This window comes from Bacteroides sp. AF39-11AC (assembly GCF_003474285.1).
Lineage (GTDB): Bacteria > Bacteroidota > Bacteroidia > Bacteroidales > Bacteroidaceae > Bacteroides.
Map to the genome: position 1 here is coordinate 576,715 of NZ_QROH01000001.1, position 115,343 is coordinate 692,057.

Sequence of the window (115,343 nt, forward strand, 5' to 3'; positions counted from 1 at the left end):
CAAAAATAATGCTTGTTGCGGATGCCCGGTCTACAACTACCGAATATCCTTTCTGCTCCGATATTTCTTTAACCGCATTATAAATCTCATCCTGAATGGGTTGCATCAGACTTTCACGTTTCTTGAATAATTCCCCCTCAGGTCCAAAATAAGTGCGGCGAAGTTCAGCGGCTTCTTTCTCCTTAGCGACAATCGCTTCCTCTTTCTTTCCTTTTTGTTCTTCAGAAAGGAAGACGGCTTCCGATTGATAGTTCTTGTACAACGTTTTGGCTTCCTCGGCAACTTTTTCTACTTCACTTTGCCATTTCTTGGAAACCTGGTTCAACTGTTCGTTAGCACGTTCGTATGCCGGAATGTTTTTCAGGATATACTCCATGTCAATCAAGGCAAACTTTTGCGCACTGGCTGTCATACCTACGGCAAACAGCAAGATCATTAATAAAACAGACTTTCTCATAACGTTTGGTTTTTGTGATACAATTAGAATTCCTGTCCTAAGATAAAGTGGAACTGACTGCCACCGTAATCTTTCGAACCACGTATTTTATCGAAACCATAAGCCCAGTCAATACCCATCATACCGATCATCGGCAGGAAGATACGGACACCAACACCTGCAGAACGTTTCAATTCAAACGGATTGAAGTTCTTTACATCGTGCCATGCATTACCGGCTTCTACAAAACCTAACGCATAAATACTGGTACTTGTTTCCAGCATCAGCGGATATCTTAACTCAAGTCCGAGACGGGTATAAGCATAACCTTCGTAGCCGTAAGGGGTCAATGAACTGTTTTCATAACCACGAAGAGCAATACTTTCCGTTGCGTAGCTGGAGTAGCCAGTCATACCGTCACCACCCACGTCGAACGTTTCGAACGGAGACTTCTTATACTTGTTGTAATGTCCTAACAAACCGAACTCAACACGACCCATCAATACCGGAGTACGTTTAACTGCTACTGGGTCCATCAACGGGATGTATACTTTGGATTTGAATTTCCATTTGTGGTATTCAATCCATTTGTGCATCTTGTTCATATCATCCTGATTGCTGGTACTGTATTTGCTGTAGTCAGTTCCATCGAACAGTGAGTACGGCGGAGTCAATTGTACAGACAATGAGAATTCAGAACCTGAACGAGGATAAATCGGGTTATCAATAGAACTACGAGACAATGTCAGGTTGATGCTGAGGTTATTACACTTACCATTTGTTACAGGGAAGTATTGCCAGTCGCTCAGGATATAGCGTTGGTAGGATAACTCAGCGGTGAACTGGAAGTAGTCATCCGGCCATTTCAAACGCTTACCGAACATAGCGGCTACACCGAACATCTTGATAGACTTATCAGGGTCATAATAGTTTTCATAACTATTATAGTTACCATAGTTGTACATACCGTAGCCATACATACCGCTATACATACTGTTGTAGTAGCTGTTCATGTATGCTGAGTTGTAGTAACGGCTACTGATGTCTGTCTGTACAGAATAGAATGCTGACAGAGAGAATGCATTCGGACGTTTACCACCGAACCATGGATCGTAGAATGAAATGCTATAGGATTGATAATACTTGGCATTGGTTTGTCCACTGACAGTCAAGGTCTGACCATCACCCTGCGGCAGGATACCACGATAGTTTTCACCCGGATGCAGTAAGTTTGCAAGTGAGAAGTTGGTGAACTTCAAACTCAGCTTACCGATGATACCGGTTTGTCCCCAACCAGCGGAGAATTCTACCTGGTCGTTAGCTTTGGATACCAGATCGTAACCTATATCCACTGTTCCGTCTTCTGGTCTTGGCTGGATATCCGGTTTAATTTGTTCCGGGTCGAAATGTCCCATCTGCTGGATTTCACGCATAGAACGCATCAGGTCTTCACGGCTGAACAGGTCACCCGGACGGGTACGGAGTTCACGACGAACAACGTTTTCGTACAAGCGGTCGTTACCATTGATGCTAACCTTATTGATAGTAGCCTGACGGCCTTCATAAATACGCATTTCCAAGTCGATAGAGTCTCCTACGATATTTACTTCTACGGGCTCAAGGCTGTAGAACAAATAACCGTTGTTGTAGTAGAGGTTACCGATAGCATCTTCGTCTGACATGGTACGTTCTTCCAGCAATTTCTGGTTGTATACGTCACCTTTCTTCATACGAAGCATAAAGTTCAACTGTTCGGAAGGATACAGAGTATTACCTACCCACGTTACATTACGCAGATAATATTTATCTCCTTCATCAATCTTCATGAAGATATCCACAGTGCGGTCATCATACGGCTTGATGCTGTCTTCTACGATCATAGCATCGCGATAACCCAACTCGTTGTACTTGTCGATGATCAACTGCTTGTCTGCCTCGAAGTTTTCTTCTACGAACTTCTTGGTACGGAACAGATTGAGCAATTTATTCTTTTCGTTGGTCTTCTTCATGATGCGTTTCAACTTCTTGGTTGCAATCGCTTCATTACCAACAATGGTGATCTCATGCACTTTTACCTTCTCTTTTTTGTCGATGTTGATATCCACGATCACTTGGTTTTCGTTAGATACATCGTCTTTTTGTGAGATGATAACTTCTGCGTTCTTAAAACCCTTATCGTCAAAGTAACGTTTGATAAGAGTCTTGGCACGGTCGATGACATTGGGTGTCACCTGTCCGCCCTTGATCATACCGATCCGGCTCTCGATATCTTCACGTTCTGATTTCTTCACTCCGTGATAGCGAATTTCAGAGACACGAGGGCGTTGAGTCAGATGGATTGTTAACCAAATCTTGTCACCTTCTATCTTATCTGCGGTGATTTGGACGTTGGAGAATAAACCATGCTTCCAGTAACGCTTACAAGCCTGAGTGACTTCCTCACCCGGTATTGTAATCGTTTGTCCTACAGACAAACCGGATAGTCCGATGAGTACATAGTCCTCATAGTTCTTTACTCCTTCTACTTTAATTTCTGCAATTTCATACTTTTTGGGTGCTCCCGAGTAGAGAATAACCGGTTTTGCTGCATCGTCATCGGTGCCATTGGCATCTTGAGCCGCGCTTGTCAATACACAACCAAAGAGGCAGATAAACGCTGTGAGTATAGAGAAAATACGATAGTGCATTTATGTTTTGGATTAAATATGTTTGAGTTTAACTGATTTGTTCACTGATTTTGCCGAATCTGCGTTCCCGTCTCTGGTAGTCGCAAATGGCTTTACGAAGTTCTTCTTCCCGAAAATCGGGCCAATAGGTTTCGCAAAAGTAAAGTTCCGAATATGCGCATTGCCAAAGTAGGTAATTGCTCAGGCGGATTTCTCCACCGGTGCGTATCAGCAAGTCGGGGTCAGGCATGAAGCTGGTTGTCAGGTGCTTTGACATTAAATCGCAGTTGATTTGTTCGGGTGTCAATTCTCCTTTCTGTACCAAGACAGCTATTTGCCGGCTGGCTTCTGTTATTTCCCAACGTGAAGAGTAACTAAGGGCAAGTACCAGGCACATGCCTGTATTCTTAGATGTATTTTCCACGCAATTGTATAAACGGGTTTGTACATTTGCGGGTAACTTTTCTATATCTCCGATAATCCGGAAGCTAATGTTGTTCTTCATGAATGTATCTTCTTCGATGGAATCGAAAAGAAGGCTCATCAGAGCAGCAACTTCGTCTGTAGGACGGTTCCAGTTTTCGGTTGAGAACGTATATAGGGTCAGATATCTGATGCCCAGCCTGGCGGCTTCTTCGGCTATCACATGAACGGTTTCTGCACCGACCTGATGTCCGTAGCTGCGTTCGTGTCCACGCTGCTTCGCCCATCGTCCGTTGCCGTCCATGATAATCGCCACATGCTGGGGTATCCGGCTCAAATCAATTTGTTCTTTATATTGCATCTTTTTTTAGTTGTTACATTCCTTGCATCTTGGGAAGAGGTCGTAAGTGATGAAAAAAACAGTAAATGCGTAACTATCTTTATTCTTCCAACCTTTTCCTTTTATTTGGTACGGGTCTTCCAGTTGCAAGCCTTCCCGTTGGGTAACATCCAACTGGTCGCTAAGACTGAACCGCATCGTAAACTCACATCCTATATTGATGCGCGGGGTTGCTTTGTATTTCACTCCCACTCCAATGGGAATGTTCATAGTGAAGACCGTTTTTACAGGTTTTGGTGCAAACGTAAAACCTAATCCACCTAATATATAAGGTGTAAACCGACGGTCACCCCGGTACGTGTTACCGATACCATATCCCAAAAAGTTATATTCAAATTGCACTCCTAAATCGAATATCGTCCGTTTGAAAGTGGCGTATTCTTCATTTGGATATACATTCTTGAAATCTCTCGTGTCGCCGGAAATCCTGCCGGCTGTCAGGTTGCCTTTTATTGCCATGTGTGGATTCAGTAAGTATCGGGCTATGAAACCTCCCGCTATTCCTGTATTCTTAAACGGGGTACTGCTATTCGCATCTCCCATATAAAAACTTCCTCCAATGGCTCCTCCCAGTTCCCAAGTATATTCCTCTTGCGCTATGGCGCAACAGAAGGGAAACATGAGTAGAAAAAACACTATCTTTATATTCCTTGCAATAGTCATACCGTTCTCTTTTTACTCCTTATTTATTAAGGAAACGGAAAATTGACTATTTTATTATTGTATCTTGAAACCCAGTTTGTTTAGACGACCCCGCCATACACTACCGTCGTTCCATACAATCCAAATATAATGATTCTTATCGATAGTCAAAGAATAATCTCCTTTGTCCTTGAAGAGGCTTTCGTATGTAACTTCTTCTTCATCGTCTTCATCTTCTCCCGGAGTTACTATCTTTTTCATTGCATACTTGAATTTATCGGCAGATTCATTCCAAGCGATACCTACACGTGAAGAGTAAATCGTTTCAAATTTTCCACCCATCATGTGGAACAAGCCTCCATAATACATGATGGCTGGATTCTCTATAGCCGGACAATAGAAATCACTTGGGGTACTCATGTCAGCCCATGTCAGTCCATCCATTGTGAACCAAGGGACTACTGCTTTGGCTGATGTTTCTGTTTTACCCACTACTACTGTCTGCTTGATGCCGCTTGCATTCGTAAATACAGTAGCATATATGTCTTTTATCGGGAAATCATTGGACACTGTTTCTTTGCTTCTTGTCCAGTTTTTACCGTCGGTACTTATGCAGAAGTATTTCTGGCCTCCATCCAGAAGAATACCGATCAACGTTTCCTCTGATATGCCTGTTAGTTCATCAGCTTCAAGTGTAGCAACCAGTGTGCTCATTTGCATGGACTGCACCTCTTTGCTCTCTTTAACTTCCTGTATACCGGCATTTACCCATACACTACCATTGTTTGAGCAGAATACTTCTCCACTTGGGGTAGCTACAAAAAGCTGGTTTCTGAAGCTTACAATAGATCCCAAATCTGCATTGGCAGGCATGCCCGTAACTTCGATGGAATTCCAAGATAAATGGGCTGGATTTCCTAATGAACTGCGGTATGCTGATGTTGTAGAAGTATATACATATAGATTTTCTTCTTCGGCATCATTTATAAGAATTACTGATTTCTGCTTGTTGGCGGCAGGTGAAGTAGGTAATGACAATGCTTCTCTCCAGATTAGTGAATCCGGATCCTGCTTGTGAACATTTACTGTGATTTTATATTCACGGGTAGTAACTCCATCAGCTGCATGTACTTTCAGGGTGATCGGTTCTCTCAAATCAACGGAGTCAGTAAGGTTGTTGAATAGTGTATCTTGTAAACCGGATGTAACCCAACCCGTAACATTGAGTGTGTCAATCAATATCTTGTCTATGATAGTGTCCGATCCAACAGGAAGCGAGTCAACATTATAAATTTCTCTTTTCAGTTGATCAATCGTAAACTTATAATATATACCTTTCTTTATGGTGTCAAGACCAAAGGCACGTATCGTTGCGTCGGAACTGTATTCATAATTATCATCTGAGTTAAGGCACGAACTTATGGCAATCGACATAAGAAGAAAACTCATGATTACGGATAAAAACTTTATTCTCATTTCTAAAGATAGTGTTTATTTACAAGTTGCAAAAATAGGAACATTTTTCTCGATAAACAGCATAACAGGCAAGTTTTATATAAAATTATAGATAATATGCCCGTTTTTCTCGATAAAAAAGCATCAAAATGAGGTGATTCGCACTATTTTGTCGTAGTGTAATGCCGTATACTTCTACCGAAATATTGTTCGTTGACATAACTATTTTTATCGTTCATTTTAGGTGCATTAACACCAGATCTCAGATGAATGGGGCTCTCTTCGACAAATGCTTCATCCCAGAGATTGGCATCAATGAAAGATTGCAGTAAGGTACTCCCGCCTTCTACTAAAAGGGATTGGAGATTGCGCTCGTACAGAACTTGCATGATTTGGGGCAATATATCTTGTTCGAAGTTTATTGGAAGATATTCTACGTTGGGTAGGGAATTATGGAAATGCTCGGTAAATACGAGTGTCGGCACGCTGCCATCAAACAAATGGAGTGTCGGTGACAGACTCAGTCTCCGGTCGATGACAAGGCGTACAGGAGGACGTCCATACCAGTTGCGTACATTAAGGGAAGGATTGTCCAGTTCGGCTGTACGTGTACCTACAAGTATGGCAGCATGTTCTGCACGTTTTTTATGTACCAGCATGGAAGTCAATGGGGTGGATAGGATAACAGGATTGCCTTCGTTCCTGAATAAATCAATGAAGCCGTCTGCGGACTCCGCCCATTTTAGGGTGATATACGGGCGATGTAAAGTATGGAAAGTGATGAAACGTCTGATGAGGTATCTGCATTCATTCTCCAACACTCCTACGGTCACTTCCCGTCCGGCATCCTTTAGCTTTTGTATACCTCGTCCGGCAACTTTAGAAAAAGGATCCTGGCAACCGATGACAATACGGGGAATTCGTTTCTCAATAATCAAATCAGCACAGGGCGGTGTTTTTCCATGATGAGAACAAGGCTCAAGGCTGACGTAAATTGTTGAATGTTTCAATAATGAAGTGTCTTTTACGGAACGAATGGCGTTTACTTCAGCATGCGCTTCTCCGCAGCGTACATGATACCCTTCTCCGATAATTTTCCTATCACATACGATGACTGCCCCCACCATTGGGTTAGGGGCTGCATTGCAAAATCCGTTCTGTGCCAGCTGTATACAGCGACGCATATATTTTTCTTCTTCCATGTGTGTTATCTTTCTACGATAATTCTTACTTTTGCACTCCAAAATGGATTCTTCGTTGTTTGGGATACAGGTTTCCCGGTGATATACCCGATACCTGTCCGGTGTCTACCAAGTCCGTACCATCTCCGTATCTATGCGCTTGGACTTGACACGGACTTGGTACGGACTTGATACGGACCGGGTCTCATCTTGGTTCGGTAATAGAACTGACGAAGAATCCCCAAAATATCCATTTATGAATATTACTGCCTCTTATATCCGCCGTGAATTGCAGGATTATTATACACCGCAGGAAGCCGGAAATTTGTCCAGACTTATCTGCTGCGAGATTCTGGGGCAGCCGGTTGTGGATTATTATTTGGGCAAAGATATAACTTTATCTGCAAAAGCAGAACAGGAATTGCAAAGCCTTCTCAGGCGTTTACGGAATTTTGAACCAATACAATATATTTTAGGAGAAGCACGTTTCCTGGGGAGGGCATTTCAGGTAGCTTCCGGTGTTCTTATTCCACGTCCTGAAACGGAAGAACTGGTGGAAATAATGTTGAAAGAGATTTCTTCTACTTCTCGTATTTTAGATATTGGGACAGGCAGTGGTTGTATTGCTGTCACATTGGCAAAGGAATTGCCCGGAACACAGGTTACTGCCTGGGATGTGTCTGAAGAAGCTTTGGCTATTGCTGCTGCTAACAGTCTGGCTTTACAGGCACCTGTCTGTTTTGAACAGCGTGATGTACTGGCTTATACTCCCGGTGTAACAGAGCGTTATGATGTGATAGTGAGTAATCCGCCTTATGTTACTGAAGCAGAGAAACAAGATATGGAACGGAATGTGCTGGACTGGGAACCCTCCTTGGCACTGTTTGTACCTGATACAGATCCTTTACGTTTCTATCGTCGTATAGCTGTGCTTGGGCTTGAAATGCTTGAATCTGACGGAAAACTTTATTTTGAAATTAACCGTACTTTTGGAGAAGACATCGTGTTTATGATGCGTGAATTAGGATATCGCTTTGTTCGTCTCCAAGAGGATATTTCCCATAATGATCGATTTGTAATAGCGCAAAAATGACAAATATTACTGAAACAGAGGCTTTAAGTAAAGTTGCAGGCTATTGCTCCACAGCGGAGCATTGCCGTGCCGAGATTTCTGAGAAACTACAACGTTGGGGATTACCGTACGATGCCATTGATCGTATCCTTAAACGGCTGGAGGATGAAAAGTATATTGATGAAGAACGATTTTGTCGGGCTTTTGTCAATGACAAGTATCGCTTTGCGAAATGGGGAAAAGTGAAAATAGCCCAGGCGCTCCAGCTGAAAAAGGTTTCTTATAATGTATGCCGGCGTTTTTTGAATGAGATAGATGAGGAGGAATACCTATCTATTTTAGATAGCCTTTTGGCTGCAAAACGTAAAAGTGTACATGCGGAGAATGAATATGAGTTGAATGGAAAGTTAATGCGTTTTGCTCTGAGTCGTGGGTTCGAAATGAAAGATATTCGTCATTGTATACAACTTTCTGACGAAAATGATGACTTTGAGTGAAAAATCTCTTTATTCTTTTTTTTATTCTCATTCAGTTTCCGTATTTTTGTGCCATATTTACTATAAATAGCTAATTTAGTTATGAGAACTTTAGAAAAACTATTCGCAGAGAAGTTGCTGAAGATAAAAGCGATTAAACTACAGCCGGCTAATCCCTTTACTTGGGCTTCCGGATGGAAATCTCCTTTTTACTGTGATAACCGCAAAACTCTTTCCTATCCTTCCTTGCGTAATTTTGTAAAGATTGAAATTACCCGTTTGATATTGGAACGTTTCGGGCAGGTGGATGCAATTGCCGGTGTAGCAACAGGTGCCATTCCTCAGGGAGCTTTGGTTGCTGATGCGCTGAACTTGCCGTTTGTGTACGTACGTTCTACCCCGAAAGACCATGGTCTGGAAAACCTGATTGAAGGAGAACTTCGTCCGGGTATGAAGGTGGTTGTGGTCGAAGATTTGATTTCTACAGGTGGAAGCAGTCTGAAGGCTGTAGAGGCTATACGCCGTGATGGATGTGAAGTTATCGGTATGGTAGCTGCATATACTTACGGTTTCCCGGTTGCGGAAAAAGCATTCAAAGATGCCAAGGTTCCTTTGGTAACGCTGACAAATTATGAGGCTGTGTTGGATGTTGCACTTCGTACGGGTTATATAGAAGAAGAAGATATAGCAACGCTGAACGAATGGCGTAAGGACCCTGCACATTGGGATGCTGGAAAGTAACAGCGTTTTATTCTATAAAATAAATAATATGACGAAAGGGCCATTCGGATAGATTCTGTCCGGATAGTTCTTTTTGTCTTTTAAAGAGATTCAAAATATGACAAAATTTGAAAGTGGTGTGAAGACAATACCTGCCTCGCAGGAAGCTGTTTATGAGAAATTATCTGATTTGAATAATCTGGAAAAGTTTAAAGACAGCTTACCGGAGGATAAAGTGAAGAACTTGAGCTTTGATTCGGAGAGTATGGTGATAGAAGTTGCTCCTGTGGGTAAGATTGCGTTGAGTATAGTAGAGAAAGACCCGTGTAAATGTATCAAGTTTGCCACGACCACTTCGCCATTGCCCTTTAATCTGTGGATACAGATTGTGCCGGTAACAGAGACTGAATGTAAAATGAAGCTAACCATCGGCATGGAATTGAATCCTTTTATGAAAGGTATGGTTCAGAAACCTTTGCAGGAAGGATTAGAGAAAATGGCGGATATGCTTTCGATTATACCGTATTAATCACTAATCATTAATCACTAAATAAATGGCTCAGAAACTTTGGGAGAAATCCGTTCAGGTAAATAAGGATATAGAACGTTTTACAGTGGGGCGTGACCGTGAAATGGATCTTTACTTGGCAAAGCATGATGTGATAGGCTCTATGGCCCATATTACAATGCTCGAAAGTATCGGTCTGTTGACAAACGAAGAATTGGGTCTCCTGCTTGATGAATTGAAGAATATCTATGCAACCGCTGAAAAAGGTGAGTTTGTGATAGAAGAGGGAGTAGAGGATGTACACTCGCAAGTGGAGTTAATGCTGACGCGTAAATTAGGTGATGTCGGTAAGAAGATACACAGTGGACGTTCTCGGAATGATCAGGTACTGCTCGACTTGAAACTTTTCACGCGTGAACAGATCAAGGATATTGCTGAGGCGGTAGAGCAACTATTCCATGTGCTGATATGCCAGAGTGAGCGTTTCAAGAATGTGCTTATGCCTGGCTATACTCATTTGCAAATAGCAATGCCATCTTCTTTCGGTTTGTGGTTTGGTGCTTATGCTGAAAGTCTGGTAGATGATATGCTTTTCCTGCAGGCAGCATTTAAAATGTGTAATCGGAATCCTTTGGGATCGGCCGCCGGATATGGTTCTTCATTCCCGCTGAACCGTACAATGACAACACGTTTATTGGGATTTGACTCCTTAAACTATAATGTTGTTTATGCACAGATGGGACGTGGCAAGATGGAGCGTAATGTAGCTTTTGCCTTGGCAAGTATTGCCGGTACTATTTCTAAACTGGCTTTTGATGCTTGTATGTTCAATAGCCAGAACTTCGGTTTCGTGAAGTTGCCTGATGATTGTACAACCGGTTCCAGCATTATGCCCCATAAGAAGAATCCTGATGTTTTTGAACTGACACGTGCTAAATGTAATAAGTTGCAGTCACTGCCACAGCAGATCATGATGATTGCTAATAATCTGCCTTCTGGATATTTCCGTGATTTGCAGATTATTAAAGAAGTATTCTTGCCTGCTTTCCAGGAACTGAAAGATTGTTTGCAGATGACGACTTACATCATGAATGAAATCAAAGTGAATGAACATATTCTTGATGATGACAAGTATCTGCTTATTTTCAGTGTGGAGGAAGTAAATCGTCTGGCACGTGAAGGTATGCCTTTCCGGGATGCTTATAAGAAAGTAGGATTGGATATTGAAGCAGGAAACTTCTCACATAGTAAGGAAGTGCATCATACGCATGAAGGAAGTATTGGTAATCTCTGTAACGATGAAATCTCTGCACTGATGCAAGAAGTGGTAGATGGTTTTAATTTTGATGGAATGGAAGTGGCTGAAAAAGCCTTGCTTGGGCGATAAATATAATATTGTATGCGGAAATTCTGTATAATTATAGGGATGCTTTGGCTGTGTGTTACCGGTTGCGGTGATTCATACGAGTCAAGCATTCCTTCTATTAGTTTTAATTTCTCATGCAGTCTTTCACAGTCTCCTTATTATAAGATTACGACTCCCGGCCAATTCTTGAAGGTAGATAAGAATGTGAATGGATTACCTGTAGGCTATGCAGGATTAATAATAGGACAAAGCGTATATTCGGATGGCAATACCTATGTCGCTTATGATGCCGCCTGTCCGGTGGAGGCCAATCGTAGCGTTTCAGTCGAGTTGGTAGAAGATGGATTGGGTACTGCTGAATGCCCTAAATGCCACACTAAATATAATTTAAGCAGTGGTGGATTCCCCACAGGAGAAGGTACAGAATACCTGAAACATTATAAAGTCTCTGTATCCGGTACTACTTTACAAGTTCGTAACTGATAAAATAGCAACTTTTTCTATGTAAAAAATTTGGCTGTAACGGGGAAACTCCTTATCTTTGCACCCGTTCTACAAAAAAGACCTGCGGAAATAGCTCAGTTGGTAGAGCATAACCTTGCCAAGGTTAGGGTCGCGAGTTCGAGTCTCGTTTTCCGCTCTCCTTTATAGGATGCTCGAATGGTGGAATGGTAGACACGAAGGACTTAAAATCCTTTGGCCATTGCGGCTGTGCGGGTTCAAGTCCCGCTTCGAGTACTTGTTTAAAGCTCCATGAGTCATTGATTTATGGAGCTTTTTCTTTTAGGCATCTCCTTTGCTTTCTATACCAGATAGAAGTCCGAATCAGATACCCTTGCTACTATACATTTAAAGTTAGAATACTATGAGAACATTTAGGTTATTGGGACTGGTTTTAATCACTATGCTTGTTAGTATAAATTTTGCAGCTTGCAGTGATGGTAATGAGCAGGATGATCTTGATCCTGATAAAAATTCTACAATTACTATTGATTCAAGTATTATCACAAATGGCTTGGCTTTTGCAGCAGAAGGAAGTATAAAATCTGTTAGCTTCACCACTAATACTGATTGGACACTGAATATAGCCTCCACTACGGGCGGTTCAATATGGTGCATGGCATCGGTTGTGAGCGGTAAAAAAGGTGAGGCGTCAGTTGAGTTTACTACTCTTGATAATTCGGATTATGACGACCGAAGTGTGTCTGTAACCATTAAGGCAGGAACTGCAAGCCAAACTTTCACTATTATACAAAAATGCAAAGAGGCGATACTTGTGACCACAGATAAATTTGAAATCGTCCAAGAAGGTGGTTCTATTAATGTAGAAGTAAAGTCAAATATTGACTATCAAATGGAAATTTCAGAAACGGCAAAAAGTTGGATTACTGAAACTAACACACGTGCTTTAACTACTCATAACCATACTTTCTCTATTGCAGCAAATGAAGAATATGAGAAACGTGAAGGTGAGATTTACTTCAAAAAGGGAGAGCATGTAGAAACCGTAAAGGTTTATCAGGCAGGTGGTGCAGTCATAGTATTGACAAAAGAAAAATATGAAGTAAGCGATAAAGGAGAAACTATTACCGTAGAAATAAAAAGCAATGTAGAATACGGAATAAAAATGCCACAGGTCGATTGGATTTATGATGAGGCTTCCGTGCGTGGTGCTTCCAGCCATACCCTGAAATATATTATCAATCCTAATGAGACTTATGACAGCCGTTCTGCGCAAATTATCTATTTCGATAAGAATAATACTGCAAGCGCCGATACATTAACCATCATACAAGTGCAAAAAGATGCTATCGTTATTGGAAATAATGAATATACAATTGATGCAAAGGGAAAAACTATAGAAGTGGAGTTAAGTTCTAACATTGATTATACGATTTCTATTGCTGATGATGGGAAGGATTGGATCTCATGTGTGGAGAATACGAGAGCCTTGACCACTAAGAAAATTAAGTTCAATATTGCAGAGAATACTTCTGATGATAGTAGAGCAAGCCATATTACTTTTGCTTCTGGCAATGGAGTTAGCCAGAATATTAAAATCATTCAGCAAGGAGCACTTCCTGTTATACATGTAGAAACAGCAGGTACATTATCAAGGTTGATTAACAGTTCTGTGAAAGATGAAATCACAAAACTAAAGATTACAGGAAATCTAAACTCTACTGATACGGAATTCCTGCGTAAAATGAAAAAAATACAGGTTTTGGATTTGTCCGAAGTGAATATGACAAAACTTGGGTATTACTCATTTCAACTATGTAATAATCTTACTTCTATTATTATTCCTAGTAGTGTGACAAGTATTGGCGAAGGTGCATTTTGGGAATGTTCAAGACTTACTTCTGTTGTTATGCCTGACGGTGTGACAAGTATTGGAAAATATGCATTTGGGGGCTGTTCAAGACTTACCTCTATTGCTATCCCTGACAAGGTAATAACTCTTTCAAGTAATGCATTCCAATTTTGTACAGAGCTTACTTCTATTGATGTGGGTGAAGATAATACTGAATACTCATCTATAGATGGGGCTTTATATGATAAAAATGCGTCGACACTGCTGAAGTGTCCTGAGGGTAAAATATCAATTGCTATTCCTGGCAATATGGCAAATATTGGTGATATAGCCTTCTATCTGTGCTCACGTCTTACTTCTATTAATGTGGATGAAAACAATGCTAAATATTTATCTATAGATGGAGCTTTATATGATAAAAATGCATCGACACTAATAAAATGTCCTGAAGACATTCCGTCAATTACAATTCCTAACAGTGTGACAAGTATTGGCGATGAGTCATTGTCCCGTTTAAATCTGACTTCTATTACAATTCCTAATAGTGTGATTAATATTGGAGATAGGGCATTATCTAGTTCAAACTTTACTTCTATTACAATCCCTAATAGCGTGACAAGTCTTGGAAATGGAGCATTCGATAACTGTTCATACCTTACCTCAATTACGCTCCCTAATAGTGTAACGACTATCGGAAATGAGACATTTGCTGGTTGTTCAGGCCTAACTTCTATTACGATTCCTAACAGTGTGACAAGCATTGGGATAGAGGCATTCTCGTGCTGTAGACGCCTTACTTCAATTACTATCCCTGGCGGTGTGACTAGTATTGGCATGGAAGCATTCAGTTGGTGCTCAGGTCTTACTTCTATTACTATTTCTAAAGGTGTGACAAAAATTGGTATTAATGCATTCTGGGGATGTTCAAGTCTTACTTCTGTTACTATTCCTAATAGTGTGACAAGTATTGGAAAAGGTGCATTTTCGGCTTGTTTCGGTCTTACTTCTATTACAATCCCTAATAGTGTGACTAGTATTGGAGATTATGCATTTTGGGGATGTTCACGTATGAGAGAAATTCATATTGGATATAAATCTGTATCTGGTATGAATCCATCTGTTTTTGAAAATGTAGATACAAGTGTATGTGTTCTATATGTACCCAGAGGCTGTAAAAATGCTTATAGCATTGCAGATGGATGGAGGTCTTTCAAAAATATAGTGGAAGAATAAATAAAAAAAATCAATCTTAAAGCTCTGTGAACTATCTGTTCATGGAGCTTTATTCTTTTAGGTATCTTCTTGCTTCTCTACTCTCTACATCTCATACTGCTATGCTTTAAACTCTTTATTGATAGCTGCTCTGTGTGTTATAGGCAGCAGCGTAGGAAGTAGAAGGTAGATAAACTTGCATTTACTCTATTCTTTTTGTTGATTTGCTTAAAGGAAAATGTCCGGATGACCGGTTCAAAACTTCGTTTTCTAATTGCTGGCTGTCCGTTTTCCAACTGCTGGCTGCTGGGCCTCCATATGGAAACTGTCGGGCCCGCAATTGGAAGATGAAGATTTGTCGGTACCAAAAAGGTAAAATGCCTAAGGTAAAAGTATGTTTTTCCTTAGGCATCACTTAAAATTTTCCCTTATTCTGGGTGAGTTATTAAGCAGCTTTCCGTAAAAGCCTTATATTTGCAGTATAAATCATCATCATCTATGTACTTAAAGAAAATTATGACTGCAACCCTTGCCCTTACTGCGCTTGCCGGGCAGGCACAGGAGAAACCTTTCAACATCATTCCCGAGCCGGTGGAAACTACCGTGACCGGACAGGGAGAGTTTCAAATCCAACGTAATACGGTGATTCGTGTGTCGGAGCCTGCATTGGCATCTTCGGCTGCGTATCTGGCGGATTATATGGACCGTTATCTCGGCATACCGCTGCAAACGGAAATTCCTAAGGTGGGTAAATCTCGGAAGAAAGGTATTCCTGCGGTAGAACCTATCACTCTGAAGTCTGGTGAACCGCCTTGTATCGTTTTAATTAATCGGAAGAACGGAGATGTTTCTGGTGGCTATCAACTGGAGATAACTTCAAGAGAAGGCATACGTATTGAGGGTAATGACGAAGCAGGCGTTTTCTACGGCGTGCAGACACTGATACAATTGTTACCTACCCGTGCTGGTGTGTTACCTATCCTTCCGGCTGTGCAGATTAACGATTATCCCCGCTTTGCCTATCGGGGCATGCATCTCGATGTGGTACGCCATTTCTTTCCGGTATCATTCATTAAAAAGTATATCGATTACCTCGCACTGCATAAACTCAACTATTTCCATTGGCACTTGACGGATGACCAGGCTTGGCGTGTTGAAATGAAATGTCGCCCGGAGCTGACGGAGAAAGGTTCTGCTCGTGAGGGAGAAATCTTTGGACTCTATCCGGGGAAATACCAACCACTACCTTATGGTGGATATTATACTCATGAAGAAGTGAAAGAAGTGATACATTATGCTGCTGATAGGCATATCACAGTGATCCCCGAAATAGATATTCCCGGTCATTGTATGGCAGTGCTTGCTACTTATCCTCAGTTCAGTACTACACCCGATGAAGCGAAAAAGGCAGCGCTGACATGGGGCATCTTCAATAAATTTAATAATGTACTGGCTCCTAAACCGGAAGTTTTTGATTTCTTGAAAGATGTCTTTTCTGAATTGTGCGATCTCTTTCCCGGACAATATATCCATGTAGGCGGTGATGAATGTGCCAAGCGTTGGTGGCAAGAGTCCGAAGAGACACAACAATTCATGCGGGAACATAGTTTGAGGGATGAAAAAGCATTGCAGAGCTATTTCATTCATTACGTACAGGGAGTGGTGAATGCGAAAGGCAAGACTTTGATTGGCTGGGATGAAATTCTTGAAGGAGGTATTTCTGAAGATTGTGTTGTGATGAATTGGCGACGTCCGGAGTTTGGGAAGAAGGCATTACGAACAGGGCATCGTACGATATTCACTTGCTCTGCCTGGTCGTATTTCAATCTGAAAGAGAGTCGTATACAGCCGGAAATTGGTCCACGTGGACCGCTATCTCTGGAGAAAGTTTATGAGTTTCAGATTGTTCCGGATTCGTTGACAACGCAGCAACAAGAATTAGTTTGGGGGGCACAGGGATGCCTCTGGACGGAATATATTCCCACCACCTGGAAAGCTGAGTTTGCTGTTTTTCCACGTATGTCAGCGTTGGCGGAGAACGTATGGTCGCCATTAGAAAAGAAAGATTGGACAAACTTTGCTCGTAAGATAGAAATGCAATTTGAACGTTACGAACTTTGGGGAGCCCGATATTCTGAAGCATTCTTTCGTACACAAGATATAGAGCGAAAGAGGTGATAGAAGGATGCGATGATTTTTATCTTAATTAAAAATAGTTATCACCTGAATGCAGTACTTTCAATTTTGGGGTATTTATAAGAAAACGACGCTATACAAATTATTATGAGATACTTACTTTGTTTCCTTGTTGGGGTCTTATTGACGACCTCTTTGTACGCCCAGAGTACAGGTGATAAAAGATCATCATTTTCTGTTCATGCCGGCCCGTCATGGTATCTGGGGCGCTTTATGGGAATTACTGATGGGGCAGATGCCTATCGCAGTGACTTACGAAAAGGCGTAGCCTGGGACGTTAACTACCTTGGACAAATTGTAGGTAGGGAACTGAAGTTTGGAATAGGAGCTCTGTATCAGGGAAGTTCGTATAAGAATACGCATGAAACCGGGGCAGACAAGATTCTGATGCATTATGTAGCTCCTCAGGTAGCCTTAACCATGGTACAAAAACATTATCAACTTCAATTTTCCGGTGGGGTCGGTTACCAACTCTACCACGATAAGAGTACGGTATATGACAAACCGCGGAAAGTATCTATGAGCAAGCTTGCCGGTAACCTGGCTCTTTCGGGTGAGTATTTCCTAACGAGTCATTGGGGAGCTTCTGCTCGATTGAATTGGTTAGCATCCAGTTCCGAATCTTATTCAGTGAAGTATCATAATGAGAAGTGGGATGTAGAGAATCCGAAAACCGGTACTGGTTATTTCGGTCAACTATCCTTACTCTTCGGTTTAAACTATCATTTTTAAGCGTTATGAAAAAACTATTATTTCTATTCCTGCTGATTTGCTGTTGTGCCTGTGAAGAGGATAAAAGTGTTGACCCGACATTGATGCCGAAAGCTACAACTACCGGTGAAAATACGTTAGGCTGCCTGATAGATGGTTGGGTATATTCCAGTGGGCGGTATAGCATTCCATCTGTTAGTTTTTTCAATGATGAAGAAAATCATTATGTTACAATTGATGCAGAAATTGGAGTCTTCAACAGTTTGCATTTGGTGCTTGTGAATCCTCGTCAGGGAGCTAACTGCACTTATACGGATGCTGCTTTCGGCAGAGAAGATTTAGAAGATGGCGAAGCCCATATTACTCGTATGGATGGAACCATCATCAGTGGCACATTTAGTGGTGGAAGTATCAAAGAGGGGCGTTTTGATATAAAATATCGTGAGAAACCCGAAGGTGGAGAAGCGGTATATTGATATAAAAAACTGCCCCTGAAGGAATTGCTTCCAAGGGGCAGTCTTTTTCACTTCGTCTTCTCTTAAGTCTTATAAAACCTTTCGGTTGCTGATAACCCGCATAGCGGCAGTGTACTGCTGACAAGGAACAGACACGTGAATGCCATAACCTTTGTCTTCTGTTGAAGCAGTGATATAAGCTGACTTCAATAATTGCTTCACACTTTCCACTTCCCAGGGGCTACCTGCGAAAACATTAATCTGAGAAATCTTTCTACTTGTAATCATGTGCTTTAAAACTTTTAGTTGTACTTTCCGGTCGCAAAAGTAAGCGGTTTGCGGGAAACAGAATAACTCAAATTGATCAAAAAGTAACATAAAAGGTGCAAACGATTTAGAAGTAGCCTATTCCTTATATTTTTTCCTTTATTTTGTATCGTTCTTCCGGATTTCCACACGACGGATCTTTCCGCTGATGGTTTTCGGTAGTTCATCTACAAATTCAATCACACGTGGATATTTGTAAGGAGCCGTCACTTTCTTCACATGATTTTGCAATTCCTTGATAAGTGCTTCACCTTCTTTTCCCTTATATTCTTTAGCCAGTACGATGGTAGCTTTAACCACTTGACCACGAATTTCGTCGGGTACACCTGTGATGGCACATTCTATTACAGCGGGATGCGTCATCAGGGCGCTTTCCACTTCGAATGGACCGATACGATAACCGGAGCTCTTGATCACATCGTCTGCACGGCCTACAAACCAAAGATAACCGTCTTCATCTTTCCAGGCAACGTCTCCCGTATAGTAGATACCATTATTCCAGGCTTCGTGTGTACGCTCCGGATCACGGTAGTACTCTTTAAATAATCCCAACGGCTTACCTTTATCCGTACGAATTACGATTTGTCCCTGTTCACCGGCTTCCACAGAACGACCGTCGTTGTCTATCAGGTCTACATCGTATTGTGGGTTGGGTAATCCCATGCTTCCCGGCTTCGGTTCCATCCAAGGCATAGTGGCAATGGTCAGGGTGGTTTCTGTCTGTCCGAATCCTTCCATCAGTTTGATACCTGTCAGTTTCTTGAAGGTTTCAAATACGGCAGGGTTCAGAGCTTCACCGGCAATAGTGCAATATTGCAGAGACGAGAGATCGTATTTCGTCAGGTCTTCGTGAATGAGGAAACGGAAGATAGTGGGAGGTGCACAAAGAGATGTTACATGATAATCTTGTATCTTCTCCAGAATGGCGGCAGGAGTGAATTTCTCGTGGTCATATACAAAAATATTTGCTCCGGCAATCCACTGTCCGTAAAGTTTGCCCCATACTGCCTTTCCCCAACCGGTATCGGCAATAGTAAGGTGCAGACTATTTTCCGTTAGGTTGTGCCAGAAACTACCGGTGACAATGTGTCCCAGTGGATATGTGAAGTCGTGAGCAACCATTTTCGGTTCACCTGTTGTTCCGCTGGTGAAGTACATCAACGAAATGTCTTCATTCGTATTCGGATGTTCCGGTTTCACAAAAGGTGCAGCATTTTCGATGCCTTTGTGGAAATCATCAAATCCTTCAGCTACTTCAGGTCCTACGCTGACGAGTTTCTTCACGCTGGGTGAATCTGGCATAGCAGTAACAATATGATCCGTGATAACCGATTCACCAGCACAAACAATCATTTTGATATCCGCAGCATTGCAGCGATATACAATGTCTTTTTTGGTCAGCAAGTGAGTGGCAGGAATAACGACAGCACCAAGTTTATGTAAAGCTATGATGCTGAACCAGAATTCAAAACGACGTTTCAGTATCAACATTACCATGTCGCCATGACCGATGCCGAGGCTTTGGAAATACGAAGCTGTCATGTCCGTATAGCGTTTCATGTCGGCAAATGTAAACTGTTGGTGTTCACCCTTATCATTAGTCCATAACAATGCAGGTTTGTCTGGTTGTTCGGCAGCCCAGGCATCTACTACGTCGTAGCCGAAGTTGAAGTTTTCCGGTACGTTTATTTTAAAATTCTTGATAAAGTCCTCTTGTGTAGTGAAAGAGGTTTGCGATAAAAATCTTTCTACCATAATTATAGGAATTGAGAATTGAGAACTAAGGATGAAGAAGGGATTGCTCTATATAGACAGTGCAAGGGAATTCTTCATTCATTGTTCTCTGTTCTTCATTTAGTTGTTACATGATAATTGCCAAGAATCGTACCGTCTTTCCATCCAGTGCTTTCATGCCATGTGGCAATTTGGAGTTGAAATACAGGCTGTCTCCTTCGTTTAGTATAAGTTCTTTGCCATCAATGCTTATCATCATACGCCCTTCGAGTACAAGGGTGAATTCTTGTCCGGCATGACTGTTGTAATGTATTGGTTCGCTATCCGGTTTCGGTTCTACGGTCACGACGAATGGATCGGCGCTACGATTCATGAAGCCTGCGGCAAGTGATTGGTATTTGTAGGCTTTAGTACGTTCAATACTGGTTCCTTTTCCGGCACGGGTCAGGAAATAGGAACTCATTTTCGGCTCTTCGCCAAACATCAGTGCATCCAACGAAACTCCGTATCTGCGCGCTATCTTTTGTAGCATACTGACGGAAATATCAAATTCTCCCGACTCTGCGAGACGGTATTCTTCGGCAGAAATATCACATTCGCGTGCAATGTCTTCAGCTGTCAGCTCCAGTACATCGCGAAGTCCGCGGAGGCGTTCTGCTATTTGCTTAATTTGTTCGTCCATGTGGTTGTTTATTTAATGAATTAATTGTTTGTCTTATTGTTTGCTGGCTTTAATGGCATTGATGATGGCAGAAGAGTAACCGTCATGTTCCAACTCATTAATGCCTTTGATGGTGATACCGCCAGGAGTACATACTTTGTCTATTTCTACACTGGGGTGTGTGTCATTGTTCAGTATCAGTTCAGCTGCTCCTTTTACGGATTGGGCCACCATTCTCATAGCATCCTTGGGGTAAACTCCCATTTCTATGCCGGCTTGCATGGCAGCTTGAATATATTTTAGTACATAGGCAATGCCGCAGGAGGCCATGGAAGTGCAAGCTGCGAACTTTTCTTCAGGGATAAGCATGGCGACTCCCATTTGATTGAAGATATCCAGCATCAGTTGTTCTTGTTCTTTGGTAGCATTGCGGCTGGCAATCAAAGTCATACTTTCCATTTGGCTGATGGCAGTATTGGGAATGATGCGGAACATGGTCATTTCCGGTTCCGGTACGTAGTGGGCCAGTTCTTCGAAGTTGATGCCTGCGGCGACAGAAATAATGATTTGCTTGCTTTTCAGTTTCAATTCACGCAGCACGCTTTTGATGAGCCACGGTTTCACAGCAAGTATGATAAATTCGGCACCAATAATGGCTTCCTGATTGTCATGTGTAATCTGTAAAGCGGGAAACTCTACTTTCAGTTCATCCAACTTTCCTCGCGAGGGATTAGAGACTATGATATCCGAGGCGGGGATAATACTTCCCTTTGCCAATCCACGGGCTATAGAACCGCCCATGTTTCCTGCTCCGATAATTGCTGTTTTCATATCATTCTGTTATTAAAAGGGTTGTCGATGGGCAAAGGTAGATATTTTTTCCACCTTTATAAGCTAATTGATGTAAAAAAGTACTTGTGCACTAAAACAAAAAACAGCCTTAAGACGCGTTGAAACGTCCGAAGGCTGCCTGTTTATTGCTGATTATATAGTCAAATATACTTTAAAGTACTTTTCTGAAACGCTCGAGGAAGAGATCGGCTTCTTCCATGCTGAGACAGAGAGGCGGAAGCAAACGGAGTACGTTTGTACCACTGACACCTGTAAATACATGTTGTTCTTTCAGAAGTTTCAGGCGAAGTTCCTTTATTGGCTCTTCGAATTCAAGACCGATCATCAGACCACGTCCACGAACTTCCTTGATCTGTGGGAATTTCTTCAGTTCCGTCATTAAGTATTCACCTACTTTTGCTGCATTTTCAACCAGATTTTCCTGACTTATGACATCCAGTACTGCCAACGCTGCGCTACATGCCAGATGATTACCACCAAAGGTAGTACCCAGCTGTCCGTAAATCGGAGTAAACATCGGACTGATGAGTGTACCTGCCATCGGGAAACCATTGCCGATGCCTTTGGCTACAGTGATAATATCTGCTTTGATACCGTTGTATTGATGAGCAAAGAATTTACCGCTACGACCATAACCACTTTGGATTTCATCTAAAACCAGTACAGTGTTATGGGCGGTACAAGCTTCGCGCAGAGCTTGCATGAATTCATCCGTTGGCAGTTGGATACCACCTACGCCCTGAATACCTTCAATAATAACTGCGCAAACATCCCCCTTCGCCAGTTCGGCTTTCATAACTTCGATATCGTTCAGCGGGAGATAAGTGACATGTCCACAATCGTTGATGGGAGCTATGATTTTCGGGTTGTTGGTTACTTCTACAGCCAGTGAAGTGCGTCCGTGGAATGCTTTGTTAAAAGAAACCACACGTGTACGTCCATTGTAGAACGAAGCGAGTTTCAAGGCGTTCTCGTTGGCTTCTGCACCGCTATTAATCAGGAATAAGGAGTAGTCATCATAACCACAAACTTTTCCTAAGCGTTCAGCAACCTGTTCCTGCAACTTGTTGATGACAGAGTTGGAATAAAATCCCAACGTGGCAACTTGCTTGCTTATCATCTCCACGTAGTGCGGATGCGCATGGCCGATGGAGATAACAGCGTGTCCGCCGTAGAGATCGAGGTACTCAGTACCCTTTTCGTCCCATACGTGGCAACCTTTTCCCTTGACAATATTGATGTCAAAAAGAGGATATACGTCGAATAAATTCATTTCTTTAATTATAAATTACGAAATACGAATTACTTAGAAGGCGCTGGGCTTCAATCGCAAGCCGACGGTTTCTTCTAAATTGAACATCAAGTTCATGTTATGTACTGCTTGTCCACTGGCACCTTTCAGCAAGTTGTCGATGCAGGAGATGATAAGCAACTTATCACCATGCTTTTCCAGATGTAGCAGACACTTATTGGTGTTTACCACTTGCTTCAGGTCGATATTCTTCTCTACAATGTGTACGAAAGAGTCTTTTGCATAATATTCTTCGTACATGCGGACGATTTCATCCAGTGCAACTTTGGTTTTTACTACGATGGTAGCAAAAATACCACGTGGGAAATCGCCACGGTAGGGGATAAAGTCGATATCCACATCAAAGCTATTTTGCAGTTGCTTCAGGGATTGCTTGATTTCGGGAACATGCTGGTGATCGAATGCTTTATAAACACTCAGGTTATTATTTCGCCAGCTGAAGTGACTGGTTGATCCCGGTTTCACGCCAGCTCCTGTAGAACCGGTGATAGCATTCACCATGATGTCGTTGTTCAACATCAGGTGCTTGGCAAGGGGCAGCAAGCCCAATTGGATACAAGTGGCAAAACAGCCTGGATTGGCCACGTGCTTTGCTTTGCAAGTAGCGCGACGGTTCAACTCCGGCAGACCGTAAATAAAATCATGTTCCGGAGAAGCAATACGGTAGTCCATAGAGAGGTCGATGATTTTCAGCTCCTCAGGAATGTTGTGACTCTCTATGAATTTCTTCGTATCGCCGTGAGCGGTACAGAAGAATAATACATCAATTTCATCCAAAGGTAACTCGTCGGTGAAGACAAGATCCGTTTCGCCGTACAATCCTTCGTGTACGTCGGTAATTTTGTTTCCGGCGTTACTTGAGCTGTTGATGAATACGATTTCCGCTTCCGGATGATTGACCAGCAAACGAATTAACTCACCTGCCGTATATCCGGCTCCGCCGATGATTCCTACTTTAATCATGTTAGTTTATACTATGTTCTTTATCTGTTATATAAGTTTCTTTCTTCGGGAACGATAAGCCACATTATAAGGTATACAGGTATACCGGCAAATACGGTGAAAAACGTCAATAATGCATAACCGATGCGTACGAGTGATGGATCGAGTCCGAAATAGGCGGCTAAACCTCCACAAACTCCAGCAAGCATTCTGTCACTGCGTGAGCGAGTGAGTTTCTTGTTATTATTATCCATGCTTAGATTTCCTCGTCTTTATGGTTGTTATAATATACTCTCAGCGGAGTAGAAGTAACCTTGATAAAGCCTTTTGCATCTTCTGCCGTCCAACCCTTTTGCATTTCGCCGTATTCACCGAACTTGGTTTTTACAAGGTCGTCTTCCGATTCTACACCTACTGTAGAGAATGACAACGGGCGGAGTTCCAATATAGCTGTACCGTTTACGTTGCGCTGGCTTTCCTGCAACATTGCTTCGATGTCACGCATTACGGGTTCCAGATACTGACTTTCGTGCAGGAACATACCGTACCAATTAGCAACCTGGTCTTTCCAGTATTGTTGCCATTTACTCAGCGTATATTTTTCCAGGAATTTATGTGCACCGATAATCAACATCGGGGCAGCAGCTTCGAAACCAACGCGGCCTTTGATGCCGATAATGGTATCACCCACATGCATATCACGACCAATGCCGTAAGCAGCACCAATTTCTTCCACTTTCTGGATAGCTTTGATGGGATCGTCGAATTTTTCGTCGTTTACTGCTTTCAGTTCACCTTTCTCAAAAGTAAGACGCAGTTGTTCGCTGCCTTCTTTTACACAGTGTTTCAGATAAGCACTTTCGGGCAAGCCTTGTGCTGAATCCAGAATTTCACCACCGCAGATGGAAGTACCCCACAAGCCTACATTATAGGAATATTTCAGCTTGGTGAAGTCTGCTGAGAAACCATGTTTGTTCAGATAATCGATTTCTTCCTGGCGGCTCAATGCCATGTCACGGGTCAGTGTAATGATTTCTACACCCGGAGCCAGTACGAGGAATGTCATGTCGAAACGAATTTGGTCGTTACCTGCCCCTGTAGAACCATGAGCGATAGCGTCTGCTCCAATTTCGTTGGCATAACGTGCAATGGCAAGTGCCTGGAAAATACGCTCGGAACTTACGGAAATAGGATAGGTGCCATTACGCAGCACGTTACCGAATACCATGTATTTCAAGCTCTTTTCGTAATATTCCTGAGTTACGTCGATAGTAACATATTCTTTTGCGCCCAGTTTATAGGCGTTTTCTTCGTTCGTTTTCAGTTGTTCAGGACTGAAGCCACCGGTGTTTGCACAAGCTGCATACACTTCGTACCCTTTTTCTTTGGCAAGGTACATTACCGTAAATGAAGTATCAAGACCGCCGCTGAATGCGACTACTACTTTTTTCTTATCTTCCATATCCTTTGTTTTTTAAATTTTATCATCTTCATGCAGTTCCGGGTCGTAGAGCATTGCGGTGCAGATGCAGAACTTGCGGTTCTTGGCTACTAATATATCGTGGTTGATGCAACCTTCGCAACCTTTCCAGAAGGATTCGTCATCTGTCAGTTCATTGAAAGTAACAGGTACATATCCCAGTTCCGTATTCATTTTCATGACGGCAGCTCCGCTGGTGAGGCTGAATACTTTGGCGTTGGGCCATCGCAAGCGTGCCAGTCGGAAGGATGCCATTTTGATACGCTTAGCCAATCCTATGCCGCGAAAGTCGGGATGTACAATCAAACCGGAAGTAGCGACGTATTGTTTGTTTCCCCAGCTTTCGATGTAGCTGAAACCTGCAAACACGTCTCCGTATAAGGCGATGATAGCTTTTCCTTCTTTCATTTTTGTCGCCACATATTCGTGTGTGCGTTCTGCGATGCCCGTTCCACGTACTTTGGCCGCTTCTCTGATGGTATCCAAAATCTTATCCACATAAATTTCGTGAGAGGCGTCAGCCACCATCACGTCCACTTTTTTGGTATCCATTTCTTATTGATTCGTTCTTTATTTATTTAATGTTCGGAATGATTTGTGACAAGAATTCGCGTACCTCGCTGTGCGAAGCAGCTTCATGCACTACCAGCATGATGGTGTCGTCACCGGCGATGGTGCCCAAGATAGCGGGACATTCGCGGTTGTCAATGTCATAGGCCATACTGCTGGCGTAGCCGGGTCGTGTGCGAATAACGGCAATGTTACCGGAGAATTGCAGGGAAACGAAACCGCTGGTCATCAGCATTTCGCTGGCACTCTGGTCATTGGAACGCTTGTACATGATGTTATTGGGCAATACATATACGTATTTCCCATTCATGTTTGCCGCCTTGGCAACTTTCAGTTGTTTCAAGTCGCGGGAGAGCGTGGCTTGTGTCAGCTCAAAGCCTTCCCTACTCAAAGCTTGCAGCAGTTCTTCCTGAGAACTGACATCTTTGCTTGAGATAATCATCTTGATGGCGTCTAACCGATTGGCTTTTTTCTTCATTTTTCTGTATAATTATTCTAAGAATGGCGCAAAAGTAGGAATAATCTGGGATATAATATACAAAAATGGATGTTTTTTTAGTATTTTTATTCTTGTAATCCTTTTGCATATCTATAAATACTCCCTTTATTATCTATGCAATAGAGATTGTCGGAGGTAGGTAGTATAGATTGTATATTAGCATTAAGTGGGCTTCCTAAGGGTTCGACTATTGCAGGATCGGCAGATAACTTCATGCGCATCGCATGCCCTCCAAGCATATAGAGATAATCATTTTCTATGTAGGCTTGATTGATCCATGCAAGCCATGAATAGGTTGTGGGGAAACGATATACTTCTTCTGTTTCCTTCCATTCTCTGATCTTTATTCTTTTGATAATTGAGCTACCTGTAGCATTTTCAAAATAGTAAAAATAGCCTTTGTTGCTTCCTATCCATGAGATATTCCATACTGCCATGTCTGAATAGGACTTCCAGTTTTTTTCATTCGGATGATAGATTATCACTTGATTGGCGTATGAGGATCTCTCTTTTATTACCAGATAATCTTCACATGTGGTTATGCTGAATGAACTGGAAAGTGATATGGGAAGCTTGTCGTAAAACTCCCATTGCTTTGTTTTTAGATTGATACACGTGCCTTGTGTCCACATATCCCAAGGATACCACTCCGTGTCGAAGGGAAGCTGATATTTTTCTAATGTCATGTCCTTAAAAGAGTAACAATATAGCTCGTTTTCTGAGAAGGTATAAGCTTTTCCGTCTGATATTGTCTGAAAATCTACGAATTGCGATAAATGGTCTATCTTTTCCCAAGGATGTGAAAAGCATATTTGGGCAGTTGGCAGATAAATTTCGTGTCTATCGTGCGAGTAATATAATTGTATGTCTGTCTTCTCCGGCATATATTGGAAAACAACATATAATTTTCCGTCAGTTTGTTGATAATCAGTTAATAGTATTTACCGAAAGCTTATCGTAAGATGTAAAAGCGTTTACAGCCGTATGTAACGGTCTTTACCCCTTATTGTAACGACCTTTCCCTCGGCATGTAACGGTCTTTACCTCGGCATGTAAATGGAGTTACCGTGTGGAGTGAACAAAGTTACCATTTGGGGTAAACAGAATTTTCATGAAAGGAAAACGACTATGTACTTATAAAGGTGAAGTAAGATAATCCATAACGGAAAGGAAAAGAACAAAAGTGATTAGTGTTTAGTGATAAGTGATTAGCGCCATTCGGTATGTTATTTTTTAGACGCGGATGACGCGGATTTAAAAGGCTGCGCTATAAAAAATAAAAAAAGATCCGCGTCATCCGTGTCATCCGCGTCTAAAAGATTATTTATCATTTAACTCATAACCCTACAGAAAGGAGGCAATTCAACAACTGATTCGTATTATTAATGAACTTTTGTTACATCAATTGATAACTCTCTTTCTACAACCTTGAAAAGTAATTTTTATATGACAATCTGGTAGATACTAATTATTGTACTTTGAAATCTATATTTTTCGATATTTTATGTATCTTTGTTGCATATTTCTTCAATAGTGAAGAGATGTATTTTGCGATTTGGAGATCATTTTATTATTCGTAACTCTAAAAGTCTGGTAAATTTTTAAAAACGCGAATAATAGGTGAAAGTCTCCACGTCTGGATTACATATAACTTTGTTATATATATTCTGGCGTGGGGCTATTGCTTATTATTGTTTGCGGGTTTACCAGAGCCTTAGAGTTAATAATATGTCAATAGTTCCCATGCCATTTTATTAGAAAGGTATAGGGACAACATCAACCTTTAAAACTTATAACACGATGGATGAACCTTTTACTTGCTCCTGCCAAATGAAAACCGACTTAGAAAACTCAGCCGATGTATTTTCTTTTTTTAAAGAGAATTACCCCTTACCAGGTATTGTTGATAATCTGAATAAACTTTCCAATAAAGAACTACGCTGTGCCTGCTGCCTGATGGGGACTGCTTTAATTGGCATTTCCCGGAAGAAAACAATTTGGGGATGGCTTAAGGTAAAGGAATAGATGATGTTGATCCTATTATTTATGGAAACAACAAAAGCAATAAGAAAACTATCAAAATATAAAATAGGGGTTTCCATCAAAACCCCTATTTTTGTGCCGTCAGGTATTGGCATGTTCTATAAAATAATCTATGTGAATCTATAAACTATTAAAAGCACATGAAAGAGCTTCTTAGATTTTCAATTTTCCTTGTATTAGGTTTGTTTGCTTCTCTCACCACAGAAGCAAAGGTGACGCTTCCTGCCATTTTTTCAGATAACATGGTATTGCAGCAAAACGCACAAGTGAATGTGTGGGGCAAGGCTACGCCCGGAGAAAAAGTAACAGTTAAAGCATCGTGGGCAGACAAAGCAGTAACAGCAAAAGCTGCTGCCAACGGTAAATGGACGTTAAAGCTGAAAACCCCGGATGCAATGACCAATCAATCCATTACGGTGAGTGGCGAAAATACGATTACTATAAATAATGTATTAATAGGTGAAGTCTGGCTTTGCACAGGACAGAGCAATATGGAGTTTCCCGTATCACGCCATCTGGACGTGAAGTGGAAGACCGGAATGCTGAATGAAACGGAGGAGATGAAGGATGCTGATTATCCTGAAATCCGTCTGTTCCATGTGGAGCACCAGTTGGCACCCGGCGGTGAAGTGGATGATTGTGAAGGACAATGGTTGGTTTGTAACCCGAAGAACCTGTACGATTTCTCGGCTGTAGGCTTTGTATTCGGACGTAAATTACATAAAGAGTTGAAGATGCCTGTGGGCTTGATTCAATCTACCTGGGGCGGAACGCATGCGGAGTCGTGGACGAAACTGGACGTAATGAAGAAGGACCCTCTTTATGCAGATGTGCTGAAAGACTTTGCATTGGAAGGCGTGAAGCAAGAAAAGAATTACTGTAAAGTACCTGCAACTCTGTGGAATGGTATGATACACCCCATTTTGGGGTATACGGTGAAAGGTAATATCTGGTATCAGGGTGAATCTAATTCAGTTCGTGCCGATAAATACCAGCAGGTATTCACTAATATGATAAATAGCTGGCGTAAAGAGTGGAAACAGCCGGATATGCCGTTCTACTTTGTGCAGATAGCTCCGCAATATGGGCAGCCGGCAACCATCCGTGAAGCACAACTGAAAACATGGCAAAGCGGGTTGAAGAATGTGGGTATGGCTGTGATTACTGATGTAGGTGATTCGCTTGATATTCATCCCCGTAATAAGACTGTGACAGGTGAACGTCTGGCAGCCTGGGCGCTGGCTAAACAGTATGGAAAAGATGTGACCTATTCCGGTCCGTTGTTTAAAGCTATGAAAATAGAGGGTAACAAAGCTGTTTTGAGCTTTGATTATGTCGGAGAGGGATTGATGACTCCGGATAATGAACCGGTAAAAGGTTTTATTATTGCCGGGGCCGACCGTCGTTTCTATCCGGCTACGGCTGTAATTAAGGGTGATAAACTGGAAGTCTCGGCTCCACAGGTTGCAGAACCTGTAGCTGTACGCTATGCGTATTGCAACTTCTTCCGTGTGAATCTTTATAATAAGGAAGGCTTCCCGGCTACTCCTTTCCGTACGGATACATGGCAACCGGATTCGTATGCCCGTTGGTTCGCTGATTCGGAGATGGTACGTTTTCCGCAGGCGTATCAGCTGGATCATGGGAAGCGTCTTTTCTTTGGGTATGCACAAGGGGTAGGTTGCTGTGCGATGTTGCAAATGTGGAAGAAGACGGGAGAGCGCCGTTACTTTGACTATGTGGAGCAATGGGCAGATTCATTGATCGATGACAAAGGGGAAATTCATTTGTATCGTGTGGAAACATACAATCTTGACTATATAAATTCAGGTAAGGTTTTGTTCGACTTGTATCGTGAAACTGGTAAGGAGAAATATAAGACGGCGATGGATGCCCTTGTCAGACAGTTGAAAAATCATCCGCGTACATTGGAAGGTGCTTACTGGCATAAGTTGGTTTATCAACACCAGATCTGGCTGGACGGCTTGTATATGGCCTCCCCTTTCCTTGCCCAGTATGGTGCAGAATTCAATAAACCCGAATGGATTGATGAGGCAGTGAAACAATTCACGCTTTGTCAGAAACATACCTATGATGCCAAGACCGGGCTTTATCATCATGCTTGGGATGAAAGTAAGAGCCAGCGTTGGGCCGATCCGGAAACCGGGCATTCCCCTAACTTCTGGGGACGCAGTATCGGCTGGTGGTTTATGGCGATGGTGGATGCATTGGATTATATTCCGGAAGACCATGAAGGGCGTGCCCGGATGATCGGTTGGATACAAGGACTGGCTGAGGTGTTGCCTGCATATCAGGATAAGAACGGTTTGTGGTATCAGGTGCTCGATCAGCCGAAACGGAAAGGAAACTTCCCGGAGGCATCTGTGACAACGCAATTCATGTATGCTTATGCAAAAGCTGTGAACAAGGGATATATTGATGAAAAGTATCGTGCAGTGGCGGAGAAGGCTTTCAACGGATTGAAGAGCAAATTGATGGTAGAACGCCAGGATGGTACATTGACATTGACTCGTTGCTGTCAGGTAGGCGGTTTGGGCGGACATCCGTATCGCGATGGCAGCTTTGAATATTATATAGGTGAAAAGATGCGGGATAATGATGCGAAAGCAACAGGACCGTTTATTATGGGGTGCATTGAGCTGGGAAAGTGACAAACTGTCGCTTTTATAAATAATATATATCATGAAAAAGAATTTATTGGCAATAATCTTTGCTTCCTTCTGTGCCGGAACCATTTCTGCACAGAACATCTCGTGGCCTGAGGTAACCACGGAAGCTAAACCCGGTGCCCGTTGGTGGTGGATGGGGAGTGCAGTAGATGCGGCTAATCTGACTCGTAATCTGGAAGCATACTCCAAAGCCGGAATGGGTACGATGGAAGTTACTCCTATTTATGGTGTGCAGGGCAATGACGCAAACGAAATTCAGTTCCTTACGCCCGAGTGGATGCAGATGTTGCGCCATACGGAAAGTGAGGCTGCGCGTTTGGGCATGAAGATTGATATGAATACGGGTACGGGATGGCCTTTTGGTGGTCCGGAAGTGGGTATAGAAGATGCTGCTTGTAAATTACTGATTGAAGAATATACATTGAAAGGTGGCGAACGCCTGAAAACAACCATAGAAGTGACGGATGAAAAACAACGTCCGTATGCCAAACTGTGTCGGCTGATGGCTTTCAGGGTTCTGACAGGCACTTCTACCCCGAAGGAACAAAAAGCTGTACGTTGCTATGACCTGACGTCGAAGATCGAAAACGGAAAGCTGGTATGGAAAGCTCCGAAAGGAGAGTGGCGCTTGATTGCCGCTTTCATGGGAAAAACATTTCAGAAGGTAAAACGTGCTGCACCCGGCGGTGAAGGATATGTGATGAATCACTTTTCGGCAAAAGCTGTATCCAATTACTTGAATCGTTTTGAACAGGCTTTCTCAGGAAAGACAGCTAATGGAACAGCCGGGACTCCAACTGAGTATCCGCATAATTTCTTTAATGATTCTTATGAGGTTTACGGTGCTGACTGGACAGGTGACCTGTTTGAGCAATTTGCCCTCCGTCGTGGATATAAATTGGAGGAGTACTTGCCCGATTTCCTTTCGGAAGAACGTACAGAGGCTACCCGCCGTATCATTTCCGATTATCGTGAGACTCTTGCAGAACTGCTTCAGGAGAACTTTACCCGTCAGTGGACAGACTGGGCGCATAAACATGGTTCACGTACTCGCAATCAGGCACACGGTTCACCCGGTAATCTGATAGATCTTTATGCAACGGTCGATGTACCCGAATGTGAGGGCTTCGGCCTGTCGGATTTCGGTATCCGCGGACTACGTAAAGACTCGTTGACCCGTCCTAACGACTCTGATCTTTCCATGCTGAAATATGCTTCTTCGGCGGCACATATCGCAGGAAAGCCTTATACGACTTCGGAGACATTCACTTGGTTGACAGAGCATTTCCGTACTTCACTATCGCAGTGTAAGCCCGATATGGATTTGATGTTCGTTTCCGGTGTGAATCACATGTATTTCCATGGAACGACTTACTCGCCGGCTGAGGCCGCATGGCCGGGATGGAAGTTTTATGCTTCTATTGATATGAGTCCTACAAATAATGTCTGGCGGGATGCTCCGGCATTCTTTGATTATGTTACCCGTTGCCAGAGCTTTCTGCAAATGGGACAACCGGATAATGACTTCCTGGTTTATCTGCCTGTTTATGATATGTGGGACGATCAGGACGGTCGTCTGTTACTTTTCGATATTCATAAGATGGCGAAACGTGCTCCTCGGTTTATAGAGGCGGTACATCGCATTTATGGTGCAGGGTATGATATGGATTATATTTCTGATAACTTTATCCGTAACGCTATATGTCAGGATGGTAAGATATTGACTTCCGGTGGAGCTTCTTATAAAGCATTGGTAGTTCCCGGTGCACGCTTGATGCCTGCTGATGTAATGGAGAAATTACTTCGCCTGGCGGATGAGGGTGCTACGGTTGTTTTCTTGGAACAGTATCCGGAAGATGTACCGGGATTGAATGATTTGGGTAAACGTCGTGCAGAGTTTAATAAAGCTTTGGCACAAATAAAGGAACGGGAAGGAAAAGGACATGTCCTTTTCGGAACAGATTATGCCCGTACGCTGGCTGCCACGGCCGCTGCTCCCGAAGAAATGAAAACCACTTTTGGATTGAGTAGCATCCGCCGCTCACATCCCGAAGGACACCACTACTTTATCTCAGCCTTAAAGACAGAAGACACTGAAAGTTGGATACCATTGGCAGTACAGGCACGTTCTGCAATGCTGTATAATCCGATGAACGGTACATCCAGTAAGGCGCGGTTGCGTCAGAATAACGGCAGGACAGAAGTCTTCCTGCAATTGGCATCCGGTGAGTCTGTAATTCTGAAAACATTTACAGATCAAGATGTTTCCGTACCGGAATATGGGTATTGGACATCTATGGTTCAGGATGAAGCGGCAAAGATACTTCCGGGTGCTTGTACTTTTGCCGGTAAATGGGGATTTAGTTTCGTAGAAGCAATGCCTGTGGTAAGTAATGTACCGGATAGTGTTTCTCTTGGTTCGTGGACGGAAATTGCTGCCGAAGGTGTGAAAAATACAATGGGGACAGCTTGCTATACCACCACATTCACTTTGAAAACTCCTGCTGAGGCTGGAGAATGGATGCTTGATCTTGGCGATGTTCGCGAGAGTGCACGTGTACGCATTAACGGACAAGAGGTAGCTACGCTTATTGCTGTTCCTTACCGTTGCTTAGTGGGCGAATATCTTCGTCCGGGTGTGAATACACTTGAAGTGGAAGTAACGAATCTGCCTGCCAACCGTATTGCAGATATGGATCGTCGTAATGTGCCCTGGCGTATTTATAAAGATGCCAATATTGTGAATATCCATTATAAGAAGGATAATTATGGAAAGTGGGAATCGGTGCCAAGTGGTCTGTTGGGGCCTGTGCGCTTGATTCCGATGCAGAGTATAAAATGATAATGTAACTTCAATTTCTCAAGTAGCCTGAATGGATTTCAGGCTACTTGAGAAACTTAATTAAAACTATAATCAATGAAATCGAATTTAATTATGCTTTGCCTGTTGGGGTTGGCAGGTATTCTGAATGCTCAAGAGGGTAAAGTGCATCAATCTTCCACGTATAAGTATGAAGCTGTATACCGTGACCTGCCTTTTGATATGCCACGGGTGGAGGCTCCTATATTTCCGGACCGTAAAGTGAATCTTGCTGACTTCGGGGCAATAGGTAATGGTGAAGAACTTTGTACATCAGCCTTTGCCAAGGCCATTGATGCCTTAGCAGAAAAGGGGGGCGGGCACTTGATTGTCCCTGCAGGTGTTTGGTTTACCGGTCCTATTGTATTGAAAAGTAATATTGACCTGCATCTGGAAAAAGGCGCTATTATTCTCTTTTCGCCGGACGTAGATTTGTATCCGTTGGTGGAAACGGTTTTTGAGGGTTTGGATACCCGTCGTTGCCAATCACCTATATCCGGTCGTAATCTGGAAAATGTAGCGATAACGGGGGAAGGTGCCATCGACGGTAACGGACACTACTGGCGTCCTCTGAAACGGGAGAAAGTTACAGAGAGTGTATGGAAGCAAACTGTAGCCCGTGGTGGAGTTTACAAACGTCCCACTTATTGGTTTCCTTATCCGCAAACATTGAAAGGGGATACCATCAGTAATATGAATGTACCTCAGAATTTGCAGACGGAAGAAGAGTGGCAGAGTGTACGTCATTTTCTTCGTCCGGTGATGGTGAGTCTGATAGAGTGTAAGAACGTATGGCTACAAGGGGTTATCTTCCAGAACTCACCGGCGTGGAATCTGCATCCGTTAATGTGTGAGAATGTATTGGTAGAAGAAGTGCAGGTGCGTAATCCGAATTATGCACAGAATGGTGACGGTCTGGATTTAGAGTCTTGCAAGAATGCGCTGATAGTGAACTCTACTTTTGATGTGGGTGATGATGGTATTTGCCTGAAGAGTGGTAAAGATGAGGACGGCCGGCGTAGGGGGCGTGTCTGCGAGAATGTGGTAGTAGACGGCTGTACGGTGTTCAAAGGCCATGGAGGTTTTGTGGTAGGTAGCGAGATGAGTGGGGGAGTGCGTAATGTATCTGTCAGTAACTGCCAGTTTCTCGGTACAGATGTCGGGCTGCGTTTTAAGAGTAAACGAGGACGTGGAGGAGTCGTGGAGAATATATGGATACGGCATATATCTATGATGGATATTCCGACCGAACCGATAACATTCAATCTTTATTATGGTGGGAAGTCGGCTGTAGAAGTGCTGGAAAGCGGTGAAACTGTACCTGCTAAAGTGGAGCCGATGCCAGTGGATGAGACTACGCCTTGTTTCCGCAATATTCATGTGAAAAATCTGGTCTGTGCCGGAGCACGTCGTGCTTTATTCTTTAATGGTATCCCGGAAATGCCGATTGATGGTATTATATTAGAAGATATAGACATTACTTCTAAATTGGGTGCTGAGTTTATTTATAGCAAAAATATTAGTATGAAGAATGTGAATATCCGTAATACGGAGGGAAAGAAGATTGTGACTCGTTACTGTGAAGGGGTAGAGTAAAGTCTTCCTTTTGTACATTCTGTTTTTTCATGGTAAGAATGTCAGAAATAACATCTTTTCAGTCAAAACTAATACAGAGTATAGGGGAGTAATCCCCTATTTTTGTATCGTCAAAAATCTATTTAATATCATGAAACATTGCTTTTTTGCGGTTGATTTGGGAGCTACCAGCGGCCGTACCATACTGGGAACATTCACTCCGCAAGGATTAGAACTACAAGATGTGAACCGCTTCCCTAACCATCTGATTGAAGTTGGAGGACATTACTACTGGGATATCTACGAATTGTACCGTCATATTTTGGAAGGTTTGAAACAGGCAGCTCGGATGGACGATGTGCAGATAACCTCTATCGGAATTGATACCTGGGGAGTAGATTTTGTATGTGTGGGTAAAGATGGTGGTCTGCTTCGTCAGCCTTATTCTTATCGTGATCCGCATACTATGGGAGCTCCTGAGGCATTTTTCGCCCGCGTTCCCCGTAAGCAGGTATATGGATGGACAGGTATTCAGATTATGAATTTCAATTCGCTTTTCCAGTTGGATACTTTACGCCGGAATAAAGATAGTGCATTGGAAATGGCTGATAAGATACTTTTCATGCCGGATGCACTTAGTTATTTACTAACAGGAGAGATGGTGACTGAATATACCATTGCCAGTACGGCTCAGTTGGTAAATGCTGAGACCCGTTGTCTGGAACCGGCATTGCTGAAAGAACTTGGATTAACGGAAGATAACTTCGGACGTTTTGTATATCCGGGTGATAAAGTAGGTGTATTGACCAAAGAAATACAAACGATTACCGGACTGGGAGCAATACCTGTGATTGCTGTTGCCGGACATGATACGGCTTCCGCTGTAGCTGCTGTACCAGCATTGGACCGTAACTTTGCTTATCTGAGCAGTGGTACATGGTCATTGATGGGAGTGGAGACAGATGCACCGGTTATTAATGAAGAAACAGAAGCACTGAACTTCACGAATGAAGGAGGTGTTGCAGGGACAATTCGTTTGCTGAAGAATATTTGTGGCATGTGGTTGTTGGAACGCTGCCGTTGTGATTGGGAAGAAATATCTTATCCTGAACTGATTGCTGAAGCAGAGGCATGCGAACCTTTCCGTAGTCTGATAAATCCGGATGATGTCCTGTTTGTCAATCCGATGAGCATGGAACAGGCTATTCGTACTTATTGCGCTGACCATCATCAGCCGATACCGGAGACACGTGGGCAGATTGTGCGCTGTATTTTTGAAAGCTTGTCACTGCGCTATCGCCAGGTTTTGGAGAACCTGTGCAGCCTCTCTCCCCGTCCTGTAGAAGTACTGCACGTCATCGGAGGAGGAAGCCGTAATGATTTGCTGAATCAGTGGACTGCCAATGCGGTAGGTATTCCTGTAGTTGCCGGACCGTCGGAAGCAACTGCTATCGGCAACGTAATGATACAAGCTCTTACAGCAGGTGCAGCAAGTGACGTTGTTTCCATGCGTCAGCTTATTAATCGTTCTATTCCATTGAAGACTTTTACTCCGGAGAATGTTGAAGTTTGGAATACCGCTTATCTGCATTTCTTGCAGTTAGCCTAATATTACTTGTCAGTGATAACGTATAACTAATAAATTATAACTAATAACTAAAAACTAGTACCATCATGAAAGAAGAATTGATTCAGAAAGCCTATGAAGTGGCAAAAGAACGTTACGCAGCTATCGGTGTAGATGTAGAGAAAGCAATGGACGCCTTGCAAAAGATTTCCCTATCCCTGCACTGCTGGCAGGCAGATGATGTAGCCGGATTTGAAGCACAGGGTGCATTGACCGGAGGTATCCAGGCTACCGGAAACTATCCTGGCAAGGCTCGTAATATGGAAGAACTAAGACAAGACGTATTGAAAGCAGCTAGCTATATTCCTGGAACTCACCGTTTGAATCTTCATGAAATCTATGGTGATTTCGGTGGCAAGTTTGTTGATCGTGACCAAGTAGAACCGGCTCACTTTGAAAGTTGGATACAGTGGGCAGCTGAAAATAATATGAAGTTGGATTTCAACTCCACTTCTTTCTCTCATCCGAAGAGTGGTAATCTTTCCCTCTCTAATCCTGATAAAAGTATTCGTGACTTCTGGGTAGAGCATACAAAACGTTGCCGTGCTATTGCAGAAGAGATGGGTAAGCGCCAAGGTGATCCTTGTATCATGAATCTGTGGGTACATGATGGTAGCAAGGATATCACAGTAAACCGTATGTTGTATCGTGAATTATTGAAGGATTCTCTGGATCGCATTTTCGAAGTGGAATATAAGAATATGAAAGACTGTGTGGAGTCTAAAGTATTTGGTATCGGTTTGGAAAGTTATACGGTAGGTTCCAATGACTTCTATATCGGTTATGGTGTGAGTCGTAATAAGATTGTCACACTGGATACAGGGCACTTCCACCCGACTGAAAGCGTTGCAGACAAACTGTCTTCTTTATTGTTATTCATTCCGGAAATCATGTTGCATGTGAGCCGTCCGGTACGTTGGGATTCTGACCACGTGACAATTATGAATGATGAAACAATGGATCTCTGCAAAGAAATTGTACGTTGTAATGCTTTGGATCGCGTACATATCGGCTTGGATTACTTTGATGCTTCTATCAACCGTATCGGTGCGTATGTTATAGGTAGCCGTGCTACACAGAAATGTGTGTTGCAAGCTCTGTTGGAGCCGCTGGATACTTTGCGTAAATATGAAGCAAATGATCAATTATTTGAGCGTCTTGCTTTGCTCGAAGAAGGAAAATCTTTACCCTGGAATGCAGTTTGGGATATGTTCTGCTTGAAGAACGGTGTACCTGTAGGTGAAGAATTCATTACTGAGATACAGAAATACGAAGCAGACGTTACGTCGAAACGTAATTAAGTGATTAATGGTTAGTGATTACTAAACGTTATTATCATGAATACACTGATAGGATTGTTGATTATAGCTATCGGGAGCTTCGGACAGAGTAGTTCGTATGTGCCTATCAATAAGGTGAAAAATTGGTCATGGGAAAGTTTCTGGCTTGTACAGGGAATCTTTGCGTGGCTTGTTTTCCCGTTGTTGGGAGCATTACTTGCTATTCCGGCAGGAAGTTCACTGTTAGAACTCTGGGGAGCAGGTGGTGCTTTGCCTGCTATGGTTTATGGTGTTCTATGGGGCGTAGGTGGATTGACTTTTGGGTTAAGTATGCGTTATCTGGGTGTAGCACTTGGACAAAGTATTGCCCTCGGTACATGTGCCGGATTCGGGACACTCTTCCCCGCTTTGTTTGCCGGAAAAGATTTGCTGCATGGTGAAGGACTGATGCTACTTATTGGCGTCTGTATAACGCTGGCTGGTATTGCTATCATCGGATATGCCGGTAGTCTTCGCTCCAAGAATATGACGGAAGAAGAAAAACGGGCTGCTGTTAAGGACTTTGCTTTGACGAAAGGTTTGCTCGTGGCATTGCTGGCAGGTGTGATGAGTGCGTGTTTTGCTCTTGGACTGGATGCCGGAACACCTATAAAAGAAGCCGCTTTGGCAGGTGGAGTAGAAGCTCTTTATGCTGGTTTACCCGTAATTTTCCTGGTTACTCTCGGTGGTTTCTGTACAAATGCTATTTATTGTATCTGGCAGAATATCAAGAATAAAACCGGTAAGGAATATTTCTCTGTAAAAGGTGCGGTATTGACGAATAATCTCTTATTTTGTGCTCTTGCCGGTGTACTGTGGTATTCACAGTTCTTTGGTCTTGAAATGGGTAAGAGTTTCCTGACAGACAGTCCTATACTTCTTGCTTTCTCCTGGAGTATCCTGATGTCACTGAATGTTACGTTCAGTAATGTTTGGGGTATTTTACTGAAAGAGTGGAAAGGTGTCAGCAATACTACGATTGCCGTTCTTATCTTAGGCTTGGTGGTTCTGATATCTTCCATTATAGTAGTGGCAATGGCACAGGTATAATAGTATATAGCTACGAGCTACAGGTTACGAGTGCCTTTCGGTGTGAGGGTATAGTGACTTGTAGCCCATAGCTCGTAACTCGTAACTTAATTTATTAGATATGAAATCAATTCTCGAAAATCGCCAGGCATTGACCTATGCAGTCAATCAAGCGGCAGAAGTTGCCGGATATCTCTGGCAAAAAGGATGGGCTGAACGTAATGGCGGCAACATCACACTGAATATTACTGAATTTGTAGACAATGAGATAAAGTCGTTGCCTGCTATTAGCGATGTAAAGCAGATCGGTGCTACTCTACCTTATCTGAAAGGCTGTTATTTCTATTGCAAAGGAACTAACAAGCGTATGCGTGATTTGGCTCGTTGGCCGATGGAACATGGTTCTGTAATTCGTATTCTGGATGACTGTGCCAGTTATGTAATTATTGCGGATCATCCTGTGATGCCTACTTCTGAATTACCTGCCCATCTCAGTGTGCACAATCGTCTGATTGAGAAAGGTTCGCCTTATAAAGCTTCACTGCATACTCATCCCATTGAATTGATTGCTATGACTCACTGTAAGAAATTCCTTGAAAAAGATGTTGCTACCAATTTGCTTTGGAGTATGATTCCCGAAACTAAGGCTTTCTGTCCGCGTGGTTTGGGTATTATTCCTTATGAATTGCCAAGTTCCGTAAAATTGGCAGAGGCTACCATTGAGCAATTGGAAGATTATGATGTGGCCATGTGGGAAAAGCATGGCGTTTTTGCAGTAGATGTGGATATCATGTCGGCTTTCGATCAGGTGGATGTACTGAATAAGTCTGCTCTGATTTATATTGCTGCCAAAAATATGGGCTTTGAACCTGACGGTATGAGCCAGGAACAAATGCAGGAAATGACTCGTGCATTTAATCTGCCTAAATGATTTTTAAGTAGATAGTGGACATTTTTTTGACTACTATCTACTATTAATTCTTTAAATGTATAATATGAAGCGAATATTCTTCTCTCTCGCCCTACTGCTGGCAGTGACAACTCTTACCGCCCAGACCAATATGACGGCAAGAGAAGCTGCTGTAAAGATTGCAGACCGCATTCTTGCCAGTACCACATACGAGTTTAAGAATACGAAGACTGGTGAGACTTATAAGTCCGTCAAGAAGTTACCTCTTGACATGAATGTGAAGGTAGCATGCAAGTACAATAACTGGCATTATACGAATGGTGTAACCAATATGGCCCTCATGGAACTGGGGGATAAACTTGCTGACAAGAAGTATGAGAAATATGTCTTGAAGAACATGAATTTTGTGTTCAATGAAGGTAATCTCGAATTCTTTCGCAAACAGTACGATGAGGCCTTTAAGCAAGATGGTTGGAATGCCGTACGGAAATTGAGTTGGCACATGATCTTCCGTGGCAAGCGTTTGGATGATAATGGCCCGATGGGAGCCAGTCTGATTGAACTGCAGATGAGATATCCTAATCAATCTTTTCTGGATTATGTTAACGAAACAGCCGAACACCTGAATTACGGTGAACCTCGTTTGGTGGATGGAACTATTGCCCGTATATGGCCGCATGTCAATACGATTTGGGCAGATGATGCCTTTATGGCAATCTCTTTCCTGGCACGCATGGGTAAAATGACTGGTGATGAGAAGTATTTTAATGATGCTGCCAATCAGGTGCTAAACTATACCCGTTATCTTTGGTGTCCTGAAAAACAGATTTATTATCATTGTTATCATACGGACAACAAGGAACATGGAGTAGCTCACTGGAGCCGTGCTAACGGATGGGTATTTATGGCACAGGCTGATCTGCTTAGTATGATGCCCAAAGATCATCCGATGCGTGAAGCTGTTATCGAAAATTTCCGCCAACAGGCAAGTGGTGTAGCCCGTTATCAAGGTAAGAATGGACTTTGGCATCAGTTGTTGGATAAAGAAGATTCTTATGAAGAAATCACAGGAACAGCAATGTTTGTTTTTGGTATTGCCCGTGGTGTGAAAGAAGGGTGGCTACATCCTGATTTTATTTACGTAGCTGAGCAAGGATTGAAAGGTATGATGAAAAAGATTTCTGATAATGGAGATGTTACTTCTATTTGTGTAGGAACAGGTATCATGCCTTCGCTGGTATATTATTATAACCGTCCTACACAGGAAAATGATCCTATGGGTGAAGGTCCCGTACTTCGTGCATTGGTTGAAATGATAGATGCTCCCAAGTATACAGAAATAAAGGCTGAACAGCAATATGATAAGATTGTCGTAAAAAAATAGACTCTTTCTCTTTATTCGTATTTATTAGTCCGCTCCGGTATATTTTTAGAATTAACCTGGAGCGGACATTTTTTTATTCGCAAATAATTCCTATTTTTGCCCCTGCCTATCCTGTAAAAACACGTATTATGACTAAGAACTATAATGACTTAGGGGTTGAATTTAAGTACTTGATTGTAAATGACATGGACCAAAAGTTTGGTCTGTGGGTAAACACTGTAGGTTTCCAGTCTATTCAGCCGAATTCTCCATATCCCTTGAAGGATCATCCTTCTGGATATTTCTTCAATGCTCAAAAGGGGCGTGTTTTACGTGAGTATCAGCTGGTTTACATTACTAAAGGTCGAGGATTATTTACATCTGAGACTACTCCTGAGAAGCAAGTTTGTAAGGGACGACTCATGGTACTGTTTCCCGGACAGTGGCATACATACCACCCATACCAGCAGACAGGGTGGAATGAATACTACATTGGTTTTGAAGGACCAGTCATAGATGATATGTTGAGAGGTGGCTTCCTTTCTAAAGATAACCAAGTATTGGAAGTGGGGTTGAATGAAGAATTAGTTACTCTTTTCTCACGTGCATTGGAAATAGCTGAAGCCGATAAGATTTCTTCTCAACAATATCTTTCCGGTATTGTGCTGCACATGATAGGAATGATCCTTTCCATTTCTAAGAATAAGATTTTTGAAGTAGGAGACGTAGACCAGAAGATTGAGCAGGCGAAAATCATTATGAATGAGAATGTATTTAAGGATATTGATCCGGAAGAACTTGCGATGAAGCTGAATATCAGTTATTCGTGGTTTCGCAAAGTATTCAAGGATTATACTGGATATGCGCCAGCCAAATATTTCCAAGAACTAAAATTACGTAAAGCAAAGCAATTATTGGTTGGTACTTCTCAGTCTGTCAAGGAAATATCTTTTATGCTCGATTATAAATCCACTGAACATTTCTTCTCTCTTTTTAAAAAACGTACTGGATTTACACCCTTGGAATACAGATCTTTTGGGCGCGAAACAAATGTAGAAGAAGAGGACTTATTGTGAAGCCAAAACGTTTAGTCTTAGATCAAAAACATTAGTAATTCTTTGGGAATCTGCTGATTCAGCTTCTGTGACGCTTGTCTTTTCATGAATAAAATCAAAAGCAAAAGTGTTTCGGTCAAAATTTGTATTTTGTATAGGTGCGAGATTATCTATTTTTGCTGACGCAAGTTCTGTGTCCGATAACGGTCGTGGTATAATTTGTTAGGCTTGAATTTATTTATCAATTATATTAATAATCTATGAGAATCTTACACAAAAATCTGTGCTTATTAATGCTCATATTAATAAGCTGTCCTCTAAGCATTTTAGCTCAGAACAAAACGATTACCGGTACCGTCAGGGATGCAATTGACGTGGTAATCGGTGCTTCTGTAACGGTGAAGGGTAATAGTTCTGTCGGTACAATTACTGATATGGATGGTAACTTTAAACTCTCTGTGCCAGCTTCTGCCAAGGAGTTGGTCGTTTCGTTTATTGGTTATGATAACCAAACAGTAGTGATTGGCAATAAAACACATTTTGATGTTACATTGAAAGAGTCTTCTGTAATGTTGGAGGAAGTTGTTGCCATTGGTTATGCGAAGGTGAAACGTAAAGATCTGACGGGAGCAACTTCTTCGGTATCAAGTAATGATTTGGCGGCAGTTCCAGCTATGACTGCTGCACAGGCTTTGCAAGGTAAGGCTGCCGGTGTAAACATTGTTACTGCCAGTGGTGCTCCGGGTGCAGGAGCTAATATCACTATTCGTGGAGGTATGTCTATTACTCAAAGTACTTCACCACTCTATATTGTGGACGGATTTGAGATGAGTGATGCGCTCAGCAATATTGACGTGAATGATATAGAAAGCATTGATGTATTAAAGGATGCTTCATCTACGGCTATTTATGGTGCACGTGGTTCTAATGGTATCATTTTGATTACAACAAAATCGGGTAAGAAAGGTAAAACTCAAGTAAATTATAATACTTATCTTTCATTCGATGTACTCAGTAAAAAACTGGATATGATGTCTGATGCTGAAGAGTATGTGAAGTATCAGTATGAATTTGCTAATTTGCAGGGAGTACCGGGTAACTGGAGCAGTGTTTTTGATAATAATCTAGCTACGGATGTTTCCGATTTCTATACAGGTGCTTACAATCGTATTCACGATCGTTATGCCGGTGCTTCCACGCTTGATTGGCAGGATGAAGTATTTGGAGGTTCCGCTTTGACGCAAAATCATAATGTCAATGTTACTACAGGTACCGATAAGACACAAGTGATGCTGACTTACAATTATAGTGGACAAGATGGCTTGTTGGCTAATCATAGCTCTAATAGAAGCTCATTCCGTACAAAGATCAATACCGAACTCTATAAGGGTATTCGCTTGGATGTAAATGCTATGTTTTCTAATAAGAAAACGCTGGGTGGCGGTGCTTATTCTGGTATGAAGAACGTTTTGCTTCAGCCTATTAACGGAGGTACAATGTTTACACAAGATGAATTGTTGAACACTCAGACTTATCCGAACTATTCTTCTTTGAATAGTAATTATGATACGGCTAACCCGTTGGTGCAGAATGAGGCTTCTACCTCTAAAAAACGTTCACGTATGTATTCGGTTAATGCTGGGATAGAATTTGACCTTTTTAAATATTTCACTTGGCGTACAGCTGGAAGTTATACATGGTCTAGTTCTAAATCGGATTCATTTGCTGACCATAATTCTACTTCTTATTTGATGGATCCGAAAAATACAGGTATTAATGGTAGTATTGGTAATGATGAGTCTTACAAATGGCAAATCACTAATACCCTTAACTATCATCAGACTTTTTCCCAAAAACATAAATTGGATGTTTTGTTAGGACATGAAGCTTCTTATAGCGAATCAGAAGGAAATTCAATGAAACTTAGACAATTTCCGTATCCTAACTTCGGACTTGATAATATAGCTAATGCTACAGTTTATGAGAAGAGCGTCTCTCATAAGCATAGCGGTATTGTTTCTGCTTTTGCACGTGCTAACTATAATTTTGATGAACGATATCTGTTTACTGCTACTGTCCGTGCCGATGGTTCTTCTAAATTTGCTGACGGTAATAGATGGGGCGTTTTCCCTTCTGCATCAGCTGCATGGCGTATTTCTGAAGAAAGCTTCTTTAAAGAAAGTAGTCTGATGAATTATGTTAATAGTTTGAAATTGCGTGTGGGATACGGAACGACGGGTAATTGCAATATCGGTGATTACTTATACACCACTTCAATTAAAGAGTCCGATTATCCGATGAATAATAATACCGGTACATTGGCTTATGTATTGGACACTACTTTAGGAAATAAGAATTTGAAATGGGAGACATTGCGTTCCACTAATGTTGGTTTGGATGTTTCTTTGTTTAATAGTCGCGTGAACCTGACAGCAGAGTGGTATAACAACGAGGTGAGTGATATGTTGATGAAATGTGTTATCCCTTCCTCAACCGGCTATACAGCACAATATCAAAATGTCGGAAAAATGCGTAACAGAGGTTTTGAATTGACTCTCAATACGGTGAATATAAGAACAAAGGACTTTAGTTGGACGTCAGACCTAAACTTGGCATTCAATCGCTCCAAAGTGATTTCGTTGGAAACAGGACAGAATGAAAAAACTTTTGCTGTTGGCGGTAACCGTTCCGGTACGGTAACTTATTATGCTGTAGTTGGTCAGAAGTTAGGTGACATGTATGGTTATATATATGATGGAGTCTATACTACTGATGACTTTATGCAGGATGATAAAGGTAATTTCTCCTTGCGTGAAGGTGTTGTTGTTCCTGTAAATTCAAAAGGGGAAGCTAAACCAGTGCAACCTGGTGATATTAAATTTGCAGCAAATCAAATTGGTGAAGATGGTACAGCACAATTCTCTGAAGCTCATAAGGTAAAGATCGGTAATGGTACACCGGATTGTATCGGTGGTTTCAATAATACTTTTACTTTTCGTGGTTTTGATTTGAGTGTATTTATGAAATTCTCTATCGGAAACGATATTTATAACGCAACTAAGCATAGTATGAGTCCTTATGGACAATTCCAAAATGTACCTGCCGAGTTTGGAAGTAACTACTATCGTCTGATAGACCCTGTAACTGGACAGAAAGCTACAACATTAGCACGCATCAAAGAATTGAATCCTGATGAATCTTCTCGTTTGTGGAATTTGGGTAGTACGAATTCAAGTTATATCACTTATCCTTCTTCTTATTATGTAGAGGATGGCTCCTATTTGCGTATTGCACAGGTAACAGTAGGTTATACATTCCCTAAGAGATGGTTACAGAAGGCTATGATTTCGAATGCCCGTATTTACTTCACGGCTAATAATCTGGCTACAATTACTGGTTATTCTGGTTATGACCCTGAAGTCTCTGCTGGTAGTAGTGATTATGTGGCTTGTACGCCTGGATATGACAGTTCTATGTATCCTCGTTCCAGAAGTTATGTAATCGGCCTTAACTTAACATTCTAATCTAAAACGTTTATTAATCATGAAAAAAGTATCAATTATATTGTCTGGGTTGAAGAAGACGTTGTTCGCAACAGCTATTTTTTCCTTTCTTCTGGGTGTGACTTCGTGTCAGGATTGGCTTGATATGCCATCTTACACAGACCCTGATTCCGAAACGGTGTTTCAAAATGAGGATATGGCAGAATTATTTATTCTGGGTTGTTATCGTGGTTTGATTCATCAGGAAATGTATTACCATTTAGGTATGGGTGAGACGGTGATGCACTCCAGTGAAGATGGCTCTACTAATAATTCAAAATATAGAATTTGTAATTATAGCTATGATCCAATGGTACCTGCTACAGTAACTACAATCTTTAAAGAGGGGTATCGTATCATTGAATCTACCAATCTTGCTATTTCTAAGTTGAAGAAGATGAGTGAGACCACTAAACGTAATGCTCTGTTGGGTGAAGCTCTTTCTATTCGTGCTTTTTGTTATTTGAACTTAATACGTATTTATGGTGATGTTCCGGCAGTATGGACCCCGATGGAAGAACTGGACCCGAATGACGAAAATACATTCTATCCTAAACGTTCATCGCGTGATGAAATATATGATCAGATCATCTCAGATTTGCAGCAAGCTAAGGACTGGGTACCTTGGTTTAAAGAAAGTGGATATGCTACGGCAGAACGTTTGTCTAAACAAGGTGTCTATGCCTTGCTGGCTCGTACGGCTCTTTATGCAGGTGGTTACTCATTACGTTGGAATTTGCAGACGAATGATCCTGCCAGTTTGAAATTGGCACGCCGTGATGATGAAGCACGTGTTCGTGAACTTTATCAGATCGCTAACGATGCTTGTAAAGCTATTATCGATAAGAATGAAAATTCTTTGATTCAGGCTCAAAGTGGTATGAGTGGATTCCAATATCTATGGTATAACTTCTGTCAGCGTAATTTCACTGCAACAGATGCTGAAATGATTTGGGATTTGGCACAGTATGGTCCGAATACGAACTCTAATTTTGGGGTTTTAGCACAACCGGGATCTCGTGGTGGTACTTATGGTTCACGTAAGGCTATGCAGTTTATGTTGCCAACGTATTATTTGTCGTTCGATGAAAATGACACGCGTCGTGATGTTACTTGTACATCTTATAGTATCTACTTTTTGAATAAAGGTGCAGCAGATGATACATTTGTTGATGTAGGTACTACTTATTCTTGCATTATGCATGGAAAATTCCGTATTCCCTGGTGCGTGGAGCCGCAAGAGGCTGCAAAACGTAACTTGAACATCCCTGTAATGCGTTATGCCGATGTATTATTGATGTATGCAGAAGCTCAAAACTATCTGAATAACGGTCCTACGCAGGCTGCTAAAGATGCTTTGAAGCAAGTGCGTGACCGTGCCGGGGTAGGTGCGCTTTCCATGCCATCTGACCAACAAGCTTTTGAGGATGCTTTACTCCAAGAACGTAAATGGGAGTTTGCTGGCGAGTTTATGCTTCGTACGGATATGATTCGTATGAATCGCTTGTCCGAACAACTGGAAGCAGCTAAGAAAGATATGAAAGAACTTTCTAAGCGCGAAGGCAAGTATGCCAATATGTCGGTTTATCGTTTGTATAAGTTCCAGGTAGATGGACAGCGGTATGGTGATAAATTCCTTGCTTTGGATTATATTGACTTGACAGATGAGGCTGAAGTTGCAGTTGTAAAGGAGATTCCGACAGACCAAGGAAAATATAATGAATATCAAGCGAAGTTAGCTGAAATAGTGAGAGCTCATGGAATTGCAGTAGAAGATGGAGATAAATGGTATCCGACTAATATGTTTGAGGCTTATACAAGTACATTCAATGGCAATGCACGTAAAGCTGTCGGTTTTACCGGTGGATTTAATGCTTTGCAAATTGGTGCCATCATTTATAAGAATCCTACAGGTTACGCTGAAAATGGTGATAAATTCCCTAATTGGATTGAAGCTTCTGATGGAAGTGACGGCTTGTACTATGGTTTCCAAAAGAACTGTTGCGAGTTGTTGCCTTTTGCAGCAAAGGATCCCGGGCATCCGATGGTAGATAACCCGAATCTGACTCAGCATCCGGCTTACGCTAAATAATCTTGCTTTATTCTAAAAGCAGATAATGCATAGCCTTAAATTTGCATAAAACGAATATTTATAAAGTTTCTTATGTAGATTTAAGGCTATCTTTTTAAATCTATTATCTATTCCCAAAACATTTATTATTAAAAGATCGGTTTTTGTCCATACGGACAGAAGCTTGGATTCTTATTGCTTTTATCGAACAACGAATGTTTACCTGTATAAATCAATCTAAAATGAAAACTACTCTATTTAATTTCTTTAAGAATGCCGGAGTTTTACTCCTTATTGCAACATTAGGAATGAGTTGCAGTGATAATGATATTGAAGTTGTTATAAAGAAAGGCAGCGACGGTCCTTTCCCCGATTATGGTAAAGTTTTGGCCTTTCCCGGTGCTGAAGGTTATGGAGCCGGGGCAACAGGAGGTCGTGGTGGTGACGTTTACCATGTTACTACTTTGGAAGACAACGGAGAAGAAGGCTCATTGCGTGCTGCGGTAAGTAAACCCGACCGGATAATTGTATTCGATGTTGCAGGTACTATCAACCTGAAAGAAGCACTCGTATTTTCCAAGAATCTGACTATTGCAGCTCAAACAGCTCCTGGAGATGGTGTAGTCCTTTATGGTAACCGCGTTTCGTTTACTGGAGCCAGTAATCTGATTTGCCGTCACTTGCGTATCCGTATGGGAACGAATGGGCCTGATGGAAAAGATGCTGCCGGAATAGCAAATGGTGAAAATATGATTTTCGATCATTTGTCTGTTACTTGGGGACGTGATGAAAACTTCTCTATCAACTGGGATAGTAAAGGAACACTTCCACGCAATATCACCATTCAGAATTCAATTCTCGGTCAGGGATTACAAAATCATTCTTGCGGTGGTTTGATTCAAACAGATACAGAATCAGGTATCACCCTTTTCCGTAATCTTTATACTGATAATAAAACACGCAATCCGAAAGTGAAAGGTTTAAATCAGTTTGTAAACAATGTGGTTTATAACTGGGGGAGCGGTGCAGCTTATAATATGGGTGGTGATTCGTCCGGTCAGTCGGAAACAACTATTGAGGATAACTACTTCATTGTAGGGCCTGTGAACAACTGGCAGAATGTAAGACAAGAAGATAACTCTATTAAGGTGGAAAAAGTTCCGATGAGTCCTACTCCTCCGTTTCTGGGAGGTAATGTCGACTTTAGAGCTTATTATAAAGGAAATTATTATGATAATGATAAGGATGGTTTGCTCAATGGTTTTGAACTGACACAAGCCAACTGGGCCGAATATTGCAAAGGGGAACCTACTTTCCTGAGTGCGCCTTCGGATAAACATCCCGTTATTAGCCAGCAAACATCTGCAACAGAAGCCTATAACTGGATTGTAAAGAATGTAGGTGCCAGTCTTCCGGCTCGTGACGAAGTAGACCAATATCTGATTGATGAGCTGACTTCACTGGGTAAAAAGGGAACGATTATTCAGAATGAACAAGATGTACAACAGTTTTCATTGGGAGGTGTAGGCACTATTCAAAACGGGGAGAAACCTTTGGATAGCGACAATGACGGTATGCCTGATGAATTTGAAGACAAATATGGCTTGGATAAGAATGACCCCTCCGATGCTGCAAAGATAGCAAACAACGGTTATACGAATATCGAAAACTATATCTTTACACTTGATGCTAAACTTAATAATTAACTTTTAAACATAAGGAGAAGAAACAGTATGAAAACACTGATAAAATATCTCGTTACTGCATTAGTGGTAATTATGGTTAGTTGTGACGATACCGAACAATTGATTTATAAACAGCCCAATTCGTTTACCTTGACTCTTAATCAGGAAGATGAATTGCAAGTAGATATTCAGACCGGAGAAAAAATAGGTATCAATGGAACGGAATACTCCGTATTGTCGAATGCATGCGTTAGTATGTACGATGTTCCTGTTGCCAATCAATATCTGATTTATTATCCTGCTAATGCCCAACTTTCGGGCAATAATCTGGATTATTCTTTACCGACGGTTCAGACTTATACACAAGGTGCGATAGACCAGACCGCTTGTCCGCTTTATTGCCTGACGGATAATGACGGTCTGAATAATATGCAAATGAATGCAGTCTGTGGAGGATTGAAACTGATAGTTCCGGCTAATGAAGATTTTGCTTCTCTTACCTCCGTTACTTTTGAGTCCAAGAACGATATGCTTGCGGGAGATATACGTGTAGATGCAACGACGGGACAGATTACTTTCCTGGAGAATACATCTAAAACACTTATGTTGAAAGGCGATATAAACATATCCGAAGGTCAGGAACTGTATCTTCCCCTTCCGCCGATGGCATTGAGTAGTGCGCTGGATATAACTCTTGTCTCTCCTAAGGGAATTGGTACTTGTTCTGTAGACTTAAACGGAAAGAGCATTGAGCGCGGTAAAGTCCTTTCTGTTGCTTTAGAGAGCATTGAATGGGTATCGGTGACCAATTATTATGGTAAGGCCAACTCAATCATAGTGGCTCCCGGTACAGCTTCAGTAACCGTTGATTGTACTCCTTACTATACTACCAGTCTGAAGTACACTTATGAGAATCATGTTTCGGACGATAGCAGATTAGCTCGTTCTGCCAAATTACTTTGGAATGATGTTTCTACCGATTTTATAAGCAATGTGTCATTATCTTCCGACCGTAAATCTTTCACAGCTACTTTGAATGGGCAACCAGGTAATGCGGTTATCGCTATTTATGACATGGAAGATGCTGATGCAGAAGATGCTACTATTCTCTGGTCTTATCATATTTGGGTTACTGATGTTGCAGATCAGCCTTTCGGAGTAAATAGCAAAGGCAATAGTTATACAGTTATGGATCGTAATTTGGGTGCTGTTTCTGCTACTCCGGGTGATGCTAGGGCAATAGGGTTACTTTATCAATGGGGACGTAAGGATCCGTTTGTAACAACCTGTGAAGTAGGGAAGAATATTGAAGCTGAGATGTATGACCAGAGCGGGACGGTTAGCCTGAAAATAGAAAGTGGCAGTGAAGAAAGAGGCACGGTAGCTTATTCTGTCCGGAATCCGGTTACGTATATTAAGTATTCACGTTCCAAGAGCAATGTTGCCACCCCACCTTACTATTATTCATATGACTGGCTCTATTGGGGTGATAATGCTCTCTGGGGAAATCCCGAAGGATATGATTATCCGTCAGTTGCTTCTATTCAGAAATCTGTATACGATCCTTGTCCTGAAGGTTACATGGTTGCACCGCGTGATACATGGTTGAATTCATCTTCTTCTACATCCGGCATTGAGGCGAGTGTTTTTTTGTCTACCTCTAATTGGGATGCGGAGAATTTGGGTTACTCTTTGAATTATAATGGACAGGAGTTGTGGTATCCGCTTGGTGGTTTGCGTAATCGTAAAACGGGGAAACTTCAGGATGCGGAGAAATCCGGTTACTATTGGCAAAGTACAGCCTTCTCATCTAATGGGGCAGATGCAAGTTACATGAACGTGGGTAAGGATAAAGTAGATGTGGTAGGGAAGAATAGCCGTGCCAATGCTTTTTCCGTACGCTGTGTGAGAGTTTATTGAGGTTTATAAAGGGTTAGTGAAGAAAGAAGGTGGTTGCTTTGCGAAGTTTATCATCTTCTTTTTTAGATTACTGGATACTAGAGAGTTATAAAGTAATTATGAGAAAATGTAGAGCCTGTTTGGGGCTTTTCCTTTATCTGCAGTTTAAAGCTTATTCCCTTCTATGCTCTTCTATCTCCTTAATTTATGAACTTTAGTAGGGGGAGCGAGGAAGGGAATAATGAGAAGAATAAGGTCTTAAATCTCTTTGTTTTATTTCTGATATAAGTAAGTTATTTTCCTTTGTAAAATCTAATAATGTACTTTCAATATTGAATTATGCTCATATTATATATAACTCTCAATATGCTGAGCAAAACAGGCTATTTCGGATAGTAATGTTTTGGTAAAATATGCTTTTTAAGGGACAATTAAATGCTTTTTGATTGGACAAAATCAAAAAGAAAAGTATTAGGGTCAAAAGGAATATAATTGTGGCTGTACAATTGTTTACTTTTATTCTTTGTAGTAATTATTGTTTGCTAATTAACCTTTCAATAACGTATAATTTACTTGTTAATCTAATTTATATAATGAAGAATTACTTTATTCTGTTTGCATTGTCTGTATGGATGACCGGTTTATCTACGAATGCTCATGGCAGAGAAATACCAGATTTCTTTTGGATGAGAAAAGTAGGTGCTATGTCTTATCCGGTACAGCAGGCTGTATATAATGTCACAGACTATGGCGCAAAGGGAGATGCTCTAAGTATGAATACTACGGCTATTCAAAAAGCAATTGATGCTGCAGAACAAGCCGGAGGCGGAACTGTAGTATTTCATCCAGGCATTTATCTTACAGGTTCTTTATTTGTAGGGAACAATGTAAATCTTCATATTTCAAAAGGAGTGACTCTTATAGGCTCTCAAGATATAGGTGATTATAAGAAGATAGATACGCGTGTTGCAGGAATAGAAATGGAGTGGCCTTCTGCATTGATAAATATCATTGGTAAGAAAAATGCTGCTATTTCTGGTGATGGAGTGATAAATGGGCGTGGCAAGGTGTTTTGGGATAAGTACTGGAATATGCGGGAGGATTATGAGGCAAAGGGATTACGCTGGATTGTGGATTATGATTGTGAACGCCCTCGTGGAATTCTTATTGCCGAATGTGAGAATGTTACTGTACGTGATATTGTATTGTATCAGCCTGGTTTTTGGAGTTTACATATTTTATATAGTAAGCATATAACAATTGATGGTATCATAATTAGTAATAATATTGAAGGCCATGGTCCAAGTACAGATGGCATTGATATTGATTCATCTGAATATATTCTTGTTCAGAATGCTAATATAAATTGCAATGATGATAATTTCTGTTTGAAAGCTGGACGAGATAGTGACGGGCTTAGGGTGAATCGCCCTTGCCAATATGTGGTGATTCGTGATTGTGTAGCTGGTTCAGGAGGGGGGATGTTTACTTGTGGTAGTGAAACCTCGGGGGGAATTCGTAATATAGTGGCATACCGAATGAAAGGTGTAGGTACAAAATGTGGGTTGCGTTTCAAGAGTACTTGTCAGCGTGGTGGAGTGATTGAAGACATTTATTTGTATGACATCGAGATGATAGGGGTTGAACGGCCGTTTGTTGTTGATTTGAATTGGAATCCTGCATATAGTATTTCTAAACTTCCGAAGGGATATGATATGGAGAAAATTCCAGTGTACTGGAGTAAAATGTTAGAATCGGTAAGTTTGGAACAAGGTACTCCTGTCTTTCGGAATGTTACTCTTGATAATGTAACAGCTTCTAATGCAAGAACTTGTATGAATGTAGTTGGAATAGCAAACAGCAAAATCGAAAACTTTATACTTCGTAATGTCTGTATTGAAGGTGATAAAGCTGGAAAAATCATTTGGGCTAAGGACTGGAAATTAGATGACGTTCAGATTAAAGCTCATGATGAATTGATATTGGAGTATAATGAGAATGTTGATATGCCATAATGTGTGTTGGAGAATGAAACTATGAATAAAAAAAAATGTAGAATATGAATAAGAGTAAACTTTTAGGAGGATTTTGTGCCGTAAATATGTTGGTTCTTCCTCAAATAGTGGTTAAAGCCCAGCAGTCAACTGCGGTAAATGATAAAAAAACTAATATTATTTTCATATTGGCGGATGATATGGGCTATTGTGATTTGGCTTGTTATGGGAATAAATATATTGAGACTCCTAATATTGATAAACTGGCAGCAACTGGCACTTCTTTTACTCAGTGTTATGCAGGATCGGGAATAAGTTCTCCTTCCCGTTGTGCGTTGATGACGGGGCGGAATACAGGGAATACTACCATTCGTGATAATTTCTGTAATGCAGGAGGTATTGAAGGGATGAAAGGTACAAAGCCTATACGAAGAATGCATTTGTTACCGAATGATACAACAATCGCTACTGTATTAAGCAGTGCTGGCTATCGGACATGTTTGGTAAACAAATGGCATTTGGATGGTTTTAATCCTGAGGCTACCCCTTTGAATCGAGGATTTGATGAGTTTTATGGCTGGCTTATTAGTACAATATATTCTAATGATCCATACTACTATCCTTATTGGCGTTTCAATAATGAGAAACTTGAAAATATAAAAGAGAATGAAGGAGACAAGCATATAAAACATAATACTGATCTTTCAACGGAAGATGCGATTAAATTTATAAATAGGAACAAGAAAAATCCATTCTTTTTATATTTGGCCTATGATGCACCGCATGAACCTTATATTATAGATGAAACAGTCTGGTATGATGATGAAACTTGGGATATAAATACTAAACGATATGCTGCGCTTATCACACACATGGACCGGGCAATTGGACGCTTGTTGGCAGAACTTGATAGATTGGGATTGCGTGAGAACACAATGATCATTTTTGCTTCGGACAATGGAGCTGCTAAACAGGCACCATTGGCCGAATTAGGGTGTAAAGGTTCGCTTAAGGGTATGAAAGGACAGCTTTATGAAGGAGGAATTCGGGTGCCCTTTATTGTTAATCAGCCAGGTAAAGTTCCGGTTCAGAAATTGAATAACATTATTTATTTTCCGGATGTAATGCCTACATTGGCCGCGTTGGCTAATGCCACAGATAAATTGCCCCCCAAATTAAATGGTATAAATGTCTTGCCGCTATTTTATGGTAAACAGCTTGATACGGATAATCGTTTACTGTACTGGGAGTTTCCTGGTAAACAACGTGCAGCTCGCAGAGGTGACTGGAAAGTTGTTACTATTAAAAAAGATGCTCCTTTAGAATTATATAATATAAAAGAAGACATAACAGAGTCTGTGAATTTAGCCGATAAATATCCTGAAGTAATAGCTGAATTTGAGAAGGAAATGAATAAAATGCATGTACCTACTCCCAATTGGCCATTGCCTGGTGAGTTTTGATTAGCTGTAATGATTAGGTCATGAAGAAAGGATGTTCGTAATGAGCATCCTTTTTTTTATGGTATTTTTAAGACTGATTTTATATTTAGTCCACTAAAGAATGCTACTATAAATCCTATTCCTTATTTGAATATTGAGTTATTTATTAAGAAAATCAAAAGAGAAAGTGTTTCGGTCAAAAAAAACATCTTATAAGCTGGTTGTTGATTTTATTTTTGTAACCCAAATAATGTGCTCGATAACGGTTGTACATTTTGCTAGTCTTAAATTATTTATTAATCAAATTTATTAATAATCTATGAGAATCTTACACAGAAAAATGTGCTTATTAATGCTTCTGTTAATAGGCTGTCCTTTAAGCATTTTAGCCCAGAACAAGACGCTTACCGGTACGGTTCGCGATGCGATTGACGTGGTGATCGGTGCTTCTGTTACGGTGAAAGGTGACAAATCTATTGGTACTATTACCGATATGGATGGTAATTTCAAACTCTCTGTACCTGTTTCGGCTAAGGAATTGGTGGTTTCGTTTATTGGTTATGAAGATCAAATTGTTCTTATTGGTAACAAAACCCATTTTGCAGTTACGCTCAAAGAATCTTCAGTAATGTTGGAAGAGGTCGTTGCTATTGGGTATGCGAAGGTGAAACGTAAAGAATTGACTGGTTCTTCTGTTTCAGTTGGTAGCAAGGATTTAGCCATTGCCCCTGTGACTACTGCCGCGCAAGCATTAGCAGGCAAAGCGGCTGGAGTGAATATTGTACAACAGAGTGGAGCTCCGGGTGCTGACATCAATATTACAGTACGTGGTGGTACGTCTATTACGCAAGGTACCGAACCGCTTTATATCGTTGATGGTTTTCAGATGGAGAATGGTTTGCAGAATGTGGATATTAATGATATTGAAACTATTGATGTCATGAAGGATGCTTCAGCAACGGCTATCTATGGTGCTCGTGGCTCGAATGGTGTTATATTGATTACGACAAAATCCGGTAAGGCAGGTAAGACGGAAGTATCTTATAATGGTTTTGTAAGTTTTGACCGTTTAGGAAAGAAGTTGGATTTAATGGGAGTTGAAGATTATGTAAAGTATCAATATGAATTCCAATTGCTTCGTGGCAATGAAGATAACTTCTCGAATATTTTTGGTGGAGATATTAATTCTGGTGATTTTTATACTAGTGCCTATGGGCGTATTGCTAACGAGTACGGTAATCGTGCCGGCATTGATTGGCAGGATGAGGTGTTTGGTAATACAGGTATCACTCAGAATCACAATGTGAATATCAGTGGTGGTAGCGAGAAAACTAAATACATGTTGAGCTACAACTATACGGGTGAAGACGGTATAATGGATAAACATGGTTATCAAAAGAATAGTATTCGTGCTAAAATTAATCATGAATTATGGAAAGGTGTGCGGTTTGATTTTTCTTCCAGTTTACAAATGACTAAAGTTGATGGAGGTGGTTCATTGGGAGGAACCTTGAAGCAGACTATTTTGCAGCCGGTAACTGGTGGTGTGAAATGGACCAATGAACAACTGTTAGGCTCTGATTTAGCTGATCTTTTCTCTGAAATGTATGGTGGGGACAATTATGATGCAAATAATCCGATTATTAATAACCAATCTATTACTAACGAGAAATATACCCGTATGGCTACAGTGAATGCTGGACTCGAAATAGATATATTGAAGGATTTAACTTTCCGTACTTCTGGAAGTTATATGTGGCAGCAAGTTCGTCATGATTATTGGGATAATGGTAATACTAAGACAGCTTCTTCCAATCAAAGTCCTTATGGTTATGGTTACCGTAACAACAGTGAAAAGTTTTCTTGGCAGATTACAAATACATTGAATTATGCATTTAATGTGAAAGAAGCTCATCGTTTTAATGTCTTGCTTGGTCAAGAAACTTGGTATCAAGAGTCTATGAACTTGGATAACGAATATCGTAAATTCTCAGATGGTAACTTTGGATTGAATGATGTCAGTATGGGTACTCCGCAAACGTGGAAGTCGGGAAAAAGTCGGGTAGGTCTTGTTTCTCTTTTTGGTCGTCTTTCTTACAATTATAGTGACCGCTATTTATTTACGGGAACGTTACGTGCCGATGGCTCTTCTAAGTTTGCCCGTGGTCAACAGTGGGGCTATTTCCCTTCGGCGTCTGCGGCATGGCGTATCTCTGAAGAAGGATTCATGAAGGATTTTGATTTCTTCCAGAATCTGAAATTGCGTGTTGGTTATGGAACTTCGGGTAATAATAATGTTGATAACAATATGTATGCTACAGATTACGGATCGGGGCATTATGGCTATAATGGTAGTGATTACATTACACTTGTACCCGGTACAACACTTGGAAACAAAAAATTGAAGTGGGAAAAAACCACCACCACCAATATAGGTTTGGATGTATCAATATTTAATAGCCGTGTCAATCTGTCTGTAGATTGGTATAACAATGAATCCTCCAATCTATTGATTAAGAATAAGATTCCTACTTCTACCGGTTATACTCACCAGTTCCAAAACATTGGCTCTATTCGTAATCGAGGTGTAGAATTAGTTTTGAATACAACCAATATTCGTACGAAGGATTTCAGTTGGACAATGGATTTCAATATAGCTTTCAACCGTTCTAAGGTATTGGATATTTATGGAGATGGTGAAACTGATAATTTCATAGCAGAATATGAATCTCGTATGGGTTTCAAGATTGAAGAGGGGAAACCATTAGGACAATTTTTTGGCTTGATTTATGATGGTATTTATACAACAGACGATTTTGTTCAGAATGCTGACGGTGGTTATACGTTGAAGGATGGCATTCCTTATTTGAAAGGTTCTAATCGTGAAAATGTAAAACCGGGTGATGCTAAATATAAGCCGACGGCTGGTGAGGTAGACTCAGATGGAAATCCGGTATGGGGGACTAATGACCGTACTGTAATAGGAAATGCAGCTCCTGATTTTATCGGAGGTTGGAACAATACCTTTACTTACAAAGGATTTGATTTGACCATCTTCATGAATTTTGTAGTAGGTAATGATGTGTTCAGCATGAGTACGCAACGTTTTATCGGTCCGTATTTAGCTAACCAAAATACACTTGAAAAAATGAAGAATCGTTTCACATTGATTGATCCATCAACCGGTAAGGAAAGTACTGATTTAGCACGTTTGGCTGCTTTAAATCCACACCAATATAGCGGTGATGCTTTATGGAATATTTCAGGTAATAACAAAACTGCTATTAGTGAACGTAGTAGTTACTATTTGGAAGATGGTTCTTACTTGCGTCTGAATACTATTACTTTGGGTTATACTTTACCGAAGAAATTAGTACAGCGCGCCAAAATCAGTAATGCCCGCGTATACTGTACCCTGAATAACATTCATACTTTTACTGGCTATACAGGGTATGATCCTGAAGTATCTGCATCAAGCAGCGCTTTGACACCGGGTATCGATAATTCATCTTATCCACGTTCTAAGAGTTGGGTAGTAGGCGTAAATTTAACATTCTAAATTAGATAATTAATATGAAAAAGATAATGAATATTTTAGGTATATCTGCTGCCATGTTGTTGGTTTTCACTTCTTGTGAAGATTGGCTCGATATGCCTTCCGAATCAAAAGCGGATAGTTCTACTGTTTTTGAAACAGTAGGAAGAGCGGAGATGACCGTGATGGGTGGTTATTCATGGTTGCATACACAAGAACTGGGCTATCAATTATTGATGGGTACGGATGAAGCTGCTTCTACAGAGTCCAATTCTAAATATAATGTGGCCAACTATGATTACACTAATACCTCCAGTATGTTGAGTTCTACTTATACAAATATGTATAAAGCCATTGAATATGCTAATGTTTGTATTAAGAACCTTCCGGAAATGAATGTTAGTGATGGTGAGAAGAAGAAAGTAGATGCACTACTGGGAGAAGCTTTGGCGATAAGGGCCTATGCATATTGGAACATAGTTCGTTTCTATGGTGATGTGCCTTATACTAATATTCCTACAGTAGATCTGACTACATTTTCTTCTTCGCGTGTCAGTCGTGATACTATATATGATCATTGTATTGAAGATTTAAAACGTGCAATTGAATTGCTTCCTTGGAAAAGTGAAGGTATGGTTGCTACTCCCGAACGTTTCACGAAGAATTCAGCTTATGGAATTTTGGCTCGTGTAGCTCTTTACGCTGCCGGTTACTCTTTACGTTGGGATCTGAATACAGTGCCTTATAATCAGAGCACTTTAAAAATAGCACAACGTAGTGATGCTGCTCGTATAAAAGAACTCTATCAAATAGCGGCGGATGCTTGTAAAGCTGTAATAACTAAGGGAGAAAATCGGTTGCTGGATAATTACGATCAGATTTTCAGAGACTTGGGAAATCAGCAATATAATGATGAAACTATGTTTGAGTATGGTTGGTATAGTACTAATGGCCAGGATGTTCGTACAGGTTATACAAATGGCATTCCTACAAGTGGTACGGACAATGAAGGTTTGGGTAAAGGCGGTAGCCAGATGATAGCCATGCCGACATTCTATTTTGAATTTGAAGAGAACGATCAACGGCGTGATGTTTCAGTTTGTAATTATGGTCTTAAGTTATCTACTGGCAACAATGCTTATCAAATGAATACTTTTGCCGGTATGGGTGTGGGGAAATATCGTATTAACTGGAAAAAGGTCAGAGGTTCTTCTGACAGTAAACGTGATTTTAATTGGCCTATATTGCGCTACTCTGATGTCTTGCTGATGTATGCTGAGGCTTTGAATGAGTTGAATAACGGTTCTACTCCCGAAGCTGAGAAAGCGGTGGAAGATGTTCGTCTGCGTGCATTTAATAATGATGCCTCTAAAGTTGGTACGATTCCTTCCGGTTATGAAGAATTCAAAAACTTTATTATACAGGAACGCAAATTGGAATTGTCTAATGAGGGACTGCGCAAGAGCGATTTAGCTCGTTGGGGGATATTGGTTGATTATCTGACAACTGAAAAAGAAAAGCTGGTTCAATTGGCCAAGCGCGAAGGAAGATATGCAAACGTAGATGTATATCGTGCTTATAAGTTGGCTTCAACCCCATCTTTTGCAGATCCGACAATAGCTTTACCTTATATCTCAATGACTGAACAGGATTTGGTGGATATGGAACTCTCTGAAACTGAACTAACAACAATGCATACGTTGAATTCCGGTTCCAAAGGTGCCATAAAAAGAAAATTCTTTGAGGCTGATGGACAAGTTTATTTCAAAAGCGAAGATGTGCCGGCTGGCGCAAAGAAAGTAGAAGAAGTGGAATATACAATTCTGAATATGTTCAGCGTCAATTCCATTAAGCAAAAAGGAAATCTTTGTGTAGAAGATGTTGAAGGTCTTTCTTCTAATAATGCATGGATTACAGGTAAAACTGGTGTATTCTACGGCATGAAGAAGAATATGGTAGAAATATTACCGTTTAATACTACGAACATAATTGATGTGAATCCGGGGCTTGCCGGTCAACAGCATCCATCTTATTAATGGGTAATTGTTTTTCTTGATGGTAAAAAGAGGAAGGCGGGCATATTATGGGATGCACCGCCTTTTTCTTTATCATTTTTATTATAGATGGATGATATTGACACCTTCGGCATAAACTACATGATTGACTTACAGGCTGAATCCGAAAAATGCTTTGGACGCATCTGATTATACGTTAGATATAAATTATATCAATGCTAAAGTTTATCTGGATGATTTGATAGAGTAAGTTAAAAACTGGCGATGGAAGGTCGCAACTAACAAATGTGTCTGTTATTCCCTTTGTAAAAAATGCAATATACCTATTAATAGCGATTGTAGCGTATACTCCTATTAAATATTCCGGTGAGATATTTACCTGCATATAGCGATTGTTTTGCTTTTCTTTTATAAAGACCTTTGCGGTGATTTATTAACTGCATAAAACTCTTTGTAAATTGAAAGCAAATATAATAAAACTCTTTGTTCTTATTGTTCTGTTAATTTCCTCATTATCTGCCTTTTCACAAGACAGAGCTATGATCTCCGGTAAGATATTATCTACGGAAAAAGAAATCGTTGATTTCGCGACTGTCTACTTGAAGGGGACGAGCTATGGTGGAACTACCAATCAAGAAGGTATCTATCATATAAAAGCGCCCGCTGGTAACTATACATTGGTCGTGTCTGCCATCGGTTATAAAACGGTTGAGAAGCAAGTGAAACTGATTGCCGGAGAGCGAGTGAAACAGAATCTCACGATTACTCCCGAGACACAACAATTGGATGAAGTAACCATCGTTTCCACAGGAGTGACCCGATTGAAAAGATCAGCCTTCAATGCAGTGGCTGTTGATACGAAAGAACTGCAGAATACGACGAAGAATCTGAGCGATGCTTTGACCAAAGCACCGGGTATGAAACTTCGTGAATCGGGCGGCGTAGGTTCGGATATGCAGCTCATGCTGGACGGATTCAGCGGGAAGCACGTTAAGATATTCATTGACGGTGTACCACAGGAAGGAGTGGGAAACTCTTTCGGACTGAATAATATTCCTGTGAATTTTGCCGACCGGATTGAGGTTTATAAAGGGGTAGTGCCTGTGGGGTTCGGTACCGATGCTATTGGCGGTGTCATCAATATTGTTACTAACAAGAAGCGCCGTCGCTGGTTCCTGGATGCATCCTACTCTTATGGTTCGTTTAATACACATAAATCATACGTCAATTTCGGACAAACTTTCAAGAATGGGTTTATGTATGAAATCAATGCTTTCCAGAATTATTCGGATAACGACTATCATGTAGAGGCTCCGGTAGAGGACTTCGAAACCGGTAGAATCGACAGAGATAAGAAAGTACGTGTAAAACGTTTCAATGATACGTACCATAACGAAGCTATCATCGGAAAGATTGGCATTGTGGATAAAGAATGGGCGGATCGACTGTTGTTGGGCTTCACCTACTCGCATATGTATAAAGATATACAGACAGGTGTGCGGCAGGAGATTGTGTACGGTCAGAAACATCGTAAAGGTCATTCACTGATGCCGTCGTTGGAATATAGCAAGCGTGACTTGTTGACTAAGGGGCTGGATATGGCACTGACCGTTAATTATAATAAGAATGAAACGACCAATGTGGACACTGCTTCCTATAAGTACAACTGGTACGGGCAGAAAGCGCTGATGAACTCCCCCGGTGAACAGTCTTACCAATATTCGCGGGCGGATAATAATAACTGGAACGGTACGTTGACTGTGAATTATCGAATTGATAAGGTACAGATGTTGACTTTCAATCATGTCTTGAATGCTTTTCACCGTTCCAACACTTCACTGCTTGCCAAGGAAGAGCAGAAAGAAGCTATCGCCAAGGAAACCCGTAAGAACATTTCCGGACTGTCCTATCGTTTGATGCCATCTGAGAATTGGAACTTCTCCGTGTTTGGTAAATACTACCATCAGTTTGTGGGAGGTCCGATGGCTACATCCAGTAATCAGAGTGAGTATGTACGCACCACCCGCGATGTCAGTTCCATGGGGTATGGTGCAGCGGGTACCTATTTCATATTACCCGGTCTGCAGGCGAAGTTGTCTTATGAGAAAGCCTATCGCTTGCCTACTATTGAAGAGATGTTCGGTGATGAAGATTTGGAAATGGGAGATATCGGTATCAAACCGGAGAACAGTGACAACCTGAATCTTAACCTCAGCTACACCCGGACATTCGGCAGTCACTCCGTATATGTGGAAGGTGGTTTGATATACCGCAATACAAAGGACTATATCCAGCGTAACATTGCCGACCTGAGCGGAGGTAAGTCGGCTGCTACTTATATAAATTACGGTAAGGTGCTGACAAAAGGCTTTAACGTTTCCGCCCGATACGGTTTCGGAAGATGGCTGAGCATCGGGGGAAACTTTACGCAAATGAATGTGCGCGACAATATGAAGACTTCGATTTCCAGCAGTGCGGCCAACCTTGCCTACAAAGAACGTATGCCCAACCTGCCATATATGTTTGCCGATTCGGACGTGACATTCTACTGGCGCAACCTCGGAAAGAAGGGCAATACACTGACAATGTCCTACGATAACCAATATCTGCACAGTTTCACTTATTATTCATCCAACATCGGGTCTAATAAGAATGATTATGTGGTGCCTAACCAGTTCTCGCACAATCTGGCTCTTTCTTATAGCTTGCACGGTGGCCGTTACAACCTGTCGTTTGAGTGCCGTAACTTTACAAACGAGAAACTGTATGATAACTTCAGCCTTCAGAAGCCCGGACGGGCATTCTACGGCAAGGTGCGTGTGTATTTTGGTAATTAGAGATTCATGGATTATATATAGAGATTAAATTAAAGGTAAAAAACAAGATGAAGAAGAATAACTTTTTGACCGGACTGTTTGCAACTGCAATGACCGGACTGGCGCTGACAGCGTGTACTGACAATGAGCCGAGCCTGGGTAATGGCACCGAGGGCAGAGGAGAGTATGTAATAGCATCTTCCGTTACGGCTTCGGGAAATACTACAAACGTTTTGCTGACTTCCGAAACATTGGATAAAGGTACGGTGTCTGCCATAAATAATGGCCTTGTGAATGACGGAGCTTCGCAGTGGATATTCTATAAAGACAAATACTTGTATGGTTTGACCTACAATCAGGGTAATGCCGGTACCACCCGTTCATTCGTGATGAACTCAAACTATGAAATGGTGGCGCGTTCGGGCGAGTATGCAGTGAAGCGTTTCACCAGCTATGGCATTTACGAAGGATATATCATCACGTCTTCTACGGGCGACGGATATACGGGTTATGCCGATGAAAACGGGTATCTGCCTAAGACGTTCCTGCTCTCTTATCTGGATGTAGCGGCCGAAACTTATAAGACGAATGATACACAGAACAAGGCTTACCTCTCGGAAAACTTCCTGGGAAATGGTGAGTTTGTGACACTGGCAGGTATTCTGCAACACGGTAACAAGATTTATAGCGCAGCTGTCCCGATGGGATTGAGCCAGTATGGTTCGGCGTACAATAATGGCGAGTGGGTGTTGCCGGGCAATGAGGACCTGATAAAGACGGAAGACGGTGGCTCAAACAGCAGCAGCTACAAGAAAGGAGAATTGCAATGGACGCAATATCCGAATGAATGTTGGGTAGCCATCTTTGATGATGAAACTCTTACCAGCAAGAAACTTATCAGTACAGATAAAATCAGCTATGCCTGCGGACGAAACAAGTCGCAATATTACCAGACTATCTGGGAAGCAGACAATGGTGATATCTACGTTTTCTCTCCCAGTTTTGCCAAGACAATGGACGACGTGCGCCAGCAGACCACTCTGCCTGCCGGTGTAGTACGTATTCCTAACGGTACGGAAGACTTTGATGATTACTATTGTGACTTGGAAGCTCAGAGTGGCGGAAAATCTTTCCTCCGTTGCTGGCACATTACGGGTGATTACTTCCTGATGTTGATGTATGACCGTGCTTTGACTGAAGAAGATTTTACTGCCAATCAACTGGCTATCTTCAAAGCGGGCGACAAGAAGCTGACTTATGTAACCGGCTTGCCTGAGACTGAATTGATTTCCGGCTTCGGCAATGCGCCTTATACCGAGAATGGCAATGTTTATCTGACTGTAACGACAACTGAGGGTTATCCTGCCATTTACAAGATTAATCCGTCGAGTGCCACTGCAACAAAGGGAGTCACCATTGAGGCTACTCAAATCAGCGGTGTAGGCCGGTTGACACCTACTAAATAAGCGAAAGATCATTCATTAATTATAATTAGGGATAAAGAGCCTGCTGGTATATGCCGGCCAGGCTCTTTTTTACGAACTTCATAAAATGACATAATGAGAAAGATATTCCGTAATATACACTTGTGGCTTTCCATCCCTTTCGGGATACTGATTACGTTGATCTGCTTTTCGGGCGCAGCACTGGTCTTCGAGAAAGAAGTGATGGAGCTTTGCCACCGTGATCTCTACTTTGTGAAAAAGGTTGAGGCTGCTCCGTTACCCATGGAACAGCTGATGACTAAAGTGGCGGCAACTTTGCCCGATAGCGTATCAGTGACCGGTGTAAATGTTTCGTCTGATCCCGAACGAGCCTATCAGGTTACGCTTTCCAAACCCCGTCGCGCATCTATGTATGTGGACCAGTATACGGGTGAGGTTACGGGCAAATATGAACGTGCACCCTTTTTCAACTTTATGTTCCGGATGCACCGTTGGTTGCTGGACAGCATGAAGCAGGATGGCGGCATCTTCTGGGGCAAGATGATTGTCGGCACCAGTACGCTGATGTTTGTGTTTGTGCTGATATCAGGCGTCGTCGTCTGGTGGCCGCGTACGCGCAAGGCATTGAAGAACAGCCTGAAGATTGTAGCAAATAAAGGTTGGCGTCGCTTCTGGTACGACTTGCATGTGGCGGGCGGAATGTATACGCTTATCTTCCTGTTGGCTATGGCTCTTACGGGACTGACATGGTCTTTTCAGTGGTATAGGACAGGCTTTTATAAAACCTTTGGCGTGGAAGTGCAGCCCAGTATGGGGCACGGAAATGCAGCAGCCAATGCTACCGCGAAAGGCGGGAAGTCAGGAGGTAAACCGGAGGGTAGGGAAGGCCGTGGTGAACGTTCCGGAAACAGGGGTGAAAGACCCGAGGGCGAAAGTGGCAGACCGGAAGGACGTGGTGTGCATAGGCGTTCTCCTTATATACATTGGGAACAGGTGTACGAACAATTGGCCCAAGCAAATCCCGGTTACAAACAAATCAGCATCTCCGACGGTTCCGCCAGTGTTGCTTTCAATCGCTTTGGCAATCAGCGGGCAACCGACCGCTATAAATTCAATCCCCGCAACGGTGAAATAACCGAAACGACTCTATACAAGGATTTGGAGAATTCCGGTAAAATCCGTGGTTGGATTTACTCCGTGCATGTGGGCAGTTGGAGCGGCATACTGACGCGGATACTGACCTTCATTGCCGCATTGATAGGCGCAAGTCTTCCGTTAACGGGATATTACCTTTGGATACGTAAGAAGATAAAGCGGAAAGCGTTTTGACATTTTGCTTTTTATGCATAATGAGAATGCGATATTTCCGTCCAACGGAGGGGGAGAATGAAAAGAAACGAACGGAAATCAGCATATTGCTGATTGAAAGTGGAATACAGAAATACGTACAACTCTGAAAAAAGAAAAATAGATGGTCTGTCCACTGAAAATACATGGTTTGTTTCACATCCATGGACCGTTTATGTTCGATCCATGGATCGTTTGTTCTTCATCTATAGATCAGATGCGTTCCATCCATAGATTGTTTGCGTTAGATCCATAGTTCGTTTGTGAAAGATCTATAGTTTCTTGCATAAGTATTGCATATATGGCCTGCTTTATACAAAAATGCTGCATTTATATTCCGTGGATTATGCAATCGGATTCTATTTGAACTGTTTGTGGAAAATGTTCTGTTGGGAAAAGGATAGTTTTGATAGCTTTTTGTTCGCAGTGAAGCGGAATGAGTGACTTCTTGTGATATAAAGAGCTAAGTGGAAAGAAGCGGGGATTATCTCTCCGTCATTTTGTACAGCCAGAAAATCATTCTGCTTATTTATTGTTTGCCAGAGAATGTCTTTCTTTGTAAAATCGAATAATAAAGCCAAATACTATGAGTAGAAAGCACTTTCTTGGTACTATCCTTTTCTTACTGACAGCTTGGATTGTACAAGCTCAGGAAACAGAACGTCAATATCTTTCCGGCACTGGGTTGGGTAACACCGTGACCTGGCAGTTTCGTGTATCCGAAGGAAACAACAGCGGGCGCTGGAGTAAAATAGAAGTTCCTTCACAATGGGAACTGCAAGGCTTCGGTGAATATACCTATGGCCGTTGGTATAAGAAACCCGGAGTGAAGAATCCTTCGATGGAAGAAGGTATTTATAAGCGCTCTTTCCGTGTTCCCCGCGACTGGCAGGGACAGAATGTACATCTCTGGTTTGGTGGTGTAATGACTGACACCGAAGTCTTCGTCAATGGTCAATCCGCAGGCCCCGTACATCAGGGAGGTTTCTATCGCTTCTCTTATGACGTCACCGATCTGCTGAAATTCGGAAGCAACAATCAAATTGAAGTTCGTGTAAAAAAGCACTCTGACAACAAGTCCATCAACGCTGCCGAGCGCAAGGCGGACTGGTGGCTCTTTGGTGGAATATATCGCCCTGTATGGCTGGAAGCAAAGCCGGCTACACATATCGAACGCCTCGCCGTAGATGCCCGTGCGGATGGAGAGCTAAAAGTAGAAGTACATTTGCAAGGCACCACCGGAGAAGAAAGTCTTTCTATGGAAGTGGCACCGATATCTGCCAAGGATGCCGGACACCGTCCCGTGAAAGTTACTAAAGATTCCGTTCAGTTGCTGACTGCTCATTTCGACGGTATATCTCCGTGGACTCCTGAATCCCCTGTACTCTACCGGCTTACAGTTTCCTTGCTCGGTAAGGCAGGAAACGTCATTCACTCCATGGATACCCGCATCGGCTTCCGCACTATTGATTTCCGCCCTCGCGACGGACTCTACCTGAACGGTACCAAGCTTGTTATGAAGGGCATCAATCGCCACACCTTCCACCCCGATGGCGGACGAACCACGAATAAAGAACTCAGCATACAGGATGTCAAGCTCATCAAGGAGATGAATATGAACGCCGTCCGTTCTCACTATCCCCCCGATGAACATTTCCTGGATGCCTGCGACTCTCTTGGTTTGCTCTACATCGACGAGCTGGCTGGCTGGCAAGATGCTTATGATACCCCTACAGGTACCCGCCTTGTCCGTGAAATGTTGACGCGTGACGTGAATCATCCCTGTATCGTGCTCTGGAGCAATGGTAACGAAGGTGGATGGAATACTGCAATTGATAGCCTGTTCCGCACTTACGACCCGCAAAAACGTCATGTCATCCACCCCTGGGCGGATTTCGATGAACTCGATACGCACCACTATCCTGCTTATCTCACCGGAGTGGCCCGTTTTACTAATGGCTATAAAGTCTTCATGCCCGCCGAATTCATGCATGGCCAGTACGATCAGGGACATGGTGCCGGACTGGAGGACTTCTGGGCACGCTACACCGCCCATCCTCTCTTCGCCGGAGGCTTCATGTGGGCATACAGTGACGAAGCTGTACGCCGTTCCGACCGTGGAGGTGCACTGGATAGTGAAGATTACAATGCCCCGGATGGTATCCTCGGTCCCTATCGCGAAAAGGAGGGCAGTTACTATTCTGTCCGTGAAGTCTGGTCGCCTATCTATGTGGAACCTCTGATGATTACCCCCTCGTTCCGTGGTGACTTCCGGGTATCGAACCGATTCCTGTTTACGAACCTGGACAAGTGTTCCATGCGTTGGCGCGTACTCCATTGTGCATCGCCTTTGCAAGGTGAAGCTGTGGGTAACCCGGTATCTGTAGCCGATGGAGGTGCCCAAAGTTGGCGTCAGGTAGTAGATAGCGGAATGGTACAACTTCCTTCGTTGGTTCCCGGTGAGACAGGATTCGCCCGAATCGCAGCTCCCAAACTTTTTGAGGGGGATATCCTCGAACTTGAAGCCTATGGAGCCGATGGCGAAAGCATCTGTACACGTACCTTCCCGATACATTATGCGAAAGATTATCTGCAAGGTGAACTGCAGGCAAATACTCATTCGTCCGCTTCACAAACTTCAGCCACGGGTAATTGCCGTGTTGAAGAAACCGATACTCTGATTACTTTGCATTCTCCTGCCGTTACCGTCTCTTTCCGGAAGAGTGACGCTACTATCACTTCCGTAATAAGGAATGCCGACAGTCGGGTTATTCCTCTGAAAGATGGTCCCGTTGCCGTGGGTATGAAGATGATCCTGTCCAATCTCTCCGCCCGTACGGAAAATGGTGATGCTGTTCTTTGTGCACGCTATCGGGGTGCTGCCGACTCCATCGTTTGGCATCTCACCCCTGCCGGTCTCCTCTCTATGGATGCCGTGTTGTTGAACCGTGCTTCCGGTGGCGGTGGCTTCGACGATGCCTTTACCGACACCGAAGTCCTGAACCTCGGACTCACTTTCTCATATCCCGAATCCGAGTGCTCCGGCATGCGTTGGATGGGACGTGGTCCCTACCGTGTCTGGAAGAATCGTATCCCCGGTGCCAACTATGGCATCTGGCAGAAAGATTATAACAATACCATCACCGGTGAAAGTACCGACCGCCTTGTGTACCCCGAATTCAAGGGCTATCATGCCAACTTCTATTGGGCTACCTTGCAAAGTTCTACGGTTCCTTTCACCGTGTATGCTGCCAGTGATGGCATCTTCCTGCGGGTATTCACGCCCGAAGAACCCCACGGCCGCCAGGATGGCATCAATACCATGCCCGACTTCCCCGCGGGAGATATTTCTTTCTTGCTCGATATTCCGGGTATCCGTTGTTTCAAGCCCATCAGCCAACATGGTCCACAGAGTCAGCCGGGAATTATCCGCATCAAGAAAGGAGACGAAGGATTACGGCTGAATCTGATGTTCGACTTTAGATAAGTAAACAAAATACGATAATCTATGAAATCTATTATTATTGCCGTCAGCATATTGCTGGCGGCAGTTAGTTGTGTGCATGCGCAACTAACGTCTCGTGCGATGGCATCCGCTGATGAAGCGTCGCTACCAATCGCCTTTCCCGGTGCCGAGGGATATGGCAAGCATACATGGGGTGGACGTGGCGGGCGCGTCTTTGTCGTAACCAATCTGAATGACAGTGGTCCGGGCAGTCTTCGTGAGGCTGTAGAATCAGAAGGGGCTCGTATCGTAACCTTTGCTGTAGATGGTACCATCGAGTTGAAGTCCCACCTGCGTATTAAGAACGACAGTATCACCATTGCCGGTCAATCTGCTCCGGGGCAGGGTATTTGTCTGAAAGATTATCCTCTCATCATAGATGCCAGTCAGGTCATCGTCCGCTATCTTCGTGTACGTGTCGGCGACCGCCATCAGTTGGACAGTGATGGCTTGGGGGGTGGCCGGTATGGGCAGAAGAATGTGATTCTCGATCACCTTTCCGTCAGTTGGAGCATCGACGAATGCCTGTCTATCTACAAAACAGAAAACCTGACCGTGCAATGGTGTCTTGTGGCCCATAGCCTGAATGCATCGGTGCATACCAAAGGGAGCCATGGTTTCGGTGGCATCTGGGGTGGCTATAAAGCGACTTTTCATCATAACCTTCTGGCCAACCATGCCAGCCGTAACCCCCGTTTTTCTTCTGTAGACGGGACTAAATGGGTGGACTATCGCAATAATGTAGTCTACAACTGGGGATTTAAAGCTGCCTACGGTGGCGGTCATCATGGAGAAATCAATATGGTGAAGAATTACTATAAACCGGGACCGGCATCCCAGCATCATCGTCTGCTCGATGTGGCAGAGGATGGAACAGGCCGTTATTATGTAGCAGGTAATGTGATGGCAGGTGATCAGGCTGTCACCTGTGACAATCGTATCGGAGTACGTGATTGTGCCGGGAAGCCTTACATTCTTCACCGGAAAAGTGCTTCACCGGATTCCGGCATATCACTTGAAGCACGTCCGGAGAGGGGAGAGGAAACTGCAACTTGTCTGGTAGAGCAGCCGTTTCCCTATGCGGCAATCTCGGAGGATGAGCCGGATCAGGCTTACCGTCGCGTACTGAAGTCTGTCGGTTGTAGTTTTCAGCGTGATAGCTATGACAAGGAAGTGCTGCGGCAGATGAAAAAAGGAATAGGTACATTCGGTGTCAACGGCATCATCAATTCACCGGACGATGTAGGAGGATGGCCCGTACTGAAAACAGGCAAAGCACCGCTCGACAGCGATGGTGACGGTATGCCCGATGCTTGGGAACGTCGTCACGGATTGAATCCGGATGATCCCTTGGATGCGGCTGCCTACACACAGGATGGAAAATATACGAATATCGAAGTCTATCTCAATGCTCTTGTGAAGGACTGATAATAAAGTAAATGTCATTTACCTTATCATTTATGCCAAAGCATACAGAGCACAGTTCGCAGGGAACTGCTATTTTTGTCCCGACTATTAATCTAACTATCTGTTATTAAGAATACCATGAAAAAAGTATTTTATTCCCTTTTCGCCGCTTTCGTGCTGACGGCTTGCGGTTCGGAGAAACAAGCTCCGATAGACCGTGAAGCATTGGTGGCCCGTAACAATCCTCAAGTAGCCTCGTTCGATTCGTTGGCTTCGCTCAGCGTGGGTAATGGTGAATTTGCGTTCACGGTAGATGCTACCGGTTTGCAAACATTCCCGTCTATGTATAGTAAAGGTGTGCCTTTGGGTACACAGAGCCAGTGGGGCTGGCATTCATTTGCCAATCCGCAGGGATACAAGTCTGAAGAAACCCTGAAAGCCTTTGACTTCGGCCGTGGACACGAAGAACTCTACGCCTGCCAGTTCAAGGAGGCGGGGCGGCAAAAAGAAGCTTCCGACTGGTTCCGCGTCAATCCGCACCGCTTGCACCTGGGTATTGTCGGTCTGGAACTGGGTGACGGAGTGAAAGCATCCGATATTACTGATATCCGCCAAACACTGAATATGTGGAAAGGTGAAATCACCAGCCACTTCACACTGAATGGTAACGTTTTTGATGTACAGACAGTCTGCCATCCCGATCAGGATATGATTTCCGCCAGTGTCACCAGTCGTGCACATGCCGGTGTCAATCTGCGCTTTCCGTATCCCACGGGTGCACATGCCGATGATGCATGCAATTGGGATGCGAACGATAAACATTCTACAACCATTGTCCGTCAGGATGCCCAAAGTGCCCTGCTGAAGCGTGTGCTCGATGAAACCACTTATTATGTAACTCTGCGTTGGGAAGGCAAAGCCAATCTGGCCGAGAAATCCAAGAACTATTTCGTCTTGACTCCGGATGAAGATATGCTGGCGTTCTCCTGTCTCTTTACTGCTGAGGAGCCTGCCGCAGATCAGGTCTTGCCTGCCTTCACAGAAACTGCTGCTGCCAGTGCCTCTTATTGGACGAACTTCTGGACGAATGGCGCTGCTGTCGATTTCTCACATTGCACCGATCCGCGTGCCGGGGAGCTGGAACGTCGTGTGGTACTCAGCCAGTATCTTCTCGCTATCCAGTCTGCCGGTAGTGTACCTCCGCAGGAAACTGGTCTGACCTATAATTCCTGGTTCGGTAAGTTCCATCTCGAAATGATTTGGTGGCATCAAGCCTGGCAACCGCTTTGGGGACATACTGATCTGCTGGACCGTACGCTGGGTTGGTATGAAACCGTAGAACCCGTTGCCCGTGAAATAGCCCGTCGCCAGGGTTTCCCCGGTGTGCGCTGGATGAAGATGACTGATCCCAGCGGTACGGAAGCACCTTCCAATGTAGGCTCTTTCCTGATCTGGCAACAACCGCATTTCATTTATCTGGCCGAGCTTGTTTACCGTTCCAATCCTTCAGACGAAGTGATTCAGAAGTACAATAAACTGGTGCAGGAAACTGCCGAGTTCATGTATGCTTTCGCAACTTATGATGAATTCCACGGTCGTTTCATCTTGAAAGGTGCTATCCCTGCACAGGAAACACTGCGTGCAGCTACCACTATCAACCCTCCTTTCGAACTCTCTTACTGGCACTTTGCTATGCAGACAGCCCAGAAGTGGCGCGAGCGTGCCGGTGGAAAGCGCAATCTGGAATGGGACGAAATGATAGACAAACTCTCCCCGCTTGCTTATAACGAGGATCATCTCTACCTGGCATCCGAAGATGCCGTCGATACTTACAAAGATATTCGTTTTACCAGCGACCACATGGCCGTGCTTGGTTCCGTAGGTATTCTTCCGATGAACAAGCTCATTCGCGACGACTATATGAAGAATACCCTGCACTGGGTGTGGGACAACTGGAACTGGGGAAAAACCTGGGGTTGGGATTATCCGATGACTGCAATGAATGCCACCCGTCTGGGCGAACCCGAAAAGGCTGTAGGCGCTTTGCTGATGGATAAACGCACTAATACCTACCTGTTGAATGGACATAATTATCAGGATGGGCGTCTGCGCTGTTACTTGCCCGGTAATGGTGGCTTGCTGACTGCCGTAGCATTGATGTGTGCCGGTTGGGATGGTTGCCAAGTGAAGAATCCGGGCTTCCCGCAGGACGGAACATGGGATGTACGTTGGGAAGGTCTGAGCCCGATGCCGTAACTGTCTGCTCATTAAAAAATCGCGTATTCCGTTGGTGGAATTAATTTAAAACGGAAAAGTAATAAATAAATAGATACGCGGACGACGCGTACCCATTTAATTCATAACCCTATATGAAACGAATATTTCTCTATACCGCTATCTCTCTGTTGCCTGCCATCGCTTACGCACAGTATACCACCGGTAATAAACCGCAAGGTGCTGGCGATCGCATAGAGTCCACCTCTTTCAACGATCATAAACGTGGTGCCTCCCGTACCCTGCAATATCGTCCGGATGGAGAAGACTTTGTAAGCGTCAACGGTAAGAACCGTTATACCCGAGCTCTCTATGGCAGCCACACAGCTTTCCGTTTAGAGACGAGCGACCGTCCCGTTTTTGCTGTTTATGAGAAGCGTAATAGTAAGAATATCAGTTTCCGTCTTCTGCTGAGTGATGGCAGTTCTGTAGCTCTTGATTCTACTGCCTGGTGTGAATCACGCTACACTCCCGGTCGCCGTTCGTATCGCCTGACGCATCCTGCCTGGGGTGAGAATGCAGAACTGCAGATCTCCGCTCTCGCCTTGCCCGATGAAGATGCTGCTATCTGGAAGATAACTCCCATCAATATGCCTCAGGGGGCTACTTTACGCTCTTTGCTGAGCGAAATCCGCCTTGACAAACTGAGCCGTAACGGTGATATGGGGGCTGACCCTCCCGGTTGCTTCGATGCACCGGAGCATCCCGGACAATTGCAGATTACGGATATAGCTCTGGACACTGCTCCACAGAATATCTATATTCTTGTCCGCGATTATTCCCTGGTGATTCCTTCCTTTGAAGAAGGTGTTGCTCTCTATGATAAATCAGGGCGAGCCCGTGCCGAACTGGCTTCCCGCATTCGGATTACAACTCCCGATCCATTTTTCAATACCTTGGGTGGTGCCCTTGCCGTAGCTGCCGATGGTATTTGGGATGGCGAGGTCTGGTTGCATGGTGCTATTGGTTGGCGTATGCCCCTTAGCGGCTGGCGTGCAGCTTATACAGGTGATGCCCTGGGGTGGCACGATCGCGCCCGTACGCATTTCGATGCCTATGCTGCCAGCCAAGTGACTGAGGTACCCAATACGATACCACATTCTGCACAGGATTCTGCCCTTGCCCTGGCTCGTTCCGTAAAGCAATGGGGTACACCGCAGTACAGTAACGGATATATCTGTCGTAATCCGCGTCGTAACGATCAGATGCATCATTACGACATGAATCTTTGCTATATAGATGAACTCTTGTGGCATCTTAACTGGACCGGTGATTTGGAATATGCCCGTCGTATGTGGCCTGTACTTACTCGTCATCTTGCCTGGGAGAAGCTCAACTATGATCCTGATAATGACGGTCTTTACGATGCCTACGCCTGTATCTGGGCAAGCGATGCCCTCTACTACAACAGCGGTGCCGTAACTCACAGTACCGCTTATAACTATCGGGCCAACCGCCTTGCTGCTCTGATAGCCGAAAAAATAGGGGAAGATTCCACGCCTTACCGTGAGGAAGCTGATAAGATATTGAAAGCACTGAATGCCCGCCTTTGGATGCCCGAGCGTGGACATTGGGCTGAGTTCCAGGATTTCATGGGACATAAACGTCTGCATACCGCTCCCGGGGTGTGGACCATCTATCATGCACTCGATAGCGATATTGCCGATCCTTTCCAAGCATATCTTGCCACCAGTTATGTAGACCGTGAGATTCCTCATATTCCTGTTCGTGGCGAAGGCCTGAAAGATGAAGGGTATGCTACTATTTCCACTACCAACTGGCTGCCTTATTCCTGGAGTATCAATAATGTAGCTTTTGCCGAAGTGATGCATACCGCCCTTGCTTATTTCCAGGCAGGTCGTACCGATGCCGGTTTCAAATTGTTGAAAAGCTCTATTTTGGATGGTATGTATTTAGGTGAAAGTCCTGCCAACTTTGGGCAGATCAGCTTCTATGATGCCGCCCGTGGAGAGTGTTACCGCGATTTCGGCGATCCTATCGGTGTTGCTTCCCGCGTGTTGATACAAGGTCTTTATGGTATTCTGCCGGATGCAATGAACGAACGTTTGTTAGTGAAACCCGGTTTACCGTCCGCATGGCCGTCTGCCTCCCTGCATACACCGGATATTGATTTCGATTTTCAGCGGGGAGATAAGGAAGGAGTTACCTCTTATGTAGTAACTCATCGTTTGCCTGCTGTCCGTACTCTGGAACTTCAATTTCCGGCACAACGTTCTAAGGTGGCAAAACTTACAATCAATGGGAAACCTGCCACATGGACGTTGGTTGAGAAATCCATCACTCGTCCAATGTTGTCTGTTGTGGTGCCTGCCTCTTCCGGCGAAGAGACGGATGTACGTATTGAATGGGGTGGTGAAGAGCTTTCTTCTCCTGCATTAGTTCCTGCCAATGTTGCATATGCTGAGGCTCCTGTCTGCTTTGCTCCTATGCAACAGGATGAAATGAAATGGTGGTACCCTGTTGACAGACCTCAATCCGAAGCCAATCAAAGTTTGATAGAACCCAGTACTTTCACCCAAGTTCATTCTGCAAAATGTGAGCCGGTAGTGATGGATACCCGTTTCAATTCATCTGTGACGGATATTTTCCGTAACGAATATCTTTCTCCCCGTTCTCCTTATACTACTTTGCAAATACCCAAACAGGGTATCGGGGAGTGGTGTCATCCTTTGCATACAGTGGATATTAATGATGCCGGGCTTCGTTCTTCTGTTCAGAATGGTATATTGAATACCGAGTTGGGCATACCTTTCCGCACTCCTGCTGAAGGTTATAATGTGGCTTTTACTTCTCTTTGGGACAATTATCCGGATAGTCTGGAAATTCCTCTCAAAGGAAAAGCTTCCCGTGCTTATTTGCTTATGGCGGGCAGTACGAACCATATGCAGTGTCATATCGATAACGGAGTTATCCGTGTCTATTATAAAGACGGTAGCTGTGATGTAATGTCCTTGCGCAATCCGGATAACTGGCCTCCTATCGAGCACATCTTCTTTGAAGACGGTTTGGCGTTTAATCGCCATACCCCGGCGCTCTACCGCCTGCGACTTAAAACAGGCGAAATCAGTAATAATTTCGGTGAAGAGTTGGGATTCCCGGGTGCTTCCCGTGAATTGGATGGTGGAGCGGCTGTGTTGCTCGAAATGCCTTTGAACCCCGATAAGAAGCTTTCCCATCTTGTTCTCGAAACTCTTTCCAATGATGTGGTAATCGGGTTGATGAGTATTACGCTGCAACGGTAAGTAATCCCTTGGCAAAGCACCATACGAAATACCCGCATATCACGACTTTGAATACGGTTCCTACCAAGAAACCTATCAGTGCCCCGATGCCCGATTTGAAGGCGTCCCGGGCACTTCTTTCTCCTAAAAGTTCTCCGATGAAAGCTCCTCCGAAAGGTCCTAAAACAATTCCCCACGGGCTGAAAAACACGATTCCGACAATAGAACCTATCAGACATCCCCAACTTCCCCATTTGGTTCCACCGCTAAATTTACTTCCTATGGCAGGAGTAAAGTAATCCAGCACTTGTACCAACACAACCAGCAACAACCACACGAGTAACTGAGTGGTAGAAAATTGCGCTCTATCCGTAATGTGAAGTAATAATAAACCGATGTAAGATATAGGCGGCCCGGGAATGACAGGCAGGACACAGCCCAATAAGCCTACGATAAGGCATATTCCGCCTAATGTGATGAGTAAAATGTCAACCATGTTGATATAGATTTAGGAAAATGTTGTCTTTTGTGAACCGATATATAACAAAAAAGGTCTAACTCTTATTGAGAATCAGACCTTCTTTGTGTCGGAATGAGGCGACTCGAACGCCCGACCCCTACGTCCCGAACGTAGTGCGCTACCAACTGCGCTACATTCCGATACTTGCTTTCGAAAAGTGGTGCCACCAGGAATCGAACCGGGGACACAAGGATTTTCAGTCCTTTGCTCTACCAACTGAGCTATGGCACCTTCTTCGTTTGCGGGTGCAAAGATAAATAGTTTTTTTAATACAGCCAAAGGATTTCTGAAAAAATAAAAGAAAAATCCCCCTTACATTTTATAAGTCATGTAAGGGGGAATGTCTTCTTATAATTAGTCTATATTCGGGTTGATGCTTTTCCAATCCTTTATTTCAGGAAGTACACCCATTCCGATTACCTCGTCGCGTAGCTTGCAAAGGTGTGCATAGCTTTCTTTCAGTTTGGCTTCTTCTTCCGGAGTACCTTTCAGTTCTTTGTAATGTACGCCGTCTTTGGTGATTTCTGTTTCCATAGCCATCATGATGTGGTCGAAGCCGTGGCTGTGTACATAGGTACCTGCAGGCCAGCGGAACGGTTTTCCACCCATAGCAGCGGCAATCATCTCTATGGATACGTATGCAGGGCTTTGGAAAGAAGAGCGTCCGCGGAGATTGATAATATTGGCACCGCCCTTGGTTACCTTGCTTTGGATTTCAGCCCATTGCTCGGCAGTAAGAGCAGGAGTACCGATGATTTCCAACAAAGGCTTGCCGTCTACTTTAGCAGTGGAAGCATAAACAGCCATTTGTTCTCCGTGCCCACCATAGGTACGGCAGTTTTCCACCTTGTCGGGAGAAATATGGAAATGCTTGGCAAGTTCGCTGCGTAAGCGAGTGCTATCGAGAGCGGCAAGGGTAGTTACCTGTGAAGGTTTCAGGCCGGAGTACAACAGGGTAATCAATCCGGTGATGTCAGCTGGATTGAAAATTACCACTACATGTTTCACATCCGGACAGTAAGCCTTTACATTCTTACCGAATTCCTCGGCGATGGCGGCGTTGCCTTTCAATAAGTCTTCACGTGTCATGCCGGCTTTGCGGGCAGCACCACCCGAAGATACGATGTATTTGGCACCTGTCAGTGCTTCTTTGATATCAGAAGTGTAAGTGAGGTTCAGTCCTTCGAAACCGCAGTGGAACATTTCTTCTGCTACACCTTCCAAGCCCGGGCCGTAAGGATCATACAGACAAATGTTTGGTGTCAAATGCATCATAATGGCAGTCTGTGCCATGTTAGAACCGATCATACCGGCTGCTCCTACAATCGTAAGCTTTTCGTTTGTTAGAAATTCCATAACTTTTATGTATTTAGAGGTGAATATTATTTTTTTATTTCTGATTTCACGCTACAAAAATAACTGTTTTCCAAGAGATTTGTTCATAGAAAAAAGTTATGGTTTAGATTGAAAAGTTATTCCTTATACTTATCTTTGCTCAAAAGCGAAGATAAGCAGCCTCCTGGCATTAAAAATAAGCGGCCTTATTTTGTACTGCCTTCGGTTTGCATTACCTTTGTCCCCAAAGGAAAAGAAATTATGAGCATCGAATTAGGAAAATACAATGTCTTAGAGGTAGTCAAAGAAGTAGAGTTTGGCATGTATCTGGATGGTGGTGAAGACGGAGAAATCCTGCTTCCCTTGCGCTATGTGCCCGAAGGTTGTCAGCCGGGGGACTTACTGAATGTATTTATATATTTGGATAATGAGGAACGCCTTGTTGCCACCACGCTGACCCCGCTGGTGCAGGTGGGCGAATTTGCCTGTCTGGAAGTGGCATGGGTAAACGAGTATGGGGCATTCCTGAACTGGGGATTGATGAAAGACCTCTTCGTTCCTTTCCGTGAACAAAAGATGAAGATGCAGGTTGGGAAGAAGTATGTCGTTCATGCCCATCTGGATGATGAAAGCTACCGCATCGTAGCTTCTGCCAAAGTAGACCGTTATCTTTCCAAAGAGCCCGCCCCTTACGAGGCGGGAGATGAAGTAGATATACTGATCTGGCAAAAGACGGATTTAGGTTTCAAGGCCATCATTGAAAATAAGTACAGCGGTTTGCTCTATGATAGTGAAATATTCCAGTCCCTGCACACGGGCGACCGGGTGAAAGCTTTCATCAAACAGGTGCGCGAAGATGGTAAGATAGACCTGATACTCCAAAAACCCGGTTTCGAAAAGGTAGACGATTTTTCGAAAACCCTGTTGCAATACATCAAGGATAATGGCGGTCGGATTGCATTGAATGATAAAAGTCCGGCAGATGAAATCTACTCTACCTTTGGGGTGAGTAAGAAGACCTTTAAGAAAGGAGTGGGCGATCTTTATAAAAAGCACCTCATCCTCTTGCAGGGAGATGGTATCGTGTTGGCAACTTCCCCGAAGTCCTAAACTGATTAGGGAAATCCCTATATAAGAATAGAGAGAAACAAATGAATAGGGGATAATCTTCCCCTATTTTTGTTTTCAACAAAGAATAGATATTCATGAACTAAGTAAAAAAACGCTACCATGAAACGAATATTATTTATCCTGCTTGCCACTTTGAGTACTGCTGTTTGCAGCGCAGGCACGGACGCTATGAGTAATAGCAAAGTACGTAAGGAAACTCGTTTCCTCACCGATAAAATGGCTTATGAGCTGAATCTGAACACCGAGCAATACAATGATGTGTATGAAATCAATTATGATTTCATTTCCGGCATACGTTATCTGATGGATGATGTGTTGTATGGCAATGAGTGGGCCCTCAATCGTTATTATGATTGCCTGGATGTACGCAATGACGATCTTCGTTGGGTATTGAGCAGTGGCCAGTATGCCCGCTTTATACAGGCAGAGTATTTCTATCGTCCCATCTACACCAGTGGAAACCGTTGGTACTTCCGTGTTTATGTCACGTATACCAATCACAATCATTTCTACTTCCCCCGTCCATATCACTACCGCACATACGCAGGCGGGCACTATCGTACACATCATAATAATACAAGCTATTATCGTGGACGTTACAAGCATCCGTTCTATAACGGTTCGTACCGTATCCGTGATACTAAAACCTATACTACGCACCGCCGTTCGGATTTCGGTTCTGTAACTGTACGTCCGGGTTCCAATCGTGCACCGGCAAGAGACGATGTATACACTACCCGTCGTAGCAGTTCCAATAATAACCGCTCTACCACTACCGGTACTACCCGTCGTGAAAGTACGAACAGCAATGCTACTACCAATACTAATAATAGCTCACGCAGCAATAGTAGCACCACGCGCAGAACAGATAACAGTACGCGCAATAATAGCGATTCCCGCAGCAACAGTAATAGCTCTCGTAGCAATAGCAGCAGCGAAACGAAAAGCAATACGAATACCACTCGCCGTAGCACCACTACCAAGCCGAGTACGGAACGTAAAGAGAGCAGTTCTTCCAGTGTGCGGAAATCTACAGAAAACAGCAGCCGTAGCAGCGGTTCTTCTTCTACAAGAAGCAGTAGCTCCGGTACTTCCCGTCGTTCTTCGGGCGATCGCCGCTAAGTAAAAAATGAGCGAATTATTTGTGTATCTGCCGAATAATTCGTTCCTTTGCACCGCTTTCGCGCAATCGCTGTCAGGACCCAGAGAGAAGCCTGGTATGTTGCGTTGTAACGATCAAACAATTTAAGAACAATAACAATGGATTTAATTAAAATTGCAGAAGAAGCATTTGCTACCGGTAAACAACACCCGAGCTTCAAAGCAGGTGACACTGTTACAGTAGCATATCGTATTGTCGAAGGTAACAAAGAACGTGTACAGTTGTATCGTGGTGTTGTTATCAAGATTGCCGGTCACGGAGACAAGAAGCGTTTCACTGTACGCAAGATGTCTGGTACCGTAGGTGTAGAACGTATTTTCCCAATCGAATCACCGGCTATCGATAGCATCGAGGTGAACAAGGTAGGTAAAGTTCGTCGCGCTAAATTGTACTATCTGCGTGCTCTTACCGGTAAGAAAGCAAGAATTAAAGAAAAAAGAGTTAATAGCTAATCAGTTATACTCTAATTTCGAGATAAAAAGAGGAGACTTCGCAAGAGTTTCCTCTTTTTGTTTAATGTAGGTAAGCTGTTTGATCCATGCGAAGGATCGGGTGCAGGTACATGGTATCTGAATTTGCAGAAGTATTTTTTCTTTGTTATACGAAACTACTGTATATCATATATTAAGAAATGAAAAGGATTATCTTGTCAATGCTGTGCTTGGCTGCGTACATTAGCCTTGTGGCACAAAATATTAGTGGAAAACTGGTGGATGAAGCGCAGCAACCGCTTCCTTATGCTAACGTAGTGTTGCAAACTATAGATTCTGTCTTTGTAACCGGAACTACTACTGGTGAGAAAGGTGAATTCAAACTCCAGAAAATCGCTGCCGGAGACTATCGGCTTGTGATTTCCAGTATCGGTTATCAGCCGTTATATCTTTCTCTCCAAGGTTTTGAACGTACTGCCGATGTAGGTACGCTAACTCTGGCAGACGCTTCGCAAGAGTTGGGTGAAGTAATTGTCACCGCTTCCAGCAGGGTGAGCCGGGCAGACCAAAAATTGATATTTCCCAGTAAAAAACAAATCAGTGCATCCAATAATGGGGTAGATATGTTGCGTCATTTGATGTTGCCTCGGCTTCGTGTCAATAGCATAGATGGTAGTGTAGGCATGACCGACGGTAGCAGTGTGCAACTCTGTATCAATGGGCGAAAAGCTACAAAGGAGGAAGTCACCGCCCTGTTGCCTGAAGAGGTTATACGTGTTGAATTCCAGGAAGACCCGGGCTTGCGTTATGGCGATGCAGGTGCGGTGATAAACTACATTGTCCGCCGTTATGAGGTGGGAGGTTCCTTTGGCTACAATGGCATGCAAAGCCTGAAGAGTGGCTTTGGCAATCATAACCTGACGGGAAAAGTGAATTTCAAGCAATCGGAAATCAGCTTTTACTACGGTAACCGCTTGCAATATTTCAACGAGATATGGTTCGATAAGAATGAAACGTTCACTTTTGAAGATGGCAGTCAGTACCATCGCAGCCAGTATGCTGAGGCAAACAAGAAAAAGAACTTGCAGCAATGGGGTGCTGTAACTTATAATTTGCAAGAGGCCGATAAGTATATGCTGAACGCTACTGTAGGCTTTTCTCACTATAATGATCCTGACTTGCGAATGAAAGGGAAACTGTATACCGAAGAATTTCCCAATTCCGTAACCGACCGTGAAGAGTGGAACCATGACCGCAACCTCAGTCCTTATCTGGATATTTATTTTCAGAAAAACCTGAAACATAAGCAATTCCTGGCCCTCAATGTGGTGGGTACATATATTAATACCAAGAATCGTAGCAGTTATACCGAATTGCTGTCTGGAGAACCGGTGGTAGATTACTACTCGGGGATACGCGGTAAAAAATATTCGTTGATCGGTGAAGGTATTTATGAGAAAACTTTTAAAGATGGAGGAAAATTGAGTGCAGGCGTACGTCATACTCAGGGATATACGGATAATGATTATAATGGTACGCTGCAGTACAGTTCACAGATGAAGCAGGCCGATACTTATGCTTATGCACAGTATAATGGTAAATGGGGTAAATTGGGCTATCGCCTCGGAATGGGTGTCACCCGCTCATGGTTTCAGCAAATAGGGCAGGAAGATTATGAAACTTATTCTTTGAATCCGCGCCTGAACCTGACTTATGCTTTCAACGATCAATGGAGCATCTCACTGAACGGAAATGTCAACACAATGAATCCTTCACTTTCGCAGTTAAGTGCTGTAGAGCAATTTACTGATTCCCTGCAGTCGGAACGTGGTAACCCGAACCTGAAGCCTTATTCTTATTATCGTTCCACTTTCCGTCTGAATTACAACAAGGGCAAATGGGATGTCGGATTGCGTAACCAGTATAACTACCGTGACAAGGCCATCATGCCTCACATTTATCGTGAGGATGATAGATTTATCCATAGTTACGCTAATCATTCCAATTTCCAGGATTGGACTGTCGGTTTGGATGCACGTGTAGGCATGCTTTGGGATGTGCTACAACTGAGTGGTAGCATCGAAAGTCGTAAATATTGGAGTAATGGTATTGATTTTCGCCATACACAGCATAGCATCGGTTGGGACGTAGCTGCTACCTTTATGTATAAAAACTTCACCGCTTCTGTGGAATTCCAGCATAATAGTGATTATTTCTTTGGCGAAGTTCTGGCTACTGGTGAAGAAGCGCATGCAATTGATCTTCAATATCGTTGGAAACGGTTGAATGTCGGCCTGCGTATGTTCAATCCTTTCCAGAAGGATTACAAACGCAATGAGGCGGACTGGAACAAATATGCAGGATACAGTTATCAGTATCATATCGATGATATTGCCCGCATGATTTGCGTTACATTGTCATGGAACATCAACTTCGGTCGCGACTATAAGAGTAATAATAAGAAAATGCAGAATAGCGATACTGACGCGGGAGTCTTGTAAACTGTAAAAGCTATCAAGAAGAAAGGTGCTTAGTTGGTGTCGGCAAGTTATGCAAATTCTGAAAGGTCTGCTGATAATGGAGTTGATGATCGGCGATCTTTCTGTTTTTTTCGATAGGGATAAAATTTTCTGTTGGGTTGATAAGATCTGGCATTACTGCGAAGAATTCAGTGGATGGTGGATTATTATCCGAGATATGTAACGTATTGCTATTCACAGATATGGGCAGGCGGATACTATTGGATACACAGCTTCCGTCTGCACTACAAAAGCTGAGATAGGCTACCAGTTCATCCCCTTCCCAATCATTCGGAAGTGATAGCTCGGTATGCCTGTCAGAGCGCAAGGCAGCCTCTGTATCGTAAACTGCTGTCTCTTTATCTTTATTGTAGACCAATAGCATGGCTATGTCTGCACTTTCTGCATTTCCCATGCCGCTATTATCTTGCCAGTTGAAGTACATTTTATCTCTGTCCTGTGTGGCTGTACCTTCAAATACCGGCATCAGGCTTCCGGCGGATACCAGTACCCGGTCAAAGTCAATCTTGACATCTTTTCCATCACCTGTCACTGCTCTTTTCAGCATGTAGGACATTGCTGAATTGAATGCTGATCTCTCTCTTGTGAATTCTTTGTAGCCGATGCGTATAAAGGGTTTGATATTCTTCAGGAAATTGAAAGCTGTGGCAAATTTGCCTCTCTGTTCCTGTTGCTTAGGTGTGCGCGGATTGCTGACCTTGGCCGCCCGTGCCCGTATATAGTATTTTGATTTCCAGCGAAAACCGACTATCGGTCCCACTTTTCCGGAGAACCCTCCGAGTATGCCTTGATTGATTGTTCCCATAATGTCGCGTTTTTAAGTTAGTTCTTTTGTTTCTGACGTAAAGGTATGTATTAATATTTTCTTCTGCCAAATGAATTTGGCGGTTTGTCTTCATGAATGTGATTTTTGCGTCCGTTTGCAGTGATTTGCGTAGTTGGGGGATTTTGACTTTGGCTGGCTGCTTAAAATATCAGCTTCTTACCCGGAATATACTTGCTCCGTACCAACTCCATACTTTCTCCACTTAGAGGTACCAGGGAGTGGAGAAGGTACGGAGCAAGTATGTTTCGGATAAGGTTCGGTCATAAGTTTGTTCTATATGCATTAGCTTATTCTATGTTTTGTTATCTTAGGAAAGCAAACGTACCAATTACTATTGGGAAACGAAGGGAAAACGTCTGATTTCAGAAATAGATAGATTTGAATTTTATAAGGATAAGCTCTGTAAACCCCTCCTTGCATAGGCTGATATAACTACAATTTTTCGATTGTAACCGAAAAATTACAATGAATTTTTCGGTTACAATCGAAAAATTATATCTTTGTAGAAAAATATAGTTATGATTAAACGAGAAATCCAGAATTCAATTCTTGCTGATTTTAAACGCAAGAAAGTAATTGTATTGTTGGGAGCGAGACAGGTAGGTAAAACAACCCTTTTGTTGTCACTGCAATCTGATAAAGAAAGGGTGCTGTCACTGAATTGTGATAATATTGACGATAGACTATTGCTTGAAGCGCGTACGTCAACAGAACTGAAATATTTATTATCGTCCTATGATATGGCTTTTATTGATGAAGCACAACGGGTAAAAAATATCGGATTGACTTTGAAAATGATAGGTGATCTAAAGTTAGATACACAAATTGTTGTCACTGGTTCTTCTTCGTTTGACATGGCAAATGAAATCAATGAACCAGCCACCGGGCGTTTGATAGAATATAACCTTTATCCTTTCTCCTTGGCCGAGTTGGCTGCTGATACTTCAGAGCGAGAGGAAAAACGATTGTTAGAGAATAGATTGATTTATGGCTTATACCCCGAAGTGGTAACGGAGCCGGCGGATGCCAAAAGAACATTGATGTCTCTTACTAACAATTATCTGTATAAAGATTTGTTTTCTTATAAGGGCTTGAAAAAGCCGGATGTTATTCAAAAACTTGTTAGAGCTTTGGCTTTACAGTTAGGAAGCGAAGTCTCTTATAATGAACTAAGTAATCTGTTGGGAATAGATAAAGAAACCGTTGAAAACTATATATGTCTTCTGGAAAAATGTTTTGTTGTATTCAGGCTGGACTCTTTCAGTCGAAATCTGAGGAATGAAATAAAAAAAGGAAAGAAAATATATTTTTATGATAATGGAATCAGAAATGCTGTGATTTCTAATTTTGCTCCTTTGGAACTGAGAACGGATGTCGGTGCATTATGGGAAAATTTGATGGTTAGCGAGCGAGTGAAACATAATGCCTATTCAGGAAGTTTTGCACAACTTTATTTTTGGCGTACGCACGACCAGAAAGAAATAGACCTTATTGAAGAGCAGGATGGAATATTAAAAACATTCGAGTTTAAGTGGAATACTAAGGCTAAAAGTAAACAACCTAAAGTATTTACGGAAAGCTACCCAAACTCAGTTTATGAAATAATTACACCTGAAAGCTTTTGGCGTTTTGTGAAATAAAAAATCCTCCTTTCCCGTTTTACCGGCAAAAGGAGGATTCTACTTAAAATTATGATGGACTATTTTTACTTCAAGTCTCTTAGTTCCCAGCCCAACGCACTGGCACCTAATACAGCAGCATCAGAATCTTTCAATTCAGACATCAACAGCTTGGCTTTACCTTTATAGATATTCAGCACATTGTCATCGATAGCTTTCTGGATAGGTTTGAAGATATAATCTCCGGATTTAGCCAATCCACCAAACAGGATGATAGCTTCGGGGCTGGAGAATGCGATAGCATCTGCTATAGCTTCACCCAGAATATTACCTGTAAAGTTAAAGATATCTTGTGCAAGTTTGTCACCTTGAACGGCTGCATCGTATACATCCTTAGACGTGATACTTTCAGCAGGAATAGAACGAAGCAAACTTGGCTCAGTACGTGCAGTCAGGAATTCACGGGCTGTACGAGCTACGCCGGTAGCCGAACAGTAAGTTTCCAGACAGCCGTGACGTCCGCATCCGCAGAGACGACCGTTCTCGCGACGTATGATGACATGCCCTAATTCTCCGGCAAAACCATCGTGACCATAAACCATCTGGCCGTTGATAACGATACCGCTACCTACACCTGTACCCAGAGTGATCATGATGAAATCTTTCATACCACGTGCAGCACCGTAAGTCATTTCACCGATAGCTGCGGCGTTAGCGTCGTTGGTTAATGCAGTCGGGATACCCAGACGTTCCTCAAACATGGCTGCCAAAGGAATTACACCTTTCCAGGGCAAGTTGGGGGCAAATTCAATAGTACCGCTGTAGTAGTTACCGTTGGGAGCACCAATACCGATACCTTTAATTTTGTCTACGCCACCGTTGGCAATAATCAAAGGCAACAGATTTTTGCAGACTTCGTCTACATAATTATCTACCTGTTCGTGAGCGCCGGTTTTAATGGAACCGCTTGCAATAATAGTTCCGCGTGCATCTACAATACCAAAGACGGTGTTTGTTCCGCCTATGTCAATACCTACTACGTAGGGTTTTTCCATGCTTGAATTCATGATATTAATGTTTTGTTTAAAGGGTTAGTTAATTAGTTTTATGGTTACAAATTACACAAAGAAAAATGATACTTCAAAATCTTTTTGAAAAAAAGTTCACCCCTTTTGCAACTTTTCGTAACATAGCTGCGTCTAATAGTGAAAATTAATAAGAAACAGACTTAAACAGAGAGATCCGTGATACAGCTGAAAGACATTAACAAGACCTACAACAACGGGGCACCCCTACATGTGCTCAAAGGCATCAACCTCGAAATTAAGCGAGGGGAGTTCGTTTCCATTATGGGAGCTTCGGGTTCCGGTAAATCCACTTTACTGAATATCTTAGGTATTCTGGATAATTATGATACCGGTGAGTATTATCTGAATGGTACGCTGATCAAAAATCTCAGTGAGACCAAGGCGGCTGAATACCGGAATCGTATGATTGGGTTCATCTTCCAGTCTTTTAACTTGATTTCCTTTAAAAATGCAGTGGAGAATGTGGCGCTACCCCTTTTCTATCAGGGAGTGAGCCGCCGTAAGCGCAATGCCCTGGCACTGGAATATCTGGATCGCCTGGGATTGAAAGATTGGGCGCATCACATGCCTAACGAAATGTCCGGTGGACAGAAACAGCGTGTTGCCATTGCCCGTGCTCTTATCACTCAGCCGCAGATTATCCTGGCTGACGAACCTACCGGTGCCCTTGATAGTAAGACTTCCGTGGAAGTTATGCAGATTCTTAAAGATTTGCACAAGACGGGTATGACTATTGTGGTGGTTACTCATGAAAGCGGTGTGGCTAATCAGACGGATAAGATTATTCATATTAAGGATGGTATTATCGGCAGTATTGAAGAAAATCATAATCATGATGCTTCTCCATTCGGAAAAGATGGATTCATGAAATAAAAGAATGTACAATGTACAATTTACAACGTACAATTGAGGCCTCGCCAACATTCCGGAAGGCAAATTGTAAATTGTAAATTGTCAAATAGTAAATGAATATATGTTTGATATTTGGCAAGAAATATACGGAACCATCAAGCGGAACAAATTGCGTACGTTCCTCACAGGGTTTGCCGTAGCATGGGGCATATTTATGCTTATCGTGTTGCTGGGTGCCGGAAACGGTATCATCCATGCTTTCGACCAATCTTCCTCGGAACGTGCATTGAACTCTATCCGCATTTTTCCGGGATGGACTTCCAAGCCTTATGCGGGATTGAAGGAGGGACGTCGTGTTCGTTTGGAGAATAATGATCTGGAAGCTACCGAAAAGTATTTTCCGGATTATGTAATCAGTGCCGGTGCTACCGTACGGCAGAGTAATGTAAATGTCAGCTTTGGGCAGGAGTATGTCAATATCTCCCTTTTAGGAGTGCATCCTAACTATACGGAGGTAGAGACAGTGAAGACTGCCGACGGACGTTTTATCAACCAGAATGACTTGAAGGAGCGCCGGAAAGTTATGGTTATACATAAGAAAACTGCTGAGATTTTATTTGGCAAGACTCATACTGAGCCTATCGGGCAGTTTGTGAATGCAAGTGGAGTTGCTTATCAGATCGTTGGTATCTATAATGACCAGGGAGACCGTGAAGCCAGCGAGGCTTATATCCCTTTCTCTACTTTGCAGACCATCTATAATAAAGGCGAACAGCTGAATAATATCATCTTTACGACTAAGAATCTGGAAACGATAGAGAGCAATGAAATTTTTGAGGCGAACTATCGTAGGGTAATTGGTGCCAGTCGTCGTTTTGACCCTCAGGACAACAGTGCTATCTGGATATGGAACCGCTTCACGGATTATATGCGTACACAGAATGCAATGGGAATGCTGCGTACGGCTATCTGGGTAATTGGTATCTTTACTTTGCTGAGCGGTATTGTAGGCGTTTCGAACATCATGTTGATTACAGTGAAGGAACGTACTCGTGAATTCGGTATTCGTAAGGCTCTTGGAGCGAAGCCGTTTTCTATTCTTTGGCTGATTATTGTGGAGAGTGTTACTATTACTACTTTGTTTGGATATATAGGTATGGTGGCCGGCATTGCCGTCACGGAATGGATGAATTCGGCCTTTGGTAACCAGACTATGGATGCGGGAATGTTCCAGCAAACTATGTTCTCGAATCCGACTGTAGACTTAAGTGTTGCCATTCAGGCTACGCTTACCTTGATTATTGCAGGTACGCTGGCAGGATTCTTCCCTGCAAGGAAGGCGGTAAGCATCAGCCCGATAGAAGCATTGAGAGCGGATTAGTGGCTAACGATGAATATAAAGTATGAATCACTTATCACTAATCACTAAACATTAATCACTATTAACATGAGAATAGATATAGACTCTTGTGAGGAAATCCTCATCACGATTACAAGAAACAAGACGCGAAGCTTGCTGACGGCATTCGGTGTATTCTGGGGCATCTTTATGCTGGTGGCACTCATTGGTGGTGGCCAGGGGATGCAACAGGCTATGAGTTCCCAATTCGAAGGCTTTGCCACGAACTCGGCTTTTCTGGTTTCGCAGAAGACGGGGGAAGCGTATAAAGGTTTCCGTAAAGGACGTTGGTGGGATCTGGAACTCTCTGACATTGAACGCTTGCGCGTTGGGGTGAATGAAATAGAGGTTATTACTCCTTCTATCGCCTACTGGGGAAGAACTGCTATCCATGGAGATAAGAAATATGAATGTAGTATAAAGGGATTATATCCCGAATATGAGCATATAGAACATCAGGAAATAACATACGGCCGCTTCATCAATGATGTGGACATTAAGGAGGCACGCAAGGTTTGTGTAATCGGTAAACGTGTGTATGAAAGTTTGTTCCGTCCGGGAGAAGACCCTTGTGGGAAATATATCCGGGTAGATGGTATTTACTATCAGGTGGTTGGTATGTGCTCGTCCGAGGGTAACGTGAATATTCAGGGACAGGCGTCGGAGGCTGTGACTTTACCTTATACTACCATGAAGCAGGCATACAATCTGGGAAATCGGATACATGTGGTTTGTTTTACCGTGAAACCGGGCATCAAGGTAACGGATATTCAGGATAAGGTGGAGCGCATTGTGAAAGCTGCTCATTACATATCTCCGGATGATAAGCAGGCAGTGATGATGCTGAATGCGGAGGCTATGTTCTCTATGGTGGATAATTTGATGACCGGTGTCCGGATATTAATCTGGATGGTAGGTTTGGGTACTTTGTTTGCCGGAGCAATTGGTGTATCGAACATTATGATGGTGACGGTGCGTGAACGTACTACGGAAATCGGTATTCGACGCGCTATTGGAGCACGTCCACGGGATATTCTGCAACAAATTCTTTCGGAGAGTATGGTACTGACCACGATTGCAGGTATGGCGGGTATCTCTTTTGCCGTATTGGTGCTGCAAGTATTGGAGGCTGCTACCAATGATCCGGGGCATATAACTACGCATTATCAGGTTTCATTCGGATTGGCTATCGGTACATGTGCGTTGCTGATAGGTCTGGGGGTACTTGCAGGGCTGGCTCCTGCTTATCGTGCCATGGCGATCAAGCCTATCGAGGCTATCAGGGATGAATAATAATTATAAATTAAAAATTAATAATTAAAAATGAAAGGGCCTGCGGGTGTGTGGGCGGGATGTAAAAATAGAAATAAAGAAACAATAATATAATAATAGTATGAAAAAGTATCTGAAAATCGCATTGTTGGTAGTTGTAGCTGCCATTTTCATCTTCACGTTTGTGTTCCTTTACCAGAAGTCGAAACCGAAGATTACGGTTTATGAGACAATCACTCCGGCGGTAGCTGACTTGGAGAAAACAACGGTGGCAACCGGAAAGGTGGAACCGAGAGACGAGATCCTTATCAAGCCTCAGATATCGGGTATCATTGACGAACTGTATAAAGAAGCAGGACAAACTATACGTAAGGGTGAAGTGATTGCTAAAGTGAAAGTAATTCCCGAACTGGGTACGCTGAACTCTGCCGAGAGCCGTGTGCGTCTGGCTGAACTCAATGCGAAACAGGGTGAAATTGACTTCTCCCGTGTAGAGAAGCTGTTTGAAGACAAGCTGGTTAGCCGTGAGGACTATGAAAAAGCTGAGGTTAGTGTGAAACAGGCACGTGAGGAGTTGCAAACAGCTAAGGATAATCTGGAAATTGTGAAGGAGGGTATTACGAAGAACAGTGCTTCTTTTTCAAGTACGCTGATCCGCTCTACAATCGACGGCTTGATTCTGGATGTACCTGTAAAGGCCGGTAACTCGGTGATTATGAGTAATACATTCAATGATGGTACTACAATCGCTACGGTTGCTAACATGAACGACCTCATCTTTAGAGGTAAGATTGACGAAACGGAAGTAGGACGTGTGCATGAAGGAATGCCGGTGAAGCTGACAATCGGTGCTTTGCAGAATCTTTCATTTGATGCTATATTGGAATATATTTCTCCGAAGGGGGTAGAGGAGAATGGTGCTAATCAGTTTGAAATAAAAGCGGCTATTCAGGTACCGGATACGGTGATGATCCGTTCGGGATATTCTGCTAATGCAGAAATCGTTCTGGAACGTGCGCAAAAGGCACTTACTTTGCCTGAGAGTACAATCGAATTCAGTGGAGACAGCACATTCGTATATGTAATGACGGATAGCGTGCCCGCCCAGAAGTTTGAACGTAAAGAAGTGAAAGTTGGCATGAGCGATGGTATCAAGATTGTTATCAAAGACGGTGTAGACGGTAAGTCTAAAGTACGTGGTGCAGAAAAGAAGGATAAATAAAAACCGTTGGAGTAACCTTGTATAATTCAATAATAACAGATTATGAAGAAGAACTTAATAATGGGATGTATGGCTATTTTGGCTGTTTCAGTACAGGCCCAGGAGGGCTGGACGTTGCGCCAATGCATCGACTACGCTATAGAACATAATATTAGCATCCGCCGGACTGCTAATTCTGCGGAACAGAGTGCCGTGAGTGTGAACACGGCTAAATGGGCACGCTTGCCGAATCTGAATGGTAGTGCCGGGCAAAGCTGGAACTGGGGACGTACGCAGACGGCTATAAAGAATGAAGCCACTGGTGATTATTCTACGGTTTATGTCAATACAAGCAGTAACAGTACCAGTATGTCTGTGTCTACCAGCGTTCCTTTATTTTCCGGTCTGGAAATTCCCAATCAGTATGCTTTGTCTAAATTGAATCTGAAAGCGGCTATTGCGGATTTGGAAAAGGCTAAGGAGGATATTTCCATTAATATAGCTTCTGCATATTTGCAGGTGCTGTTCAATCAGGAGTTATATCAGGTAGCCATCAGTCAGGTGGAATTGAGTAAAGAACAGTTGGCACGCATTGCACGTCTTGCCGAACTGGGTAAAGCATCTCCTGCCGAGGTTGCTGAGGCTAAGGCCCGCGTGGCGCAAGATGAGATGAAAGCCGTGCAGGCAGATAACAATTACCAGCTTGCTCTGCTTGATCTTAGCCAGCTTATAGAGTTGGAAACTCCGGAAGGTTTTTCTTTGTCGGCTCCTGCGGTAACTCTGGATTTGCTCCCTCTTACTCCACCGGATGAAGTTTATCAGACGGCATTGACAAGTAAGGCTGCTGTTCAGGCTGCAAAATATCGTTTGGAAGGTAGTGAACACAGTATTCGTATTGCTCAGAGTGCTTTTTATCCTAAATTGAATCTGAATGGTAGTCTTGGTACGAATTATTATTCTACTCTTGATCGTAATTTTAGCCAGCAGATGCAGGACAACTTTAGTAAGTACATAGGGCTCAGCCTTAGTGTGCCTATTTTTAATCGTTTTGCCACTCGCAATCGTGTACGTACAGCCCGCTTGCAGCAGGAAAATTATTCTTTGCAGTTGGACGATGTAAAGAAGACGCTCTATAAAGAAATACAGCAGGCATGGTACAATGCATTGGCTTCCGAAAGTAAGTATACCAGTAGTAGTACAGCTACCAATGCCAGTGCAGAGTCTTTCAAACTGATGAGTGAAAAGTACGACAATGGTAAAGCAACCGCTGTAGAGTATAACGAAGCGAAACAGAATCTGATGAAAGCCCAATCTGATGAATTGCAGGCTAAATATGAATATCTGTTCCGTACAAAGATATTGGACTTCTATAAAGGAATACCGATTGAATAACTTTTTTAGTGTCTTTCTCGTGAAAATCCTTCTTCGGCTACGAGGCTGGGGGAGGATTTTCTGTATATTTGCTGCATGAGTCCTTTTATCAGCATAATCATTCCTTTTTATGGTACGGCAGACCCGGTATTGCTGCAACGTTGTATTACTTCTATCCGTGAACAGGGGATGGAAGAGGGAAGTTATGAAATCATTGTGGTGGACGACGAGAGTCAGACTACGGGTGGAGCGCGTAATAGTGGAATACAACAATCACATGGTGAATATCTTCTTTTTGTAGATGCGGATGATGTTTTATTACCGGATACAATTTTTTTCTGCTTATCTTTGTTGAAACGATACTCGCCTGATATTCTTAGATTTGGTTTTGTGGAATTTGCCTGTGACTCTTTGTTGGAGAAACAGAATCAGACAAATCAATTGCCGCCTTATGTTGAATATTCATCCGGTGCCGCTTTCATGGCATTAAATAACTTCACCGGAGTGGTTTGGGCACATTTCTTCCGTCGAAGTTTATTGGAGACGTCTTCCCTTTATTTCAGCAAGACGAGTCTTTTTGAAGATGAAGAATTTGTAGTCAAAGCCTACTTCTTCGCCCGAAAAATGCTGGTGACTTCTTATAAAGTATATGGTTATTGCCATTCATCCTCTTCCTTAACGAGAATGGTTGCTGACGAAGAGTGCCGGAAGAGAGTTTCTGCTTTCAGGGAAATGCTTTTTCGGTTGAAAGCGTTTAGTCAGCTCTGTCAGTCTGACGCTTCTGCTGAACGTTTGGAGGCATTGAATAGACGAATTCATTTTCTTGTTATTGATTATATTCGTCAGATGTGGAGAAATAAATGTAGTATGAAAGAGATAAACCAACGATTGGCTATCCTGAAACAAGAGGGATTAGTTCCTTTGCCCTATAAAAAGTATTCCTGGAAGTATTGTTTGGTTTGTCCTGTCATTAATGTTTATATTCGTTTTGTTATATGAAGATATTGTTACTTGGAGAGTTTAGCGGGCTGCATTGGAATCTTGCGGAAGGGCTTCGGGCATTGGGGCACGATGTCTGTGTTGCTTCCGATGGTTGTGGTTGGAGGAACTATCCGCGTGATATAGCTCTTGACCGGCCGACGGATAGTTTGCGTGATGGTATCTGTTGTCTTCTCCGTATATTGCGTCATTTGCCGGATTTTCGGGGGTATGATGTAGTTCAGATTATCAGTCCTTATTTCTTGCGCTTGCGCAGTGAACGTACTTTGCCTGTTTACCGTTATTTGCAGCGGCACAATGGCAAGGTCTTTTTGGGAGCTTTCGGGACCGACTATTATTATATTCGTGCTTGTATGGAAACAAGCATTTTCCACTATTCGGATTTTAAAATCGGAGACCGGTATCGTGATACGGCTTTTAATCAGATCACTCTTCAGGATTGGTATTATGGTGGGGCAGCTCGTGCCACTCGGGCTATAGCTGAAACTTGTAATGGCATTATCGCTTGCTTATGGGAGTATTACGTTTCTTATCAACCTAACTTTCCTGAGAAAACGGTCTTTATTCCTTTGCCTATTGATTTGCGGAAGATAACATCCCGCGTTCGCGGTGTGCCGGAGAAGCTGAATTTCTTTATTGGTATTCAATCTGCCCGTAATAATTTAAAAGGGACTGATGTTATGCTGCCTGTGTTGCAAGAAGTACAACATAAATATCCCGACCTTTGCCGCATTACCGAAGTGCATGATGTGCCTTATGCCCGTTATCAGCAATTGATGGATGATGCGGATGTGCAGTTAGACCAGTTGTATTCATATACTCCCTCCATGAATTCACTGCTTGCCATGGCAAAAGGAGTAACTGTTGTGGGAGGTGGTGAACCGGAAAACTATGAAATTTTAAATGAAACGGAGCTTCGCCCTATTATCAATGTCTTGCCTGATGAACAGGACATTTACAGGAAACTGGAAGAGATTGTTCTTCATAAAGAACGTATTCCGGAATTATCGGCGCAAAGTGTAGAATACGTAGCCAAACATCACGATCATATCAAAGTAGCCCGGCAATACCTCGATTTCTGGGAGCGGCATTAGTGCCCTTTATAACTCATCATTTGTTTCACGGCATGAAACTGTTTGTTTCAAGCAATGAAACAACTTGTTTCACACCGAGAAATAACTTGTTTCATGCCTTGAAACTTTTTATTTCAGATAGTGAAACAATTACCTTCTGCCTTTTCTTCTTTTTATAGCCTGTATTTGTCCTTGAATACCTTCTGTACCCTTTTGATGTAACATGAGTGAAAGAAAATGAAATGTTACTGCGAAAGATGTAATATCAGCGAAAGTTTGTGTAAAATAACTGTAGGTACCTTTTGATATCTATACTGTATATTTGCTGCGGGGGAGATTTCCCTGCGAAAGAAACAAGCAAAGAAATATCAAAAGAGAAATAGTATGCAAAAACGTTTTTATCTTTTCTTGCTGGCAACCATCCTATATAGTTGCACAGCTTTGGGCCAGGGAAGCACGGCCGGAAATCCGGTGATTTATGCCGATGTACCCGATATGTCGATAATCAGGGTGGGAGATACTTACTATATGAGTAGTACGACCATGCACATGGCTCCGGGAGTCCCCATTATGAGGTCAAAAGATCTTGTGAACTGGGAGTTGGTGAATTACTGCTATGATATTCTGGCTGATGTAGATGTACTGAACCTGAATAATGGAAAAAATGCTTATGGAAGCGGAACATGGGCAAGCTGTATTCGCTATCATAATAATATGTATTATGTATCGACATTCTCAAGCACTACCGGGAAGACCTATATATATGCTACGGAAGATATAGAAAAAGGTCCTTGGAAAACAATCACGTTTACTCCCTCTTATCATGATCATACGGTTTTCTTTGACGATGATGGGCGTATTTATATAATCTGGGGTGGTGGTAAACTGCGGATAGCTGAGTTGAAACCCGATTTGTCCGGCATCAAGGAAGGGACCGAACGTATTTTCATAGAGAATGCCAGCGCTCCGTCAGGGGATAATGTCGGTTTGCCGGCCGAAGGCTCACAGTTGTTTAAGGTGAATGGAAAGTATTACCTGTTTAACATCACCTGGCCCAAAGGTGGAATGCGCACGGTGGTTATTCATCGCGCCGATCATATAAATGGGCCTTGGGAAGGCAGGGTGGCCTTGCAGGATAAAGGTGTTGCACAGGGAGGTTTGATAGATACGCCTGATGGCAGATGGTTTGCTTATCTTTTCCGTGATAATGGTGCGGTAGGTCGTATTCCTTATCTTGTTCCGGTGAAGTGGGAAGAAGGTTGGCCGGTTCTTGGTATAGACGGGAAAGTACCGGAGAGGTTGGAACTTCCGGCAAGTAAGGGATTGATACCGGGCATCGTGGCTTCGGATGAGTTTACACGCAAGAAGAAAGATACGGCTTTACCACTGGTTTGGCAGTGGAATCACAATCCGGATAATTCTCTTTGGTCAGTTAGTGAACGAAAAGGGTATCTGCGCCTTAAAACCGGACGGGTGGATGCTGATTTCCTGTCTGCACGAAATACATTGACGCAGCGAACAGTTGGTCCGGTATGTTCGGGAACCACTTCTGTGGATGTATCTAATATGAAAGAGGGAGATTTTGCAGGTCTTGTACTTCTTCAGAAAAAATATGGGTTCGTAGGTGTGAAGTATGAAAACGGGGTAAAGAAGATTGTAATGGTAAGTGCGCAGACTGATAAGCCGGAAGAGGTGGAAAGTCTGCCACTGAACCAGACAGTGATATTCCTGAAAGCTGAATGTGACTTTACGGATATGAAAGATATAGCCAGTTTCTACTATAGCCTGGATGGCAAGAAGTGGATTAAAATAGGCAGTCAGCTTAAAATGGCCTATACTCTCCCACACTTTATGGGGTATCGTTTCGGACTTTTCAACTATGCAACGAAAGCAGCCGGAGGATATGTGGATTTTGACTATTTCCGTATCAGCGATAAGAAATAAAGCGATTCATAATTATAAATCGATAATTTAAATAGAAATGAGAAAGATGAAATCGACGCTTTCTGTGGGGAAGCGCATCATTTTGTTGTCATTTTGTATGGCAATGTTTTCAGTAACAGGATTTAGCCAGGGAGCTAAAGGTAAAAAGATGAAGGGTGCTCCGGTATTCTCGAAGGTGGTTTATCAGGGTAATGACCGGGTGTACAGTGAGAATCCTCTGTCGTCCGGTGAGTTCTATAACCCTATCCTGCAGGGTTGCTATCCCGATCCGTCCATAACAAGGAAAGGGGATGACTACTTTCTGGTGTGTTCATCGTTTGCCATGTTTCCCGGTGTGCCTATCTTCCACTCGAAAGATTTGGTGAACTGGACGCAGGTCGGTCATGTATTGGACCGTACTTCACAGTTGAAAGTACAGGATACGGGTATTAGTGCGGGTGTGTATGCTCCGGCTATCAAGTATAATCCCAATAATGATACTTTCTATATGATTACCACCCAGTTTGCCGGTGATTTTGGAAATATCGTAGTAAAATCGAAAGATCCTTTCAAAGGGTGGAGCGACCCTATTAGATTGAAGTTTAACGGAATTGACCCGTCTATTTTCTTTGATGACAATGGTAAGGCATACGTGGTTCATAACGATGGACCGGAGAAAAGCGAAGAACTCTATAACGGACACCGCGTTATCAAAATCTGGGAGTATGATGTAGAGAACGACCAGGTGATTCCCGGTACGGATCAGGTTATTGTAAACGGGGGTGTGGATTTATCCAAGAAGCCTATCTGGATTGAGGCTCCCCATATCTATAAGAAAGACGGACGCTACTATCTGATGTGTGCCGAAGGTGGTACGGGCGGCTGGCATAGTGAAGTTATCTTTGTGAGTGATAATCCGAAAGGTCCTTTTATCCCGGCTCCGAGTAATCCTATCCTGAGTCAGAGATATCTGGATCATAACCGGAAGAACAGGGTAGATTGGGCAGGACATGCCGATTTGGTAGAGGGACCTGATGGCAAGTACTATGGTGTTTTTCTGGCTATCCGTCCCAATGAAAAGGGGAGAGTGAATATCGGTCGGGAGACATTTATCTTACCGGTAGACTGGTCGGGTGAATTTCCGGTCTTTGAAAACGGACTTATCCCGATGGAGCCAAAGCTGAAGACTCCTGCAGGTGTTGAAAATAAAACCGGAAAAGACGGCTATTTCCCCAACGGTAATTTTACGTTTACCGAAAATTTCACATCTCCGCAACTGGATTACCGCTGGATTGGTTTGAGAGGTCCTCGTGAAGAATTTATTTCAGTACTGAAGGATGGAGGATTACAAATCACCCCGTTCCCGGTAAACATAAAAGAAGTGAAACCAACCTCGACGCTTTTCTACAGACAGCAGCACAATAACTTCTCATTTACTACTACCTTGGACTATACTCCGAAAACGGAGAAAGATCTGGCAGGTATCACTTGCGTGCAGAGTGAGAGTTTTAATTATGTTTTCGGTCTGATGAAGCAAGATAAAGATTTCCATATAGTGCTGGCGAAAACTGAAAAAGGCAATACCCGCCTGCTTGCAAGTGCAAAGGTGGATGTGAAGAATCCAATTCAGTTGCAGGTGAAAGGTGTAGGGGATAATTATGACTTTAGTTATTCGCTGGATGGGAATAATTTCGTGTTGCTGGGTAACACCGTGTCCGGTGATATTCTTTCAACCAATGTTGCCGGTGGCTTTACCGGTTGTCTGATAGGTTTGCATGCTACTTCTGCCAATGATATTCAAGTGAATAATCTAAAGGATGCATATACTGATTATTTCACTATAGGATGCGCGGTGAATATGGCGAATTTTAATTCACCTCAACAGATAGCGTTGATTACTTCTAACTTCAACAGTATCACTGCGGAGAATGATATGAAACCTCAGCCCACACAGCCTGCAGAGGGAAAATGGAACTGGGAAAATGCCGATAAGATTGCTAACTTCGCGCGTGCCAATAAGATTGGACTTCGGGGACATTGCCTGGTTTGGCATGCTCAGACCGGAGGCTGGATGTTTCATGATGAAAAAGGTGATTTGGTTTCAAAGGAAGTGTTGTTTGAGAGAATGAGAACTCATATTCACACTATCGTCAATCGTTATAAAGATGTTGTTTATGCGTGGGATGTGGTGAACGAAGCAATGACAGATGATGCAAAAGCGGAGATTCCTTACCGTCAGTCTCTCTATTACAAGATTGCAGGTGATGAGTTTATTAAAAAGGCTTTTGAGTATGCTCATGAAGCGGACCCTAAAGCATTACTTTTTTATAATGATTACAACGAAACGAATCCTGCTAAGCGCGATCGTATCTATAATATGGTTAAGAGTATGAAGGCCGAAGGAGTACCCATTTCCGGTATTGGAATGCAAGGACACTACAATATTCTTTCTCCTACGGAAGATGAGTTCAGAAAGGCTCTCGAACTTTATTCACAAGTGGTTGATAATATTCATATTACTGAATTGGATGTTCGTATCAACACCCGGGAACAAGGCGGACAGCTCAGTGTAAATCAGGAGGGAAAGAAGTTGGAACTGACTCCTGAGGCGGATGCAGCGCAAGTGGCCCAGTATGATATGTTGTTCCGGGTGATGCGTGATTATAAGCATGTGATTAGTAACGTTACTTTCTGGAATGTGTATGATGGCGATTCATGGCTGGATCGTCGTTGGGGGAATCGTCAGCGTAATTATCCGCTTCTGTTTGATGAGAACCTGTTACCGAAGTCTTCATATTATAAGGTACTGACTTTTTAAATAAAGGTGTTGATGCGGTTTATTATATGCTCTGTCTCTTCATTCGTGAGTAATGGAGAGATGGGGAGACTTAACTCTTCATTATGGATACGTTCTGTAATGGGGAGTTGTTGCATTCCATATTCCTTTTTCAACGCTTCCTGGCGATGAGGTGGAATGGGATAATGAATCTGAGTCGAAATACCGCATTGGGTCAGATAACGTTGCAATTCATTCCGGCGGGGAGAAAAGACGGGAAAGATGTGGAAGACATTGGCTTCATCAATATGATCCGTATGGACAGTATTTTGTAATCCCAAGCGTTGCCAGTCAATATTTTCTTTATAGGATTGTGCTATCTCCCTCCTTCGGGCATTATCTTTATCTAAGCGGGATAACTTTATGGAAAGAACCGCCGCCTGTAATTCGTCCAATCGGCTGTTCATGCCTTGGTACAGATGAACATATTTTTCTGTAGAACCGTAATTGGCAATGGAACGTGCGGTGATGGCAAGTTCGGCATCATGGGTGGTTATGGCACCACCGTCTCCCAAGGCACCCAGGTTTTTGGCCGGATAGAAGCTGAAGGCTGCGGCATCACTTAAATTACCGGCTCGCAAGGCTGGGCTTTCTTTTCCCGGTAAGCCTTTGTTCCAGATGGCACCATGTGCCTGTGCGGCATCTTCTATGATTTTTAGTCCGTAGCGGGTAGCCAGATCGTATATTCCTTGCATATCGGCTAAACGTCCATATAGATGAACTGGTAATATGGCACGTGTACGAGGGGTAATCAGCGATTCAGCATAGGTGATGTCTATGTTGCATGTTTCAAAGGCAGGTTCACAAAGCACCGGTTTCAGTCCGGCACGGATGATAGAGAGTATGGTTGCGATGTATGTATTGGCAGGGACGATTATTTCATCTCCGGCATCCATTACTCCCAATTCACGGTAAGCAAGAAATATTAATGTAAGAGCATCCAGACCATTTCCTGTACTCACACAATGAACTGTACCGCAGTAGGCTGCGAATTCTTGTTCAAAACGGGCCGTCGCCTCTCCATACAGGTACCATCCCGAATGGGAAACACGTAGTAAGGCATCCGACAGTTCAGGCTCAAAGGAAGCATTGATTTTTTGCAGGTCTAAATACTTTATCATAATTTCAATTCGTAAACGTCATACATGATTGCTCTTGCACCGAAACCTTCCTTCTGGAAAAGTAATCCTTCATTCAATATTTGTCCGCCTTGTTCGGTGGAAATGCCGAAGTCGAAGTAACGCTTTTGTCCGTAGCGGGTGTATATCAGTTGGTGGAAAAGCAGGTCGAGTGCTCCGCATTTCTTTCCTTGTATAGAAGCGGCGATGTATTGTACGTGGGCCACTTCGTCGGTTTCATATACTACGCAGCCGCCCAGTGTTTCAGTTCCGTCGCATACCCGGAAAAGGGAAATCTGACGGGGAAAGTTTTTGTGCAGTCGGGTGATTTCTTCCAGTGAATGTACCGGGGCAACACAATATCGTTCATGTAGGTTTTCTTCCAATATTGACCAGAAAGAGGCGAAGTCCTCGTCTTCTGTGATTGTCAGTGCACAGGCCTGTGCCTTTTTTAATTGGCGACGGCGCAGGGTGCGGAAAGGCAGACGGTCGTCCAGTGGAATTACGGATGAGATGCTACGTGCTGTAAGTTGTGCGCCCAGGCGAACGAGGATATATAAATCTTCTTCCGCCGGATAGCGGTGGTAAATGTGCGGAATAGCCCGGTAAACCAGTGATTGTACACCGCACTCCGTATGTAAATAATTCAGGGCGGTGCAGAAGGCACTTTCTGCTTGCGCTAAGGTGATAGAGGCGGAGAGGAGTATTCCCCCATAAGTCAGTCCCTGATGGGAATAAAAGCAATCACCGGAAAGGTTGCCGGGGAGCAAGGCCGTTAATTTCTGATTACAGTAAATCAGCAGGGAACAATCTTGGAAGCGTTCGGCATGATAGCCCATATAGTCGCGTTGCAATAGGAATGTACCGTTTTTGGAGCGGCGCACGAAACGGTCCCAGCATTCTTTTTCTTCTGCCGAGTAGCGGACTATGTGCCAGTTCTGATCGGTTACTGTGCTTATTCCCATGTGCTTATCTGTCTTTATATAACTTCCGGGCTTTAAATATAGATATATTAGCCTGATAAATAACGTAAGTTCAGCTGCTTTATTATCTGTTTGGAGATATTCGGTGATGAAATATACCACAACTGTCCGGAATTTTAAAAATGTGCCTGAAAATGAAGAAGAACCTTCTTTTTTTCTTCCGTCGGGGCATGATGAAAAGGACAATTCGTTATATTTGTAGCAATTTAAAAAAACAAACGAAATGAAAAGAATGACTTTGAAATTTATCCTCGGCGTACTTTGGGTAGCTGTATTCTTGCTAAGCTCTTGTCATCCTGCATATAAGGTGACGAAGACGGAGGGTACGATGGTAGCGATTGACTCTACCTGGGATGTAAATCCTGATGCTGAAGCGATGGCATTGCTTGCTCCCTATAAGGCAAAGGTTGACAGTATCATGCTCCGTGTGGTAGGTACTGCAGAAGTGAGCATGGACAAAGGAGCGCCCGAAAGTCTGCTTTCTAATCTGGTAGCGGATGTTCTACGTAATGCAGCCGGACAAGTATTGGGTAAGCCTGCCGACATGGGATTAATAAATATGGGTGGCTTGCGTAATGTATTGACTGAAGGTCCTATTACCTGCGAAAATATTTATGAGATATTGCCTTTCGAAAATTCTCTTTGTGTATTAACCATGAAAGGTGTTTATTTGAAAGAATTGTTCAATAATATTGCAGCATGTCACGGTCAAGGTGTCAGTGGGATGCAGCTTGTGATAACGAAAGACGGAAAACTATTGGAAGGTACGGTTGCAGGCCGTCCGATAGAGGATGAACAGCTCTATACAATTGCTACCATTGATTACCTGGCAGACGGAAACGATGGTATGACTGCCCTGCCGCAAGCTGAGAAACGTGAATGTCCGGATGGGGCTACTTTGCGTGGTTTGTTTATGGACTATGTGGAACAACAGACTGCTACCGGAAAGAAGATTACTTCCCGTATGGAAGGCAGGATAACTGTGAAAGATGAGTAATCCAGCTTCGCAAGAGCATAATCATAAATTATAAATCATAAATCATGAAACGATATATTCTTTTATTGATGGCAGTTTGCTGCCTATTTCCGGTATCTGCACAGCAATCGACCAAAGAGATACCTGTAGAGCCTCTCTGCCTGGTAGCTCCTGACTCTGCCCAGAAAACCAAACAACTGGTGATTCTGCAAACAAGTGATACGCACAGTCGTATTGAACCCATTGCTGTGAATGCTGCTGACCGCTATGCCGGTATGGGTGGAACGGTGCGCCGGGCTACCTTTATTAAGGAAGCGCGTAAAATAAACCCCAACCTGTTGCTATTTGATTGCGGAGACATTTCCCAAGGAACTCCTTACTACAATTTGTTTCAGGGAGAAGTTGAAGTCAAAATGATGAATCTTATGGGCTATGATGCCATGACGATAGGTAATCATGAATTTGATTTCGGTCTGGAAAATATGGCACGTCTGTTCCGCATGGCGAACTTCCCGGTGGTATGTTCCAACTATGATGTAACAGGTACGGTGCTGGAAGGCTTGGTGAAACCCTATACTACCTTTAACCGCAATGGGTTGAAGATAGGTGTATTCGGTCTTGCTCCGAAGATGGAAGGCTTGGTGCAGGCTGATAAATGTGAAGGTGTGGTTTATAATGATCCGATAGAAGTAGCACAGAAAATGGCAGATTTGCTGAAGAATGAGGAAGGTTGTGATGTGGTCATTTGCTTGTCACACCTCGGTTATCAACTTAAAAATACTCCTTGTGACGAAGAACTGGCACAGAAAACGAATCATATCGATGCCATTCTGGGTGGACATACTCATTCCTTTATGAAAGAACCGGCTGTTTATTTGAATAAAGATGGTCAGAATGTACCTGTGATGCATACCGGAAAAAGTGGAATTTACGTTGGTATGTTGAAACTAACACTTGCGGAAGAATAAATATCCCAATCATCTAAGTAATAAATAGTAAAAAATGAAGAGACCTATTCTCTTATTGTTTGCTGCCCTTTTGTGGGGTGGCACAGGATTGCTTCATGCTCAGGAAGAAGCGCCTTTTCTCCCCTCAGCGGCAGATGCCCGTTGCAAACAGTGGGTAGATTCTGTATATTCCGGTTTGAACCTGCAGGAAAAAGTAGGGCAGTTGATTGTTACCACCTTTCCTGCCAAAGTAGATAAACAGAAGAAGAAACAGATACGCGATCTGGTTAAGAAATATAAGATAGGAGGTCTGCTGTTTGCCGAAGGTACACCGGAAGAGCAGGCTATACTGACGAATATTGCCCAGAAGAATTCTAAAGTTCCCGTTATGATTACTTTCGATGGTGAATGGGGACTCTCTATGCGCCTGGAAGGTACGCCTTATTTCCCGAAGAATGCTGCACTTGGCTGTATTGAAGACAACCATCTGATTTATGAATACGGGCGTGAAGTGGCACGGGAATTTCGTGAGCTGGGTGTTCATGTGAATTTTGCACCGGATGCGGATGTCAATACCAATCCTCTGAATCCGGTAATCCATGTACGCTCTTTCGGGGAAGACCCGAAGAAGGTGGCTGAAAAGGTGGTCGCTTATAGTCGTGGACTGGAGAGTGGCGGTGTGTTGTCCGTGAGCAAACACTTCCCCGGACACGGGGATACGGATGTGGACTCGCATAAAGGATTACCGTCACTATATTATAACCGCGAACGCCTGGATAGTGTGGAACTGTATCCTTTCAAAGAAATGATACGTGCCGGCTTGGGTGGGGTGATGGTTGGTCATCTGCAGGTACCTGTGCTGGAACCGGATGCTATCACGGCTTCTTCACTTTCCGGAAATGTGGTGACCGGATTATTGAAAAATGAAATGGGATTCCAGGGGCTGGTGTTTACGGATGCATTGGATATGAAGGGAGTTTCATCTGTGCCCCAGGTTACTACAAAGGCCTTGCTTGCAGGAAATGATATGGTGCTGGTGCAGTATAATACTGAAAATGCTGTGCAGGAGGTACTGAATGCGGTGAAAGACGGTGTTCTTTCGGAGAAGGTTGTGGAAGAGAAATGCCGTAAGATACTTACTTATAAATATCTGTTAGGTTTACGTCAGCCGCGCCCGCAGTTGCAGGTTAGCGGAATGAGTTATCGTATCCATACGGACGAAGCCAAAGCACTGGTAACGCGACTTCGCCAGGCTGCTGTTACGGTTCTGGGTAATCATTTTGGAGTATTACCGTTGACACCTGTTGACTACACTCCGATTGCACTGCTGAGTGTAGTCGAAGGTAAAGACAGCATCTTCATTGCTGAAATGAAGAATTTATCACCTGTTCCTGTTGAGTGTTTTCATTTGACGAGGGAGATGAGTGGAGATGAGCGCCGTGAATTGGCACGCAAACTGGCGAATTATCGTCGGGTTGTAATCAGCATATCAGGTAAAGATACAGATGCACTTGCTTATGCCGATTTTCTGGCAGGATTGAATTTGCCCGCCCCCATCGTATATGCTTTCTTTACGTCCTATCGTGCAATGCAACCTTTGGTTCCGGCTTTGAATCAGGCCAGTGCTGTGGTGTTGGGACATTCGTCGGAAGCGGATATTCAGCAATATGTAGCGGGTGTGATGTTTGCTAAAGTCCCTGCTCAGGGAAAGCTTTCCATGAGTATCGGTAACCTCTATCAGGCCGGTGAGGGAAGTATGATTACTCCGGGGATGAAACCGGGACGTATTATTCCTGAAGATTTGGGAATGAAGTCTAATGAGTTGCATCGTATCGATGCGATTGTCAAGGGCGGATTGGCTGCCGGAGCCTATCCAGGTTGTCAAGTGCTGGTGTTGAAAGATGGTCAGACGGTATATGATAAGTGTTTCGGTACTCATTCTGATAAAGACACCACTGCTGTACGCCCTACAGATATGTTCGACCTTGCTTCTTTGACGAAGACTACTGCAACACTGCTTGCCGTGATGAAACTTTATGATACGGGTAAGTTGAAGCTGACGGATAAAGCGTCCCAGTATTTGCCGTTCTTGCGGAATACTAATAAGAAGAATATTACAATAAAGGATTTGCTTCTTCATGAGTCCGGGCTGCCTCCTTATATTCGTTTTTATCTGGAGGCCATCGATCCGAACTCGGTGCATGGCCCGTATGCTCAAAGTTGGGTGGATGAGTGGCATCGCACGCAGGTCAGTGAACATAGCTATTATTGTTCAAACTTCAAGTTTAAGAAAGGTTTGGTAGCTGAAAAAGAATTATCTACTTACAACTTGCATGTAGCTGACAAAATGTGGCTGAACAAGAGTTTCAAGAATACCATCTTGCAAAAGATTGCCCGGTGTGATATGGACAGCAAGCGGTATGTGTACAGTGATCTTGGCTTTATCCTGTTGCAGCAGGTGGTGGAGGCTATAGTTAAGTTGCCAATGGACCTTTATTTGGCTAAAGAGTTTTATGCACCTATGGGGTTGCAACGTACCATGTATCTGCCCTTATTAAGGTACTCCAAACAAGAGATTATGCCTACGGCCGCAAATGATTTCCTGCGCCGTCAGGATTTATGCGGCTATGTGCACGATGAGACTGCCGCTTGTATGGGTGGTATTTCTGGTAATGCAGGTTTGTTCTCTACAGCTACGGAAGTTGCGAAGATATACCAGATGATGCTAAATGGGGGAGAATGGAACGGTAAACGTTATTTGAGTGAGGCGACTTGCCGTTTGTTCACTACGGAGACCTCCGCCGTCAGTCGCAGAGGATTGGGTTTTGACAAGCCTAACTTGAAGGATTTGAAGAACAGTCCTTGTGCTCCTTCGGCTACCAATACCGTTTACGGACATACCGGTTTTACGGGTACCTGTGCCTGGGTGGATCCTGAACATGGAACGGTGTATGTTTTCCTCAGCAACCGTCTGTGCCCCAATGTGTGGAATACAAAACTGACTGAGATGAATATCCGTACAAATATACAAGAAGCGATTTATAAAAGCCTGAAATAGTCTGGACATAGAAATACTGGAGACACGGGAAATACAGCGTTTTTTACTAATTAGTCCAAAAAACTCTGTATTTTCCGTGTCTTTGTGTTCGAAATACTATAACTTTGGTAACCTTAATGCATAAATGATGATGAAAAAACTATTCCTACTCTTTTTGATGATATGCAGTTGTTGTGTCCGCTTTGATGCTCAGGCGCACCATCTGCCGGCACCACAATCTCCTGTACCTCCTGTTGAACCTATTATGATACGATCTGTTTCCAATGATGAACGATGCCGACAGTGGGTAGATTCGGTACTCAACAGGATGAATCTGAAAGAACGTATCGGACAATTATTCATTTATACCATTGCTCCTCAGCAAGATAAGGCAAATCGGGATTTGCTACGTAAAGTTGTGGATGACTACAAAGTGGGCGGTCTGCTCTTTTCCGGTGGATTGATGGAAAATCAGGCGATACTGACCAATGAAGCACAAAAGATGGCAGATGTTCCGTTGATGATAACCTTTGATGGTGAATGGGGACTTTCCATGCGCTTGCGAGGTACGCCGGTATTTCCCCGAAATATGATTCTGGGCTGCATACAAAACGACAGTTTGCTCTATGAATATGGTCGTGAGATGGCCCGGCAATGTCGGGAACTCGGTGTGCAGGTTAACTTTGCTCCGGTGGCGGATGTGAATATCAACCCGAAGAATCCGGTTATCAATACCCGTTCGTTTGGGGAAAGTCCTGCTAATGTGGCCGATAAAGTAATAGCCTATGCCCGTGGTCTGGAAGACGGTGGCGTGCTTTCCGTGAGCAAACATTTTCCCGGTCATGGAGATACGGATGTGGACTCGCATCATTCATTGCCGAAGCTGACCTTTTCCCGTGCACGTTTGGATAGTGTGGAGTTATATCCGTTTAAGAAAGCCATTCAGGCTGGGTTGTCCGGTATGATGGTGGGACATTTGGAGGTGCCGGTACTTGAATCGAAACGAGGGGTGCCTTCTTCACTTTCCCGTAGTGTAGTGCATGATTTGCTGACACAGGAGATGAAGTTCCAAGGATTGGTATTTACGGATGCCCTGGCTATGAAAGGTGTTTCTGCCAATAACACGAGTATTTGTCTGCAGGCATTGAAAGCGGGACATGATTTGTTGCTTGTGCCCCGGCGGATTAAAGAAGAAGTGGATGCTATACTGGATGCTGTGAAAAACGGTGAACTGACGGAGGCAGAGGTTGAGGCAAAGTGCCGGAAGGTACTTACTTATAAATATGCTCTCGGGCTATCAAAGAAACCTTTTGTTCGCCTTTCGGGGTTAAGTAATCGTATTAATACGGCGCACACCCGTGATTTGATACGGCGTCTGAACCAGGAGGCGATTACCGTACTGAAGAATAAAAACGATTTGCTTCCGTTGGATGCAGATACCCGGGAAGTAGCTGTGCTCAATGTAGGTGATGCAAAAGAAATACAACCGTTCCTGAAGGAGCTTTCCGAATTCATTAATCCTGTCGGTTCAAAAGGAGTACCTGCTGTCTTTCAATTGAAGAAAGAGTTGCCGGTGGCTGCACGTAAGCAGTTGCGTGATTCACTGTCACAGTATAAACGTATTCTTGTTTGTGTGACGGAACATCGCTTGGCGCCTTATCAGACCTTCTTTGGGGAATTTGTTCCTGATATTCCAACAGCTTATCTGCTTTTTATACCCGGTAAGCAAATGTTGCAGATACGTCGTGCAGTATCGGCTGCTAATGCTGTGGTACTTGCACATTCATCGAATGATGACGTACAGTGTCAGGTAGCCAGAATACTGTATGCCGGTGCAACGGCAAACGGACGCCTTTCGGCAAGTGTCAGTGACTTGTTTGCTACGGGGGATGGACGGACTATTACTCCGAAAACACCGCTTCACTTTGTACCCGATGAACATGGGATGAACTCCCGCCTGTTGACTCGCATTGACGAAATAGCGAAAGAAGGCATTAAAGAAGGAGCTTATCCCGGTTGTCAGATTGTGATATTGAAAGATGGAAAAGAAATGTATAATAAAGCTTTCGGAACACATACCTGGCCGGGGGCTACGGGTGCTTCTGTCAATAAGCTTTCTGCTACCAATATTCCTGGCGCTACTTTATCGGTATCTTCGACGGATGTTTATGATTTGGCTTCGCTGACAAAGACTACGGCAACATTGCTCGCTGTTATGAAGCTGTATGACAAAGGACGTTTGAATCTTACCGATCGTGTGTCAGACTATCTGCCCTGGTTGCAAGATACGGATAAAAAAGATATCACAGTCCGCCAGTTGTTGTTGCATGAATCCGGATTACCTTCTACATTGTTGTTTTATCAGGAAGCTATCGATAAAGAGAGCTATGGAGGAACTCTTTTCAAAGCAAAACCGGATGCTGCACATTCTGTGCAGATAGGTGTTCGTACCTGGGCTAATCCGAAATTTAAGTTCCAGAAAGGGTTGACTTCTAAAGTGCGGACGGCAGAGCATACCTTGCAAGTTGCCGATAGCTTATGGCTGAATCGTTCCTTTAAAGAAGTCTATCAACAAACGATTGTGAAGGCACCGTTGCGCGATCGCCGTTATCGGTATAGCTGTGTAGGTTTCATCCTGTTGCAGCAGTTGGTTGAGGCGCGTACGGGCATGTCGATGGATGCTTTCCTGGAACAGGAGTTTTATGCTCCAATGGGGTTGAAACGTACGGGATATTTGCCATTAAAAGGTGCAGCTACGGCGGGAACAGCATATGCAGGCATTGTATCTGGTAAGCATACTCCTATACCGAAAGCAGAAATTATACCTTCTTCGGTGGATCTATTCTTGCGGAAAACCGTTCTTCAAGGCTTCGTGCATGATGAGTCGGCAGCTTTTCAAGGCGGTGTATCAGGGAATGCCGGTCTGTTCTCCAATGCAACGGAAGTGGCTCAGATTTATCAAATGTTGTTGAATGGGGGAGAGTTGGATGGTAAGCGTTATTTAAGTCCGGAAACTTGCCGTGTATTTACTACTACTGTATCCCGCATCAGTCGTCGTGGTCTGGGCTTCGATAAACCTGACCGACAGAATCCGGCAAAGAGTCCTTGTGCTATGGCTGCGCCTGCTACTGTTTATGGGCATACCGGATTTACAGGTACTTGTGCCTGGGTTGATCCGACGAATGGGCTGGTTTACGTTTTCCTTTGCAATCGTATCTATCCGGATGTATGGAATACGAAACTGATGAAGATGGATATTCGTACACGAATACAGGAGGTGATGTATCAGGCGTTAAAATAGCTATAATAATAGAAGAAGGGAATAGCCCCCCGCTCACGCGGCCGGTTACTCCCTTTTTCACGTCTTGAAACAATCAATTAATACCAGTCAAACTTATCTGTGTTGCAATGCAAATTATGTTAGAATGCAATACCCAGACGCAGACCGAAATTGCTTAAACCGTCTACACTATAAGTGAACAGGTCGCCCTTGTTCGTGCCATAGCTATAGTAAGCGGCAATGTGCAACCCCGGACCATAAGCCCATGGGTAAATGTTGAGTCCAATTTCTGGTGATACATAGAAACCCCAAGTACTCTTGTTGGCTTCGTAAACATTGAAAGTTGATTTCATTTCAGCGTACTGAGGACCTACCTTCAGCCCAACATAAGGCTGGAAAGCGCTACCGCGGTCGAAGGTATAACGACCTGCCAGACCGAAAGGCAACTGGAACAGTGTGTGCTGTTGGTCGGTATTGATGCTACCGCCTTCACCTACTGGAAGTGTCTGGCGTCCGAAATATTCGTGGTTGCTATGGTAAGCAAGGAAAGCACCGAGAGCAATGTTCGGAGTTACGTAGTAACCACCTTCAAAACTCATACCCCATCCGCTGGCTTTATCAGCGAAATGGTTGCTCAGGGGGAAGTTGAATTGCCAATCGATATTAGCATAACCGTTATCGGTCAATTGTGCCTTTGCCGGCATGGCGAAGACAAGAGCCAGAGCGGCAACCGCCAGTACTCTCATTGAAATATATTTTATTGTTTTCATACTTGTTATTGTTTTAAACGACTTAACTACTTACTACTAATTATTTATTAGTCAGATATGAAGATTGAGCATAAGCTTGGTTTACACCTTCAATAGCCAGTTTAGTATTTACAGATGTAGAACCGCTAAGCAATCCGCTCATATAGCTTGTCCAGAGTACGGGCAGTTTCTCTTTTTCACCCTGTGTAGCTTCCAGATTAAGGAGCTCGGTAATGAATGAACCTGTGCTATAAGTATAAGTTACAGCATACGGATAGTACCATCCGCCCCAGTTACCCCAGTAAGGTGCATCCCAATAACCAGGATAGTTCCACCACCATTCGGGACGTCCGTAATCATTAAAGTAGTAAGTGCTCTTGATGTAGCTGACCTGTAAACCAAGGTTAGCTTCTTCACGGTCGTCTACGCGGACAAAGCCACGATTATTCATGTTGGTAGCATAGGCTTGTAGAATTTCCTGAGCACTTTCATCTTTCCAGTATTCGGCCTCTTTTTTATCGCCGATGATAAGAATGCTATCCGGCATGTAGTACGTTTGGAAAGCTTTGAAGTCAGCTTTCGTGTCATAGTTGGTATAAACCAGATATTTGTTGTCCAGCTTATCCGTGTCAGGGTCTTTTTCGCAAGCTGCGAAAGTCAAGACCACCAATAATAGGGGAATTAATTTCTTCATACTTTTATAATGTTTAGGTTAAATATAAAAATCCTGCCCTGGTACCTCAGGCTTTTGGTACATGAACAAGATAAAAAATAAAAGGTTCGGAAAGGGGTATGTTAAAATTGTATTTTCGGGGAAGAAAGTTATAGGAAAAAACGCTTTTTTCGATGAGATATAGGCTTGTATGTTGTTGGAAACTAAGGTGCTGGCGTGTCCTGCCGCAGGAAACGAGCGTTCCCTTCCGTGGAAACGCTCGTGGACTCTTAATGGGAACGGATTATCTGCCCGTAGGTAATAAAGCAGTTCTTTATTATCTGCTTATTTCAGATTATATGTCTGATTGATCTTTTCTATTTCTTCTGCTGTGAATTTCGTGTTTTTGATACCTTGCAGATTGTCGTCTAACTGTGCTACAGAGCTTGCTCCGATAATGACTGAGGTAACCATATCATCTTTTAGCAACCATGCCAGAGCCATTTCAGCAAGAGTTTGTCCGCGTTGTATGGCAACTTCGTTCAAGGCTTTTATCTTTCTCAGTATTTCGTCAGTCAATGCTTCTTTTTTCAGGAAACCACCTTTAGCAATGCGTGAGTCTTCGGGAATACCGTTCAGGTAACGGCTCGTTAATAAACCTTGTGCCAGAGGAGAGAAAGCAATGAAGCCCGTACCGTTTTCCTTTGCTTGTTGCAGGATACCTTCTTCTTCTGGTTCACGATTGAAAATGTTATATCTTCCCTGATAAAGCAGGCAATGCACATCTCTTTCTGCTAGGTAACGGTATGCAAATTCAGCAGCTGCTTTTGGATATTTTGAAATACCTATGTACAAGGCCTTGCCTTGGCGCACAATATCTACGAGGGTTTGCAGAGTCTCTTCCAACGGAGTGTTGGGATCATAGCGGTGTGAATAGAAGATATCCACATAATCCAGATTCATGCGTCTCAGGCTCTGATTTAGGCTGGTCATCAAGTATTTTCTGGAGCCCCATTCACCGTAAGGACCGGGCCACATATCATGTCCTGCTTTCGTGGAAATGAACAGTTCGTCACGATAAGGCATAAACGATTTCTTCATGATCATTCCGAAAGTTTCTTCTGCTGAACCGTAGGAAGGGCCGTAGTTGTTGGCAAGGTCGAAATGGGTAATTCCCTTGTCGAAAGCGTGGTGTGCCATTGCCTGTGAATTGGCGAAAGTATTGACGTCGCCAAAGTTGTGCCACAAACCTAATGATATTTCGGGCAGCAATATGCCGCTTCGTCCGCAACGGCGATACTTCATGCCGTTGTCGTACCGACTGCTGTCGGGAGAGTAAATGGGGTTTATCATGCTATTGAGTTTAAGTGAGAACACAAAAGTAGGTGATTTAATCGGAAAAGAACATATAAAGTATGATAAATGTAATCGGAAACAAATTATACTATAATTGGATAAAATAATGCAACCGGAAATCATACAAGTCCGCTATCTTTGTACCTGAACTTTAAAAGAAAGATAATACCATGAAAAAAATTATGTTAGTGGCTGTTTTAGCAGCTTTTTCTCTTACCTCCTTATTTGCTCAAAAGTATGAAAACCTGGCCTTGACGCCACCCATGGGCTGGAACAGTTGGAACAAATTTGCCTGTAACATTGACGAGAATATTATAAAAGGTGTGGCCGATGCTATGGTTGAAAGCGGCTTGCGTGACGCCGGATATGTATACCTGAATCTGGATGACTGCTGGCATGGTGAACGGGACAGTCTCGGCTTTATCCAAGCAGACCCGGTGAAGTTTCCCTCCGGCATAAAGGCTTTGGCAGATTACGTACATTCAAAAGGACTGAAGATAGGCATCTATTCAGATGCCGGTCGGAAGACTTGTGGCGGACGTCCCGGGAGTTTCGGACACGAATATCAGGATGCTTTGCAATATGCGAAATGGGGCATTGATTATCTGAAATATGATTGGTGCGAGAGCGAAGATATCAATCCTGTAGGCGCATATAACCTGATGCGGGATGCGCTACGTGCAGCCGGACGACCCGTCTTGTTCAGCATGTGCGAATGGGGCACAAGCAAGCCTTGGGAATGGGCGGCCGAAACCGGACATATGTGGCGCACTACCGGAGATATTTTTAATTGTTTCGACTGCATAGACCAGCATCCCGGCTGGGCAGCCTACGGTGTGATGCAGATACTCGATATGCAGAACGGATTGCGCAAGTATGCCGGTCCCGGACACTGGAACGACCCTGATATGCTGGAAGTGGGCAATGGGCAGACGGTTAATCAAGACCGGGCACACTTCTCCATGTGGTGCATGCTGGCAGCCCCGCTGATACTGGGAAATGATATCCGCAACATGTCTCAGGAGACAAAAGACATTATTTTAAATAAAGAGGTTATCGCTCTCGACCAAGACAGCCTCGGCATTCAAGGCTTGAAGTTTGCCGCTGAAGACGGACTGGAATTTTGGTTCAAGCCTTTGGTTAATGATGACTGGGCCTTCTGTATCCTTAACCGTACTACCGAACCCAAGGAATACACCATCGACTGGCAAAAGTTCAATCTGTATGATGATGTAGCCCGTCGCTTCACCGACTTCGATTCTAAAGTGTACAACGTCCGTAACCTGTGGACCCGGCAAGAAGAAGGAAATACGAAGAAGATGAAAAGTGTAACTATTCCGGGACACGATGTTGTGCTGTATCGTCTC

The 115,343-nt window shown here is 43.1% G+C and carries 80 protein-coding genes and 4 tRNA genes (2 of these 84 only partly in view); 56 read left to right on the top strand and 28 right to left on the bottom strand.

The genetic code is table 11. The features are described 5' to 3' along the window. The 6 genes from DW036_RS01880 to ribD all read right to left on the bottom strand — a co-directional run. A protein-coding gene (locus tag DW036_RS01880; RefSeq protein ID WP_022394308.1) for an OmpH family outer membrane protein crosses the window boundary here: on the bottom strand, nt 1-457 show its 5' portion. It extends 59 nt beyond the left edge of the window; the window shows 457 of its 516 coding nt (coding positions 1-457); the start codon lies at nt 455-457; the stop codon falls past the left edge of the window. Between the two features lie 23 nt (nt 458-480). Further along, complete coding sequence (gene bamA, locus DW036_RS01885) at nt 481-3,123, bottom strand: outer membrane protein assembly factor BamA (RefSeq protein WP_118460859.1); 2,643 nt, start codon at nt 3,121-3,123, stop codon at nt 481-483. A gap of 28 nt (nt 3,124-3,151) precedes the next feature. Continuing rightward, a complete protein-coding gene (locus tag DW036_RS01890; protein WP_022394310.1) occupies nt 3,152-3,886 on the bottom strand; it encodes an isoprenyl transferase in 735 nt (244 codons plus the stop codon). Between the two features lie 6 nt (nt 3,887-3,892). Beyond that, a complete protein-coding gene (locus DW036_RS01895) occupies nt 3,893-4,588 on the bottom strand; it encodes a DUF6089 family protein (protein WP_118460861.1) in 696 nt (231 codons plus the stop codon). A gap of 54 nt (nt 4,589-4,642) precedes the next feature. Beyond that, entirely contained in the window at nt 4,643-6,043 is a 1,401-nt protein-coding gene (locus tag DW036_RS01900) for a DUF6242 domain-containing protein (protein ID WP_118460863.1), read from the bottom strand. A gap of 143 nt (nt 6,044-6,186) precedes the next feature. Next, a complete protein-coding gene (gene ribD / locus DW036_RS01905; RefSeq protein ID WP_118460865.1) occupies nt 6,187-7,224 on the bottom strand; it encodes a bifunctional diaminohydroxyphosphoribosylaminopyrimidine deaminase/5-amino-6-(5-phosphoribosylamino)uracil reductase RibD in 1,038 nt (345 codons plus the stop codon). A 235-nt stretch (nt 7,225-7,459) separates the two neighbouring features. Here ribD and prmC point away from each other — a divergent pair, with 235 nt between their 5' ends. The 12 genes from prmC to DW036_RS01965 all read left to right on the top strand — a co-directional run bounded on the left by prmC (nt 7,460) and on the right by DW036_RS01965 (nt 18,254). Beyond that, complete coding sequence (prmC, locus tag DW036_RS01910; protein WP_118461170.1) at nt 7,460-8,296, top strand: peptide chain release factor N(5)-glutamine methyltransferase; 837 nt, start codon at nt 7,460-7,462, stop codon at nt 8,294-8,296. Then, nucleotides 8,293-8,772: a regulatory protein RecX gene (locus DW036_RS01915; RefSeq protein ID WP_022394315.1), complete on the top strand. Its 480-nt coding sequence runs from the start codon at nt 8,293-8,295 to the stop codon at nt 8,770-8,772. Before prmC ends, DW036_RS01915 begins: the two co-directional genes overlap by 4 nt. Nucleotides 8,773-8,853: 81 nt before the next feature. Continuing rightward, nucleotides 8,854-9,492 (top strand): orotate phosphoribosyltransferase, encoded by a 639-nt coding sequence (gene pyrE, locus DW036_RS01920; protein WP_022394316.1) that lies wholly within the window; start codon nt 8,854-8,856, stop codon nt 9,490-9,492. A 97-nt stretch (nt 9,493-9,589) separates the two neighbouring features. Further along, a complete protein-coding gene (locus DW036_RS01925) occupies nt 9,590-10,000 on the top strand; it encodes an SRPBCC family protein (RefSeq protein WP_022394317.1) in 411 nt (136 codons plus the stop codon). A 25-nt stretch (nt 10,001-10,025) separates the two neighbouring features. Further along, complete coding sequence (gene argH / locus DW036_RS01930; protein WP_118460867.1) at nt 10,026-11,366, top strand: argininosuccinate lyase; 1,341 nt, start codon at nt 10,026-10,028, stop codon at nt 11,364-11,366. Nucleotides 11,367-11,378: 12 nt separating this feature from the next. After that, nucleotides 11,379-11,828: a hypothetical protein gene (locus tag DW036_RS01935; protein ID WP_118460869.1), complete on the top strand. Its 450-nt coding sequence runs from the start codon at nt 11,379-11,381 to the stop codon at nt 11,826-11,828. An 84-nt stretch (nt 11,829-11,912) separates the two neighbouring features. Next, nucleotides 11,913-11,985: transfer RNA gene (locus DW036_RS01940), tRNA-Gly, on the top strand. A gap of 14 nt (nt 11,986-11,999) precedes the next feature. Further along, nucleotides 12,000-12,083, top strand: a tRNA-Leu gene (locus DW036_RS01945). Between the two features lie 127 nt (nt 12,084-12,210). Then, a complete protein-coding gene (locus DW036_RS01950) occupies nt 12,211-14,892 on the top strand; it encodes a leucine-rich repeat protein (RefSeq protein WP_118460870.1) in 2,682 nt (893 codons plus the stop codon). Between the two features lie 477 nt (nt 14,893-15,369). After that, a complete protein-coding gene (locus DW036_RS01955; RefSeq protein WP_118460872.1) occupies nt 15,370-17,049 on the top strand; it encodes a beta-N-acetylhexosaminidase in 1,680 nt (559 codons plus the stop codon). Between the two features lie 105 nt (nt 17,050-17,154). After that, on the top strand, nt 17,155-17,799 hold the full coding sequence (locus DW036_RS01960) for a hypothetical protein (RefSeq protein ID WP_118460874.1): 645 nt from the start codon (nt 17,155-17,157) through the stop codon (nt 17,797-17,799). Between the two features lie 5 nt (nt 17,800-17,804). After that, the gene (locus DW036_RS01965) at nt 17,805-18,254 is read left to right on the top strand and encodes a hypothetical protein (protein ID WP_118221798.1); all 450 of its coding nucleotides are present in this window, start codon (nt 17,805-17,807) and stop codon (nt 18,252-18,254) included. Nucleotides 18,255-18,323: 69 nt separating this feature from the next. On the opposite strand, the gene DW036_RS01970 is transcribed toward DW036_RS01965, so the two are convergent. From DW036_RS01970 to DW036_RS02020, 11 genes are all read right to left on the bottom strand, one after another. Continuing rightward, nucleotides 18,324-18,521: a DUF2007-related protein gene (locus DW036_RS01970; protein WP_118461172.1), complete on the bottom strand. Its 198-nt coding sequence runs from the start codon at nt 18,519-18,521 to the stop codon at nt 18,324-18,326. Between the two features lie 138 nt (nt 18,522-18,659). After that, nucleotides 18,660-20,315 carry an AMP-binding protein gene (locus DW036_RS01975; RefSeq protein ID WP_118460876.1) on the bottom strand — a complete coding sequence of 552 codons (1,656 nt, stop codon included), beginning with the start codon at nt 20,313-20,315 and terminating at the stop codon, nt 18,660-18,662. Between the two features lie 106 nt (nt 20,316-20,421). Beyond that, a complete protein-coding gene (locus DW036_RS01980) occupies nt 20,422-20,976 on the bottom strand; it encodes a helix-turn-helix domain-containing protein (RefSeq protein WP_021968151.1) in 555 nt (184 codons plus the stop codon). Between the two features lie 33 nt (nt 20,977-21,009). Further along, complete coding sequence (gene proC / locus DW036_RS01985) at nt 21,010-21,786, bottom strand: pyrroline-5-carboxylate reductase (protein ID WP_118460878.1); 777 nt, start codon at nt 21,784-21,786, stop codon at nt 21,010-21,012. 172 nt (nt 21,787-21,958) lie between these two features. After that, complete coding sequence (locus DW036_RS01990) at nt 21,959-23,080, bottom strand: aspartate aminotransferase family protein (protein WP_118460880.1); 1,122 nt, start codon at nt 23,078-23,080, stop codon at nt 21,959-21,961. A gap of 33 nt (nt 23,081-23,113) precedes the next feature. Beyond that, nucleotides 23,114-24,082 carry an N-acetyl-gamma-glutamyl-phosphate reductase gene (gene argC / locus DW036_RS01995; protein WP_007660426.1) on the bottom strand — a complete coding sequence of 323 codons (969 nt, stop codon included), beginning with the start codon at nt 24,080-24,082 and terminating at the stop codon, nt 23,114-23,116. Nucleotides 24,083-24,102: 20 nt separating this feature from the next. Beyond that, the gene (locus tag DW036_RS02000; protein WP_118460882.1) at nt 24,103-24,315 is read right to left on the bottom strand and encodes a PspC domain-containing protein; all 213 of its coding nucleotides are present in this window, start codon (nt 24,313-24,315) and stop codon (nt 24,103-24,105) included. A gap of 2 nt (nt 24,316-24,317) precedes the next feature. Then, nucleotides 24,318-25,523: an argininosuccinate synthase gene (locus tag DW036_RS02005; RefSeq protein ID WP_022394330.1), complete on the bottom strand. Its 1,206-nt coding sequence runs from the start codon at nt 25,521-25,523 to the stop codon at nt 24,318-24,320. Between the two features lie 12 nt (nt 25,524-25,535). Then, nucleotides 25,536-26,093: a GNAT family N-acetyltransferase gene (locus DW036_RS02010; protein WP_044533478.1), complete on the bottom strand. Its 558-nt coding sequence runs from the start codon at nt 26,091-26,093 to the stop codon at nt 25,536-25,538. Between the two features lie 22 nt (nt 26,094-26,115). Next, on the bottom strand, nt 26,116-26,589 hold the full coding sequence (gene argR, locus DW036_RS02015; protein WP_118460884.1) for an arginine repressor: 474 nt from the start codon (nt 26,587-26,589) through the stop codon (nt 26,116-26,118). A gap of 86 nt (nt 26,590-26,675) precedes the next feature. Then, nucleotides 26,676-27,296: a hypothetical protein gene (locus DW036_RS02020; RefSeq protein WP_147401426.1), complete on the bottom strand. Its 621-nt coding sequence runs from the start codon at nt 27,294-27,296 to the stop codon at nt 26,676-26,678. Between the two features lie 1,114 nt (nt 27,297-28,410). Here DW036_RS02020 and DW036_RS02025 point away from each other — a divergent pair. From DW036_RS02025 to DW036_RS02145, 25 genes are all read left to right on the top strand, one after another. After that, a complete protein-coding gene (locus DW036_RS02025) occupies nt 28,411-28,635 on the top strand; it encodes a hypothetical protein (protein ID WP_118460888.1) in 225 nt (74 codons plus the stop codon). Nucleotides 28,636-28,793: 158 nt separating this feature from the next. Then, on the top strand, nt 28,794-31,325 hold the full coding sequence (locus tag DW036_RS02030) for a glycoside hydrolase family 88 protein (protein WP_118460890.1): 2,532 nt from the start codon (nt 28,794-28,796) through the stop codon (nt 31,323-31,325). Nucleotides 31,326-31,356: 31 nt separating this feature from the next. Continuing rightward, nucleotides 31,357-34,185 carry a glycosyl hydrolase gene (locus DW036_RS02035; protein ID WP_118460892.1) on the top strand — a complete coding sequence of 943 codons (2,829 nt, stop codon included), beginning with the start codon at nt 31,357-31,359 and terminating at the stop codon, nt 34,183-34,185. A 93-nt stretch (nt 34,186-34,278) separates the two neighbouring features. After that, nucleotides 34,279-35,799 (top strand): glycoside hydrolase family 28 protein, encoded by a 1,521-nt coding sequence (locus DW036_RS02040; protein WP_369905723.1) that lies wholly within the window; start codon nt 34,279-34,281, stop codon nt 35,797-35,799. A gap of 130 nt (nt 35,800-35,929) precedes the next feature. Beyond that, nucleotides 35,930-37,387, top strand: a complete 1,458-nt coding sequence (locus DW036_RS02045; RefSeq protein WP_118460895.1) for a rhamnulokinase family protein — start codon at nt 35,930-35,932, stop codon at nt 37,385-37,387. 65 nt (nt 37,388-37,452) lie between these two features. Then, nucleotides 37,453-38,706 carry an L-rhamnose isomerase gene (locus DW036_RS02050; RefSeq protein WP_118460897.1) on the top strand — a complete coding sequence of 418 codons (1,254 nt, stop codon included), beginning with the start codon at nt 37,453-37,455 and terminating at the stop codon, nt 38,704-38,706. A gap of 36 nt (nt 38,707-38,742) precedes the next feature. Next, nucleotides 38,743-39,774: an L-rhamnose/proton symporter RhaT gene (gene rhaT / locus DW036_RS02055; RefSeq protein WP_118460899.1), complete on the top strand. Its 1,032-nt coding sequence runs from the start codon at nt 38,743-38,745 to the stop codon at nt 39,772-39,774. A gap of 100 nt (nt 39,775-39,874) precedes the next feature. Then, nucleotides 39,875-40,684, top strand: a complete 810-nt coding sequence (gene rhaD, locus DW036_RS02060; RefSeq protein WP_118460901.1) for a rhamnulose-1-phosphate aldolase — start codon at nt 39,875-39,877, stop codon at nt 40,682-40,684. A 64-nt stretch (nt 40,685-40,748) separates the two neighbouring features. Further along, nucleotides 40,749-42,047, top strand: a complete 1,299-nt coding sequence (locus tag DW036_RS02065) for a glycoside hydrolase family 105 protein (protein ID WP_118461173.1) — start codon at nt 40,749-40,751, stop codon at nt 42,045-42,047. Between the two features lie 128 nt (nt 42,048-42,175). Then, on the top strand, nt 42,176-43,102 hold the full coding sequence (locus tag DW036_RS02070) for an AraC family transcriptional regulator (protein WP_118460903.1): 927 nt from the start codon (nt 42,176-42,178) through the stop codon (nt 43,100-43,102). A 239-nt stretch (nt 43,103-43,341) separates the two neighbouring features. Then, the gene (locus DW036_RS02075) at nt 43,342-46,605 is read left to right on the top strand and encodes a TonB-dependent receptor (protein WP_118460905.1); all 3,264 of its coding nucleotides are present in this window, start codon (nt 43,342-43,344) and stop codon (nt 46,603-46,605) included. A gap of 19 nt (nt 46,606-46,624) precedes the next feature. Continuing rightward, nucleotides 46,625-48,715, top strand: coding sequence for a RagB/SusD family nutrient uptake outer membrane protein (locus tag DW036_RS02080; RefSeq protein ID WP_233560217.1), 2,091 nt, complete (start codon nt 46,625-46,627; stop codon nt 48,713-48,715). 221 nt (nt 48,716-48,936) lie between these two features. Then, nucleotides 48,937-50,400 (top strand): pectate lyase, encoded by a 1,464-nt coding sequence (locus tag DW036_RS02085; RefSeq protein ID WP_118460907.1) that lies wholly within the window; start codon nt 48,937-48,939, stop codon nt 50,398-50,400. 27 nt (nt 50,401-50,427) lie between these two features. After that, entirely contained in the window at nt 50,428-52,299 is a 1,872-nt protein-coding gene (locus tag DW036_RS02090; protein ID WP_118460909.1) for an FISUMP domain-containing protein, read from the top strand. Between the two features lie 572 nt (nt 52,300-52,871). Further along, nucleotides 52,872-54,293: a glycoside hydrolase family 28 protein gene (locus DW036_RS02095; protein WP_118460911.1), complete on the top strand. Its 1,422-nt coding sequence runs from the start codon at nt 52,872-52,874 to the stop codon at nt 54,291-54,293. 44 nt (nt 54,294-54,337) lie between these two features. Then, nucleotides 54,338-55,735, top strand: a complete 1,398-nt coding sequence (locus DW036_RS02100; protein ID WP_118460913.1) for a sulfatase-like hydrolase/transferase — start codon at nt 54,338-54,340, stop codon at nt 55,733-55,735. A 331-nt stretch (nt 55,736-56,066) separates the two neighbouring features. Next, entirely contained in the window at nt 56,067-59,273 is a 3,207-nt protein-coding gene (locus DW036_RS02105) for a TonB-dependent receptor (RefSeq protein ID WP_118460915.1), read from the top strand. 14 nt (nt 59,274-59,287) lie between these two features. Then, on the top strand, nt 59,288-61,285 hold the full coding sequence (locus DW036_RS02110) for a RagB/SusD family nutrient uptake outer membrane protein (RefSeq protein ID WP_118460917.1): 1,998 nt from the start codon (nt 59,288-59,290) through the stop codon (nt 61,283-61,285). 518 nt (nt 61,286-61,803) lie between these two features. Beyond that, nucleotides 61,804-64,101, top strand: coding sequence for a TonB-dependent receptor (locus tag DW036_RS02115; protein WP_233560245.1), 2,298 nt, complete (start codon nt 61,804-61,806; stop codon nt 64,099-64,101). A 47-nt stretch (nt 64,102-64,148) separates the two neighbouring features. Beyond that, nucleotides 64,149-65,546 carry a DUF4374 domain-containing protein gene (locus tag DW036_RS02120; RefSeq protein WP_118460919.1) on the top strand — a complete coding sequence of 466 codons (1,398 nt, stop codon included), beginning with the start codon at nt 64,149-64,151 and terminating at the stop codon, nt 65,544-65,546. Between the two features lie 93 nt (nt 65,547-65,639). After that, a complete protein-coding gene (locus tag DW036_RS02125; protein ID WP_118460921.1) occupies nt 65,640-66,854 on the top strand; it encodes a PepSY domain-containing protein in 1,215 nt (404 codons plus the stop codon). A 604-nt stretch (nt 66,855-67,458) separates the two neighbouring features. Further along, nucleotides 67,459-70,359 carry a glycoside hydrolase family 2 TIM barrel-domain containing protein gene (locus DW036_RS02130; RefSeq protein WP_118460923.1) on the top strand — a complete coding sequence of 967 codons (2,901 nt, stop codon included), beginning with the start codon at nt 67,459-67,461 and terminating at the stop codon, nt 70,357-70,359. Between the two features lie 21 nt (nt 70,360-70,380). Continuing rightward, a complete protein-coding gene (locus DW036_RS02135; protein WP_118460925.1) occupies nt 70,381-71,805 on the top strand; it encodes a pectate lyase in 1,425 nt (474 codons plus the stop codon). 117 nt (nt 71,806-71,922) lie between these two features. Next, the gene (locus tag DW036_RS02140) at nt 71,923-74,040 is read left to right on the top strand and encodes a hypothetical protein (protein WP_118460927.1); all 2,118 of its coding nucleotides are present in this window, start codon (nt 71,923-71,925) and stop codon (nt 74,038-74,040) included. Nucleotides 74,041-74,153: 113 nt separating this feature from the next. Continuing rightward, on the top strand, nt 74,154-77,321 hold the full coding sequence (locus tag DW036_RS02145; RefSeq protein WP_118460929.1) for a DUF4450 domain-containing protein: 3,168 nt from the start codon (nt 74,154-74,156) through the stop codon (nt 77,319-77,321). Here the strand turns inward: DW036_RS02145 and DW036_RS02150 are convergent. From DW036_RS02150 to DW036_RS02165, 4 genes are all read right to left on the bottom strand, one after another. Beyond that, the gene (locus tag DW036_RS02150) at nt 77,305-77,796 is read right to left on the bottom strand and encodes a DUF456 domain-containing protein (RefSeq protein ID WP_118460931.1); all 492 of its coding nucleotides are present in this window, start codon (nt 77,794-77,796) and stop codon (nt 77,305-77,307) included. The two genes, DW036_RS02145 and DW036_RS02150, sit on opposite strands and share 17 nt — an antisense overlap. A 91-nt stretch (nt 77,797-77,887) precedes the next feature. After that, a tRNA-Pro gene (locus tag DW036_RS02155) sits at nt 77,888-77,960 on the bottom strand. A gap of 18 nt (nt 77,961-77,978) precedes the next feature. Further along, a tRNA-Phe gene (locus DW036_RS02160) sits at nt 77,979-78,051 on the bottom strand. Nucleotides 78,052-78,174: 123 nt separating this feature from the next. After that, nucleotides 78,175-79,176: a malate dehydrogenase gene (locus DW036_RS02165; protein ID WP_118460933.1), complete on the bottom strand. Its 1,002-nt coding sequence runs from the start codon at nt 79,174-79,176 to the stop codon at nt 78,175-78,177. A 240-nt stretch (nt 79,177-79,416) separates the two neighbouring features. Between DW036_RS02165 and DW036_RS02170 the strand changes: the two genes are divergently transcribed. The 4 genes from DW036_RS02170 to DW036_RS02185 all read left to right on the top strand — a co-directional run bounded on the left by DW036_RS02170 (nt 79,417) and on the right by DW036_RS02185 (nt 84,380). Further along, entirely contained in the window at nt 79,417-80,265 is an 849-nt protein-coding gene (locus DW036_RS02170) for a S1 RNA-binding domain-containing protein (RefSeq protein ID WP_118461179.1), read from the top strand. 120 nt (nt 80,266-80,385) lie between these two features. After that, a complete protein-coding gene (locus DW036_RS02175) occupies nt 80,386-81,408 on the top strand; it encodes a hypothetical protein (RefSeq protein WP_118460943.1) in 1,023 nt (340 codons plus the stop codon). A gap of 138 nt (nt 81,409-81,546) precedes the next feature. After that, a complete protein-coding gene (gene rplS / locus DW036_RS02180; protein ID WP_022394030.1) occupies nt 81,547-81,900 on the top strand; it encodes a 50S ribosomal protein L19 in 354 nt (117 codons plus the stop codon). Nucleotides 81,901-82,079: 179 nt separating this feature from the next. Beyond that, nucleotides 82,080-84,380 (top strand): TonB-dependent receptor, encoded by a 2,301-nt coding sequence (locus DW036_RS02185; RefSeq protein WP_233560219.1) that lies wholly within the window; start codon nt 82,080-82,082, stop codon nt 84,378-84,380. A gap of 13 nt (nt 84,381-84,393) precedes the next feature. Here the strand turns inward: DW036_RS02185 and DW036_RS02190 are convergent, their stop codons facing one another. After that, the gene (locus DW036_RS02190; protein ID WP_233560221.1) at nt 84,394-85,224 is read right to left on the bottom strand and encodes a DUF6266 family protein; all 831 of its coding nucleotides are present in this window, start codon (nt 85,222-85,224) and stop codon (nt 84,394-84,396) included. Nucleotides 85,225-85,763: 539 nt separating this feature from the next. Here DW036_RS02190 and DW036_RS02200 point away from each other — a divergent pair. After that, nucleotides 85,764-86,885: an ATP-binding protein gene (locus DW036_RS02200; RefSeq protein ID WP_118460947.1), complete on the top strand. Its 1,122-nt coding sequence runs from the start codon at nt 85,764-85,766 to the stop codon at nt 86,883-86,885. A gap of 65 nt (nt 86,886-86,950) precedes the next feature. On the opposite strand, the gene DW036_RS02205 is transcribed toward DW036_RS02200, so the two are convergent. Next, complete coding sequence (locus DW036_RS02205; protein WP_022393936.1) at nt 86,951-87,931, bottom strand: ROK family protein; 981 nt, start codon at nt 87,929-87,931, stop codon at nt 86,951-86,953. Between the two features lie 177 nt (nt 87,932-88,108). Here DW036_RS02205 and DW036_RS02210 point away from each other — a divergent pair, with 177 nt between their 5' ends. From DW036_RS02210 to DW036_RS26165, 9 genes are all read left to right on the top strand, one after another. After that, a complete protein-coding gene (locus DW036_RS02210) occupies nt 88,109-88,825 on the top strand; it encodes an ABC transporter ATP-binding protein (protein ID WP_118221901.1) in 717 nt (238 codons plus the stop codon). A gap of 100 nt (nt 88,826-88,925) precedes the next feature. Then, nucleotides 88,926-90,185 carry an ABC transporter permease gene (locus DW036_RS02215; RefSeq protein ID WP_118460949.1) on the top strand — a complete coding sequence of 420 codons (1,260 nt, stop codon included), beginning with the start codon at nt 88,926-88,928 and terminating at the stop codon, nt 90,183-90,185. A 66-nt stretch (nt 90,186-90,251) separates the two neighbouring features. Then, nucleotides 90,252-91,496 (top strand): ABC transporter permease, encoded by a 1,245-nt coding sequence (locus DW036_RS02220; RefSeq protein ID WP_118460951.1) that lies wholly within the window; start codon nt 90,252-90,254, stop codon nt 91,494-91,496. Between the two features lie 100 nt (nt 91,497-91,596). Then, entirely contained in the window at nt 91,597-92,697 is a 1,101-nt protein-coding gene (locus DW036_RS02225) for an efflux RND transporter periplasmic adaptor subunit (RefSeq protein WP_118460953.1), read from the top strand. A 42-nt stretch (nt 92,698-92,739) separates the two neighbouring features. Continuing rightward, on the top strand, nt 92,740-94,068 hold the full coding sequence (locus tag DW036_RS02230; RefSeq protein ID WP_118460955.1) for a TolC family protein: 1,329 nt from the start codon (nt 92,740-92,742) through the stop codon (nt 94,066-94,068). Nucleotides 94,069-94,143: 75 nt separating this feature from the next. Next, entirely contained in the window at nt 94,144-95,046 is a 903-nt protein-coding gene (locus DW036_RS02235) for a glycosyltransferase family A protein (RefSeq protein ID WP_118460957.1), read from the top strand. Next, nucleotides 95,043-96,140, top strand: a complete 1,098-nt coding sequence (locus DW036_RS02240) for a glycosyltransferase (RefSeq protein WP_118460959.1) — start codon at nt 95,043-95,045, stop codon at nt 96,138-96,140. Before DW036_RS02235 ends, DW036_RS02240 begins: the two co-directional genes overlap by 4 nt. Nucleotides 96,141-96,503: 363 nt before the next feature. Continuing rightward, on the top strand, nt 96,504-98,063 hold the full coding sequence (locus DW036_RS02245) for a glycoside hydrolase 43 family protein (protein ID WP_118460961.1): 1,560 nt from the start codon (nt 96,504-96,506) through the stop codon (nt 98,061-98,063). Between the two features lie 37 nt (nt 98,064-98,100). Continuing rightward, complete coding sequence (locus DW036_RS26165; RefSeq protein WP_118460963.1) at nt 98,101-100,860, top strand: endo-1,4-beta-xylanase; 2,760 nt, start codon at nt 98,101-98,103, stop codon at nt 100,858-100,860. On the opposite strand, the gene DW036_RS02255 is transcribed toward DW036_RS26165, so the two are convergent. Beyond that, nucleotides 100,857-101,999 (bottom strand): DegT/DnrJ/EryC1/StrS aminotransferase family protein, encoded by a 1,143-nt coding sequence (locus tag DW036_RS02255; RefSeq protein WP_118460965.1) that lies wholly within the window; start codon nt 101,997-101,999, stop codon nt 100,857-100,859. The genes DW036_RS26165 and DW036_RS02255 overlap by 4 nt on opposite strands. Beyond that, the gene (locus DW036_RS02260) at nt 101,996-102,961 is read right to left on the bottom strand and encodes a GNAT family N-acetyltransferase (RefSeq protein WP_118461183.1); all 966 of its coding nucleotides are present in this window, start codon (nt 102,959-102,961) and stop codon (nt 101,996-101,998) included. Before DW036_RS02260 ends, DW036_RS02255 begins: the two co-directional genes overlap by 4 nt. 241 nt (nt 102,962-103,202) lie before the next feature. Here DW036_RS02260 and DW036_RS02265 point away from each other — a divergent pair, with 241 nt between their 5' ends. The 4 genes from DW036_RS02265 (at nt 103,203) to DW036_RS02280 (ending at nt 111,240) form a co-directional block, all read left to right on the top strand. Then, nucleotides 103,203-103,976: a 5'-nucleotidase C-terminal domain-containing protein gene (locus DW036_RS02265; RefSeq protein WP_118460967.1), complete on the top strand. Its 774-nt coding sequence runs from the start codon at nt 103,203-103,205 to the stop codon at nt 103,974-103,976. Between the two features lie 44 nt (nt 103,977-104,020). Continuing rightward, the gene (locus DW036_RS02270; RefSeq protein ID WP_118460969.1) at nt 104,021-104,923 is read left to right on the top strand and encodes a bifunctional UDP-sugar hydrolase/5'-nucleotidase; all 903 of its coding nucleotides are present in this window, start codon (nt 104,021-104,023) and stop codon (nt 104,921-104,923) included. A 34-nt stretch (nt 104,924-104,957) separates the two neighbouring features. After that, complete coding sequence (locus DW036_RS02275) at nt 104,958-107,960, top strand: glycoside hydrolase family 3 N-terminal domain-containing protein (RefSeq protein WP_118460971.1); 3,003 nt, start codon at nt 104,958-104,960, stop codon at nt 107,958-107,960. 130 nt (nt 107,961-108,090) lie between these two features. Then, nucleotides 108,091-111,240, top strand: coding sequence for a glycoside hydrolase family 3 N-terminal domain-containing protein (locus DW036_RS02280; RefSeq protein ID WP_118461185.1), 3,150 nt, complete (start codon nt 108,091-108,093; stop codon nt 111,238-111,240). Nucleotides 111,241-111,359: 119 nt separating this feature from the next. On the opposite strand, the gene DW036_RS02285 is transcribed toward DW036_RS02280, so the two are convergent. The 3 genes from DW036_RS02285 to DW036_RS02295 form a co-directional block, all read right to left on the bottom strand. After that, nucleotides 111,360-111,989: an outer membrane beta-barrel protein gene (locus DW036_RS02285; RefSeq protein WP_118460973.1), complete on the bottom strand. Its 630-nt coding sequence runs from the start codon at nt 111,987-111,989 to the stop codon at nt 111,360-111,362. Nucleotides 111,990-112,029: 40 nt separating this feature from the next. Then, nucleotides 112,030-112,662, bottom strand: a complete 633-nt coding sequence (locus DW036_RS02290) for a DUF4136 domain-containing protein (RefSeq protein WP_118460975.1) — start codon at nt 112,660-112,662, stop codon at nt 112,030-112,032. Nucleotides 112,663-112,965: 303 nt separating this feature from the next. After that, complete coding sequence (locus DW036_RS02295) at nt 112,966-113,973, bottom strand: aldo/keto reductase (RefSeq protein ID WP_118460977.1); 1,008 nt, start codon at nt 113,971-113,973, stop codon at nt 112,966-112,968. A 173-nt stretch (nt 113,974-114,146) separates the two neighbouring features. Here DW036_RS02295 and DW036_RS02300 point away from each other — a divergent pair, with 173 nt between their 5' ends. Further along, on the top strand, nt 114,147-115,343 hold the 5' portion of the coding sequence (locus DW036_RS02300; protein ID WP_118460979.1) for a glycoside hydrolase family 27 protein. Its footprint extends 24 nt past the window's final position; 1,197 of the gene's 1,221 nt are visible here — the first part of the coding sequence; its start codon is at nt 114,147-114,149; its stop codon lies beyond the right edge, outside the window.

What these genes read in the sequence shown, in the direction of transcription:
- DW036_RS01895 (WP_118460861.1), bottom strand. Translation starts at nt 4,588, where the DNA reads ATGACTATTGCAAGGAATATAAAGATAGTGTTTTTTCTACTCATGTTT.
- DW036_RS02240 (WP_118460959.1), top strand. Translation starts at nt 95,043, where the DNA reads ATGAAGATATTGTTACTTGGAGAGTTTAGCGGGCTGCATTGGAATCTT.
- DW036_RS01950 (WP_118460870.1), top strand. Translation starts at nt 12,211, where the DNA reads ATGAGAACATTTAGGTTATTGGGACTGGTTTTAATCACTATGCTTGTT.
- proC (WP_118460878.1), bottom strand. Translation starts at nt 21,786, where the DNA reads ATGAAAACAGCAATTATCGGAGCAGGAAACATGGGCGGTTCTATAGCC.
- DW036_RS02110 (WP_118460917.1), top strand. Translation starts at nt 59,288, where the DNA reads ATGAAAAAGATAATGAATATTTTAGGTATATCTGCTGCCATGTTGTTG.
- DW036_RS02065 (WP_118461173.1), top strand. Translation starts at nt 40,749, where the DNA reads ATGAAGCGAATATTCTTCTCTCTCGCCCTACTGCTGGCAGTGACAACT.
- DW036_RS02130 (WP_118460923.1), top strand. Translation starts at nt 67,459, where the DNA reads ATGAGTAGAAAGCACTTTCTTGGTACTATCCTTTTCTTACTGACAGCT.
- DW036_RS02050 (WP_118460897.1), top strand. Translation starts at nt 37,453, where the DNA reads ATGAAAGAAGAATTGATTCAGAAAGCCTATGAAGTGGCAAAAGAACGT.
- DW036_RS02235 (WP_118460957.1), top strand. Translation starts at nt 94,144, where the DNA reads ATGAGTCCTTTTATCAGCATAATCATTCCTTTTTATGGTACGGCAGAC.
- DW036_RS02205 (WP_022393936.1), bottom strand. Translation starts at nt 87,931, where the DNA reads ATGAATTCAAGCATGGAAAAACCCTACGTAGTAGGTATTGACATAGGC.
- rplS (WP_022394030.1), top strand. Translation starts at nt 81,547, where the DNA reads ATGGATTTAATTAAAATTGCAGAAGAAGCATTTGCTACCGGTAAACAA.
- DW036_RS02215 (WP_118460949.1), top strand. Translation starts at nt 88,926, where the DNA reads ATGTTTGATATTTGGCAAGAAATATACGGAACCATCAAGCGGAACAAA.
- DW036_RS02270 (WP_118460969.1), top strand. Translation starts at nt 104,021, where the DNA reads ATGAAACGATATATTCTTTTATTGATGGCAGTTTGCTGCCTATTTCCG.
- DW036_RS02035 (WP_118460892.1), top strand. Translation starts at nt 31,357, where the DNA reads ATGAAAAAGAATTTATTGGCAATAATCTTTGCTTCCTTCTGTGCCGGA.
- DW036_RS01990 (WP_118460880.1), bottom strand. Translation starts at nt 23,080, where the DNA reads ATGAATTTATTCGACGTATATCCTCTTTTTGACATCAATATTGTCAAG.
- DW036_RS02075 (WP_118460905.1), top strand. Translation starts at nt 43,342, where the DNA reads ATGAGAATCTTACACAAAAATCTGTGCTTATTAATGCTCATATTAATA.
- DW036_RS02105 (WP_118460915.1), top strand. Translation starts at nt 56,067, where the DNA reads ATGCTTCTGTTAATAGGCTGTCCTTTAAGCATTTTAGCCCAGAACAAG.
- DW036_RS02115 (WP_233560245.1), top strand. Translation starts at nt 61,804, where the DNA reads ATGATCTCCGGTAAGATATTATCTACGGAAAAAGAAATCGTTGATTTC.
- DW036_RS01915 (WP_022394315.1), top strand. Translation starts at nt 8,293, where the DNA reads ATGACAAATATTACTGAAACAGAGGCTTTAAGTAAAGTTGCAGGCTAT.
- DW036_RS02170 (WP_118461179.1), top strand. Translation starts at nt 79,417, where the DNA reads ATGAGCATCGAATTAGGAAAATACAATGTCTTAGAGGTAGTCAAAGAA.
- DW036_RS02010 (WP_044533478.1), bottom strand. Translation starts at nt 26,093, where the DNA reads ATGGATACCAAAAAAGTGGACGTGATGGTGGCTGACGCCTCTCACGAA.
- DW036_RS01965 (WP_118221798.1), top strand. Translation starts at nt 17,805, where the DNA reads ATGAAAAAACTATTATTTCTATTCCTGCTGATTTGCTGTTGTGCCTGT.
- DW036_RS01975 (WP_118460876.1), bottom strand. Translation starts at nt 20,315, where the DNA reads ATGGTAGAAAGATTTTTATCGCAAACCTCTTTCACTACACAAGAGGAC.
- DW036_RS02005 (WP_022394330.1), bottom strand. Translation starts at nt 25,523, where the DNA reads ATGGAAGATAAGAAAAAAGTAGTAGTCGCATTCAGCGGCGGTCTTGAT.
- argR (WP_118460884.1), bottom strand. Translation starts at nt 26,589, where the DNA reads ATGAAGAAAAAAGCCAATCGGTTAGACGCCATCAAGATGATTATCTCA.
- DW036_RS02020 (WP_147401426.1), bottom strand. Translation starts at nt 27,296, where the DNA reads ATGACATTAGAAAAATATCAGCTTCCCTTCGACACGGAGTGGTATCCT.
- DW036_RS02100 (WP_118460913.1), top strand. Translation starts at nt 54,338, where the DNA reads ATGAATAAGAGTAAACTTTTAGGAGGATTTTGTGCCGTAAATATGTTG.
- DW036_RS02260 (WP_118461183.1), bottom strand. Translation starts at nt 102,961, where the DNA reads ATGGGAATAAGCACAGTAACCGATCAGAACTGGCACATAGTCCGCTAC.
- bamA (WP_118460859.1), bottom strand. Translation starts at nt 3,123, where the DNA reads ATGCACTATCGTATTTTCTCTATACTCACAGCGTTTATCTGCCTCTTT.
- DW036_RS02280 (WP_118461185.1), top strand. Translation starts at nt 108,091, where the DNA reads ATGAAAAAACTATTCCTACTCTTTTTGATGATATGCAGTTGTTGTGTC.
- prmC (WP_118461170.1), top strand. Translation starts at nt 7,460, where the DNA reads ATGAATATTACTGCCTCTTATATCCGCCGTGAATTGCAGGATTATTAT.
- DW036_RS01900 (WP_118460863.1), bottom strand. Translation starts at nt 6,043, where the DNA reads ATGAGAATAAAGTTTTTATCCGTAATCATGAGTTTTCTTCTTATGTCG.
- DW036_RS02080 (WP_233560217.1), top strand. Translation starts at nt 46,625, where the DNA reads ATGAAAAAAGTATCAATTATATTGTCTGGGTTGAAGAAGACGTTGTTC.
- DW036_RS02140 (WP_118460927.1), top strand. Translation starts at nt 71,923, where the DNA reads ATGAAAAAAGTATTTTATTCCCTTTTCGCCGCTTTCGTGCTGACGGCT.
- DW036_RS02125 (WP_118460921.1), top strand. Translation starts at nt 65,640, where the DNA reads ATGAGAAAGATATTCCGTAATATACACTTGTGGCTTTCCATCCCTTTC.
- DW036_RS02040 (WP_369905723.1), top strand. Translation starts at nt 34,279, where the DNA reads ATGCTTTGCCTGTTGGGGTTGGCAGGTATTCTGAATGCTCAAGAGGGT.
- DW036_RS02295 (WP_118460977.1), bottom strand. Translation starts at nt 113,973, where the DNA reads ATGATAAACCCCATTTACTCTCCCGACAGCAGTCGGTACGACAACGGC.
- DW036_RS02090 (WP_118460909.1), top strand. Translation starts at nt 50,428, where the DNA reads ATGAAAACACTGATAAAATATCTCGTTACTGCATTAGTGGTAATTATG.
- DW036_RS02070 (WP_118460903.1), top strand. Translation starts at nt 42,176, where the DNA reads ATGACTAAGAACTATAATGACTTAGGGGTTGAATTTAAGTACTTGATT.
- DW036_RS02150 (WP_118460931.1), bottom strand. Translation starts at nt 77,796, where the DNA reads ATGGTTGACATTTTACTCATCACATTAGGCGGAATATGCCTTATCGTA.
- DW036_RS02190 (WP_233560221.1), bottom strand. Translation starts at nt 85,224, where the DNA reads ATGGGAACAATCAATCAAGGCATACTCGGAGGGTTCTCCGGAAAAGTG.
- DW036_RS02025 (WP_118460888.1), top strand. Translation starts at nt 28,411, where the DNA reads ATGGATGAACCTTTTACTTGCTCCTGCCAAATGAAAACCGACTTAGAA.
- DW036_RS02045 (WP_118460895.1), top strand. Translation starts at nt 35,930, where the DNA reads ATGAAACATTGCTTTTTTGCGGTTGATTTGGGAGCTACCAGCGGCCGT.
- DW036_RS02200 (WP_118460947.1), top strand. Translation starts at nt 85,764, where the DNA reads ATGATTAAACGAGAAATCCAGAATTCAATTCTTGCTGATTTTAAACGC.
- DW036_RS02185 (WP_233560219.1), top strand. Translation starts at nt 82,080, where the DNA reads ATGAAAAGGATTATCTTGTCAATGCTGTGCTTGGCTGCGTACATTAGC.
- DW036_RS02285 (WP_118460973.1), bottom strand. Translation starts at nt 111,989, where the DNA reads ATGAAAACAATAAAATATATTTCAATGAGAGTACTGGCGGTTGCCGCT.
- DW036_RS02220 (WP_118460951.1), top strand. Translation starts at nt 90,252, where the DNA reads ATGAGAATAGATATAGACTCTTGTGAGGAAATCCTCATCACGATTACA.
- DW036_RS02030 (WP_118460890.1), top strand. Translation starts at nt 28,794, where the DNA reads ATGAAAGAGCTTCTTAGATTTTCAATTTTCCTTGTATTAGGTTTGTTT.
- DW036_RS02225 (WP_118460953.1), top strand. Translation starts at nt 91,597, where the DNA reads ATGAAAAAGTATCTGAAAATCGCATTGTTGGTAGTTGTAGCTGCCATT.
- ribD (WP_118460865.1), bottom strand. Translation starts at nt 7,224, where the DNA reads ATGGAAGAAGAAAAATATATGCGTCGCTGTATACAGCTGGCACAGAAC.
- DW036_RS26165 (WP_118460963.1), top strand. Translation starts at nt 98,101, where the DNA reads ATGAGAAAGATGAAATCGACGCTTTCTGTGGGGAAGCGCATCATTTTG.
- DW036_RS01935 (WP_118460869.1), top strand. Translation starts at nt 11,379, where the DNA reads ATGCGGAAATTCTGTATAATTATAGGGATGCTTTGGCTGTGTGTTACC.
- DW036_RS02290 (WP_118460975.1), bottom strand. Translation starts at nt 112,662, where the DNA reads ATGAAGAAATTAATTCCCCTATTATTGGTGGTCTTGACTTTCGCAGCT.
- DW036_RS01960 (WP_118460874.1), top strand. Translation starts at nt 17,155, where the DNA reads ATGAGATACTTACTTTGTTTCCTTGTTGGGGTCTTATTGACGACCTCT.
- DW036_RS02275 (WP_118460971.1), top strand. Translation starts at nt 104,958, where the DNA reads ATGAAGAGACCTATTCTCTTATTGTTTGCTGCCCTTTTGTGGGGTGGC.
- DW036_RS02230 (WP_118460955.1), top strand. Translation starts at nt 92,740, where the DNA reads ATGAAGAAGAACTTAATAATGGGATGTATGGCTATTTTGGCTGTTTCA.
- argC (WP_007660426.1), bottom strand. Translation starts at nt 24,082, where the DNA reads ATGATTAAAGTAGGAATCATCGGCGGAGCCGGATATACGGCAGGTGAG.
- DW036_RS01890 (WP_022394310.1), bottom strand. Translation starts at nt 3,886, where the DNA reads ATGCAATATAAAGAACAAATTGATTTGAGCCGGATACCCCAGCATGTG.
- DW036_RS02265 (WP_118460967.1), top strand. Translation starts at nt 103,203, where the DNA reads ATGAAAAGAATGACTTTGAAATTTATCCTCGGCGTACTTTGGGTAGCT.
- DW036_RS02000 (WP_118460882.1), bottom strand. Translation starts at nt 24,315, where the DNA reads ATGGATAATAATAACAAGAAACTCACTCGCTCACGCAGTGACAGAATG.
- DW036_RS01925 (WP_022394317.1), top strand. Translation starts at nt 9,590, where the DNA reads ATGACAAAATTTGAAAGTGGTGTGAAGACAATACCTGCCTCGCAGGAA.
- DW036_RS02175 (WP_118460943.1), top strand. Translation starts at nt 80,386, where the DNA reads ATGAAACGAATATTATTTATCCTGCTTGCCACTTTGAGTACTGCTGTT.
- DW036_RS01980 (WP_021968151.1), bottom strand. Translation starts at nt 20,976, where the DNA reads ATGGACGAACAAATTAAGCAAATAGCAGAACGCCTCCGCGGACTTCGC.
- DW036_RS01970 (WP_118461172.1), bottom strand. Translation starts at nt 18,521, where the DNA reads ATGATTACAAGTAGAAAGATTTCTCAGATTAATGTTTTCGCAGGTAGC.
- DW036_RS02085 (WP_118460907.1), top strand. Translation starts at nt 48,937, where the DNA reads ATGAAAACTACTCTATTTAATTTCTTTAAGAATGCCGGAGTTTTACTC.
- DW036_RS02145 (WP_118460929.1), top strand. Translation starts at nt 74,154, where the DNA reads ATGAAACGAATATTTCTCTATACCGCTATCTCTCTGTTGCCTGCCATC.
- rhaT (WP_118460899.1), top strand. Translation starts at nt 38,743, where the DNA reads ATGAATACACTGATAGGATTGTTGATTATAGCTATCGGGAGCTTCGGA.
- rhaD (WP_118460901.1), top strand. Translation starts at nt 39,875, where the DNA reads ATGAAATCAATTCTCGAAAATCGCCAGGCATTGACCTATGCAGTCAAT.
- DW036_RS01955 (WP_118460872.1), top strand. Translation starts at nt 15,370, where the DNA reads ATGTACTTAAAGAAAATTATGACTGCAACCCTTGCCCTTACTGCGCTT.
- DW036_RS02135 (WP_118460925.1), top strand. Translation starts at nt 70,381, where the DNA reads ATGAAATCTATTATTATTGCCGTCAGCATATTGCTGGCGGCAGTTAGT.
- DW036_RS02120 (WP_118460919.1), top strand. Translation starts at nt 64,149, where the DNA reads ATGAAGAAGAATAACTTTTTGACCGGACTGTTTGCAACTGCAATGACC.
- DW036_RS02255 (WP_118460965.1), bottom strand. Translation starts at nt 101,999, where the DNA reads ATGATAAAGTATTTAGACCTGCAAAAAATCAATGCTTCCTTTGAGCCT.
- DW036_RS02245 (WP_118460961.1), top strand. Translation starts at nt 96,504, where the DNA reads ATGCAAAAACGTTTTTATCTTTTCTTGCTGGCAACCATCCTATATAGT.
- argH (WP_118460867.1), top strand. Translation starts at nt 10,026, where the DNA reads ATGGCTCAGAAACTTTGGGAGAAATCCGTTCAGGTAAATAAGGATATA.
- DW036_RS02165 (WP_118460933.1), bottom strand. Translation starts at nt 79,176, where the DNA reads ATGGAATTTCTAACAAACGAAAAGCTTACGATTGTAGGAGCAGCCGGT.
- DW036_RS02095 (WP_118460911.1), top strand. Translation starts at nt 52,872, where the DNA reads ATGAAGAATTACTTTATTCTGTTTGCATTGTCTGTATGGATGACCGGT.
- pyrE (WP_022394316.1), top strand. Translation starts at nt 8,854, where the DNA reads ATGAGAACTTTAGAAAAACTATTCGCAGAGAAGTTGCTGAAGATAAAA.